Here is a 92236-nt window from a genome sequence, read left to right as displayed (position 1 = left end):
CTTCGCCATGATCGAGCCGCCGCGCGAGACGATGCCGGTCATGCGGTTGGCGGTCATCGGCACGTAGCGCAAGAGCACGCCGGCGTGGATCGTGAAGTAGTCGACGCCCTGCTCGGCCTGCTCGATCAGCGTGTCGCGGAAGATCTCCCAGGTGAGTTCCTCGGCCTTGCCATTGACCTTTTCGAGCGCCTGGTAGATCGGCACCGTGCCGATCGGCACCGGGCTGTTGCGGATGATCCACTCGCGCGTCTCGTGGATGTTCTTGCCGGTCGACAGATCCATCACCGTGTCGCCGCCCCAGCGGATCGACCAGGTCATCTTGTCGACTTCCTCGGAGATCGACGAGCCGAGCGCCGAGTTGCCGATGTTGGCGTTGATCTTCACGAGGAAATTGCGACCGATGATCATCGGCTCGGACTCGGGGTGGTTGATGTTGTTCGGGATGATCGCGCGCCCGCGCGCGACTTCGCTGCGCACGAACTCGGGCGTGATCTCGGCCGGGATAGCCGCGCCGAACGACTGGCCCGGATGCTGGCGGGTCAGAAGCTTCGCCATCTTCTCGCCGGTCGGGCCGGTGGCGCGCAGCGACTCGACGTAGGCCGCGCGGTTCATGTTCTCGCGGATCGCGATGTATTCCATCTCGGGCGTGATGATGCCGCGGCGGGCGTAGTGCATCTGGCTGACATTGGCGCCGGCCTTCGCACGGCGCGGATGGCGGTGCAGGCCGGGGAAGCGCAGCTCGTCGAGGCTCTGGTCGGCGGCCCGCTGGCGGCCGAATTCGGACGAGAGATCAGCCAACACTTCGGTGTCGCCGCGCTCCTCGATCCACTGCTGGCGCAGCGCGGGCAGGCCCGAGCGGATGTCGATCTTGGCGTTCGGGTCGGTGTAGATCCCCGAGGTGTCGTAGACGAAGATCGGCGGGTTTTTCTCGCCTCCGAAGGCGGTCGGCGTGTCCGCTTGCGAGATCTCGCGCATCGGCACCTGGACGTCCGGGCGCGAGCCTTCGACGTAGATCTTGCGCGAGTTCGGCAGCGGCGCGATCGCCGCTTCGTCGACGTGCGCGTTCGCGGCGATGAATTTGTCACTGGCGTTCATGGTGTCTCCGTATTTGTCGGGGTGAGGGCCGCGGCGTGGGCGGCGCGTCGTTATGCGGACTGGCGGGGCCAGACGGCGTGGAAGTGATGAACCGGTCCGTGGCCTTGACCGACCGCGAGCACGCCCGAAGACGCGATCGCGCGCAGCAGGTAGCTTCTTGCGTCGCGGACTGCGGCCTCGACCGGGCGGAATGCAGCCAAATGAGCGCCGGCGCGCTGCGGCAGCAGGGCTGCGATCGCCGACGACAGCGTGCAGCCGGTGCCGTGCGTGTTCTTCGTGTCGATGCGCGGCGACGGCAGTTCGATCATGCGGTCGCCGTCGAACAGCAGGTCGACGACCTCGCTGCCGGGCAGGTGGCCGCCTTTCAGCAGCACCCAGCGTTCGGACGACAGCGGCAGCATTTCGCGCAGCCGCTCGGCAGCGCGATACATCTCCTTCACCGTCTCCGGCGGGCGCTGTTCGAGCAGTACGCCGGCTTCCGGCAGGTTCGGCGTGATCATGAAGCAGCGCGGCAAGAGCGCCTCGATCAGCATCGCGACCGCGCTCTTCGCGAGCAGGTGATCGCCGCTCTTCGCCACCATCACCGGGTCGCAGACGACGAACGGCGCGTCGAAATGCGCGAGCCGGTCGGCGACGGTCGCGACGATGTCGGCGGTGCCGAGCATGCCGAGCTTGACCGCGTGGAGCTTCACGTCGGCGAACAGCGTGTCGATCTGCAATCGCAGGAAGTCGACCGGCGGCGTATGCACGCCGGTGACGGCCTGTGTATTCTGCGCGGTCAGCGCGGCGATGACGCCGCAGCCGTACGCGCCGAGCGCGGAGAAGGTCTTGATGTCGGCGAGCACGCCGGCGCCGCCCGAGGGGTCGACGCCCGCGATCGATACGACGTTGGAGATCGCGCGGTTCATGCGCGGCGACCAGCGAGGCGGGAAGAGGGGAGATGCGGAAGACGGGTATGCATGAAGCGTTTCCCTACGCCGGTGCGAGCCGGATCAGGTTCAAAGGGTTTTTCTCAGCCTGGACGAGCGAGTCCGGGCACCCCCAACGAGGCGCCCACGTTACCGAACGATCACGGCGACGGCAAGCGTTTCTGCCGTCCGATCGTCGCCGTTCGTTTCCTCAAGCACTCAGGCCGGCGTCGCCGAGTCCGAGCAGCGCGGCGATGCCGAGCACCGCGAAAAGACTGGCCGCGACGCCGTGGATCAGGCGCACCGGCAGGCGATTCGCGACGCGGTCGCCGGCGATGACCGCCGGCACGTTCGCGATCATCATGCCGAACGTCGTGCCGGCGACGACCGCGACGTAGGCGCCGTACTGCGCCGCGAGCGCGACCGTCGCGATCTGCGTCTTGTCGCCCATCTCGGCGAGGAAGAACGCGACGATCGTCGTGCCGAGCACGCCGAACTTCGGTGCGCTGAGCTCGTCGTCGTCGATCTTGTCCGGGATCAGGATCCATACCGCCATCGCGAGGAAGGACAGGCCGAGCACCCAGCGCAGCACGTCGGGGCCGACGAGCGTCGTGATCCAGGTGCCGACGGCACCGGCGAACGCGTGGTTCGCGACCGTCGCGATCAGGATGCCGGCGATGATCGGCCACGGGCGGCGAAAGCGCGCCGCGAGCATGAACGCGAGCAGCTGCGTCTTGTCGCCGATTTCGGCGAGCGCGACGATGCCGGTGGACATCAGGAAAGGTTCGAAAGGCAGGCTCATCAAGGTTCTCCGGGCCGGCGGATGACCAATGACCGCACGACTCCCGGCCCGAAAAAGCGGAGTGCATGCGGTCAAAAGTCTCGCCAGGCTCGAAGGCTGGCCACGCCATGCCCGGACGGGCAAGTCTGTTGACGTGGTCCCCGCGAAAGGCTCGCGGGCGGCTACTCCCTAATGACGGCGTGCATTGTAACCTCGACTCGCGGTGGCCGGGAAGGGCGCGGGCGACTGCATGGCCGGGCCGCAGGACTAAAGATTCACGCTGCGGGGCCGAAGATGAAGTCATGTTTTCCGCTCCCCGTCGCTGATGAAACTCGTGCGCGCATCACTCGCGCTGCCGCTGATCGCGCTGCTGTCGCTCGCCGCGCCGGTGGCGGCCGTCGACAGCTGGGAGCCGGTCGTCAAGGACCGCGAGCGCCAGGTGGAGATCGACCGGTCGACCGTGATCCAGTCCGACAACGGCGCGAAGGTCGCGTGGGCGCGGATCGTGCTGTCGCCGGAACGCGCGGCGGCGGATGGTTATGCGGCGGTGAAGGCGCTCAATCGCTTCGATTGCTACAACCGCAGCTTTTTCACCGTCAAGCGGGTCTATCTCGATTCCCGGCACCTCGTCCTGCGCGAGGAGAGCGTGCTCGATCAGAGCCCGGTGCTCGCCGCGCGCAACAGCGTCGACGAGCGGCTGTGGCAGGAGGTGTGCCGTCCGCCGTCGGTCGCAGACCTGCAGAAGGTGGCGCTGCAGGCGGCCGCATCGGCCGCCGCGGTCGCGGAGCAGCCGAAGCCGGATGCGCGACCGGTTTCGATCTCCCGCGCGGCGGCCCCGTCGAACACCGCGCTGGCGGCGAACATCAGCCGCGAGGCGGGACGCGGAAGAGAAGCGCGTGAGCCGGTCCTGCGCGACGGGTCGGCCGGGCGGGAGTCCGGGCGGGATACGAACGGATCGGGGCGAGCCGACGACGTCGGAGCGCGCAGGCCGGGCGCGACCGAGCCGACGACGATGTTGCGCCCGGCGGGTGCGCCCCGGCCGACGGTGACGCCGACCGTCGGGAAATCGAACACGCCGGACGGGGCGCCGGGCCCGACGGATGCGATCGCCGCATTCGCCGAGGTCATCCCGGATCCGGCGCCCGGCGCAAGCACGGTTCGGGCGAAGCCTTCGCCGGCTGCGGCCGCGTCCGGAGCTTCCCCGTTGCCCGCTGCCGCTTCGTCGCCGAGCGAACGAACGGGAGGACGGTTTCCGACTACCCCGATCGTTGCCGCAGCGGTCACAGCCGAGCAGTGGAGCTACGACGGCGACACCGGCCCGGAGCATTGGGGCCGGCTGCGGCCGGAATGGAAGCTGTGCGCGGACGGCAAGCAGCAGTCGCCGATCGACGTCGCCGGCGGCATCGCGGTCGATCTCGAGCCGCCGCGCTTCGACTACCGGCCGACGCATTTCCGCATCACCGACACCGGTCGGACGCTGAAGGTCGACGTCGGCGCAGGCATGGGCGTCGAGATCCGCGGCCAGCGCTACGAACTCGAGCACCTGCAGTTTCACCGTCCGTCGGTCGAGCGCGTCGGCGGTCAGGCGTCCGCGATGACGGTGCACTTTCATCACCGCGCCGCCGACGGGCGGATCGCGATCGTCGCGGTCCTGCTCGAACGCGGCGAGATGCCGCATCCGCTCGTGCAGACGCTGTGGAATAGCCTGCCGCTCGAGCGCGGCGGACATTACATGCCCGCGTCGGCGACGATCGACCCCGCGACGCTGATCCCCGCCGATGCGTCCCACTACCTCTACCTCGGCTCGCTCGTGACGCCACCCTGCACCGAGGGGGTCACGTGGGTCGTGATGAAATCGGCGCTGACGCTTTCCGACGACCAGCTCGCGATCTTCGGGCGCCTCTATCCGCGCAACGCCCGCCCGCTGCAGCCGCGCAACGGACGGATCGTGCTCGAATCGCGCTAGTCGCGCTCGTCGGAACGGCGGCGACGGCGTCCCGACCGTCCGGCCGTATTCGATTGTCGTGCCGGAGGGGGGCGCGCGAACGATCGCCTGCGATTGCGCAGTGATCTGCCGGCTTTCGGGTAATACCTTGATCACGGTCTTTTCGCCGCTCGGGTCGGGGGAATATCATCCGCCCGCGTCGTCCCGGTATTCGCCCAGGGGCGAAGAATCGAACGGGAGGAGGATTCATGTCGGAGGGAGCGGGAGCGCGCAGCGGCATCGTCGCGGCGCGGGGAGCGGCCCCGGGCGTCGCAGGCGACGGACTCGAGGAGCGGCGCGCGCGCCCCGATTTGCTGCGAGTCGAAGTCAACTGGGACGGCGAACGGGTCACCGACGCGGCGCTCGTCCGCGCGCCGGTTCCAGAAGCGCGACAGCTCGTCGGACTGACCGTCGACGAGGCGCTGCAGCGCGTCGGCCGTCTCGACGGCGCGAGCCCGCAGATGCAGGAGATCGCCGCGACCGCCGCGCTGGCGGCTGCAGGCGCGGTCGGCGTGACGCGCCAGGAGGCCTGGGCCGAGGAGCGCGCGATCGCGGCCGAGACTGCACAGACCCACCTGTCGCGGCTGATGCTCGACTGGCCCGCGCTGTTCGGACACGTGCCGCGACGCGAGCGGTTCGACGTCCTCTACCGCCGGCTGTTCCAGGTCGGCAACACGCGCAGCGCGTTCGATCTGGGCGGTGAGATCCTCGATCTCGTCGCGGTCGAACTGCTCGGCGGTTTCTTCCGCGCGACCCGCGAACCGACGGCGCTGCGCGAGTTCGTCGACCGTGCCCGGCGTGGCGGGACCATCGGCGCCGCGCTCGCCGATCTGATCGAGATGGGCTCGTCGACGTCCGAACCGGAATCGGTGCCGCTGATGCCGGTGCTGACTGCCGAAGCCTGGCGCCATGAGCTCGCGGGCGTCCCGTCCGCCGAGTTTTGCGCGGCGCCCACCTTGTACGGCAAGACCTTCGAAACCGGCGTCCTCGCCCGCCACGCCGACTCGATGCTCGTGCGCATCCTGCTCGGCAACGGCCACCGCATTGCCGCCCGGCTTTTCGCGCGCGTCATCGACCTCTCGGATTGCGCCAGCAGGCTGCGTCACCCGCTCGCGGACGACATGCCGAAGCTCGTCGATGTGTCGGGGGATGGCGCCGGCTTTGGACTCGCGTGGGTCGAGACGGCGCGCGGGCAGCTGATGCACGTGCTGCGGCTCGACGGCGAGCGCATCGCGGACTACGCGGTGGTCGGGCCGACCCAGTGGAATTTCAACCGCGATGGCGCGTTCGCGTTCGAAGGAAAGCGCTGGAGTGCGCCGACGCTCCGTGCCGCGCTGCTACGCTGCAACGCGCTCGTCCTCGCGCTGGATCCGGGCAGCGAGTTCGAGATCGCGGTGAAAGAGCCGTCGGCGCAGTAAAGCGTCGCGCGATCCGCTGTTTCGTCCGGGCTTCGCCCGGGCCCGTCGGGAGAGCGGGCGAAGCCTGGGCGCGGTCGCCGGTTCGCTCCTGCAGACCCCGTGCTGGCTGTCTGCCGATCATCGCAACCGCAAGTCCCGGCGCGCACCCTTACTTCGGCGCGGCAGCGGGCGCGGCCGGAGCGGCCTTGCGCGCGTTGGCGCGCTGTTTCGCGAGCTCGATCAGCGGCGGGTACGGTCCGAAACGGTGCTGGTCGGCGGGCGCGCCGTCGACATACGGCGGAAAGGCCGCGTCGACCGGCTTGTTCCAGCGCGCGGGAAAGTCGTTCTCCAGCCCGGCCTTCTGCGGCCGCGGCTTCGACAGCACGTAGGCGGCGACGTCGAAGGCTTCTTCGTCGCTCAGCACCGGTGCCCGGAACGTCGTCCCCTGCGGCATGTTGTGCTTCACAAAGCGCGCGGCGGTCAGCAGCCGGTTCATCCCGGCGCCGTCGTTGAACGTGTCGTCACCCCACAAAGGCGGGAAAACATAGCCTTGCGCGTCGCCGACGGCACCGCGGCGTACCCCGTGGCCATCGACGCCGTGACAGGACGCGCACGTCTTCGCGTAGAGCGCCTCACCGGCTTGCAGGTCGGCGCGTCGGTCGGGAACCTTCGTCGGCTTCGTTCCCGCACCTTCGATTTCGGCGCCGACCGGCACGCCGCGCGACAGGTAATGGATGTAGGTCACGAAGGCCTTCATCTCGAGGGATCCGAGCGGCAGCGCGCGGCCGTTCATGCTGCGCTCCATGCAGCCGTTGACGCGCTCCTCGACGGTGCTGACGGCATCTTCGCGCGAGCGGTACTGCGGAAAGGTCGAGCTGACGCCGACCCACGGCATCGCGAACGGCTTCGTCGCGTTCTCCTGATGACAGGAGGTGCACGCGAGGTTGTTTCCGGAGAAACGCATCGACCGGTCCTCGACTTCCGGGCCGATGACCGCGTGAGTCCGCATCGTCAACTCGTGACCGTAGCGCAGCAGATCGCCGTAGGCGCCGGCGGGGAAATTCTCGACCGCGGGGGCAGGCCGTTCGAGCAGGCTGACTACGGCTTTTCCCTCGGCAAGCGCGTGCGCAGTCGCGAGCGCGGCGGCGCACGCGAGCGTGATTCCCTTCTTTCTCATTTCGTCTCCTCTTGGGTGAGTAAATCTATTTATTCTTATGTACGCCACTCTAATGGCCTCGGCATCGCCCGCGCAATACTGCGAAAACGGGGGTAGATCCGGCCCCCGGGGAAGATGCGACAGAGGAAAAGGGGGCCGGATTTCAGCGTGCGGGGATGCAGCAGAGGGGCGGGCGTAATGGGCCGGGCGGGTGGGGCGAGCGTCCCGAGCGGACAGCCCCGGGCGGGTGGGGCTGAGCGCGCGGGACGAAGCGCGTGGAACGAAGCGGGCCGGACGAAGCGGGCCGGACGAAGCGGGCGACCGGAGCGAGCCAACGGGACGGTTGTGGGGGCTGGGCTGGGCTGGCCCCCCGCGAACGGCTGGGCGGACGACGGCTGCAGACGTCGCGGTCCGGGCGTTAGCGGGGGGGAGAGCGGCCGGCCAAGCCGGGGTCTCGCTCTTCGACGACCTCGGTGTGTACGAGCACCGCGGCGTTCCTCGGGCGGACGGGCAAACCGTTGGATTCGCGGTGGGCGCGCGTGAAGGCGGCGCCGAACAGCAGGATCAGCGACGAATAATTCACCCACAGCAGCAGCAGGACGAGCGAGCCGGCCGCGCCGTACGTCGACGCGGGCGCCGTCTCGGCAAGGTAGAGCGCGATCAGTGATCGTCCGAACGTGAACAACGCGGCAGTCACGAACGCGCCGAGCATCACGTCCCTCCAGCGCAGGATCACGTCGGGCAGCACGCGGAAGATCGTCGCGAACAGCAGCGTGATGACGGCGAGCGAGGTGATGGTCTCGACGCCGGTCAGCAGCGGGGCCGGCACCGGCAGCCACTCGCGCGCCCACGTGATGATCGCGTTCAGGATCACGCTGAGCAGCAGCGACACGAGCAGCACGAAGCCGATCGCGAGCACCACCGCGAGCGACAGCAGCCGCGCCTTGACCAGCAGATAGATGCTGCTGCGCGTCGGCTTCGCCATCACGCCCCAGATCGTGTTCAGCGAACGCTGCATCTGCGCGAACACGCCGGTCGCGCCGAAGAGCATCGCGCCGATGCCGACGAGCGTCGGCACGAGCCCGCTCGCCTCGATGCGGCTGCTCGCGACCGCGGTTTCGACCGCCTGGGCCGCCTCCGGCCCGATCGTCTGTTGCAGCTGGCGCGAGATCTCCCCGCGCGCCGCGTCCTCGCCGAGCACCGTGCCGACGATGCCGACGACGATGATGACGACCGGCGCGACCGAGAACACGGTGAAGAATGCGAGCGCCGCGGCGTGGATGAACGCGTCGCTGTCGAGCCAGTAAGCGACGGCCTTGCGCAGGACGCCGAACCAGTAGCCAAAGAACTTCTTCATGAACCCGTCCTCGATTGCGGCCGCGGCGAGTGAAGCATTTTTCGCTCCGTCGTGCCATGCGTACGCATTCTTTCACGCGGTTTTTCCATCTGCCAGCGCGGCCGCAATGGGAATGACATTTGCTGCGGACGCGCCGGCCGCCGGACGGTTCGGAGCGCCGACAGAAAAACCTGCAATCGAAGGAGCTGCGCTGATGAAAGCACTGTGCTGGCACGGCAAGAAGGACGTCCGCTACGACGACGTCCCCGACCCTCGCATCGAGGAGCCTCGCGATGCGATCGTCAAGGTCACGAGCTGCGCGATCTGCGGCTCCGACCTGCATCTGTACGACGGATTCATGATGGGGATGGAGTCCGGCGACATCCTCGGCCACGAGTTCATGGGCGAGGTCGTCGAGGTCGGCGCCGCGGACCATCGGCTCAAGGTCGGTGATCGTGTGGTCGTGCCGTTCACGATCTGTTGCGGCGAATGCGAGCAGTGCCGGCGCGGCAATTTCTCGGTCTGCGAGCGCAGCAACCGCAACAAGGGGCTCGCCGACAAGATGTTCGGCCACGCGACCGCGGGGCTTTTCGGCTACACGCACCTGACCGGCGGCTACGCAGGCGGCCAGGCCGAGTACGTGCGCGTGCCGTTTGCCGACGTCGCGCCGGTCAAGATCACGAACGGGCTGACCGACGACCAGGTGCTGTTCCTCGGCGACATCCTGCCGACCGGCTGGCAAGCGGCCGTGCAGTGCGACATCCAGCCGACCGACACGGTCGCGATCTGGGGCGCGGGGCCGGTCGGGCAGTTCGCAATCCGCGCCGCGGTTCTGCTCGGCGCGAAACAGGTCGTCGTGATCGACAACGTCCCGGAGCGCCTCGGCATGGCCGAGGCGGGCGGGGCGACGACGATCAATTTCGACCACGAAAGCGTCGTCGAGCGGCTCAACGATTTGACCGCCGGCAAGGGGCCGGAGAAATGCATCGACGCGGTCGGCATGGAGGCGCACGCGACGCGCTCGCTCGACTCGCTGTACGACCGCGCGAAGCAGGCGATCATGCTCGAAACCGACCGGCCGCACGTGCTGCGCGAAATGATCTACGTCTGTCGCCCGGCCGGCACGCTGTCGGTGCCGGGCGTCTATGGCGGGCTGATCGACAAGCTGCCGTTCGGTGCGCTGATGAACAAGGGGCTGACGCTGCGCACCGGCCAGACGCACGTCAATCGCTGGACGGACGACCTCTTGCGCCGCATCGAGGAAGGGCAGCTCGACCCGTCCTTCGTCATCACGCACACCGTCGCGCTCGAGGACGGACCCGAGATGTACAAGACGTTCCGCGACAAGAAGGACGGTTGCATCAAGGTCGTGCTGAAGCCATAGGAGAGCGACGATGAATGCCTACAGGCCTGCAACCAACGCTGCGCGGCGCCATCGGGCGATTCGCGCTACCGCGCGCGGCATCGGCTGGCTCAGCATCGGCGTCGGCGTCGCCGAATTGCTGATGCCGCGCACGCTCGCCGGGGCCGCCGGCTTGCGCGGGCGGGAAGGGATCGTGCGCGCGTGTGGCGTGCGCGAGATCGTCACCGGCATCGGCATCCTCGCAGTGCGGCGTCCCGGACCGTGGATGTGGGCGCGCGTCGCCGGCGATGCGCTCGACTTCGCGACGGTCGGATCGCGCGTCGGGCGACGCGGCAACGGCAGTCTCGCGCTCGCGGCGATCGCCGGCGCGGCGGTGCTCGACGCCGGTTGCGCGAGCGCGATCGACCGTATCGAGCGCCGCGGCAAGCCGCCGATGCGCAACTACAGCGACCGGCGCGGCCTGCCGCTGCCGCCCACCGCGATGCGCGGGGCCGCGCTGAAGGACTTCGAGATGCCGGCCGACATGGCGACGCCGGCGCTGCTCGCGCCGTGGCCGCCGACCGCGCTGAGTCCCTGATGCCGCATTGCAGCGGGTAAGGGGAGTGCCGCCCGGTCCGTCGGGCCTTCGCGCGGGCGAGACCCGCTGCGATTCGCATCCTTTTTCCTCCCCCGCGGGAATCCCCGCCCTGTCCACGCTGGCCCCCGAAGCAAGTGAAGCGCGTCACATCGGCGCAGTGCGCCACTTCATCGGGCCGCAAATCCTCCGCACCTAATCTGTGATCGCACGTCCGGCCGAGCCGGCAACGTGCGATTCACAGACCCGCATATCCGGGCCTATCCCCGGCGCTCCGCGCCCCGGCGGACCGGATCCCTGCTTCGCGTGCAGAGGTGCGCCATGAAATGCCGTAAGAATGTCCGCAAACTGATCGAGGCGTTCAACGCCGCGGCCGATCCGTCCAACACCGAGCTTGCCCGCTTCCGCGATGCAGTCGTCGCGCTGAAGGCGGCGCCCAGCGAGCTCGCGCCGCCGCACGCGCAGGCGAGCCGCTACGACGACTTCGTCTACATCCACGAGCAGTCGATGGCCGGGCATCCACCCGCGGACCCCGGTCCCCATCCCGGCCACAAGGGCCCGCTGTTTTTTCCCTGGCATAGGGAGTTCCTGCGACAGTTCGAAAATGCACTGCGCGGCGTCGCCGGGGATCCCTCGATCTGCCTGCCGTACTGGGACTTCTCGCGCGATCAGGCACCGGCCGATCCCGGCTATCCCTTCATCGACGATTTCCTCGGCGGTGACGGGACGGGCGCGGGTGACGCGGTGGAGACCGGGCCGTTCGCGTTCGCGAACGGGTGGACGCTGACGCTGGGCTCGAGCGATCGGTTGCAGCGGAACTTCGGCGGCAGCACGCCGTCGCTGCCGACGTCGGCCGCCGTGACCGGCGCGCTCGCCGAAAGCACCTACGACAGCCCGTCCTACGACTGGAACGTGGCCGGCGCGGACAGCTTCCGCAACCTCGTCGAAGGCTGGGTCGGGCCGCAGGGCGGGCCCAACATGCACAATCGGGTGCACGTCTGGATCGGCGGTTCGATGCTGCCGGCGACCTCGCCGAACGACCCGGTGTTCTTCCTGAACCACGCGAAGGAAGACGAGCTGTGGGCGGTGTGGATGCAGAAGTACCCGGCGGTGCCGCATTACCTGCCGAATGACGGCTACGCGATCCCGGCCGGACAGCATCACCTGAAGCGGTTGAGCGACACGATGGAGAGCCTCGGCGAATACTTCGGCGCCGGCACGCTGGAACGTCCGATCGACCTGCTCGACCACAAGGCGATCACCTGGTACGACACCGACCTGCCGGATGTCACGCTCGAATCCGGCCCCGCGGTCGCGTTCAACGACACGCCGGCGGGCCTCACCGTCGCGAAGCACATCCGCTTCCGCGTGCAGTCGTGTCGCCCGGTGTATTTCACGATCACCGGCGCGCCGACCGGCAACTTCTCGCTCGTCGGCGGGCCGGACTTCCCGGTGACGCCGCAGGAGGCGAACGACTTCGAGATCCTCGAGATCGAAGTGCGTTTCCTCGGCGTCGGCCCCGACGTGCAGGTCAGCGCGGTCGACATCCAGGCCTACGTGATCGACGAGGAAGGCTATTACGCCGCCGCGCCGAACGACCCCTACGTGTTCGAGACCTACCACATCGAGCTCGTCGCCAACGACATCGTGACCAGCGACAGCTCCATCGTGCTCGTGCTCGACCGCTCGGGCAGCATGGCGTCGCCCGCGAACAGCGGCTTCACGCGCAGCGAGCTGTTGAAGAGCGCGGTCGGCGTCGTGCATGAGCTGATGAAGGACTCCGACGAGATCGGCATCGCACGCTTCGACCACGAAGCCGACGTGCTGCTGCCGATGACGCTGAAGTCAGCGGGACTCGGGACGACGCTCACCGGCCCCGGCCTCGACCCGCGCGGCGCGACCAGCATCGGCGGCGGCATCCTCGTCGGCAGCGGACTGATCAACGGCCCGACCGCGACGCACCCGAACAAGGCGATGATCGTGCTGACCGACGGCAACGAGAACTACGATCCGCTGATCGCCGCGCTGCCCGCCGGCACGATCAACCAGACGACCTTCGCGATCGGCTTCGGCCTGCCCGGCGACGTCAGCGATCCGGTCCTCGACCAGATTTCCGCGAACACCGGCGGCTACCTCCTCGTCACCGGTGACATGACCGACGACGACGAACGCTTCACGCTCGCGAAGTTCTTCATCCAGATCCTGAAGGACGCGACGCTGAACCAGCTCGTGCTCGATCCCGCAGGCCAGCTGTTGTGGAACGGCGTGCAGCAGGAGATCCCGTTCCAGGTCGCCGATTCGGACGTCTCGGTCGACGTCGTCGTGCTGAACCCGATCCCGTTCGCGCTCGACTTCCGGCTCATCACGCCGGCCGGCAAGGAGATCACGCCGGCGATGTCGGGGGTGGAGCCGAACGTGCGCTACCGCGTCGGCGAGGACGTCGCGTACTACCGGCTGATGCTGCCGGCGCTGCCCGGTGACCCGGGCGGATCGCATCGCGGCACGTGGCGCGCAGTGCTGCGCCTCGCGACGCCCGACGTGATCCTTGGCGGCGCGCAGACGCACGTCGCCGGCGAATCCGTGGTCTTCCGCGAGCGCCTGCGCCGCCTGCGCGAATTCGTCGCGAAGCCGGCTCCGTTCAACATGTCGGTGCACGCCTACTCCAACCTCACGATGCACGCGAACCTGCGCCAGGACGGCTACGCGCCGGGTGACACGATGCATCTGACCGCGAGCCTGCGGGAATACCAGGTGCCGCTCGAGAGCACCGCGACGGTGTGGGCGGACGTCGTCCAGCCCGACGGCAGCGGCGCGACGCTCGCGTTCGCCCGCTGGGTCGACGGCCACTATCACGCCGACTGGCCGACCTCGCTTCCGGGTGCGTACCGCTTCACGGTCCGCGCCGAAGGGCAGACCCGCAGCAACGCCCGCTTCACGCGCAGCAAGGTGGTCACGGGTGGCGTGTGGGCCGGCGGCGACCAGCCCTACGATCCGAAGACCGTTGGCGGAGACGGCCACGGTGGCGGTGGAGACGACGGGTACTGCCGGACCCTGTTGTGCCTGATCCGCCAGGTGCTGAAGTCGCCGCGGCTCATCGAGCGCTTCAAGGGGCTGGGCATCGACCTCGACGAACTGCTGCGTTGCCTAGAGGCGCAGTGCGGCAGGAAGGCGCCGCCGCATGAAGGTCCGCAGCGGGCGGGTGCGCCGGCACCCGACTGGCAGGCGATGATCGCCACGCCCGAGGCTGGGCGCCTGATCGGTACGCTGCTGTCGTCCGGGCTGTCGTCCCTCCAGCCGCTCGAAGCCGCGCCGACGCGCCCGGTCAAACGCACGCCGAAGCGCGAAGTCGGGGACGAGAACATGTTCGTGCGACCCGACGAGCCGGGCAGCGGGGATGGCGGCAAGCCTGACGGCGACCAGCCCGACGGCGACGCGCAGCGCTGAGCGCAGCGTGGGGGCGGGAGGGAGGCCCGTCCCCGTTTACGGCGCGCAACCCGGCGGCAACTGGAAGTAGAAGGCGAGGCCGGCGTTCACGAGCGGTCCGATCGTCGTGCACGTCGAGCCCGTATGGCGGATGAAGCCGACGGACTTCAGCGACTGCACGGTCGTGCCGGACAGCGCGGCGCAGGGCGGCGCGTCCGTGCCGCCCCCCGTTCCCGGGATCACGCAGCCCGGCACCGGCCGACCTTCGCGATCGACCACCGTGATCCCGCCATCCGCGTCGAACACCAGCGCGCCGACGGCGGTCGATGGCATCGTCTGCGCAGTTGCCGCCCCCGAGTACCGGGGACGATCCGTCCGGCCCTCCGCTGCGATCGCAACCACTGCAACCGCGGCCGTTACCCAGACCAGCGACCGCAGCGCCGTTCTTCCTGTCGTCTTCATCTCCGCTCTCCTGTTGGTGGCATCCCGCGGGCCAGTCGCGACCGGCGACGCGGCTGCCGGCTAGAAACGCAGGTTCGCCTGCAGCAGCACCGTGCGCTCCGGGTGGAACAGCGGCACGCGCGGGTTGCCGCTGAAATCGGTGTTCTGGAACGAGAAGCGGCGGTCGAACAGGTTGTAGACCGCGAGCGACAGCAGGAAACGGCGCCCCGGATGGACGTAGGACACGCGGGCGTTGCCGAGCCAGGCCGATTCGGAACGCGATTCGACGCCGCCGGTGCCGTCCGCGATCGCCGCGCGCTGCTTCACGTGCTGCGCTTCGAGCTGTGCCGCCACGCGCGGCGCGACGCGCGCCCACAGGCCGAGCGGGACGAGTTCGGTGCGCACGTGGAAGGGCAGCGACGGGGAATCGGCCGGGCCGCCGTCGAGGTGCAGGCGTTCGAAGTGCCACGCCGCCGAGAGCGCGACGCGCCGACCGAGCGGCCATTCGACATAGGCGCGATGCAGCCGCTCGTCCCAGTCGGCGCGGCAATCCGTCGGCCCGCAGCCGAGCCCCGGCACCGACAGCGTCCGCCGCGTCCATTCCAGCCCGGCGCCGCCGCCGTCGGCGAAGCGGTGGTCCAGGCCGACGCCCTTGCGCCGCCAGCGCGTGCCGTCGAGATCGTCGAAGACCTGGTTGAAGCCGGCGAATTGCGTCGGTTCCAGCGTCTGGTCGCGGTACTTCGGGCCTTTCACACCCTCGAGCGCGGCGACCCGCAGCGTCGTCGCCGGTCCGACGAGGAGACTCGCGCCGAGCTTGCCGCTCGTATGCGCGACCGACAGCGGGCGTTCCGCATCGAGCGCATCGTGAGCCACGCCGACATGCACGCGTGCGCGCGGATGCGGACGGACGTCGAGGTAGGCGAAAAGCGAGTCGTGCCGGGTCGTCGAGCGGGTCTCGGGCCCGAGCGGCGTGACCAGCGGCTCCGGGCCGAACAGGCAGCACAGGCCGAGCGTCGGACGCGTGCGCCTTTGCTGGTGATACGCCGCGCCGCCGAGCGTGAGGCCGTAGTCTTCGCCCCGCATGGCATACAACGCGCCGATGTCGCGCGCATCGACGCGCGTGCGCAGGTCGAAGTCTGCGCGCTCGAACGGAAACACGATGTCGCCCGCGAGCCGGTCGATGCTGCGCTCCTCCGCGTCCTGCGCGGCGGCGGACACGATGAATTCGCGCTCGACCCCGGGCGCGTGTCGCAGCGACACGCGCGCGAGGTCGCGTCTCACGCGATGATCGAGCCGCAGCGGCATCGCACCCGCGCCCGCAAGGAGCTGCTCGACGACGTCGCCGCCGCGCCGGTCGCTGGTGCCGACCTCGGCCAGCAGCATCGTCGCCGGCGTCGCCGCGAACTGCAGGCCGACGCGCGTGCCCGAAAGATCGATGTCGCGCCCCGCGCCGAGGCCGTCGCGGCGGTAATCGAAGTGCCCGAGCGACACCTGGGCGCGCTCCGACGAACGGGCCGCGAGCACGCTGCCGCCCCGGGTCGCCTGCGAGCCCGCGAGTGCGGTGGCGGCAAACTGCGACGGGCCGCGCTCGAAGAGTTCGGCCGCTTCCTCCGGCGCGAGCGCGCGCGGCGCATCGACCACCGGCAGGTCGGGAGCGAGGAATTGCGGCGCTACCGGCAGGCGGCCGATCGGCTCGCGCAGCTGCGTCTGCAGCAGTTCGCTGACGCGCGCGCTCTCGAAGCGGGGCAGCGCCGCGTACGCATCGGCGAGCCGGCGGTGTCCCGCCGGGCCGATCGGATCGTCTGCGAGCGCCGTGAGGGCGTCGGCGCGCAGCGATTGCGTGAATCCGACCGCCGCCTGCGCGGGGCCGAGGCTCGCACTGCGCGCCGCCCGGTCGGTGTCGAGCAGCAGCGGCGACCGGATCACCACGCGCCGGTCGTTGAGTTCGACCGCGCGGCGGCCATCGGCGAGCGCGCCGAGCGGATCGTTGTCGCGCAGGCGGCGGAAAGCGTCGAAGTACCACGGCGTCGGCGACGCGGGATCGAGCCGGCGAGCGAGATCGAACTCCTCGCCCGCGTGGGCCGCGCGGTCCTCCTCGACGTACAGGCGCCCGAGGTAGCTGCGCAGCTCCGCGTTGGCGGGGTCGAGCAGCACCGCGATCTCGACGTCGCGCCGCCCCTCGGCGAATTCCTGCGAGCGGATGCGCGCGAGCCCACGGCCGAAGTGGGCAAGCGGCTCGTCCGGATCGGCGGCGATGACGACGTCGAAGCGGGCGAGCGCGTCGCGCGTGCGGCCTTCTAGCAGGTGCGCGAAACCGAGTAGGGCCTGCGCGCGCGGCAGCGCGGGCGCCAGCGCCAGCGCGTGTTCGACCGACGCCCGGCCTTGCGCCGTCTGCGCCAGTGACAGCTCCAGTTCCCCGCGTCGGGCCCACGCGAAGGGGTTTTCCTCCGCCACCCGCGTCGCGTCGCGCGCCGCTTCGAGCGCCTGCTCCGGCTCGCCGCGCGCCTGCCGCGCGTAGCTCAGCGCAAGATACGCCGCCGCCGATCCCGCGTCCGTCGCGACGGCCTCGTCGGCCGCGGCCAGCGCTTCGTCCTGCTCGTTGCGGGCGACATGGATGATCGCTTCGAGGGCCGCCACGGCCGCATCGCGCGAGCGGTCGAGGCCTTGGTCGCGCGCGGCGTCGACCCGCCCGAGCGCAAGCAGCAGCGCAGCCCGAAGCGTGCCGACGCGAACCGCATCCTCGTCCGCCGTCGCGTCGGGAAGCACCGCCAGCGCCTGGGCGGGGCGGCCGGCCGCCATTTCCGTCTGGGCGCTCGTCACCGCCACGCGCGTCGCCGGCGCCATCGCCGCCAGCGCCTGCTCGCCGTGCCAGACGACCTGGGGGTAATGGATTGCCCAGCGGAGCGCGTCGAGCGGAAGGACCGAAATCCCCGCCGGTCTCTCGGCCCCCCGCGCGTCCGCGGCTTCGCCTCCGCGCAGCGACAACTCTCCGCCCGCATTGCGCGCCCGTACCGTGCCGGAGGCGACGACGATCTGCGCCCGGTCCGGCGTGCTGGAGACCGTGAATTCCGTCCCTTCGACCAGCGCATTGACGAAGGGCGTGTTGACGCCGAATCGCTTGCGCACCGGTGTGATGACGTGGATCACGCCGGCGGCCAGGCCGACCTCGGCGTCCGCTGCGCGGCCCGCGCGCAGCAGGTGGAGGGTCGAATTCTGGTCGAGGCGGACGAGGGTGTCGTCGTAGAGCACGACGGCTGCGCGGCCCGGCGACCTCACCGTGACGATGTCGCCTTCGCAGAGCTCGTGCGGCGGCGTGACGGCGATCCACTCGTCCTTCCCGGCGGCCCGGACCTCGACCCGCGCTTGCGCCGAAACCAGGCGCCCCGCCGGCACTTCGCAGGCGGCGAAGGCGTGGGCGGCCAGAAGGGCGGCAACAGCGATCGGGATCCGCAGCGCACAGCCGCCTCGCCAGCCCGGCCTACCTCGCATCGTCGAGTCCTTGTCGAGGAAGAGCGTCGAAACGCAACCTTGGCTCACTCTAGTCACCCAAGTTGGGCACTACAAGGACTGAAACACCGGCCGCATGTCCTTGTCTTCGCCGTCGCGGCTACCGACCCGGCCAATCCATGCAACCGTTCGCCCTCGATCTGTCGAAGAGCGTTGGGGGGCTTCGACGAGTTCGGTCGGGACGGTATTTGCTGCCGGGCTGATAACGGCAGCATTGCCGTCGCCCGGTGCTTCGTGCTGGCGAACCGCCGCGGAGCTTGCGTCATTTCCCCGGCAGGACCACCGCGCCCGACCCGTCCTGCGCGCGAGGCTGCGCGGCGAGCCGGCAGCACTGCTCGACGTAGAACACGGCGGGTCCCGCGTCGCCCGCCGCGTGCGCCGCCGCGAAATGCCCCCGCGCCGCGTCGAAGTCGCCGGCCTCGAACGCGCGCAGGCCGTCGTCGAACGCGTCGGCGGCAGCGGCGGGCAGCGGAGCGGCCGACAGCTGGACGAGCTCCAGCGTCTGCCCTTTCCCTTCGATGCGGAACCGTCCGAGCTTGCGGCGCGCGGGCCGCGCGTTCCCGGACGAGGGGGCGGCGTCGAGCCGCTCGGCGACCTCGCGGGAAGCGAGCACGCCGGTTTTCAGATACTTGTTCGCCCCCTGGATGCGGCTCGCGGTGTTCACGATGTCCCCGACCGCGCGCAGTTCGCGGCGCTCGCCGCCGCCGACTTCGCCGATGAAGACCGGCCCGCAATGCAGGCCGAGGCGCGTCGGCAACGTGGAGTCTCCGGCGGCGGCTCCGTTCATGATCCGGTCGAGTTCGATCGCCGCGCGGCACGCGTCCGCGACCGCGCGCTCCGGCTGGGACTCGGCGATCCAAAGCGACATCACTGAATCGCCGACGAGGTCCGACGCATAGCCGCCATGCGCCTCGACGACCGGGATGAAGCGGCCGAAATAGCGATTCAGCACGTCGCGCGCGGCGCCCGGAGCCAGCGATTCGGCGAGCGTCGTGTAGGACACGATATCGCTGCACAGGCACACCGCGAACACGGTCCTGCCCGGCGTCGTGCCGAGCACCGTCGCGAGCTTTTCGACCGCGCGGCGCGGCACGCCGAGCTCGATCGCCCGCTCCAGCTCGGCCCGGCGCAGCAGGTCGTCGCGATGCTGCAACGCTATCCCGAGCGCGCCGGCGATCGCGGTCGAGAACACGAGCGGCACGACGACCGGCAACCACAGGAACATCGTCGCGAACGCGAGGTACGCCGCAGCGGTATAGGCGAGGTTCGTCGCCGCGTTCGCGAGCAGCGCGGCTCGCGGACGGACGAAACCCCACGGCAGCGCCAGCAGCCCCGCGTGCAGCGCCAGCAGCGCGGCCGTCGCGGGTTCGGCGGGGCGACGCAGCCAGGACGCGTCGAGCAGGTTCGCGAGCGCGGTCGCGCACAGCTCGACGCCGCTGACGTCGACGCCCTCGGCGGTGCTGAACGGCGTCCGGTAGGCATCGATCTGCCGCGACTGGTTCGACTCCGAATACCCGACGATCACCGCCTTGTCCGCGAACACGCGCGCACCTTCGCGCGGATCGGCGACGAGCTCCAGCGCGCGCGGGTAGGGGATCGTCCGCACGGTACCGAGCGGTCCGTAGAGGTTCAACGTCAGCGGCGAAGCGTCGGGGATCCGGTGTTCGTGCCGCCTGTCGTCAGCTTCACCCTCGAACATGCGCTCGGCCAGGACCGCGGGCAGCGACGGTCGATCGCCGAGCGTCGCGACCCGCGGCCAGAACTCGATGATCCCGTCGGGTGTCTTCGCCAGCACGAACGGGGCGGTCGCTGCCGCGGCGTCCGCGAACATCGGCAGCGGCGGCACGCGCGCCTCGGTGCTGGCGACGACTTGCCCGTCGGCGGCCCGGACGAAGTCGCGCCGCACCGTCTCGGCCAGCACCACGTTGCCCGCGTCACGGATCGCGGCGGCGAGCGCCGCGTCGGCCTGCGCATCCCGCGGCTGCGCGAACAACAGGTCGAATCCGATCACGCGCGCGCCGCTCGCCGCGAGACCGGCGACGAGCTGCGCGTGCAGCCGTCGCGGCCAGGCGTCCGGACGCTCGGCCAGGCCCAGCGCCTGGGCCGAGGCCGAATCCATGCCTACAATTACGACATCGTCCGGCGGCGGCGACGTTCCGCGCAAGGCGTAAAGGGCCCGCAATCCGGGACCGCGCTCGAGTTCTCCGACCGGAGACTGCCACAGCCCGACCGCCAGCACGGCGGTCGCCAGCGCCGACGTCCACCAACGTCCGATCCCCCGCCGCCGCGACGTCCGGTCAGGGCCGCTCACGACTCGCCCACTCCCCGGAGGGACTGCGCATGACGGCATATCTGGAGCACGTGGAGCTGTTCGCCGGCCTCGCTGCGGCACAGCTCGAAGCGCTCGCGCGCGGCGCGCCGCTGCGCGTCTTCCCGCGCGGCGCCGTGGTCGTCAATGCGGGCGACGACGGGCACGGGCTCTTCGTCGTGCAGAGCGGATCGGTGAAGGTCTTCCTGACCGACGAGAGTGGTCGCGAACTCACGCTGTGCATCCTCGACCCCGGCGAATATTTCGGCGAACTCGCGCTGCTCGACGACGCCCCGCGCTCGGCTTCGGTGATGACGCTCGAACGTTGCGAGCTGCTGCAGGTTCCCCGCCACACCTTCCTCGCCCTCATCGAGTCGAACCACGAGTCGATGCACGTCGTGCTGCGCAACCTCGTGCGCCGCATCCGGGCGCTGACCGAGAACGTGCAGGCGTTCGCGCTGGAGGACGTCTTCGGCCGTATCCACCGCCTGCTCGATTCCCTCGCGGTGCCGCAAGGCGACCACCGCGTCATCGAACGCCGCCTGACCCAGCAGGAGATCGCGAACCTCGTCGGCGCGTCGCGCGAAATGGTCAATCGCATCGTGCGCGATCTCGTCGTCGGCGGATATCTCTCGATCGAGCCGCAACGCTTGGTGCTGCTGCGCAAGCTCCCCGCGCGCTGGTGATCGCCAACGAGAAAGGCCGCCGTCCTTGCGGAACGACGACCTTCGATCGGTGGGCGGGCCCTGTCGCGACCCGCCACGCGCGGCGGCGCGTCAGACGTGATGGTGGCCGCGGTCGAACACCTTCTTGACGAGGTAGGCGCCGGCGGCGACCGCGCCGGTCGTCATCAGCAGCGTCGAGGTGTGCATCGTGCGGACGCCATTCATCGCGATCTCGCCCGCGTGCGGTTTCGCGAGTTCGAGCCGGCGCTTCATCATCTCGCCGCCGAGCTCCGTGAGCCGGCTGCTGCCGAGCAGGCGCTCGGCCTTCGGCAGCAGGATCGTCTCTTCCTCCGCCGCGTGATGCAGCACGTCGCGCATCAGCGTCATGAAGGTCTCGTCGTAATCCATGTCGGTCGGCTCCATGCCGCGCAATTGCGCGATCAGGCGGTGCATTTCCTGGTGCTCGCCGACCGCCTTGTCGACCGTGCCGCCCTCGGCCATCGCCTGGCGCATCGCCGGGTAGAAAATCTCCTCTTCGAGCTGCGAGTGGATCTCGAGCGACAGACAGGCGCTGTTGACGAGTGCCTTCTTCGTCTGCGGTGCGGTGTCGGTCTCGTACTGATGGAAGATCGACAGCACGTGGGTGTGGTCGGTGCGGATCTGGTGTGTCGCGGTCGGCGCGAGCTTGCGCATCAGCGGATTCATCATCTCTCTCCGGTTGGTTCGGGGATAACGACGCTCGCGTCAGGGGCGAACGTCGTCGCTTGGCGATCGCTTGTTCCTGTGAATCGCCCAACATTCCTCTCGGGCTCGCAATCGCCGTTCCCGGCGATCGCGGCGATGAGGGCGCGGCCGCCGTCGACTCCGGCATCGGTCGTTCGGATCAAACGCGAACAGGCCGATGCGGCCCGGCTGTGGGCGGGCCCTTGATGCCGACGGCACATTCTTTCCGGTAAGTCTTACAGCCGTCTTGTAGATGTCGGAACCGGCCATCGCATCTGAGCCGGCCGCGGCATCGTAGCCAGACTCTGCATCGCAACCGGTCAGCCCCGACCGAACCGGGGCCGCTTCCGCGCGGCCGCTCAGCGGATCGTGATCGTGATCTTCCTCGACGACACCGGCGGGTTGTGCGGGATGTGCTTGTCGTCGCCCATCAGCAACTGCAGCGTGTGCCGGCCGGGCGGCAGTTCGAGCATCGTCTCGGTCTCGCCGGCGCCGAAATGGAGGTGGTTGCGGTCGGACGGGATTTCCTGGTCGGCGGGCGGCAGGTCGGTGTCGACCAGCAGGTGATGGTGGCCGGTGTTCGGGAATTTCACGTCCTTCGGCGCGACGCCCATGTTGCGCAGGCCGAACCACACCCGGAACGGTTGGCCGGCCGGCAAAACTTGCCCGTCGTTCGGCCAGCCGATGTACAGGTAGGCATCGTGCGGCGCCGCTGTCGGCCCGGCCACCGCGGCGCCGGCGAGCAGCAGCACCGCCGCGGCGGCAACGAAGGGCATGTGGATGCGCTTGTCCATCGATTCGCTCCCGGTTCGTTCGCTCGTGACACGCGACGCGCAGGCGGCCCCGTCAGGGCACCGTAATCGTGATCTTCTGGGAGAACACCGGCGGGTCGTGCGGCCTGTGGTCGTGGTCGCCGAGGAGCATCTGCAGCGTGTGCTTGCCGGGGGGAAGCTCGATGCGCGCCTCGGTTTCGCCGGCGCCGAAGTGCAGGTGGTTCCGGTCGGACGGAATCTGCCCCTCGGTGTTCAGCTCGGTGTCGATCAGCAGGTGGTGATGGCCGACATTGGGCCGTTCCACGCCTTTCGGGCAGACGCCCATGTTGCGCAGCCCCATGCGCACCCACAGCTTGCCGCCGCTGATCACCGCCCCGTCAGGCGGCCAGATGATGTACGCCTCGGCGTTCTCCGGAGAGGGAGTTCCAGCGGCCGAGGCGGACGCCAGGCTTGCTGCCGCCAATGCGGCGAGCGCGATTTCCCTGAACATGCTGGGCAATCCTCCGAGAGAAATGTCCGGCGCGAATGCAGCGGCCTCGAGCTTTTCGGCTTTTCGCGAATGCCCGGTTACGCTCGTCGAGGAGTGGGACCGCTGCCTGCGTGTGCACGGCGTCGTCGGCAGCTCGCTCCGCGCGCCCTGCCGACGTCGATTGCCTAACCAAGATTAGGCCGGAAGTCGCGGGAAAGATACATATAATGAATCGAGAAAAAGGCCTGATTCCCCGGCCGGATTTCGACCGCAGCCCCGCCGCCGGGCCCCGGCCGCGAACCTGTCTCCCTCCGCGCGAACGCCGCGCCGAAGGCGTACCGAATCGATTTGCAGCGGCGGAGCATTCCCGTCTCCCGCCGCCAGCGACATCCTCAACGACAAGACAAGCGAGGTCTGGACGTGTGGCGAGAACTACTCATCGTTGGCGCGTGCGCGACATTCGTTTCCGGCGCGGTCGAAGCGGGGGCCGGAGAGGCCGCACCGCACGGCTCCATCGCGGCCGCGTTCGACGGCCACACCGCATCGCGGCGCGTCGCGCTCGTCATCGGCAATGCGCGCTACGAGAGCGATCCGCTCGTGACGCCGGTCGCGGACGCGGACGCGATCAGCCGCAGCCTGCGCTCGCTCGGCTTCGAGGTGGTCACGCACACGGACCTGGATGCGCCGCAGATGAAACGGGCGATCGACGACTTCCACGCGCGCCTGCAAGCGGGCGGCGTCGGCCTCTTCTATTTCGCGGGGCACGGATTCCGCGTCCATGAGGACACGCTCCTCGCGCCGGTTGACGCCGACGGCAGCGCGCCTGCCGGCCTCGTCACGAAGGGGATCGCGCTGCGGGACGTCCTTGCCGGCATGGCGGCGCCACGTCTTGGCCGTCTCAATCTCGTGATCCTCGACAGCTGTCGGAACGACCCATTCTCCGGCGCGGTATCCGACGCGACCGAAGCGCTGCCCGACGACACGCTGGTCGCCTACGCTGCTGCGCCAGGCGAGTTGGCGGCTGACGGCGTGACCGCGGGCAGATTCACCGAAGCGCTGCTGCGCCGCGTCGCAATGCCCGGAGCAGGCATCGAGCATGCGCTGCGGCGCGCTGCGGCAAGCGTCGCGCGCGATACCGCAGGCGAGCAGACGCCGCGGATCTCGTCGTCGCTGACGGCGGAATTCGTGCTCGCGGGCGCCGCCGCGCCGCCCGTAGTGCTGGCCGCGGTCGACGCGGACGAAAGCGCCGGCGGGGAGGGGCGCACCCGCGGCATCCTGCCGAAGGACAGCGCCGAACAGTACGAGCTGGCGTTCTGGGACTCGATCAAGGACAGCGAGCACGCGAGCGATTACGAGGCTTACCTGAAGGTGTACCCGAATGGCCGCTTCGCCGCGCTCGCCCGTGCGCGGATCGAACGGCTGCGCGCGGCGGCGCCGAAGACCGAGACTCCCCCGAAGGCGCCGGCCGCTCCGAAAGCCGAAACGCCGGCGAAGCCGGCGGCCCCCGCGTCGCGGATGCCCGCCGCGCCGACGCCTCCGCCGGCTGCTGCGCCGACGGCCCCTCCGGCCGCTAAGCCGACGCCTGCTCCGGCTGCCACACCGCAGGCGGCGAAACCGGCGGCCGCGCCGCAGGTGAAGGAAGTCAAGGACTGTCCCGCCTGTCCCGCGCTCGTCGAGTTGCCGCGCGGCGAGTTCACGATGGGCAGTAACACCGACGATCCGTCGGAGCGGCCCGCGCACCGCGTGTCGCTCGGACGCGCATTCGCGATCGGCAAGTACGAGGTCACGAACGAGCAGTGGGCCGCGTGCGTCGCTGCGGCAGCGTGCGCGAAGCTCTCGGGCGACGAAGTCACGGCGAAGAATGCGCCGGCCCGCGACCTGAGCTGGGACGACGCGCGCCAGTACGTCCAGTGGCTGAGCAAGACGACCGGCAAGTCCTACCGGCTGCCGACCGAGGCCGAGTGGGAGTACGCGGTGCGTGGCGGCTCGACGACGCGCCACTGGTGGGGCGCGCAGATGGTCCCCGGCAAGGCGAATTGCAAGGGTTGCGGCGAACCGTGGAACCAGGACGGACCGGCGAACGTCGGCTCGTTCGCGCCGAATCCATACGGGCTGTACGACATGAACGGCAGCGTGTGGGAATGGGTCGCCGACTGCTGGCACAGCACGTACAAGGGTGCTCCGGAGGACGGGCGGGCGTGGGACGACGCGAATTGCCGCGCCCGCGTCATCCGCGGCGGCTCGTGGCGCGAAGGGGCCGACTACATGCTGTCGTCGACGCGCTTCAAGTACGACGCCGGCGTGCGCCATTCGCAGAATGGCTTCCGCGTCGCGCGGGACGCCGACTAGTCGCTTGGCAAATTGATACAAGCGTTCGCCGAGAGCTTGTCCAAGGGCAAGCACAGGGCTTCGACAGGCTCAGCCCGAAGGGTATTTCGTTGCCGGGTCAGTAATGCAACCGATCGCCTTGGACTTGGCGAAGGGCTTGCCGGGGCTTCGGCAAGCTCAGCCCGAGCGATCTTCAGCGGTCGAGTGAGCAAGAAGGCGGCGCACGTTCACCCGCCGCGCGCGCGCGTCGTGATCAGCACGAAGTCGGCGCGGATCTTGTCTGCGCCATGTTTTTCGGCGATCTGCTGCAGCCGCTCGTCGACCGCGCGCAGGTAATCCGGCCGCGCCTCGTACTCGGGCCGCATGGTGTCGAACAGCGGCTCGGGCGTCGTCACCAGCACGATCAGCTCGGTGCCGAAAGGCTTCGAGATCGTCCACTCGGCGAACGTGCCGATCTTCGCCGAATAGCGCGGCGGCGCCCGGTTCGCGCTCGCGCGCGGGCTCGGCACGAGGTGGGCAACGTTGCCGTCGAGCGCGTAGTAGTCGACGTTCACGTAGGACTCCTGCGCCGGCGTCGTCACGTCGACGACGAGGCGGTCGCCCTCGGTCAGTTCGCGGCGGTTGCCGTCCATGCGCACCGACGCCTTGTCGCCCGCCTGGTGATTTGCGGTCCAGTAGCGGCCGAAGGTCTCGAGAACCGGGCATTTCTCGTCGCTGACCGTCTGCACGTCGGTGTTCACCGTCCCGACGCCGGGGATCGCGCCGAGCCCGTCGCGCAGGCGCGTGACACCGAAGCTGCGCGGCAGATAGCCCTCCACGCGCAGGGTTCCGCCCTCGACCGATGCGGCGAACGCCGAGCACGGCACGCGCGCGAGCGCCGGCGTGACCGCGGCGAGCGACAGCGGCGGGGTTGCGGGCGCCTCGGCGGCGGTGGGAGGTTCGGCCGTTGCGGGCGCCTCGTCGATCGCCGGGACCTCCTCCTCGGGGATGACCGCCGGCGGTGCCGAGCCGGGGCCGAGCGTGCCCGACGGTTCGCGGAAATAGAGCAGCCCGAGGGCGACGAGCGCGACCGCGGCGACGCCGGCGATCCCGGCTGCGGCCGGCGTCGTGACGCGGCGCTCGGGGTTCATCCCGGCGAGGAATTGTGCGACGGTCGGCGTTCGCGCTTCGCGGTCGAACGCCAGCGCGTTGCGCAAGGCTCGCCACTGCCGCGCCGGCAGCTTCTTCGGCCGCTGCGGCCGCAGTCCCGCGGCGCGCGCCTGCGTCGCCGGCAACTGGCCGAACGGATGCGCGCCGGTCAGCAGCTGGTAGGCGATGCACCCTAGCGCGTAGATGTCGTCGCGCGGATCGGGCTCGCGGTGTTCGAGGATTTCCGGGCTCGCGTACGCGGGTGTGAGGCCGCCGAGCGTCCCGGCGTCGAACACGGTCGCTTCGGCTTCCTCTTCGGAGCGGCGGAAAACGCGCGCGATGCCGAAGTCGATGATCTTGACCTGTCCCTTGTCGGTCACGAAGACGTTCGCCGGCTTGAAATCGCAATGGACGAAGCCGCGCTCGTGCGCGTACGACAGTGCGTTGCCCATGCCGACGATGATCGGCAGCGCCTGCGGATACGGCAGGCCGTGGAAATCGGGCGCGCGCAACCGTCGGCTCAACGGCTGCCCGGCCAGGTACTCCATCGTCAGGTAGACCATCGAGCCGTCGCGGTCGAAGTCGTACACGGTGACGATGTTCGGATGCGCGAGCGTCTGCGCCTTGCGCGCCTCGCGCTGCAGCGCGATCAGCGATTTCGGGTGGCCGCGGAACTGGACGTTCAGCACCTTGATCGCGATGTACGGGTTGCGGTCGGACGCTTCGAGCTTGCGCAGGTCGAGCGCCTTGTACACCGTGCCCATGCCGCCGAAGCCGAGACATTCCTCGAGCAGGAAGCGGCCATTGATCGTGTCGCCGACGCCCTTGACGCGCTCCGCTTCGGGCGTGGCGGCGCCCGGCGCGGCGGCGTGAGCCGACGGCGCGGCCCCGGCGATCAGCATCCGCGTCTGGTCGTCGTTCTCGGCGTGGCCGGACTCCGCGAGGTGCTCGATGCGGCGATGGACTTCGGCATAGACATCGGGCGGCAGCGGGATTTTCGTGTGCTCTTCGCTGAGGATTTCGAGCAGGCGCGCCGAGTCGTTGCGCTCGGCCGCGAGCGCCTGGTCGACCTCGGCGAAAAACTCGTTCGGAGAGAGACCGCCGGCCTGAAAAGCATGCAGCGCGTGTGAAAGGCTCGCCATGCGCTTCCCCTCAGCCGGCCTGGCATCTCCCGGGCCCGGATTCTCGTTCGCTGCGGATGACGAGGATGAGCCCGGCGAGCGCGCGTGCCGGACGATGCGTGCATCGCGGCGTGGTGTCGGACGAAGGGAGCAACCGCGGCGTCACCGGCATGGATTCCTCATTTGGGGTTCAAGAAAAATATAGTCCATCTCGAACGGCTTGGCCGGACGCGGAAAGCGCCGGCGGGTAACGGGTTGGCGGGCGGGTCGCGCGGGACCGCCGGCGGCCCGCGCCGGGGCCGGCAGCGGAAGGTGTTCGCAATTTACCGACAGGTGCCGCGCGCGTTGTTCGGCGCGGCCCACCAGCGCAGTCGTCGTCGTTTCCGCTCGCGGGCCCGGAAATCGCGTGATGCCGGAGAAAAACTACGAAAAATCAGTTAATTAAGTGATTTTTGGGGCGGCCGTCGCCCTGCTGGCACGCTCTCTGCGATAGGTCTGTCGAGCGCACCGAAGTGCTCGAATCAGACCCCCAACCTCAACGACGTACCAGGAGAACCGCCATGAAAACGCTGACGATCAAGGACCTTTCGATCACTGAAGAGCTGGGCCACGACGCGATGAGCGAAGTGCGCGGCGGCATGAAGCTCGGCCCGTACTATCCGTGGTACGGCTACTCTGACAACTCGGTGAAGAACTTCTCGTTCGACGCGATCCAGCAAATCAACCAGGGGCAGCAGGTCGCGACCGACGTCAATAAGAACGTCGCGGTGCTCGGCGGCATGGCGTCGCCGTCAGTGCCCGTCACTGCCAAGCAGCACGCCGACATCACCAACAACGTGACCTTCTGATTTTCCTCTCGGGTGGAGGCCGCGGGCCTCCGCACCGAAGACGACGACCCTTTCCCTCCAGGAGAACTGCAATGACGACGCTGACGATCAACGATCTTTCGCTTTCTGAAGAACTGGGCCGCGCCGCGATGAGCGAAGTGCGCGGCGGCATGACGATGGGGCACTACGGGCTGTTTCCGTGGTACGGCCACTCCGACAGCTCGGTGAAGAACTTCTCGTTCGACGCGGTCCAGCAGATCAACCAGGGGCAGCAGGTCGGGACGAACGTCAACGCCAACGTCGCCGTACTCGGCGGCATGGCCTCGCCGTCGGTGCCGGTGACCGCGAAGCAGCACGCCGACATCACGAACAACGTCACGTTCTGACGACCGACCCGCAGGGGCGGCGGCTCCCCCTCCGCCCCTGTCCCGACCTCCATCCGCCGATGCCCACCGCGACGATGCGAACCCTTGGAAAGCCGCCGAGCGACATGGACAGCCGGAACCGCGTGTCCCGGCCCCGGTCGAATTTCGGTGGACCTGCGGGTCTGGCGGAAGCGGGGGAACGGGGGATGCGTAACACGGCGATCATTCCCGAATCCGAAGGCCCGGTGACGGCCTATCTCGAAATGACGGGGAGCGGCAAGGTGTTCCCGCTGCACGATGAAGTCGTCATCGGCCGGGACCCGCAGGACTCGCTCGCGTCCGACCGCTTCCTGTGCATTCCGGACCACACCGTCAGCCGCCGGCACGCGCGCGTGTGCCTCTCGGGCGGCGAGTATTTCATCGAGGACCTGCATTCGTTCAACGGCACTTTCGTCGGCGGCGAACGGCTGACGCCGGGCACCTGGCACCCGCTGCACGACAACGACGAGGTGTCGGTGTCGTCCGCGCAACTCGTGTTCCATTCGCTGCTCGTGCCGGTCCGCGAAAGCCTGCCGACGCTGATCAAGCAGACCGTCGACGCGACGCAATACGCCCGCCCGCTGGAGACACCGGCCGACGGCGGCGGGAGCGATCCCGAAGTCACGATCCGCAAGCTGCACGCGATGGCGCAAGTCGGCATCGCGCTCGGTGCGGTCACGGACTCCGCGACGCTGATCGAGAAGATCATGAACCTGATCTTCGAGCTGTTCCCGCTCGCCGAGCGCGCCTTCATCCTGCTCGCGAAGAACGACGGCGAGGCGCCGGTCCCGGTCGCCGCGCGCCGGCGCGACGGCACGGTCGAAGATCCGGCGTCGGTGCGGATCTCGCGCACGATCGTCGACGAAGTGCTGAACAGGAAGCTGTCGATCCTGTCGGTCGACACGCTCGCCGATCGGCGTTTCGGCAACCAGGAATCGATCATCGCGCAGGCGATCCGCAGCGTGATGTGCGTGCCGCTGCTGCTCGAAGGCGACGTGCTCGGACTGGTGCAGGTCGACACCTCGTCCGACCCGTACGCGTTCAAGGGGCCGGACCTCGAAATGCTCACCGGCGTGTGCGCCGAGATGGCCGTCGCGCTGAAGAACTTCCAGCTCTATTCGGACATCGAGCGCCTGCTCGACGGCTTCGTCCGCGCGTCGGTGCAGGCGATCGAGGAGCGCGACCCGGTGACCGCGGGGCATTCGTTCCGTGTCGCGAGCTACGCCGAGAACCTCGCGAAAGCGGTCGATCGCGCCGACGGCTCCGAGCTGCGCGCGGTCCGCTTCACCGGCGAGCAACTGCGCGAGATCCGCTATGCCGCGTTGCTGCACGATTTCGGCAAGGTCGGCGTGCGCGAGCACGTGCTGCGCAAGGAGAAGAAGCTGCATCACGCCGAGATGCGGCGGCTCGAACTGCGCTTCGACTACGCATGCGCGAGCCTCGAACGCCAGGCATACCGGGCTCTCGCCGAGCGGCATTGCGAACACGGGCTCGATCTCGCGGCGTTCCGCGACGAAAAGCGGTGCATCGACGAGCGGCTGCGCGACGAGTTCGCGCAGCTCGATGGCTTCCTCGCGACGATCCGCCGTGCGAACGAGCCCGCGATCACGCTGAGCGAGCGCCTCCCCGAGCTCGACGCGATCCTCGACTACCGCTTCGAGGATGCCGCGGGCGGCCGCGTGCCGTTGCTCGACGCCGAAGATTTCCTCGCGCTCAGCGTCGCGAAAGGCTGCCTGACCGCCGACGAGCGCCGGCAGATCGAGGCGCACGTCGCGGATTCGTATTCCTTCCTGATCCTGATCCCGTGGACGCGCGACCTCGCCGGCGTGCCCGCGATCGCGCACGGCCACCACGAAAAGCTCGACGGTTCGGGCTATCCGATGGGGCTGCGCGGCGCACAGATCTGCGTGCAGACGCGGATCCTGACGATCTGCGACATCTACGACGCGCTGACTGCCGGCGACCGGCCGTACAAGAAGGCCGTTTCGCTCGAAACGGCGCTCGACCTCCTCGACGCGGAGTGCCGCGCCGGGCACCTCGACCCGCGGCTGTTCCGCGTGTTCGTCGAATCGAAGGCATGGGCCGCGGCCTGACGCCGGCCACCCGACACCGGAGCGAACGATGCTGCGCCAACCGACCCTTCCGTCCGTCCTGCCGCGCTGTGCGCGCATGCCGCGGAGCACCGCGAGCGACGGCCGTCGGGGCCGCGGTTTGTCGCGGAGCGTCCGCCTGGTGCTCGCCGCCGCCGCGCTGGCGCTGCTCGCCGGCTGTGCGGGCCTCGTCGATGTGCCCGAGCATGCGCGCCCCGAGACGCCCGAGAAGACCACGTGGTCGCGGCCGAACGTGTCCGCCGCCGACACGATCGCGCCCGACTGGTGGCGCGCGTTCGGCGACCCTTATCTCGAGCAGCTCGTCGACCGGGCGATCGCCGGCAACTTCGACGTCAAGATCCTCGCCGCGCGCATCCAGGTCGCGAAGGCGCAGATCGCCGAGGCGCGCGCTGGCGCGCTGCCGACGCTCGACATCGGCGCCGGCGCGAGCTTCGAAAAGAGCACCGGCCAGAAATTCTCCAAGACTTTCAACCTCGGCACGCAGGTGAACTGGGAGCTCGACGTTTGGGGCAAGGTCGAGAAGGGCGTCCAGGCGCAGACCGCGGAATTCCGCGCGTCCGAAGCCGACTGGCGCGCGGGCTACCTCGCGCTGGTGTCCGACGTGTCGTCGACCTACTTCCAGATCCTGCAGCTCGACGAGCAGGTGGACCGCCAGCAGCGCGCGCTCGAACGCAACCGGCTGATCCTCGACACCTACACCGCGATGCTCGGCCAGGGGCTGATCCCGAAGACGCAGGTGCTGCGCCAGGGCGCCGAGAACAACCGGTTGACGAACGACCTGATCGAGCTGCGCCGCGCGCGCGAGCTTGCCGGCAACGCGCTCGCGACCCTGCTCGGCGTCGCCGCGGGCGAATTCACGGTGCCGCCGGGCCACCTCCAGGACCGCGTCAAGCTGCCGGTCGTGCCCGCTGGACTGCCGTCGGGGCTCCTCGCCCGCCGGCCTGACATCGTCGCCGCCGAATTTCGTGTGCTCAGCGCGTACGACCTGGTCGGGCAGGCGAAGCTCGCGCAGCTGCCGTCGATCAGCCTCACCGGCCGCGCCGGCACGTCGAGCTTCGCGCTCGGCGATCTGCTGAAGTCTTTCACCTTCGGTTTCCTGCCGAGCATCAACATCCCGGCGTTCGACCCCAGCATCAAGGCGCGGCTGAAGACCAGCGAGGCGCAGACGAAAGTGTTCGAGCACGAATACCAGCGCACCGTGATCGGCGCGTTCGAGGAAGTCGAGAACGCGCTGACGAACCTCGACGCGCACAAGCAGCAGCGCGTCGAATTGCAGCAGCAGATCGAGCAGTTGGAGGTCGTCGCGGAACAGATCGCGGCGCAGGTGCGCGAGGGCGTGGTGTCGCAGCTCGAAGTGTTCGAGAGCGAGCGCTCGCTGCTGTCGGCGCAGCTCGCGCTGCTCGCGAACCACCAGCAGATCCTTGCCGACACGGTGACGCTGTACAAGGCGCTTGGCGGCGGCTGGCCCGCCGTCGAGGTCGCGAACGCGCCGCGCGAGCCGCAATCCGCGCAGTAGCTCGGGCGCGAAGATCGCCGACGAACACCTCAACGAGGCGTGCATGACGGTATCCGAACATGACCGATGACGGCGCGTTCATCGCCGAAGCGAGCGCTCCGGCGGGCCGGGAGACTTCGGTGCTCCTGCGCGCGGTGTCGCACCCGGAATTCGGCGACATCCTGATCGACGCGACGCCGTTCGCGGTCGGGCGCAACGAGCTGCCGTTCGCGTCGTACGACCCGGACGTCGTCGCCGCGCTGTCGCGTCGTCACGCCCGGATCTTCTGGGAAGGCGGCGAGCTGTACGTCGCCGACCTCGGCAGCAAGAACGGCACGAAGGTCAACGGCGCGACGGTCGGCGACACCGCGTGCCGCCTGCACGAGCGCGACGAGCTGCGCTTCGGCGACGTGCTGTCGTACCGCGTCAAGCTACTGCCGCGCGCGCGTACTCCCCGAAAGGCCGGCACGCTGCTGAGCCTGACGCTGACGCCCGAGCGCGACGACCTGCTGCTCGAACCGATCGTCATCACGCGCTTCCCCTTCCTGGTCGGCAAGATCGACGACGTGTTTGCGCGCTATAAGGAGGCTTATCCGCATCAGGTGACCTACGTGTCGCGGCGCCACGCGCACATCTTCGTCAAGGACGACGTGCCCTTCATCGAGGACCTCGGCAGCACGAACGGGACTTTCGTCGGCGGCACGCGGCTCGACGAGCGCGCGGTCGAGCTGCACGACGGCGACGTGCTCGCGTTTGGCGGCAGCCACTTCGTCTACAAGATTGGCCTGCAGCGCGAAGTCGAGACCGAACCGACGCTGACGCGCTTCCGCCCGTCCGTGCCGTCCGCGGACGGCGGCAACGCCGACAGGACGACCTTCGTCGCCGCGCCGGACTCCTTCCTTGACATCTTCTGCCTCGCGCCGCCATCCGCCGACGAAGCGGCGGCCGAGGCCGCGCCGAAAGGCGATGACGCGGTCCGCCCGACGCCCAAGCGCGAGCGCCGCGCTGCGGTGTTCGCGCGCGAGTTCGGCCGCGCGTTCGCCGGCGAGGACCGTCGCGCCGGCCGTCGCGCGCTGAAGTGGAGCCTGCCCGTCCTGCTGCTGATCGCCGCGGCGGCGGTCGGGCTGCGGCTCGCCGGCAGCGACGAGCGCGAGCTCGAAACGCTCGTCGCGGCGGGTGACTACGCGCGCGCAGCGAGCGTTGCGGACGCGCAGCTCGCGCGCGATCCGCGCGACGCGGGCGTGAGGACGATCGGCACCGACGCGATCCTGAAGGCGAAGCTGCCGCAATGGATTGGCGAGGTCGAAGGCGGCGAATTCGACGCCGCGGGCGCGGTGCTCGCCGAGATGAAGGCGCCGGTGCGGCACAACGCCGAGGCGCAGGCGCTGCTCGCCGAACTCGGCTGGGTCGCCGACATCGAGCACTTCGTCGCCGGGCGCGGCGGGCCGGACGCGCCGATCCGCATTTACGGCGACGAGGCCACGATCCGTGCGCTCGTCGGCCGCTGGCAGGACGATGCGAAGGCGCACCAGCGTGCGCTCTCGCGGGTCGCGAACGTCGTGCCCGAGTTCCGCGAGCTGCACGCCGAGGCGCTGACGCACCTGCGCCGGCTCGAAAGCGACGAGTCGGTGTATCTCGCGGCGATCGACCGGCTCGACGAGACGATCGGGAGCGATCTCGCGGCGGGTCGCGCGGAAGCGCTCGGCGCGGTGCTCGACGACTATGCCGGCAAGTATCCGCGCCTCGCCGGCATCGACCGGCTGCGCGAGGACTTGCGCCAGTACGTCGCGCTCGACCGCGAGCTGCGCGAGCGCCGGCTCGGGCCCCTCGTCGCGCGGCTCGCGACGCTGCAGTTCGCGACGCCACCCTTCCAGCGGCAATTCGCGCAGCTCGGCGCCGGTGCGCTGCCGTCGGCGGAGACCGTGAGCCGCTACCGCAGCGCGTCCGACGCGTGGCGCAAAGGCGAAACCGCACAGGCGCTCGACGCGCTGCGGCGGATCGATGCCGGGCCGTGGGCCGACGCTGCCGTGGAGGAGTTGGCGCGCAAGGAAGCGATCGCGCGGGAATTCGGCGCGCTGCAGCAGGGTGGCGCCGCGAAAGTCGGTGCGAAAGCGGGCGACACGAAGGGCCGCGACGCCGGCACGCGCGACGAGCGGCTGCTCGCGTTCCACGCGTCGCTCGACCCCGACGAGGACGTGTTCTTCGTCCGCGCGACCGCGGCAGAAATCGGTGGGATGCGCGGCAAGGCGCTCGCGCGTGCGAGCGGTTTGCTCGACCGCGCCGAGGGCACGTGGAGCGCCTATCGCACGAGCGGCGGGATCGGCGGCGAGCAGCGCCTCGAATCCGCGGTGTCGCCGAAGTTCCGCGAACAGGCGCGCCGGCTCGCGGACGCGCAGGCCGACGCGACCCAGGGCGTGCGCATCCACGAGATGCTGAAGGCCGACGTCGCCGAGCGCTGGCGCCGGCTCGCGGACGAGATCGACACCGAAGCGGCGCTGCAGCGCCAGTCGCTGCAGGAACTCCACACGGTGCTCGAGCCGGGCGTGCTGCAGGCGAAGCTCGCGCTGATCGGGGGACGGAGCGATGAAGAACGAAAGCAACCTTAAGCCGCTGAGCGACGCGCTCGAGGACCACAGCGCCGAAGGCATCGCGATCCTGAGCGCCGAGCCCGGCCGCTTCAGCCAGATGCTCGTCGTCGCGATGGCGGTGATGATGCTCGCGGCGCTCGTGTGGTCCTTCGTCGGCCGCGCCGACGTGATCGTCACCGCCGACGGCGTGCTCGCGCCCGAATCGGACGTGCGCCGCGTGTACGCGCCGATCGACGGCGAGCTCGCCGACATCTACATGGAGCCGGGGCAGCCGGTGTCCCAAGGCGACGTGATTGCGCGGCTCGACGCGCGCGGTGCGGTCGAGGCCGCGGCGCAGGCGCTCGAAGCGCAGCTGAAGCTCGAGGACGCCGAGCGCGAGTGGAAGAACTTCCCGGACAAGAAGGCGCTGCTCGAACGCCGCGCCGCCGCGCTGAAGCAGCAGATCGAAGTCGCGCTGAAGGTGCACGAGAAGCGCACCGCTGAGGGGACGACGAAGCTCGCCGAGGCGCAGCGCGCGCAGGTGCTGCAGGCGCGCAGCGAACTCGACAACGCGCGCCAGCTGCGCGACGCGGCGCGCGAGGAGATGGCCCGCTTCCAGCGCCTGCTCGCGCTGCCGGGCGGCGGCGGGGTGTCCGAGCTGCAGGTCGAACAGAAGAAGACCGCCTATCTCGCGGCCGAGAACGCGCTGCGCGCGGCGCAGGGACGGCTCGGCGAACTCGAATTCCGGCTGTCGCAGGAGTCCGACCGCGCAAGCGTCGAGTTGGAGACGAGCGACCAGGAGCTGACGCGGCTGCGCCTGCAGTACGACGCCGCGCTGCGCGAGATGACGAACGAGGAGAACAAGCTGCGGCTGCAGCTGCAGAGCGCGCGGCTCGCCGCGAACGCCGCCGAACGCGTCCGCTTCGAGAACATCGACAAGGACAACTTCCTGTTGATCCTCGCGCCGGTGTCCGGCGTCGTCACCGATGTCGCGACGACGCAGCCCGGTGACAAGATCCAGGCGAACACGCCGCTCGGCGGCATCGCGCCGAAGGACGCGCGCGCGGTGCTGAAGCTGCAGATCGCCGAGCGCGACCGCGCCTTCCTGCGCGAAGGGCAGCCGGTGAAGCTGAAGTTCGCCGCGTTCCCGTACCAGCGCTACGGGCTGATCGATGGCAACCTCGAATACATCTCGCCGACCACGCTGCCGGCAGCGAAAACCAAGGAACCGGTCTACGAAGGACATGTGGCCCTCGCGCGCGACCACTACGAGGTCGCCGGCGAGGCCTACCCGGTGCGCTACGGCATGACCGCGGTCGCCGAGATCGTCGTGCGCGAGCGGCGGCTGATCGACCTCGCGCTCGACCCGTTCCGCCAGATCCGCGGTTGAGCCGCGCCCGTTACCAGCAAGGAGCCCGAGATGACGGCGATAGTGCGAATCGACGACGAGACGATCGGCAGCGAGGATTTCGTCCGCATCCTGAAGCTCTCCGGCCGCTTCGAGAGCCTGATCGACGAGATCGTCCGCGATCGCGTCGCGGTGCACGCCGCGAAGAAGCAGGGCATCCCGGTGTCGCCCGACGAGATCCAGGCGCGCGCGGACCAGTTCCGCCGCGTGCTCGGCCTGCACCGCGCGGCGGACATGAACAACTACCTCGACGGGATGGGCGTCACGCTCGACGAGTTCGAGGCCTTCATCGTCGATGGGCTGTACCAGGAAAAGATGATGGAGCGCGTCTGCAGCGAGCGCGCGGTCGAGGAATATTTCCAGCTCAATTCGCCGCGCTTCGATTGCATCGAGGTCAGCCACATCGTGCTCGAAACCGAGGACCAGGCGAAGGAGATGCTGTCGCTGCTCGAAGAGGAGCCGGACAGCTTCGCCGACCTCGCGCGCGAGCATTCGATCGCCGACACGCGCGACGACGGCGGCTTCGTCGGCCGCGTGCTGCGCGGCTCGCTTAAGACCGACGTCGAGGCGAAAGTCTTCAACGCTGCGGTCGGCGATCTTCTCGGACCGTTTCCGGCGCCCGACAAGTCCTTCCACGAGATCTTCCTCGTCAGCGCGAAGCACCCGGCGCGGCTCGACGACGACACGAAAGCCGAGGTGCGGCGCCTGTTGCGCGACGGGTGGCTCGCCGCCCGCGCCCAGGAACATGTGATCGAAGCGCGCTGAGCGCGAAGGCTGCAGCATGGACGTGCCCCCGAACAACGCCCCCGTCGCCGATTTCCTCGCGGACTTCCTGTCGTCCGTTGAGCTGCTGTCGCCGTTTTCCGCCGACGAGCTCGAACAGCTCGCGGCGCAGGGCGAGCGGCGCTTCCTCGCGTTCGGCGAGACGCTGTGCCGCGCCGGTGACGACGCGGCCGGCGTGTTCGTGATCCTGTCGGGGTCGGTGCGCGTGTTCGCCGACGAAGGCGGAAAGGAGACGAGCCTCGGCGTGCGCAAGGCGCGCGAAGTCGTCGGCGAAATGGCGGCGCTGCGCGAGTACCGCCACGAGTTCTCGGCGCGCGCGTCGGCGAAGACCGAGCTGCTGTACCTCCCGCGCACCGCGTTCGAGCCGGTGCTCGCGAGGAATCCGGCCGCGCTCGCGTTCGTCACGAGCTTCGTCGCGATCGGCTCGGCCGGCGGCGTCGTCGCGCGGCTCTTCGACCTGCGTGGCAAGGTCGACCGCGCCGAGCTCGAAGAGCTCGTGCGCAGCGTCGGCGTCAAGCGCGTCGCCGCCGGCCGCGAGATCCTGAAGCAGGACGCGCGCGACGACCGGCGGCTGTACGTCGTGCGCCAGGGCGAAGTGCGCCTCGTGAGGAGCGAGCAGGGCACCGAGTTCCCGTTCGCGACGCTCGGCCACGGCGAGATCTTCGGCGAGAAGGCGTGCCTGATGCGCCAGGAGCAGCCGGCGAGCGCGGTCGCGGTCGTCGATACGACGCTGCTCGTGATCCCGGAAAAATCCGTCCACCAGATCCTCGAACGCCACCCGAAGCTGCGCGAAGTGCTCGAAGAGCGCATCCGCGTCCACGAGCGCGAGTTGCAGCGGCGCAAGACGCTCGCGGAGCGTCGCCAGCTGCGCGTGATGCTCGACCTGGAGTCGAAGCCCGAGTTCGGCGAACGGCTGATCCGGCGCTTCCCGCTCGTCGAGCAGGCCGAGGAGATGGACTGCGGCGCGGCCTGCCTAGCGATGATCTGCCGCCACTACGACATCCCGATGACGCTCGGCAAGCTGCGCGAGATGGCGAACGTGACGACGCAGGGCGCGACGCTCGACAGCCTCGCCCGCACCGGCGAGACGCTCGGCTTCACGACGCGCGGCGTGCAATGCACGTTCGACGCGCTGCTCGGCTTCGAGCTGCCGTTCATCGTGCATTGGGAGGGCTACCACTACGTCGTCGTGTACGGCGTGTCGAAGGCGCAGGTGTGGGTCGCGGATCCGGGCCTCGGCTTCCGCAAGATGACGGTCGAGGAGTTCGAGCGCGGCTGGAGCGGCACCTGCCTGCTGTTCACGCCCGGACAGAACCTCGTCCAGCTCGCCGCCGAGCGCTCGCCGTGGGTGCGCTTCGTCGGCTACCTGCGGCCGTACAAGAAGATCCTCGCGCATCTCTTGATGGCGACCTTCGTGATCCAGATGCTCGGCCTCGTGCCGCCGATGATCATCCAGAACATCCTCGATGGCGTGATCGTGCACGAGAACGTCAGCCTGCTGCATCTGCTGATCGTCGGGCTGATCATCGCGAACCTGTCGTCGCAGGTTGTCGCCACGGTGCGCGCCTTCCTCGCGAACTTCATGGTGCGCAATCTCGACTTCTCGATGATGTCGCACTTCTTCAAGCACACGCTGTCGCTGCCGTTCTCGTTCTTCGCCAAGCGCAAGACCGGTGACATCATCGCGCGCTTCCAGGAGAACCAGACGATCCGCGCCTTTCTGACCGAGGCGACGATCAACACCGTGCTGAACCTGCTGATGGTGTTCATCTACTTCACCGTGCTGTTCCTCTACAACGCGAAGATGACGCTGCTGTTGATCGCGTTCGTGATCCCGATCATGGCGCTGACGGTGTTCGTGACGCCGCGTATCAAGAACTACGCGCGCGAAGTGTTCAACACCGGCACCGACGCGCAGGCTTTCCTGATGGAAGCGCTCGGCGGCGTCGAGACGGTCAAGGGCATGGGCATCGAGCGCCCGGTGCGGCTGAAGTGGGAGAAGAAGTACGCGAAGGCGCTCGAAGTGCAGTACCGCGCGCAGATGTTCAGCGTGAAGGTCGGCTTCGCGAGCCAGTTGCTGAACGCCGCGACGACGATCGCGATCCTGTGGGTCGGCGCGACGCAGGTGCTCGCGCACGAGCTGACGATCGGCCAGCTGATGGCGTTCAACGCGCTGATGGGCAGCGTGCTCGCGCCGCTGATGGGACTCGTCGCGCTGTGGGGCCATGTGAACGACGCCGCGGTCGCGATGGAGCGGCTCGGCGACGTGCTCGACATGGAGCCCGAACAGAAGCCCGAGGACGCAGGGTCGCGCGTAGTGCTGCCGGACCTGCAGGGCGACATCCGGTTCGACGGCGTGTATTTCCGCTACGGCGGCGACGAGACCGCCTACGTGCTCGAGAACATCAGCTTCGACATCAAGCCGGGCGAGCTCGTCGCGATCGTCGGCAGGAGCGGCTCGGGCAAGACGACGCTCGCGAAGCTCCTCGTCGGCTTCTACCCGCCGACCGACGGGCGGATCCTCGTCGACGGCTACGACATGGCGACGATCGACAAGGCGTACTACCGCGCGCAGGTCGGCTACGTGATGCAGAGCAACCTGCTGTTCTCCGGGACGATCGCCGAGAACATCGCGAGCGGCGACGTCGCGCCGGACCGCCGCCGCATCGAGGAGGTCGCGAAGATGGCCGACGCGCACGCGTTCATCCGCAAGCTCCCGCTCGGTTACGAGCAGGTCGTCGGCGAACGCGGCGTGGGCCTTTCCGGGGGGCAGATCCAGCGCCTGTGCATCGCGCGCGCGCTGTACCACGACCCGCGGCTCTTGGTGTTCGACGAGGCGACATCCGCGCTCGACACGCAGTCCGAGAGCAACATCATCGGCAACATGCAGGAGATCCTGAAAGGCCGTACCGCGGTGATCATCGCGCACCGGCTGTCGACGATCATGCGCGCCGACAAGATCCTCGTGCTGTACGAAGGTGCGATCGTCGAGCAGGGCCGCCACGACGAACTCGTCGAACGGCGCGGGATGTATTACCAGCTCGTGCAGAAGCAGCTCGCTGCCGCATGAAGATCCTGCCCCCGCGCGGCCGTGCCGGGTCCGCGATCTCGTACGCCGGGTTGCTCGAAAAGATCGAGATCCTGCGCTCGGCGCTGCGTTGGGCGCCGACGCTCGCGCGCCCCGACATCGAGAAGCTGTTGCGGCAGACGAACGCATTGCGCGACGAGGTGATGCAGCTGTCGCACAAGGAGCGCTTCGTCGAGGCCGCCGCTGCCGGAGCGGAGCCGGCCGCGGCCGAGCCCGTCGTCTCAGCGCCCGGCGAGCGGCGCCGCGCGCTGCTCGAACGCAGCTTCCAGTTCGAAGGCACGTTCGGCGACAACCCGCTGCTGCTCGAAGCGCTCGAAATCGCGGAGAAGGCCGCACCGACCGATCTGCCGGTGCTGATCGACGGTGAGAGCGGCACCGGCAAGGAGTTGATGGCGAAGGTCATCCACGCGAACGGCGCGCGGGCCGACCGGCCGTTCGTGTCGGTGAACTGCGGCGCGATCCCGGAAAACCTGCTCGAATCCGAGCTCTTCGGCCACCGCAAGGGTGCCTTCACCGGCGCGGTCAGCGACCGCAAGGGCAAGTTCGAGAGCGCGCACACCGGCACGATCTTCCTCGACGAGATCGGCGAGCTGCCGCTGACCGGCCAGGTGAAGCTCCTGCGCGTGCTCGAATCGCACGACATCCAGCGCGTCGGCTCGGACGAGCGGATCACCGTCGACACGCGCATCGTCGCGGCGACGAACCGCAACCTGCGCAAATGGAGCGAGGAGGGGCGCTTCCGCGAGGACCTCTTCTACCGCCTCGGCGTGATCCACGTGACGCTGCCGCCGCTGCGCGAACGTCGCGACGAGATCCCGTTGCTGATCGCGTTCTTCGGCGACGAGGCGGCCGAAGCGCTGAAACGGCGGCCGCTGAAAACGACGCCGCGGCTGCGCGACTTCCTGCTGAACTACGCCTATCCCGGCAACATCCGCGAGCTGCGCAACCTGATCTACCGCCTGTCGTGCCTCGCCGGCGACACCGCCGACGTCCAGCACCTGCCGCCGGACATCCGTCCGGGCGCGCCGCGCAGCGCGGGCGCGGAGTTGGAGACGGCGACGCCTTCGGCGGCCGGGGCCGCGCCGGCTTCGCTCAGCGACGCGAAGCGGGCGGCGAGCGACGAGGCCGAGCGGCAGTTTCTCGAACGCGGCCTGCAGGAAGTCGGCGGCACGGTGTCCGAGCTCGCGCGCCGCTGCGAGATGAACCGCTCGCATCTGCAGACGCTGCTGAAGAAGCACGGGCTGCACTCGAAGGATTTCCGCAACGCGGCCCGCCAGCGCGAGGAGCGCCGCTGAAGCGGGCGCAGGGCGGGAGCCCACCGCCCGTCACAGCGCCGGATTCAGCACGGTCAGGTCCGACCCGTACGGATCGTCCGCGCGCACGACGACGATCGAGATGTTGTCGCGGCCGCCGCCCTTCAGCGCGAGGTCGAGCAAGGTGTCGGCGGCGACGCGGCAGTCGGACGACGCGAGCGCGGCGGCGATGTCGTCGTCGCCGACGTGGTTCGTCAAGCCGTCGCTGCACAGCAGGAAGATGTCGCCGTCGGCGACCGGCACGCCGCCGCCGTCGAGTTCAAAGGCATCGACGGCGCCGACGGCGCGCGTGATCAGGTTCTGCGCGGCGGCCGCCTCTTCCGCGCTGTACTCGCCGCGGGCCTTCAGCTCCTCGAGCTGGCTGTGGTCGCGGGTCAGCAGCTTCAGCCGGCGGCCGCGGTAGAGGTAGAGGCGGCTGTCGCCCGCCCACAGGTAGGCGCAGTAGTTGCCGCAGTCCAACAGCGCGACGACCGTGCTGCCGATGAGCGGCACTTCCCGCCGGAGCGCTTCGCCGCGCAGTTCGCGGTTCACGCGCTGCAACGCCTCGCGCGCGGCGGTGACGCGGTCGCTCGGACGGTCGCACTGCGGGAGCGCGTCGAGCGCGGCAACGACGCTCGCGCTCGCGAGATCGCCGGCCTCGTGCCCGCCCATGCCGTCGGCAACCGCCCACAGCCCGCGCTCCGGCCGGTCGAGGTATGCGTCCTCGTTGGTTTCGCGGACCAGGCCGACGTGGCAGCGCGCAACCGACTGCCAGCGGATGCGGTTCCCCCCGCTCACGGCCGCCGCCGCTCAGCCGTCGTGCGCCGCGGTCGGGACGCTCGGCGGCATCACGGCGCACTCACGGACACCTGCTTGCCGAGGTCGGCGTTCTCGCCGAGCGTGACACTGATCGTCGAGCCGGGGGCCGAGTTCTTGACGTCGACAACCTGGAACTGGTTGATCATCTGATCGGCGTAGAAGTTGTTCGTGACCTGGTAGAGGTTGATCGCGGAGCCGAAGCTCGGCTTCGCGGACACGTACGGGCGGATCCAGCCGAACACCCACGGTGCGCCGCCGCCGCGGATCGCCGCGAGCGCGTCGCGGTCGAGGTTGCGGCTGAGCGACAGATCGTTGATCGCGATCGAAGCCATGATCGATCTCCTGTGAATGCGTTTCGCGGCACGCGCGCCCGGCGGCAGCGCGGGCCGGACTCGGCGCCGAAGCGCCTCTGTTTAGTCCTGACCGGACCACCTGATCCCGTTCCCGGCCGCCGGATCGGTCCCCGGCAGGCAAATACCGTTCGGGCTGAGCTTGTCGAAGCCCGCTTTGCGCGAGGCGCCGTTCGACGAGCCTGGAGCTTGCTGACGGACTCAGCGGAAACGGCGGCGCCGTTTCATCGCCGGCTACTTGAACAGCACGCTCGGCGACGGTCGCCGCGACGAGTCCTGCCGCCCCGACGCGGCGGCCGGGCGGGCGGCGCGTGTCGGACGCGACGGACGCGACGGACTCGCGCCGCGCAACCGCGCCCCGCCGATAACCGCGCGCATCGCCTCGCGGTCGAGGTCGACGTTTTCCGGCAGATCCTTGATGACGATCGTGGCCATGGCTTGTTCCTCGCAAAGTGCGGTCGGGGTGAGGCCGGTCCTGCCTCAGTATAGGTCACCGCTGATACCCGTCCGGGCCGCGGCGGTGACGACGGAAGCCGCGAGGCTCCCGTCGTTGCGCCGGCTAGACGGTCAAACCCGCGTTCGCGACTTGCGCCGCGTTCAGGTCCAGCTTGAAGCCGAGGTCCGCGCCGAGGACGCCGATGTTGTTGAGGGCGTTGACCTCGATCTGTTGGAACTGCGCGATCGTCTGGTCGATGTCGACATTGACGTTGACGTTTGCGAACGGCGAATGCGCGGGGGAGGCGAGCTTGCCACCACGGACGTCCGACATCGCCTTGCTGCCGAGCGTCTCGCTGTGGGCCAGATCGCGAATCGTGATCGACGACATGATGTACTCCTTGAAAGGGTGGGGTCGGTGGAGGTGCGGACGCCCCCACCTCGTCGTCCGGAATCAGAACGTCACGTTGTTCGTGATGTCGGCGTGCTGCTTCGCGGTGACCGGCACCGACGGCGAGGCCATGCCGCCGAGCACGGCGACGTTGGTGTTGACGTCGGTCAGCACGCTCTGGCCCTGGTTGATCTCCTGCTTCGCGTCGAACGAGAAGTTCTTCACGGAGCTGTTGGAGTAGCCGTACCACGGGAAGGGGCCCATTCTCATGCCGCCGCGCACGTCGCTCATCGCGGCGCGGCTCAGTTCTTCGGTCACGGACAGGTCGGTGATGGTCAGCGCTTTCATTTCGATTCTCCTGATACGTCCTGGGGTTGGGGATTTGCGTCGAGCACTTCGTGCGCTCGACGGACCTATCGCAGGGAGCGTGCCAGCGCTGCTCGAAGCTGATCGGTAGATCTATAAGTTGTTGAAAAGAATGGGGTGTTGGCGAATTCTCGAGGCCTGGTCGCCCACCCACGCGAGCGCCTTGGCACGCCGCTGACGGGTCGCGGCGAACAGATTCCGCGCGACTGTGTGCGCGGAGGCAACAGGTTTCGTTGCTTCCCGCTCCGCTTCCGCGTGCGTTGGTCATGCGCCTGTCGACCGCCGCACGCGGAGCGATCCCGCACTGCCTTGAACCGAGCAGGGGCGCACGCTAAATTACCGGCCGACTGCCCGGCGCACGTGCCGCTGGCCCCATTCCCCGCATCACGCACAACGGCGCGACGCGCCGCGAGCGTCATGACAGGCGTGTCGCCAATACCCCAGCCGCTTTCGATCACGTGCCGAACGGGCGTGCGCGTGGCGCGAGAACCGCGGAGAAGATCAATGAAGAAGGCGGGAGCGCTGCTGTTCGCGAGCGCATGGATCGTCGCGGGAACGGCCTGCTCGCCGCCCCCGACCGGGGAAAAGGCGCCCCGGACGGTGCTCGTGCACACGGTGGCGCAGGCGATGGCGGTGCCCACCCTGAACGTCTATACCGGCGACGTGCGCGCGCGCCACGAAACCGACCTTGCGTTCCGGATCGGCGGCAAGATCGTGGAGCGTAGCGTCGATGTCGGCGAACGGGTCCGGCGCGGTGACGTGCTCGCGCGGCTCGATCCGCAGGACGTTCGCCTCGCCGCGAACGCCGCGGCGTCCCGGGTCGCGGCAGCCGAAGCCGACCTCGCCCTCGCGCGCGCCGAACTCGAACGTGGCCAGAGCCTGCGCGGACGCAATTTCATCAGCGAATCGGCGCTCGACACCCGGCGCACCACGATGCAGGCCGCCGCGGCCCGTCTGCGGCAGGCGCGCGCCGAGGCCGCGAGCGCCGGCAACCAGACGGAGTACGCGTCGCTCGCGGCCGATCGCGACGGCGTCGTCGTCGCGACCCCGGCCGAGGCCGGCGAAGTCGTGGCCGCGGGCCAGGCGGTCGCGCGCGTCGCGCGGCTCGACGAGCGCGAAGTGTCGATCAACGTCCCCGAAAGCCGAGTCGCCGCGATCGCGGTCGGCAGCGGCGCGACCGTGCGCCTGTGGTCGGCGCCCCAGCGCGAATACGCCGGCACGGTGCGGGAAATCGCACCCGCGGCCGACCCGACGACGCGGTCGTACGCGGTACGCGTCAGCGTCCCGCACGCCGACGCCGCGCTGTCGCTCGGCGCGACGGCGACCGTCGCCTTCGCCGCGCCGTCGGACGTGCAGGCGGTGCTGCCGCTGCCGGCGCTGACGCGCATCGACGGGCAGCCCGTCGTCTGGATCGTCGACGACAGGTCGACCGTACATCCGGTCCGCGTCGAGCCGGGCGAGTTCCGCGAGGGCGGCGTCGGGATCCGCGGAGGCCTTTCCGCCGGCGTGCGCGTCGTCGTCGCGGGCGTGCATCGACTCGTCGAAGGCGAGACCGTGCGGGCGGTGGACACGGCCGCCCCCGTGTCGCTGGACGTGAGCCGATGAGCGGCGACGCGGGGACCGGCCACGGTGGCGCCGACCACGGCCGCTTCAATATCTCCGAATGGGGGCTACGGCATCAATCACTGGTGCTGTACTTCATCATCGTGCTGACGGTGATCGGGATGTTCTCGTACCGGCAGCTCGGGCAGTCCGAAGATCCACCTTTCACGTTCAAGGCGATGATCGTGCGCGCCGAGTGGCCGGGTGCGAGCGCGGAGGAGGTCGCGCGGCAGGTCACCGACGAGATCGAGAAGAAGCTGCAGGAGATCCCGCAGGCGGACATCATCCGCAGCTATTCGAAACCGGGCGAATCGATGGTGTTCTTCATCGCCAAGGATTCGACGCACGCGCGCGACATTCTCGGCGTCTGGTACCAGGTCAGGAAGAAGATCGGCGACATCCGCCACCTGCTGCCGCAGGGCGTCGTCGGCCCGTTCTTCAACGACGAGTTCGGCGACACCTACGGCAACATCTTCGCGGTCGTCGGCGACGGGCTCCACTATGCGGACCTCAAGCGTTACGCGGAGGCGATCCGCGGCGAGCTGCTGCGCGTGCCGGACGTCGCGAAGGTGAGCCTCTTCGGCGAGCAGCCCGAGCGCGTCTACATCGAGTTGTCAAACACCAAGCTCGCGACGTTCGGGCTGTCGCTGCGCGAGTTCGTCGATGCGCTCGCGGGCCAGAACGCGGTCAGCGGCGCCGGGTTCTTCGAGACCGCCGACGAGCGCGTGTGGTTGCGGCCGACCGGCTCTTTCGACGACCTCGACGCGATCCGCGACACCGTGATCCGCGCGCAAGGCCGCGCGTTTCGCCTCGGCGACGTCGCCGAAGTGAAGCGTGGCTTCGCCGATCCGCCGCGCGAGCGCATGCGCTTCAAGGGGCAGGATGCGCTCGGGGTCGGCGTGTCGATGCGAGCCGGCGGCGACATCATCGCGCTCGGGCGCCGCCTCGATCACGCCGTCGCGCGGATCACGGCGCAGTTGCCGGTCGGCGTCAGCCTCGAACGCGTCGCCGACCAGCCGCACGCGGTCAGCCGCTCGGTTAACGAGTTCGTCCAGGTGCTGGCCGAAGCGGTCGTCATCGTGATGGCGGTGAGCCTGCTGTCGCTCGGTTTTCGCACCGGCGTCGTCGTGCTGATCATCATCCCGGTCGTGCTCGCGATCACCTTCCTGTTCATGAACGTGTTCGGCATCGGCCTGCACAAGATCTCGCTCGGCGCGCTGATCCTCGCGCTCGGCCTGCTCGTCGACGACGCGATCATCGCCGTCGAGATGATGGCGACGAAGATGGAAGAGGATTGGGAGCGCGTGAAGGCGGCGAGCTTCGCGTATTTCTCGACCGCGATGCCGATGCTGTCGGGCACGCTCATCACCGCCGCGGGCTTCCTGCCGATCGCGACCGCGGCGTCCGGGACCGGCGAATACACGCGCTCGATCTTCCAGGTGACGGTGATCGCGCTACTGGTGTCGTGGGTCGCCGCCGTGCTGTTCGTGCCCTACCTCGGCTATCACCTGCTGCCGGATTTCCGTGCGCAGCGCAGCCGGCCGTCGCTGCTCGCGCGCGTCGGCGCGCGGATCTCGCCGCGGCTCGGGCGCTTCTTCGCTGAGCGCGCCGCGTACGGACACGAAGTGCACGACGAGTACGCGATCTACCACACGCGTTTCTACACGCGTTTTCGCGCGCTCGTGACCTGGTGCGTCGCCCACCGCTGGATCGTGATCGTCGCGACGGTGCTGATGTTTGTCGGTTCGATCTTCGTCTTCGGCCGCTTCGTGCCACAGCAGTTCTTCCCGGATTCGACGCGGCCGGAGCTGCTCGTCGACCTGCGCCTCGCCGAAGGCGCGTCGCACGAGGCGACCGAGCTCGCGGTGAAGCGGCTCGAAGCCTTCCTCGGCGAGCAGGACGGCATCGAGAACTACGTCGCGTGGCTCGGCGGCGGCAGCCCGCGCTTCTATCTGCCGCTCGACCAGCAGCTCGCGCAGACGAATTTCGCGCAATTCGTCGTTCTCGCGAACGATTCCGCGGCGCGCGAGGCGGTGCGGGCGAAGCTGCTGCGCTATTTCGTCGAGGCGCCCGACGGCGTGCTCGGCGTCGTCAACCGGCTCGAAAACGGTCCGCCGGTCGGCTTTCCCGTGCAATACCGCGTCAGCGGACTCGATTTCGACGAGATGCGGCGCATCGCGCACGAGGTCGCCGCCGCGATGCGCGCGCATCCCGAGCTGTCGAACGTGCATCTCGACTGGGAGGAGCCGTCGAAGCGGGTGCGCCTGAAGATCGACCAGGACAAGGCGCGGCTCGTCGGCCTCTCCAGCGAGGACATCGCGAACCTGCTGAACACGTCGCTGCAGGGGCGCGCGGTGACGCAGTTCCGCGAAGGCACCGAGACGATCGACGTCGTGCTGCGCGGCGCCGAATCCGAGCGCGTGCATCTCGGGCTGCTGCCCGACCTCGCGATTCCGACCGCGAGCGGGCGCAGCGTGTCGCTCGCGCAGATCGCCACGCCCGAATACGGCTTCGAGCAGGGGGTGATTTGGCGGCGCAACCGGCTGCCGACGATCACGGTGCGCGCGAACCTGTATGGCCACGTGCAGCCCGCGGTCGTCGTGGGCGAACTCGCCGGCCAAATCGGCGAACTGCGCGCCAAAATCCCGCTCGGCTACCGCATCGAGGTAGGCGGCTCGGTCGAGGAGAGTGCGAAGGGCGGCAGCTCGGTCGCGGCGGGCCTGCCGCTCTTCCTGCTCGTCGTGCTGACGGTGCTGATGCTGCAGCTGCGTAGCTTCTCGCAGATGTTCATGGTGCTGCTGACCGCGCCGCTCGGGCTGATCGGCGTCACCGCGTTCCTGCTGCTGTTCGACAAGCCGTTCGGTTTCGTCGCGATGCTCGGCACGATCGCGCTGTCGGGGATGATCATGCGGAACTCGGTGATTCTCGTCGACCAGATCCGCCAGGATCTCGCCGCGGGGCGCAGCACCTGGGACGCGATCGTCGAATCGACGGTGCGCCGTTTCCGTCCGATCACGCTGACCGCGGCCGCGGCGATCCTCGCGATGATTCCGCTGTCGTGCAGCGCGTTCTTCGGCCCGATGGCGGTCGCGATCATGGGCGGGCTCACCGTCGCGACGCTGCTGACGATGCTGTTCCTGCCGGCGCTCTACGCGGCGTGGCATCACGTCACGCGGGAGCCGAAAGCGTGAGGGCAGACGCGATCCCGCGCGCATCCGGACGAGTGCAGGTGCGATAGAATGCTGAGGTTTTTGTTTGTTCGCGCGCTTTATTAGCGTGTGCTAATATTTGCTCAGGAAGCCCAAAATGAATTTCGAACAAGCCCGCTTCAATATGGTCGAGCAGCAGATCCGCCCGTGGGAGGTGCTGGATCAGGACGTGCTCGATCTCCTGATGGCGGTCCGGCGCGAGGAATTCGTCCCCGCCGCGTACAAGACCCTCGCGTTCGCGGACATCGAGATCCCGATCGGCTGCGGGCAAGTCATGCTCAAGCCGGCCGTCGAGGGGAAGATCCTGCAGGCGCTGCAACTGAAGCGCTCGGACACGGTGCTCGAAATCGGCGCCGGCACGGGCTACTTCGCCGCGCTGCTCGCGAGCTGCACCGACTGGGTGCGCACGATCGACATCGAGCCGGAGCTCGTCAAGCTCGCCGCCGAGAACCTCAACCGTTACGGCGTGCAGAACGTCATCGTCGAGGACGGCGATGCCGCGACCGGCTGGAGCGAGCGTGCGCCGTACGACGTCATCGTCGTCTCCGGCGGGCTGCCGATGCTGTCGGAATCGCTGCTCGCGCAGCTGAAGGTCGGCGGCCGCATGTTCGCGTTCGTCGGCGAGGCGCCGGTGATGAAAGCGCGGCTCGTGACCCGCGTCGGCGAGACCGAATACACGAACGAAGACATCTTCGAAACCGTCGTGCCGATGCTGAAGAACGCGCCGCGCCCCGACGGATTCCGTTTCTGAGGGACCGACCCTTCCCCGCGAGCCGGACGGGCGACGGAAGTCGGAACGCTTGATCGAGGACTGACATGCGCCAGATGACCGTTGCCGAACTTGCCGAGCGGCTCGCCGTGGGCGGCGACAAACCCGTCCTGCTCGACGTGCGCGAGCCGTGGGAATTCGAGATCTGCCACATCGAAGGCTCGCAGCCGATGCCGATGGGCTCGGTGCCGGCGCGCGCCGGCGAACTCGATGCGCAGGCCGAAACCGTGGTCGTCTGCCATCACGGCGGACGCAGCGCCCAGGTCGGGATGTTTCTCGAACGCCAGGGTTTCCGGAACGTCATCAACCTCGCGGGCGGTGTCGCGGCATGGGCCGCGCAGGTCGACCCGGCGATGCCCCGTTACTGAACCGGAAGGAAAACGCATGAAGCGCGTCATTGCCACGCTCGCGGCGGGACTGTTTCCGCTCGCGGCCGGGGCCGCGGATCTGCTCGAGGTCTATCGGGACGCGCTGGCGAACGACGCGCGTTATGCGTCGGCCCGTGCGCAGTTCGACGCCGGGCAGGAGCGCGTCGTCCAGGCTCGCGCCGGGCTGCTGCCGGTTATCGGCGCCTCAGCCGATACGATCTGGAACGACACCGACAGCAATATCTTCGGCAAGCGCCGCTACAACACGAACTCGTACGGCGTGCAACTGACGCAGCCGCTGTTCCGCTGGCAGAACTGGGTCCAATACAAGCAGGGCGAACTGCAGACGGCGCTCGCCGGCGTGCAGTTCGGGCAGGCGCGCCAGGATCTCGTGCTGCGCGTGTCCCAAGCCTACTTCGACGTCCTCACCTCACAGGACGTGCTGAATGCGCAGACGCAACTGCGCACCGCCGCCGCCGAGCAACTCGATCTCGCGAAGACGAGCTTCGAGGTCGGCACCGTGACGATCACCGACGTCCACGAAGCGCAGTCGCGTTTCGATCTCGCCGTCGCGCAGGAAATCGCCGCGCAGAACGACCTCGACGTGCGGCGCCACACGCTCGCGCAGATCATCGGCAAGCCGCCCCAGCCGCTCGCCGGACTGCGCACCGGCGTCGCGCTCTCGCGCCCGCAACCCGACAGCATTCTCGAGTGGGCCGGCGCGGCAGAGCAGGGCGCCTACGGCGTGCAGGTCCAGCAGATCACCCGCGAGATCGCGGAGCGCGAAGTTCAGGTCGCCCGCGCCGGCCACTACCCGACCGTCGATCTCGTCGCGACCTACGGCGAGCAGAATTCGGGGATCGCCAGTTCGAGCAGCCAGGCCATCCGCGGCGGCACGAACACCGACGCGCAGACGATCGGCGTGCGGATGAATCTCCCGTTGTTTCAGGGCGGCGCGGTGTCGTCGCGCGAGCGCGAAGCCGCGGCGCTCCGGGTGCGGGCCGACTCTGATCTCGACGACGCGCGGCGCAGTGCGGCGCTCGCCGCGCGCGAAGCCTATCTCTCCGTCACCAGCGGCACCGCGCAGGTGCGCGCGCTCGAAGCCGCCGAAGTCTCATCCCGCTCCGCGCTCGAAGCGAACCGCCTCGGCTACGAAGTGGGCGTGCGCATCAACATCGACGTGCTGAACGCGCAAAGCCAGCTCGCCGACACCCAGCGCCAGCTCGCCCGCGCCCGCTACGACACGCTGCTCGCGCAACTGCGCCTGAAAGCCGCCGCAGGCACCCTCGGCGAAGAAGACATCCAACTGATCAACGGCCTCCTCGCCGAGGACCCCACGAGCTTCGCCCCGGCGCAGCTCGGGACGGAGCGTTAGCCGGCGGGCGCGTCTGACCTTCGTCACCCCGCGCCGGCTACGCCTCGCCCCCGTCTCCGAGCATCTTCTCGAGGATCTCCATCGTCCGTTCCGTCGCGCCGCGGTGCGCGCCGGCGAACCGCCGCCCGGCGTCGCCCATCTCCTCCCGCCGTGCATCGTCGGCGAGCAGCGCGATCGCCGCGTTCATGCCTTCGGCGACATCGCTCGCCCGCAGCGCCGCGCCGGCCGCGACCGCCTGTTCGGCGACGAGCGTGAAATTGAAGGTGTGCGGACCGAGCACGACAGGAGTGCCGACTGCGCACGCCTCGATCAGGTTCTGGCCGCCGAAGGGCAGCCAGCTGCCGCCGATCAGCGCGACGTCCGCCGCAACGTAATACGCGAACATCTCGCCCATCGAGTCGCCGAGCCACACCCGAGTGGCCGGATCAACCCGACGGTCGTCCGAGCGTCGCTGGAATCGCAACCCGCGCGCCTCGACCAAGCCCGCGACCTCGTCGAAGCGCTGCGGATGCCGCGGCACCAGCGTGAGCAGTGCGTCGGCAGGGGCAGCGGCCGCGAACGCATCGAGAATCACCGGCTCCTCACCTTCGCGCGTGCTTGCCGCGAGAATCACCGGCCGGGCGCCGAAGCGCGCGCGAAAAGTTTCGCCGAGCCGCAACTGCGGATCGGGCGGCGCGATATCGAACTTGATGTTGCCGGTGACGGCGACGCGGCGACCGCCCAGCGCGGCAAGCCGTCGCGCGTCCGCATCGGTCTGCGCGCCCACCGCGCTCAACGCGCCCAGTGTGAGCCGGGTCAGCGTCGGCCAGCGTGCATAACGCGCCGCCGAACGCTCCGACAGGCGCGCGTTCGCGAGCAGCACCGGGACGTCGCGACGACGGCACGCCGCGAGCAGATTCGGCCACAGCTCCGTTTCCAGGATCAGCCCCGCGACCGGCCGGAAATGCCGCAGGAAACGCGCCGAAAAGAACCCGAGGTCGTACGGCAGATAGACGCGCAGCACGCGCGGGTCGTCGCCGAACAAGGCCTCCGAGGTCGCCCGGCCGGTCGGGGTCATGTGGGTCAGCACGATGTGGCGTTCCGGCCAGCGCGCGAGCAACGCACGCACCAGAGGCTCGGCCGCGCGCGTCTCGCCGACCGACACCGCGTGCACCCAGAATGCCGGCGCGCCCGTGCGCACGCGGTAGTGCCCGAAGCGCTCGGCCACATGCTGCAAATACTCCGGCTGCCGCCGCGCCCGCCACACTAGGCGCAACAGCACGGCCGGCAGCGCAAAAATCCAGAGCAAGGTGTAGAGCAGACGGGCGATCATCGGCGGTCGTCGAAAGGCGGGACGCAAGTATAGCCGGCAGCATGAGGCGGTTTTTTGTAACCGAAGATATGCCGGGCGGCAGCCGAATTCGCCATGCGATAATTTCGCCATTCGATCCGGATCGGCGGGATGGCAAATGAAAATACTCGTAACAGGCGCAGCCGGCTTCATCGGCATGCACACGTGTCAGGTCTTGCTAGCGCGGGGCGACGAAGTCGTCGGCCTGGATAACCTGAATGATTATTACGATCCCCGCCTCAAAGAGGCGCGCCTCGCGCGCCTCACGCCGCACAAGCGCTTTCGCTTCGTAAAACTCGACGTCGCCGACCGGCCGGGAGTCGAGCGCCTGTTCGCCGAGGAATGGTTCGACCGCGTCATCCACCTCGCCGCGCAAGCCGGCGTGCGCTATTCGCTGCAGAACCCGCACGCCTACGTCGAAAGCAACCTCGTCGGCTTCATGAACATCCTCGAAGGCTGCCGTCACAATAGCGTCGAGCACCTCGTCTACGCGAGCAGCTCCAGCGTCTACGGCGGCAACACGCTGATGCCGTTCTCCGAGCACCACAGCGTCGATCACCCGGTCAGCATCTACGCGGCGACGAAGAAGGCCAACGAGCTGATGGCCCACACCTACAGCCACCTCTACGGCCTGCCGACGACCGGCCTGCGCTTCTTCACCGTCTACGGCCCGTGGGGCCGGCCGGACATGGCGCTGTTCCTGTTCACGAAAGCCATTCTTGAAGGCCGTCCGATCGACGTCTTCAACCACGGCAAGATGAAGCGCGACTTCACCTACATCGACGACATCGTCGAAGGCGTGGTCCGCACCCTGGACCGAACCGCCGCCCCCGACCCCGCCTTCAACCCCCTAGAACCTGATCCCGCCCGCAGCAACGCGCCCTACCGCGTCTTCAACATCGGCAACCACGACCCCATGCCGCTGATGGACTTCGTCGAAGCGATCGAAGACGCGCTCGGGAAGAAAGCGGAGAAGAACTTCCTGCCGCTGCAGGACGGGGATGTGCCGGCGACGTATGCCGAGACGGCGGAGCTGAATGCGTGGACGGGGTTCAAGCCTGGGACGAGCGTGAGGGAGGGGGTGGGGAGGTTTGTGGAGTGGTATCGGGGGTATTACGGCCTTTAATTGCTTACTGAATTCGAGATCGATCGCGAGGGCTCAGGGTCAGGCTCAGCCGCCGTTTGTCAAGTGCTGAAGTTAGCCCCGCAACAGGCTATTACTTTCGTTCAGTTCCGAGCGTGACGGGCACCGTGCGATAATTCTGCGGCTTTTCAGGCGGTTGCGGATGGTTGAGGCTTTCCCCGGGTCGTTCTGAAGTTTGCATCTTTCGAGCCACCCGTGACAACCATGAATCATCCCTCGAACTCCGCCCTGCGGGCTGACCAGCCCTCCGTGATAGACAACGACGAAATCAGCTTGCTTGAGCTATGGGTCATTCTTGTCCGGCGCAAGCTGTGGGTATTGTCGGCGCTTGCCATATGCATGGGAGGCGCAGTCGGCTATCTGCTGGTGAAAACCCCAGTTTATGAAGCGCGCATCAAACTACGCATCGGACAGGTCGCTGGAGCGGGTCTATTCGAACTTCCGGAGGTCCTGTCATCGCGCCTTCTCGCAATGCACGGTGAAGACGCCGCCGACGGGGTCAAGCGAGAACGGCCGTTTCTGAAGCAGGCTTCAGTGCCGAAAAGCATTCCGGCTACGGTCGAACTTGTCGCGGAGGCGGACAGCCCCGCTGATGCCGTGGCGCTGCTAGCGCGTGTCTTCACCGAAGTACAGAAGACACACGATCAGACCTTCCGCGCAAATCTTCGCCTCATGAACGAGCGCATTCAAAATCTCGATGCGCAGCGGGTCGCCTTGCAACAGCAGTTCGATGATGCGTCAGGTCTGATCGAACAATTGAAACCGCGCGATCCCGTCCAGGCCTCCCTGATCATGCTGGAGCGGGGCCGAATCTCCGTTTCCATGAACGATTTGGACGCCGAGAAGCCCGCCCTTGCACAGAAGCTCACGCCGCCGCAAACGCAGTCTACCGAACTGCTCGGCGAGGTCGTCGCGCCCGAGAAGGCCGCAGCACCAAAGCGTGTGCTTGTTTTAACCCTCGCGCTCGTTCTTGGGTTGATAGGTGGTGTGCTCCTCGCGTTCATTGTCGAGTTTCTTTCGAAAGCCCGCGAAAGACGCGGTTCTCCTATCGATTGCGCCACAGATTCATCAGCTCGCCGTGACGCGTAGTCATGAGTTTATGCGACAGTGCGCTCTTGTTCCGTTAATGAAAATGGGGGTGTTAGCGCGGGAGGAACTGTCGTGCCGTCTTTCAGAGGGGTGGAACACGAGGCGCGATCTTGCGCAGCTTCGTTTGACAGCGTCGCCGAAGCGCGAAGACCGACTTGTGCAGTTGTCTGAGGCGCTGAAGGTCGCACAGGCAGTTGGATTGACTGACCCCGAGATCACGAATGGGCGTCTTCCAGAGCAGGAGGAGTTGTGCCCGTGGATGGACGGGAGTCAGCTCTACGCTCGCGGGACGAGATTGCTTCGCGCCGAATTGGACGTGCTGAAAGCGCGCGAAAGTGGCGATCCTTTCATCGTCAACTTACGAAATACTCAGGCGCGCCTGCGGCAGCTGAATTCGATCCAGCTCGATTCGAAATCGGAACGCGTATTCAATGCCGACGGCGAAATACTCGTTCATGCAAAACCGGTTGCTCCGAAGAAGGCGCTTATCGTTGCACTCGCAGTTGTTCTCGGTTTGATTTGCGGGATCGCGGTTGCTTTTGCCGCCGAGTTTCTTGTGAAAGCGAGCGAAGGTGCTTCAGTCCGCCGACTCAGGAACCGAACCTCCCTGACCAAAACTGTTGCCGTTGACTAACCTAACGGCCCGAATAATACGCATATATGGATTCTTCGTCGGCGTCGGTCATGACAAGGCATCGCTCCCTCTCCCTGGTCGATCGGTTCAGAGAGCGCGAATACGAGGTTACAATTCTGCGTGCGTTGTCGTCCTTTAGGAGGGTTATGTCGCGCGCGCGAACCGCAGCTCGTATTGCCGAACTAAAGGCTGCGACTGAAGATCGTGCGGCAACTACCCGCACCACCCATACCCGGGGGGCAATGGGGACGTTTGTGAGCGTAACGTCGATTTGGACATGTTCGTCGGTATCGTTGCCGCCCATGCGGCTGCCCGTGCTCGAACAATCACTTACCCCGAGGCGTATGCGCCTGAATAATGAGCCTGAATGACGTGAAATCTATTTTTCTAGTAGCGGGTGCTCGTCCTAACTTCATGAAGATCGCTCCGCTCGTTCGCGCTCTGCGCGCGGATGGGCGCCTCGGTTGGCAATTGATTCACACAGGTCAGCACTACGATCGCGACATGAATGACGTGTTTTTTGAGGAGTTAGGAATCCCTAAGCCCGACGTTTTCATGGGGTGCGGCGGCGGTTCCCACGCCGAACAGACGGCAAAGGTTATGGTGGGCTTCGAGGCGCTATGCCTAGAGCGCAAACCTGATTGTGTCTTAGTCGTCGGGGATGTCAATTCGACTCTCGCCTGCGCTATCGTCGCCAAGAAACTGCAGATCCCCGTTGCCCATGTGGAGGCGGGCTTACGTAGCGGCGACCGCTCTATGCCCGAGGAAATCAATCGTCTGGTGACCGATGCTATCTCGGACTTGTTTTTCGTCACTGAACCATCGGGTGTCGAGCACTTGGTTCGAGAAGGCAAGAGTTTGTCGGCCGTTCATCATGTGGGCCACGTGATGGCCGACAACGTTCTCTATCAGGCCGCCCAGTCTCCCGTGGTGAGTTATTCCGCGCCTTGTGAAGTGGCGGAATTTAAGGAGCTCTACGGACGAGGGCGATACGGCGTCATTACGCTACATAGACCAAGCAATGTGGATGACGGTAGTACCTTCTCTGCAATCGGCGGGGCGCTACGGGAATTTTCGCGGGAGCTGCCGTTAATTTTTCCGGTGCATCCTCGCACACGGAGCAACCTTGAGCGCTTTGGAATTGACCTTGGAGCGCGCATTACGCTGGTCGGTCCGCAGCCCTATATGTCATTTCTGAACTTGTGGAAGGATGCAGGTGTCGTGCTGACCGACAGCGGAGGGCTCCAGGAAGAAACGACCGTGCTCGGCGTGCCATGCCTCACACTGCGCGAGAATACCGAGCGGCCGATCACTCTTGACGAGGGCACCAACGTGCTCGTTGGCACCAACCCGCACGCAATTCTTCGCGAGGCACGTGCTGTGCTGGCGGGGCGCGGCAAGTGTGGGCGACGCCCAAAGCTCTGGGACGGTCGGGCCGCTGAGCGAATTGTCTCCACGCTGGTCCGTGAACTCGGCGTCATCTGATTCGGATAACACTATCATGACCACCATTGCAGTCATTGGACTTGGCTATGTGGGCTTGCCCTTAGCCGTGGAGTTCGGCAAGAAGTATCGGACCTTCGGTATTGATCTCTCCGAACAGAAGGTTGCCGCCTACCGCGACTTCCATGACCCGACCGGCGAAGTGTCGTCGGATGATTTGCGCGCTGCAATGCTGCTGTCGTGTCAGACGAACCCTGAAGTCCTGCGCGAGGCTGATTTCATCGTCGTTGCTGTTCCCACACCGGTGGACTACGCTCATCAGCCTGATTTTGCACCTCTAGTAAAATCCTCAGAATCGGTCGGCAAACACATCAAGCGTGGAGCGGTGGTCGTGTTCGAATCCACCGTCTACCCGGGGGCGACCGAAGAAGTTTGCATTCCGGTTATCGAGAAGTACTCCGGGCTAAAATGGAAACGGGACTTCTTCGTTGGCTACAGTCCGGAGCGTATCAACCCTGGGGACAAAGAGCGTACGCTCACCAAGATCGTGAAGGTTGTTTCGGGCGACACACCAGAAACGCTCGAGAAGATGAAGGGACTGTACGAATCAATCATTGATGCCGGCGTATATCCAGCATCAAGCATCAAGATCGCTGAGGCCGCCAAGGTGATCGAGAATACACAGCGCGATTTGAACATCGCGCTGATGAACGAATTGGCGGTGATCTTCCACAGCATCGGCATCGATACGCTCGAAGTTCTTAAGGCAGCCGGCACGAAGTGGAATTTTCTGCCCTTCCGCCCGGGGCTGGTTGGCGGACACTGCATCGGCGTCGATCCGTATTACTTGACACACAAAGCGGAGATGCTTGGTTACCACCCCCAAGTCATTCTCGCCGGTCGTCGGATTAACGACAGCATGGGCAAGTACATAGCTGAGCAGACGATCAAGCAGATGATAGTTAACGACCTCCCGGTCAGGGGCGCCGATGTCATTGTGCTCGGACTCACCTTCAAGGAAAACTGTCCCGACCTACGTAACAGCAAGGTAATCGACGTCATTCGTGAACTTCAGACGTACGGGGTAAGCGTGCACGTGCACGACCCGATCGCCGAGGGCTCCGAAGCCGAGCACGAATACGGAGTGAGCCTTACGCCTTGGAATGACCTGCCGAAGGCCTCGGCTATCGTTGCGGCCGTGAACCACAAGGAGTACGCACAGTTGAGCGTGACCGCGCTGTCGAACAAGTTGTTGCGCGCTGGAGTGGTCATCGACGTAAAAGGGGCTCTTCCGTCCGAAGAATTGCAGCAAGCAGGAATTCCTGCCTGGCGTCTCTAATTAGCTACCGGCATTGATACACAGTTACTATGCAGAAACGAGCACTGATCACCGGTATAACCGGTCAAGACGGCGCCTACCTGAGCGAATTGCTCCTTGGTAAGGGATACAAGGTTTTCGGAACCTATCGCAGAACGAGCTCCGTTAACTTCTGGCGTCTTGATGAGTTGGGGATTACTCACCATCCCGATCTTGAACTTGTTGAATTCGATTTGACGGACCCCTCCGGCATTATCCGCCTCCTGCAACGCATTGACGTCGCAGAGGTGTACAACCTTGCGGCTCAGAGCTATGTGGGCGTTTCCTTCGATCAACCCATGACGACGGCGCAGATTACTGGGGTGGGTGCCCTGAACCTACTAGAGGCGATTCGAATCGTGAATCGAAACGTCCGTTTCTACCAAGCCTCTACGTCAGAAATGTTCGGACTGGTACAAGAAGTTCCGCAACGCGAAAGCACGCCGTTCTATCCCCGTAGCCCGTATGGCGTGGCTAAACTCTTTGCGCACTGGTCAACTGTTAACTACCGTGAGGCATATGGTCTCTTTGCGACCAGCGGTATCTTGTTCAATCATGAGTCTCCGCTGCGCGGTAAGGAATTTGTGACGCGCAAGATTACCGATGCCGTCGCAAGGATCGCGCAAGGAAAGCTTGAGCATCTCGAACTCGGTAATCTCGATGCCCGCCGGGACTGGGGATTTGCCAAGGAATATGTAGAGGGCATGTATCGCATGCTGCAGGCTGATCGACCTGGCACATATGTTCTTGCGACCAACCGCTCTGAGACAGTCCGCGATTTCGTGACGATGAGTTTTCAGGCTGCAGGAATGAAAATCGAATGGTCCGGCTCCGGTGTCGATGAGATTGGTATCGATGTTCGAAGCGGCACTCAGCGCGTTCAAGTCAATCCTCGCTTTTATCGTCCGGCCGAAGTCGAACTACTGATTGGTGATCCGAGTCTCGCGCTTCGAGAGCTCGGCTGGTCCCCGAAGACTACTCTCGAAGAACTATGTCATTCGATGGTCGATGCCGACATGCGAAGGGTGAAACGTGGATTTTCTTGATAACCGTAGGGTCCTGATCACCGGCATTTCAGGCTTCACCGGCACACACTTGTCCCACTCGCTTGCCGCTGCGGGTTGGGAGGTGCTCGGACTTGGTCAGCATCGACTCCATGCCGGAGATGCCCATCTGGATGCGGATCTGCTGGATACGGTAAAGATTGCCGATTGGCTCGTGAACGCGAGGCCGACCCACATCGTCCATCTTGCGGCACTTGCGCATGTTGTCGGTGACCCTTTGTCGTTTTACCGAACAAACGTGCTCGGGACTGAGAGTTTGCTCGAAGCAATCGCAGCGGCTGGCCTAAAGCCCAGAAAAGTGATACTTGCGAGCAGCGCGAATATTTACGGAAACGCGCAGCGCAGTCCCATCCGTGAGTCCGATCCGATAAAGCCGGTCAATCACTACGCGTTAAGCAAAGCCGCGATGGAAATGGTCGCGATGAAGTGGTTTGGGCGCATGCCGATTATTATCGTACGGCCGTTCAATTATACGGGCCCGGGACAATCAGAAGCATTCGTTTTTCCCAAAATCGTAGCCGCATTTCAGCGACGTGATCCGGTTCTGCGTCTGGGCAACCTCGACGTCGCGCGAGATCTTTCCGACATACGGTTTATTGTCGAGGCCTATGTGCGTCTCCTGATATCCGATGCCGTTTCGGAGGCCTTCAACATCTGTTCCGGTCGTAGCGTCACGCTACTTTCGGTTCTTGACTTGATGGCTGATGTCGCCGGTTACCGCCCCGAGATCGAGATCGATCCGACCTTCGTGCGGCGGGACGAGATCAAGGATCTATGCGGCGATCCCTCACGGCTAGTCGAACGGGTCGGGCCAATTGACCCTATTCCACTTCGCGAAACCCTGGTGTCGATGTACAACGCATTTGGTGAGCAGGGACCTGCTATTTCCTGTGCCTCGAATTTGAGGAACTGAATTGCGAATCTGCTTCTTTGCCAACATGTCAGGTCACGCCAACTGGCGCGAGGTATTCGAAAAGGTCGAGTTCTACCGGGTCGATATCCGATTACTTCGCGAGTTGGGGCACGATGTCGTGCTGTCTGGTGGACCTGGATCGATCGACTGGCATGCCGATGCCTATTTCTGCTGGTGGTGGGGGCATGCGGCGCTCCCGCTGCTGGTCGGTAAGCTGCGACGCAAACCTGTGCTGGTGACGGGGGCGTTCGACTATTCGGCCTGTCGCACCGAACTTCCAGGACTCTGTTATCTCGACCGGCCCGAGTGGCAGAAGGTGATGTTGCGAAGTGCCTTGCGCTTCGCCGATCGGAATCTTTTCATCTCGCGTTTTGAATATGACGAAGTGACGACCAACCTACGCGTTCGCCATCCAGTGTCCGCCCCTCTGGCGATCGATACGGCCTTTTATCGTCCGAACGACAGACGGGGCGCGCTCGACAACTATTTCTTTACGGTGTCGTGGACAAGCTATACCAATGCTGTGCGTAAGGGCTTGGTCGCCACCTTAGAAGCATTCGCACGCCTCGCTGCGGAACTGCCGCATTGTCGACTGCTGGTGGCAGGAAAGCCCGGCGATCATCAGGGAGCACTGGAGCAACGGGCACGGCAGCTCAAAATTGGGGATCGGGTCCAGTTTCTTGGGATGATTTCCGACGAGGAAAAACGTGAGCACTACAGGCGCTGTGTCGCCTATGTCCAGCCCACGCTGCACGAGGGCTTCGGCCATGCGATCGCGGAGGCCATCGCGTCAGGTGCACGGGTTGTAGTTTCGCCACGTGGTGCGGTACCCGAGGTTGCTGGGGCCTACGCGACTTGGGTCGATCCCCTTGATATCGAGTCCATCCATCAGGGCATGCTCAAGGTTCTGACTGAACCTTGGCAGGCCTCTGAGGCCGATCAGCGACACCAGTGGATTGACAGGAATTTTTCGATGGAGCAGCGGCGCGGCACCCTGCGTCGGGTTATTGATGGTCTGTGCGTGTGAAGCCAACAGGGCCGCGCCCTTTTCTACCAAGATGTCTGATCCGAGAGCACTCCTAGAATGAACGTCGACAGGATCCTGTCCGCGTCGCCATGGATCGAGGTTTTTGTGAAGAACCTCTACTGGCGCTCCAGCTTGGTACACAAGTTCCTCGCCCCGCGGGCGCGTAACCACGCCAAGCCGGCAAATGCTCGGGTAGCAGGCGTTGAATATTTGTCTTTCGACCGCATCATCGATCAACTCCGCACCTTTGGTGTTCAGGAGGGAGACATCGCGATCGTTCACTCCTCAGGCTCCGCCCTCAAATCGACCGGACTCTCCCCTGCCGAGATCTGTGAGCGGCTACTTAAGTTTCTCGGGCCAGAAGGAACTCTCGCGCTGCCAGCAATTCCACTGTTACGCGAAGAGCCGACTGGTCTGGGGCGGTTGACCGATGCAATCTGTACTAAACGTCTTGTCTATGACGTACGCAGGACGCCGCCATGGACCGGCGCTATCCCGAAGGCGCTGTTGGCGATGTCAGGGACCATACGCAGCCGTCATCCGCTCAACACAATGGCCGCCGTCGGACCGCATGCCGCGCCGATGATGAAGGCTAATATCGACGGCGATCGTCCCACGGCGTGTGGCCCACGCTCTTCATGGAAGTATTGCGCGGACCATAATGCAAAAATCGTGTGTCTGGGCGTGGATACCGCACATAGCCTCACGATGATTCATGTGGCAGAAGACAGTTGGGCCGAACGATGGCCGATTGCCAATTGGTATCGCGATCGGCTGTTCCACGTCCAAGATGGCGAGTTCGAGGTCGACCTGACTGTTCGTGAGCGACGCCCTCATTGGGCGATGTACTACGGAGAGCGAACGCTTCAAAAGGAGTTAATCGGCCATGGGATTCTCAAGGTCGCCAATGTCGACGGTCTGCGCATCGAAAGTTGCGAATCCACCGCATTGGTCGAATTTCTCAACGCCAGAAAGGCGAAGGCTTACCCATATTGGTTACCATTCTGGACTAGGTCCGCGCGATGAGTGCCTGGACTGTCAGAGCCCTCCGCAAGGCGTTGCGACCGTTGGTGGCCGACAAGAGGGGCATGGTCTGTCATTCGCATGGGGCGCTGTATCGTTCCAACTATGCTCTGGATCGCTCGGAGTTCATCTGTCAGCTTCCCCCGCTCGGATTTCTGGGCCGGATCGGCCGACAATTCCGCTCTGTGGACCGCGTGCTTAGGATCTCTCCGAGCCACGCAATGATTATGGACGGCGGTTTGTTCATCGCGCGCCGCTCGGAGATCTGGTGCTGCGATTTACGAACTGGCCGACTGACGCTCGATTTTCACATTCCAGACGGGCGACGTGCCCTTGAGTTCAGTTGCATAGAGCAGCCTGGCGGCGACTCCTTGCTTGTCTTTGGCGAGTACTTCGATAATCCGCATCGAGGTCTGGTCCGTATTTGGGGACGCTCAAATCAGCGAGGAACTTGGACTGTGTTGGCCGAGATTCCGGCAGGCGAAATCGAGCATATTCATGCGGTGACTGCGATCGGAGATCGGGTTTGGGTGCTATGCGGTGATTTCGAGCATTCGGCGAGTATATGGACGAGCGATAGTGGGTTTTCGTCGATAACCCCAGTGCTACGCGGTCGACAGGCATATCGGGCAGCATGGATCGCGAAGGTCGGCGGACGTCTGCTCTATGCGACCGATACGCAGCTCGAGACGAATCACGTCTTCGAACTCTTGGAGGAAGGGGGGGGCGGGGGTATCCGGGAGATCGCAAGTATTGATGGCAGCTCGATATACAGTGGTCGCGGACCTGGCTGTCTTTTTTTTTCGACAACAGTCGAAAGCGGGATGCCATCGGGCAATTTGCTGCTCGACATGCTGGATTCTCGTCGTGGTCCGGGAATCCTGTCAGAACGTGCGAAAATCATGATGATTGATGCTCGAGGGCAGCCCGAGGAGCTTTTCTCCGCGGCGAAGGATGCCCTGCCCTTTCGTTTGGCCCAGTTCGGCACCTTCACGTTTCCCTCTGGCGAGATGCCGGAGGACATTACGGTGGCCTACGGCACCGCGGTCAGAGGGTTTGATGACACTTGTCTCGTATTCTCGAGATGACTCAAACGGTTATTGTCATTTGCCCTTTCGCGCGGGAATTGGGATATTGAAAAATCTGCGCTCGCTACTCGATGGGCTGGAACAGAGCGGGCTCTTACCGGTGCTAATGGTGACGGTCTGCATTCAGGGAACGGTGATTCTCGGGCAGTTCCTCGTAGCACTGATTCTCAGTCCCTCTGAACTCGGCGTGATCCGTTCGCTCGAGAGCGCCTTGTCGGTCTTGGTGCTAGTTGGTAGCGCGGGCACGCAGGCTCTATCGATTCGAGATATCGCCGAGGAGCAGAACCCTAGGCGGCGGATGATCGCCCTGCGCAACATCTACCTCGTTGTCATCACTGGCGCTCTGATCGTAGGACTAACCGTAGTCGGCGCGCGTGCGCTAATGAGACCATCGGCGATTGTCGATGCGGTTGCCCTGTGTGCTGGAATGGTGCTGTTGACGAACATGCTCAGGGCAACAACCGGGTTCGCGCAGGGGGCGGCCCTCGTTCAACACTGCTATCGGCGACTGATGGTCCTTTCCGGCGTTTCAATCGTCTTGCAGATTTCGCTCGCCGGGGCGCGGGGCATTCCCGGCTGGATTGCGGCGCGTTATCTCGGTGAGGCAGTGACTCTGATCGGCCTACTGATCGTGCTGCGTCGAGCGACCCCGCCCGTTCCCTGGCGTGCACCGCTGGAGTGGGTGGAGTTGATGCGCAGCGTTCGGCATGGTAGCGCGGTCAATCTTGCGCTGGTACTGCGCCTGCTTGCCGATAGCCTGCCGGTACTCGCGTTGACTGCGTTCAAAGTTCCGACTGACCGGATCGGGGTATTTGGACTGGCAATGCTGGCGCTTACCTCGGTCACCCTTCCTCTGGCGGTTCTCGTGCAGCGTGCGCTTCCGAAGATGGTGTCCGCCCTCAGCCGGAAGGGCGCGATGGAAGCTCAGATGTCCGAACTAGTGCGCATGACGCTGCTAACCGGCGTTGTCGGAGCCGCTGCGTTGTGTGCTGTCTCCATGATTGCCTACTGGTTGATCGGTGGCGCGTACTCGTCGGCTTTTTTGTTCGCCGCCGTGCTCAGCTGGATCCTGCCCATAAAGGCACTAGCCCTCGCGTACGGGACGCGTCTGATGGTGGTACGTCGTTATGGGGCATCGGTCTGGATCAACCTGGCCGAAGTCGCGCTCGGAGGAGGCGTATGCTTTTTAGGCATACCAGCCTGGGGGGCGCAGGGTGCGGCGGTGGCTGTTGCACTGGGCACCGTCTGGTCGGCGGCCGCCCTTTGTGCGGTTTCTTGCCGGATGAAACGATGGAGTTTGTAATAGTGCTGGATCAACCCATTGGATTTCGCGGACGTTTTGGTCCGCTGCGTCCTCAGATACTATTTCTTGCATTCTGGATGGCGGGAATCTTGCTGCCCCTGATGCCCTTCATCGACGAGACTGACGGTTTTTCGATCTTTTGGGGCTATTCGTTCCGCGACAAGACTCAGGCTATCCAGAGCGCACTCCTGATTTACGGCAGTGTGCTTCTGCTCGTGTTTGCAGGTGTATCAGCGGGAATCGCTTGGTCCCGGGTCACCGTACGTACACGTAGGGTGCGATGGAGGCGGGGTTGGTCGTTCGAGCGGCGCGCGCGGCTGGTGATCGGCGTTGGCTTAGCATCCATTCTCGTGACCATAGTGCTGCTCGGTGGGGTAGAGAATTGGCTATTGGCCGGCAGCGACCGGATTCGCCAGTTTGCTGGGCTGAACTTCATCGTGATGTTGCAGAACAGCCTGCTGTCCGTATCACTCGCCTGGTTTATCAAGATTGCCTCTCGGCATCAGCCGTTGTCATTGTTGTGCCATCTCCGCTTCATTGCGTTCTCGGTTCTTGCGCTAATGCTAGTGGCCCTACAGGGGGCCAAGTCGACGGTCTTTGTGTACTTGCTGGCGATGCTGATCGTCTGGCATGTCCGGGTTCGTCAGTTGTCGTTTCTTAGGCTGGCGTTAATTGGTTGCCTCACGTTCGTGCTGCTGATGGTTTATCACGTGGTCAAGCAGGAGTACCTGGTGGTTGGCGAGTTCGTTTTCTACGACCAGCAGGAGGGATTCTTCGCGAGCTTCTCCCGGATGCTGTTTCAGCAACTCACTGGAAATCTGATGCAGTTGCAGTGCATGGCAGTCCTGGTGGATGCGATACCGAACGAACTGTCCTTTCAGCAAGGGGAAACCTTGAAGATGGTATTTCTGATCTGGCTACCCTCGCTCCTCTTCCCCGACAAGCCGCCCACTGCGCCCGGAGTCTTCACCCTAGCGTTGTGGCCGGAGAAGTGGGAGAACGAAGCAACGACCATGCCGCCAGGTCTATTTGGAGAGTTCTACTTGAACTTCGGATGGGTGGGTGTTGCATTTGGTGCCCTGATCTTCGGCGCTGTCTATGGTGTTGCCTACGGCCGGGCTGCCCGGAGCGGGAGGGATGTGCCGCTTGGGATCTACGTAATGATGGCAGGTGTGATGCTGCACTACTTCCGCGGTGAGCTTGCTGCCGTGACCGTATTGCTATTGTCGATGTTAGTCCCGCTTGTCTGGATGCTCCGGGGCGAGCTTAGAACGGACCGGCGCATGGTGCTCAAGCATGCGACAGTGATTGCCGCGGGGAAAAACTGAGATGTGTGGAATCTATGGGGCTACGGGTCCGTTACGCAAGCCATTATTCGGCTTATCGGCGATACGGCGGCGCGGGCCGGACGACTGCGGCCACTGGGCCGACGAAGAGGCTCGGGTCTGGCTGGGTCACGTGCGGTTGTCTATCCTCGATACTTCAGCGGCCGGCCATCAACCTATGGTCTCGCACGACGGCCGCATTGTGATGGCCTATAACGGCGAGATATATAATTACCGCGAGTTGCGAGAGGCGCTGGAGGTCCAGGGGGAGCAGTTCAGCGGGAACTCGGATTCGGAGGTGCTCCTCGCGCTGTTTGCGCGTGACGGTGTCCGTTGCTTCGAAGCGCTTAACGGGATATTCGCCGCCGCGTTCTGGGAGCGAGACAGCGCCACGCTGACGCTGGTGCGCGATCCACTTGGCGTAAAACCCTTATACCTTGCTGAATGCGCTGGGCGCCTTGCGTTCGCCAGCGAATTGAAAGCTCTGCTGCGCGCGGGCGATGTAACGCCTGACCTCAACCCGCTCGCCGTGCTTCACCACCTCGGCTACCTGTGGTCGCCCGGTTCTGGGACTATCGTCAAAGGCGTGCGCAAGCTCTTGCCAGGGTACGCTCTGCAGGCTCGGCATGGAGAAGTGTTGCGCGAATGGCGCTACCGCGATATCGGCTTTTCGTCAGCCGTTCAAGTCTCGCTGTCGGTTGATGAAGCTGCACGGCAAGTTGCCGCGGCTGTCGAGGAAGCGGTTCGGCGGCAGATGGTCGCCGACGTGCCGCTAGGTGCATTTCTGTCGGGGGGGCTGGACTCTTCAGCCGTGGTCGCATTTGCCCAGCGTCATCGTAGCGCGGCCAACCGGCTGCAGTGCTTCAGCATCGAGGTAACCGACGGATCGACTGCGACAGAAGGATTCGCCGACGATCTTCCCTACGCGCGCCGCGTAGCAGACCATCTTGGCGTCGATTTGCACGTTGTCAAAATTGGCGGCGAGATGATGGATCGGCTGCCTGAAATGATCTATCTGCTCGATGAGCCGACGCCCGACCCGGCGGCACTGAATGCGCTGTTTATTTCGGAGTTGGCTCGATCGCAGGGGATAAAGGTTCTGCTGTCAGGCGCCGGGGGTGATGACATCTTTACCGGTTACCGTCGCCACTTTGCACTGACCCAGGAACGCTGGTGGTCGTGGTGGCCGGCTCCGCTGCGTCGTGGGTTGAGCGATCTCTCGGGAAGTTTGTCCGCGCGCACTCCTCTTCTGCGTCGTATCGGCAAAGCGTTCCAGTACGCAGGTCTCGATAGTGAGCGCCGGCTCGCGAGCTATTTCCTGTGGATGGAGCCTGCCCGCGCTTTGTCGCTGCTGTCGCCCGAAATGCGACAGGGCTTGAGCGTCGAAGCGATGTTCGATCCGCTCGTCAGGACGCTCAGGGAATTACCTGCGGACACCGATGCGCTTAATCGCATGCTTTACCTGGAGTGCAAGCATTTTCTCGCCGACCATAATCTGAACTACACCGACAAGATGGGTATGGCTGCAGGAGTGGAGGTGCGAGTTCCCCTACTTGATCTGGATTTGGTCTCGCTTGCCGGTAGTCTCCCTCTCAACTATAAGCAGCACGGCCGCATCGGCAAGTGGATCTTCAAGCGTGCGATGGAGCCGTATCTTCCGCACGACGTGATCTATCGGCCTAAGACCGGCTTCGGGGTGCCTTTGCGGCGCTGGTTGCAGGGGCCGTTGCGAGACATCGTCGACGAATCCTTGTCGCCGCAGAACATTGCTGTGCGAGGCGTTTTCGACGCGGGCGAAGTTCAGCGCCTGGTGAACGAAGATCGCGCGGGGAGGCTTGATGCTTCCTACCCAATTTTCGGCCTAGTCTGTCTTGAGTTGTGGTGTCGCCAGTACCTGGATGGTCACTACGCACTCGATCCCAAACTTTAGCTGGTGAGTAACTTCAGTTTGGTTATTCATGGGGCCCCCTTGCCTACTGCCGAAATCCTCGTTGTCGGGTCTGATGGTGAGCTCCAGGTATTACGACCCTTGGGTCTGACCGGATTGTGAAATGGTTGAGGTATTGATGAAACAAATTGTTCAAAACATGGGTAGCGGTGAGACGTCCGTGCTCACAATCCCCGCGCCAGCACTGCAGACCGGCACGCTACTGATCCGGACGACGAACAGCCTGATTTCCGCGGGGACCGAGCGGATGCTGATTGACTTCGGGCGTTCAAACTGGATCGACAAGGCTCGCCAGCAGCCCGACAAGGTCAAGATGGTGCTGGAGAAGATCCAGACCGATGGGCTGATGACTACCATCGAGGCTGTCCAGTCCAAGCTCGCGCGACCCTTACCGTTGGGTTACTGCAACGTGGGCGTGGTGGCTGAACTTGACTCGGCGGTGGATGGTTTCAAACTGGGCGACCGTGTGGTGTCCAACGGGCCTCATGCCGAGGTGGCGAAGGTGCCGAAAAACCTATGCGCCCGCATTCCGGATGCTGTGGACGACGAGTCCGCTTCTTTCGTAGTGTTAGCCAGCATCGGCCTGCAGGGTATTCGCTTGGCGAAGCCGACGCTGGGGGAGGCCTTCGTAGTCACGGGAGTAGGACTGATCGGTCTGTTGACCGTTCAGTTGCTCCGCGCCCACGGTTGCCGCGTGCTTGCCATTGATTTTGACGAGGCTAAGCTGGCTCTGGCTCACCAATATGGCGCTGTCACCTGCAACCCCAGCAAGGGGGAAGACCCAGTGGCTGCCGGCATGGCCTTCAGCCGGGGGCGGGGGGTAGATGGGGTGATCATCACCGCCTCCACCAAGTCTACCGATCCTGTCGCGCACGCTGCGCGTATGAGCCGCAAGCGCGGGCGGATCATCTTGGTGGGCGTGACCGGACTAGAGCTGAATCGGGCTGACTTTTATGAGAAGGAGCTGAGCTTTCAAGTCTCCTGCTCCTACGGCCCTGGTCGGTATGACCCGAACTATGAAGACAAGGGGCAGGATTACCCGCTGGGCTTTGTCCGATGGACGGAACAGCGCAACTTCGAGGCCGTGCTCGACATGTTGGCCGGCGGCCAGTTGGACGTGAAGCCGCTCATTACGCACCGCTTTGCGTTTGAAGACGCCCAAAAGGCCTATCGGATCCTTACCGAAGACAAGAGCAGCCTGGGAATTTTGCTTCGATACACCTCGCCGATCGCCGAGCGTCCCGCGCGCAGCGTTACGTTGGCGCCCGGCGCCCGCTTTGACGCGGAGCGCCCGGTACTGGGTTTCATCGGCGCGGGCAACTATGCTTCACGCATGCTGATTCCGGCCTTCAAGGCGGCAGGTGCGCAATTTCACACGGTCGTCACGGCGGGTGGCATCAATGGCGTGATCCATGGTGAAAAGGCGGGTTTCGCCGAGGCATCCACCGATATGGCCGCCATGCTTGGCAACGCTGCTGTCAACACGGTGGTTATTGTCACCCGCCACGACACGCACGCCAGTTTTGTGGCCCAGGCGTTGAAGGCCGGCAAGAACGTTTTTGTGGAGAAGCCGCTGGCGATTCACCATGCCGAGTTGGCCGAAGTGCAGGCGGCTTATACCGAGGCGCACCGGTACGGCTGCGGGGGCGGTCAGGGTCCGCGGCTGATGGTGGGCTTCAATCGTCGCTTTTCTCCACACGTGCAAAAGATGAAGGCCTTGCTGCAGGCGGTGAAAGAACCTAAGTCGTTCATAATGACCATGAACGCGGGCGCCATTCCGGCCAACCACTGGACGCAGGACAACGCGGTGGGCGGCGGCCGGATCATTGGCGAGGCCTGCCATTTCATCGACCTGATGCGTTTTCTGGCAGGCAGCCCCATCGTGTCCGTCCAAGCGCGGCGCATGGGAGATGCGCCCGGGGTGCAGATTACGGAGGACAAGGCGTCCATCACCCTTGGGTTTGAAGACGGGTCCTTCGGCACCATTTTTTACCTGGCTAACGGTGCGGCAAGCTTCCCGAAAGAGCGGGTCGAGGTATTTGCCGCGGGCCGTGTGCTGCAACTGGACAACTTCCGCAAGCTCAAGGGCTACGGCTGGCCGGGTTTTAACAGGCTCAATCTGTGGAAGCAGGACAAGGGCCAAAGGGCCTGCGCGGCGGCGTTCCTGAACGCTGTTGAGAATCGAGTGCCGGCCATTCCGCCGGACGAGATTTTTCAGGTGGCGCGGGTGACCATCGACGTGGCGGAGCAGTTGCGCAAGCAATGAGCGCTTTCATGTCCAAAGCGGGGACAGCGCTCGCGCTGGGCCTGCCCAACATAGCCCGCGCGGCCTCATACCGCGTGGGCGTCAAGCTGGGGTTGAACCCTGTGCGCCGGCTGCACGCCGCCGTGCCGCAGCGGCCGTTCTTTTCGACGCCCACGTTGGAGGAAGTGCCATGGCCGCCCGTCGGTGGCTGGCAGACGTCGGCGCGGTTGTTCAGCTATTGGCCCTATACGGTGACGGCCCAGCCGCCGGACTGGCAGGCCAATCCGTTTACCGGGGAGCGTGTGGCCGCGCCGGAGCGCGGTTGGTGGCAGATTCCCGATTTCGATCCTGAAGTGGGCGACATCAAGGTCATTTGGGAATTGTCTCGGATGGACTGGGTGCTGGCTTTTGCGCAGCGCGCACGCAATGGTGATGACAAAGCGCTCGCCCGGGTGAACGACTGGCTGGCCGACTGGTGCGCCCACAATCCACCTTACCGTGGCCCCAACTGGAAGTGTGGGCAAGAGGCCTCTATGCGCGTCATGCACCTGGCCATGGCGGCGCTCATGCTGGGCCAGGCGCGGCAGCCCGCGCCTGGCCTGCTTGATCTGGTGCGCCTGCATTTGCAGCGTATTGCGCCGACCGTGCAATACGCCGTGGCGCAAGACAATAACCATGGCACTTCGGAGGCTGCGGCGCTGTTCATCGGCGGTAGCTGGCTAGCTCCGCTGGGGGTGGCTGAGGGGGAGCAATGGCAGAAAATTGGCCGCCGCTGGCTGGAAAACCGCGCCGCTCGGTTGATCGGACCGGATGGCAGTTTCAGCCAGTATTCGCTGAATTACCACCGCGTACTGTTGGACACCTTCTGCATGGCAGAGGTGTGGCGCCGCCACTTAGGGCTGCCGGCGTTTTCCGCGCCTTGGTGTGAACGTGTGCGGGCGGCCACCCAGTGGCTGTACTACATGCTCAGTCCGCGCAATGGCGACGGCCCTAACCTGGGCGCCAACGACGGCGCTCGGCTGCTGCAATTAACGGATACTGCTTACCGCGACTACCGCCCCAGCGTGCAGCTGGCTATGGCCTTGTTTGCGGACCAGCGCGCTTTTGCAGAAGACGGCCTATGGAACCGTCCCTTGCAGTGGCTGGGCGTGCCAGTGCCGCAGGCACTGGCACCGCAGCCAGGGAGCCGTGTGGCGGACGATGGTGGCTTTGCCGTGCTGCGGCGTGGGTCGGCCATGGCCATGTTGCGCTACCCGCGCTTTCGTTTCCGGCCCAGCCAGGCCGATGCCCTGCATCTGGACTTGTGGCTGGATGGCGACAACCTGCTGCGCGATGCCGGTTCCTACAGCTACAACAGCGAGCCGCAGTGGCTGAACTACTTTGGCGGCACGGCCAGTCACAACACCGTACAGTTTGATGGCCGCGACCAGATGCCGCGCCTGAGTCGTTTCCTGTTTGGAAACTGGCTCAGAACCTCGGTTATCGAGCCGCTGACGGAAGAGGGGCTGACGGTTCGTTTTGCGGCCGGCTACCGGGACCGCCAAGGGGCCAGCCACCGCCGCCGCATCAGCTTGAGTGACTCGCACCTGATAGTGGTGGACGAGGTGGCGGGCTTCGCGCGCAAGGCCGTTTTGCGCTGGCGCGTGGCGCCGGGCACGTGGCAATTGGAAGGTCGGCTAGACGAGGCGCGCCTGACGAATGGGACGCATGTGCTGACGGTGCTGGCCAGCATGCCCATCGTCCGCTGCGACGTGATCGAGGGTTGGGAGTCGCGTCACTATCTTGAGAAGACCCCCGTGTCGGTGCTTGAAATTGAAACTGCGCAGCCAGGCACCTTGACGACGGAATATCGGTGGGCAGCATGAAAGTTCTCTATTTTCATCAGCATTTTTCAACGCCCAAGGGATCTGCCGGCATCCGCTCTTATGAAATGGCGCGCAAACTGGTGGCGCGCGGGCATCAGGTCACCATGGTATGCGGTAGCTATAGCGGGGGCGAAACTGGCCTGAGCACGGCGTTTGCGCATGGGCGGCGGCGCGGCGTTGTGGACGACATCGAGATCATCGAATTCGACTTGGCCTATTCCAACGGCGATGGCTTCGTGAAACGCGCACTGACGTTCCTGAAGTTCGCCCTGCGCAGCTGCGGCTTGGCGTTCACCGAACGGTATGACGTTCTATTTGCCACCACTACGCCACTTACAGCGGGCGTTCCCTGCATCCTAGCGCGCTGGCTGCGTGGCAAACCGTTTGTATTTGAGGTGCGGGACCTGTGGCCTGAGCTGCCTCGGGCCATGGGTGTGATTCGCAATCCACTAGTGCTGGGCGCCATGTCCGCGTTGGAGTGGGCCAGTTATCGTTCGGCCCACCGACTAATTGGGCTGTCGCCCGGAATTGTGGAAGGCATTGCGCAGCGGGGCGTGCCGCGGGAGCGTATTGCGCTAGTGCCCAACGGGTGCGATCTGGGTATTTTTGCTGGAACGGCGGAGCCGTGGCGGCCCCCGCAGGTACGGGCAACTGACTTGCTGGCCGTGTTTGCCGGCACCCACGGCATGGCCAACGGCCTTGATGCCGTGCTGGATGCCGCTGCCGAACTCAAACGCCGTGGCCGCGATGATATCAAGCTGCTGCTAATTGGCCAGGGCAAGTTAAAGGCAGGCCTGCAGGCACGCGCCGAGCGCGAGGGGCTGGACAACGTCGTGTTCCACGACGCCGTCAATAAGGTGCGTCTTGCGGGCCTGATGGCGGCCACTGACGTGGGCTTGCAAATACTGGCCAATGTGCCGGCTTTTTACTATGGCACTTCGCCTAACAAGTTTTTTGACTACATAGCCGCCGGGCTGCCGGTGCTGAACAATTACCCTGGTTGGCTGGCCGAGCTGATTGGACAGCAGCGCTGTGGCTTCGCCGTGCCGCCCGACAACCCTGCTGTCTTTGCCGATGCGCTGGAGAAAGCTGCCGGCGACCGCGCCGCCCTGAAGGTCATGGGTGAGCGTGGCCGAGCGCTCGCTGAAAAGGAATTTGACCGGGCGTTGCTGGCGGATCGATGGGTGGATTGGATGGAAAGTACGCAATTGTCGGCTCGGACCGTCCACTCACGTGCCAGCTAACACAGATTATGTATTGAGACTATGAAGCGTTCTTTTGACATCGTTTTGGCCTCTCTGGCTCTTCTGCTGCTTGGTCTTCCGCTCCTGTTCCTCATCGGGCAGGTACACCGCAAACTCGGTAGCCCGGTGTTTTTCCATCAGACGCGGCCAGGCCTGCGCGGCGAGCCGTTCCAGATGTTGAAAGTTCGCACCATGACGGATGCACGGGGGCCCGATGGTCAGCAGCTACCGGATGCAGAGCGGCTTACTCCGTTTGGCCGCTTGCTGCGATCCACCAGTTTGGACGAGCTGCCGGAGCTGTGGAACGTGTTAAAGGGCGATATGAGCCTTGTTGGTCCGCGGCCGCTGTTGATGGAATACTTGCCGCTTTACACCGCAGAGCAGCGTCGGCGGCATGAAGTCCGGCCCGGGATCACCGGCTGGGCGCAGGTGAATGGACGCAACGCGCTCAGTTGGGACGAGAAATTCCGCCTCGACGTGTGGTACGTCGACAATCATTCGTTCCTTCTCGACCTAAAGATTCTTTTCCTCACGGTCCGTAAGGTATTCAAGCGCGAGGGTATCAGCGCGGCCGGCGAGGCTACGATGCCGAAGTTTACCGGCACCCTCCCGCAGGAGGAGCGGTGAAAAAAATCTTGTACGGAGTCTATGGCGCCAGCGGCTGTGGCCGCGGTGTGATGCCCTTGGCTCGCGAGGAGTTGCAGCGGTTGGGCATCCCGTTGGAGAGGCTCGTATTTGTCGATGATAATGCCGCCCGCACGGTGGTAAACGGGCATAGCGTGGTCAGGTACGAGGATTTCCTTGCCATTCCGGCGGACGAGCGCCGCGCCGTTATCGCGGTTGCGAACGGTGGCGTGCGCAGCAAGCTGGCGGCGCGTTGCGCGGACGACGGTGTAGGTGCTTGGTCCATTGTCGCGGGGAATGTCGTTGTTATGGATGATGCTGCGGTTGGGGCAGGATCAATCCTTTGTCCGTTTGTTACGCTCACGTCCAACATACGTGTGGGGAAGTACTTCCACGCAAATCTTTACAGCTATGTTGAGCACGACTGCACGATTGGTGACTACGTTACCTTTGCGCCGGGAGTGAAGTGCAACGGAAATGTTTTCATCGAGGACTTCGCATACCTGGGATCGGGGGCGGTCATCAAGCAAGGCAGGCCGGGGATGCCCCTCCGGATCGGCCGCGGAGCAATCGTCGGAATGGGTGCGGTCGTTACGAAGGATGTTCCCGCGGGAGCAACGGTCGTCGGCAATCCTGCCAGATTGATGAGCAAGGACTGAAAGTGCTAAATACCCCATTTAACCCGTGGCCGAGTTTTTCCGATGAAGAGGCGGATGCGGTCCGCGCGGTGCTCCTTTCCAACCGGGTCAATTACTGGACTGGGGATGAATGCCGGCAGTTCGAACGGGAGTTCGCGGCCTGGGCCGGCACTGAATACGCCGTCGCGCTCGCAAACGGCACGGTGGCGCTCGACGTCGCGCTCAAGGCGCTGGAAATCGGCGGGGGGGACGAGGTCGTTGTTACCCCGCGCACCTTTCTCGCGTCGGTTTCGAGCATTGTCAACGCCGGCGCGACGCCCGTGTTCGCCGACGTCGACCGCGACTCGCAGAACATCACCGCGCAAACGATCCGTCCGCTGCTGAACGAGCGGACGAAAGCGATTGTTTGCGTTCATCTCGCCGGCTGGCCGTGCGACATGGATCCGATCCTCGAGTTGGCTGCGGAGCACGAGCTGCGCGTCATTGAGGACTGCGCGCAGGCGCATGGTGCGCAGTACAAGGGCCGCTGCGTGGGCTCGCTGGGCGACGTTGCGGCATGGTCGTTCTGTCAGGACAAGATCATGACGACGGCCGGCGAAGGGGGGATGGTCACAACAAACGATCGCGAATTGTGGTCACGAATGTGGTCGTACAAGGATCACGGCAAGTCGTGGGAAGCAGTGTACGAGCGCGATCATCCGGCAGGTTTCCGGTGGCTGCACGACAGCTTCGGTACGAACTGGCGGATGCTCGAGATGCAGGCGGTCGTCGGCCGCATTCAGTTGCGGAAGATGCCGGACTGGCATTCCGCGAGACGCGAGAACGCGCGGCAGATCTGGGAGACAGCACGCGAGCTTCCCGGGCTGAGGGTGCCCCCCGTGCCAGACGAGATCGTTCACGCGGCGTACAAGTGCTACGTGTTCGTCGAGCCCGGACGCCTTCGTGGCGGTTGGAGTCGGGATCGCATCATTGCGGAAATCAATGCCGGCGGGGTGCCCTGCTATTCGGGTTCGTGTTCGGAGGTCTATCAGGAGAGGGCTTTCGACGGAACCGGATGGAGGCCGGCCGAGCGTCTGGCGGTCGCACGCGAGCTCGGCGAAACGAGCCTGATGTTTCTCGTGCACCCTACCTTGACGGACGTCGAGATCGGAAAAACTTGTGATGTGCTCGCCACGGTCATGGGGCGCGCTGCGAAGTAAGGAAATACGTGGGGATGGGGCGGACTAGGGCCGCCTCTTGTCGTCCCCTGTCGCCGGTTCGCCAGCCGCCCATGTCCGAGAGACCCGTGTTGCAGGCGGCCGGGACGAATAAAGGAGCGTCAAATTGCAGAGAAGACTCCGTTCGCTAATGATTTTCTCGTTCGATTTGCTCGCCGTCGCGCTCGCGTGGATCGGCGGCTTTCTCGTGCGCTTCAATTTTGAGTGGCCGACCGCATACGAACACCAGATGGCCGTTGGCCTCGTGGTCCTGCTGATCACGCAGACGCTCGCGTCGCGCTGGGCGGGGCTTTACCGCGGGATGTGGATATTTGCCAGTCTCCCCGACCTGAAGCGTGTGTTAAAAGCAGTTATGGCGTCCTCCGTCGTGCTGATCGCGCTCGTGGCCGTTGACCGAGGCAATCCACCGATCCCGCGCTCGCTGATGCTCGTCTATCCGGTCCTGCTGCTTGTCGTCATGGGCGGGGGCCGCGCGATGTGGCGGATGTGGAAGGAACATCGCCTCTACGGGGGGCTGATCGCCCAAGGCAAGCCCGTCGTGGTCGTAGGGGCGGGGTCCGGCGGCTTGATGCTTGTCCGCGCGCTGGAGCGTTGTGCTGACTGGCGCGTAGTCGCCCTGGTCGATGATGACGGCTCCAAGCACGGCCTCGAACTTTGTGGTCGGCGCGTTACGGGCTCGGTTAGGGACCTCCCAGCGGTTCTCGAGGATTCCCGCGCGAAGCACGTAATCCTCGCGATGCCGTCTGCCGCGGGCGAAGTACTCCGTCGCGCGACAGACCTCGCAGTCCGCGCGGGCGCGCAGGTGTTTACGGTGCCCGGTTTGGAGGATCTGATGAGCGGCCGCGTCGCGATCAACTCGATGCGTCCGGTCGCGATCGAGGACTTGCTCGGGCGCGATCCTGTCCGGATCGACGTCGCGCACGTGGGCGCGATGTTGTCGGGCAAAACCGTGATGGTGACGGGAGCCGGCGGCTCGATCGGAAGCGAGCTGTGCCGCCAGCTCGCGCGGTTCTCGCCGCGCCGGCTGATGCTGTTCGAGGCCAATGAGTTTGCGCTGTATCAGATCGAGCAGTGGTTCACGCAGCATAAACCGGAAATCGAAATCGTCTGTCTGGCCGGCGACGTCAAGGACGGCACCCGTCTCGACGAGGTTTTTATCGCACACTCCCCGCAAGTCGTCTTCCACGCCGCCGCCTACAAGCACGTTCCCCTGATGGAAGTCCGCAACGCGTGGCAGGCGGTGCGCAATAACGTGCTTGGGACGCTGCGCGTTGCGGAGCACGCTCAACGCTACGGCGCGGAGCGCTTCGTGCTGATCTCGACCGACAAGGCGGTCAATCCGACCAACGTGATGGGTGCGACGAAGCGCCTAGCGGAAATGGTGTGCGAGGCGCTGCATTCGCGGGGTGGGGCGACGCAATTCGAGATGGTGCGCTTCGGCAACGTGCTCGGCAGCACCGGCAGCGTGATCCCAAAATTCCAGGAGCAGATCGCGCGCGGCGGACCGGTGACGGTGACGCATCCGGAGATCAACCGCTACTTCATGTCGATTCCTGAGGCGGCGCAACTCGTGCTGCAGGCGGCGGCGATGGGGCAGGGGGGCGAGGTGTTCGTGCTCGACATGGGTGAGCCGGTCAAGATCGTCGATCTCGCGCGCAACATGATCCGGTTGTCGGGCTACTCGGAAGAGGAGATCCGGATCGAGTTCACCGGGCTGCGGCCGGGCGAGAAGCTGTATGAGGAATTGCTCGCAGATTCGGAGGTGACGCGCGAGACGCCGCATCCGAAGCTGCGCATCGCGCGGTCGCGCCCGGTGGCAGCGAGCTTTCTCGCGGAGCTCGAGGCGTGGCTCGCGCGGTCGGGGCCGGTGTCGGATGACGAGGTCCGCAGGGGGCTGCAGCGCTGGGTGCCGGAGTACGCGCCGGCGCCCGCGCGCCCGGCGTTGCGCGTTGTGGAGGGCGCCGGAACGGTGTTTGCTCCCGCGAGGGCGGCGGGCGGCTGAGCGTTCGAGCGGCTCCGCGCCCGGACTGCTCGTTTGCGTGAACCCCGCCCAGGACGGAAATCCTGTTCCGTTGGCAGGGGGCCTGTGGCGGACGTCTTCGGCCGGACTGTTACAGCTTGCGCGTCCGACGTTTCCCCAAGTCGCTTATCGCGTACGCTGCCCGCTACAATCGGTTCATTTCCGCTTCCCGACTGCATTTCCCGGACACAGATGGCGACATACGCGATAGGCGACATCCAGGGCTGTTACGACCCGCTACGGCGACTGCTCGACCGGACGAAGTTCGATCCTGCCGTGGACCGGCTGTGGGTTGTCGGCGACCTGGTCAATCGCGGCCCCGCGTCGGTGCATGTGCTGCGCTTTTTGCGCGATCTCGGCGACGTGGCGAAGGTGGTCCTCGGCAACCACGATCTTTACTTGCTAATGCGCGCGGCGGGCTACGAGCGGCGCGAACAGGGCGACACGCTGTATCAGGTATTCGAGGCCCCGGACCGTGACGAGCTGATCGCGTGGGTGTCGCGCCAGCCCTTGATGCACGTCGAGGGCGATTTTGCGATGGTGCATGCGGGACTGCTTCCCGGCTGGTCGATCGGCAAGGCGCAGTCGCTCGCGGCCGAAGTCGCGGCGGCGCTGGCCGGCCCCGACGCGAAGAGTTTGCTGCTCAACCTCGCGGGCAACACTCCCGAGGGCTGGTCCGACGACTTGTACGGATGGGATCGGCTGCGAGTCGTCGTCAATGCGCTGACGCGGATGCGCTTCTGCACGCCCGATGGTCGGATGGCGTTGGAGGCGAAAGGCTCTCCCGATGGGGCTCCGCCGGGAACGATGCCGTGGTTCCGCGTCCCCGAGCGCTCGTATCGCACGCACACCGTCGTTTGCGGCCACTGGTCCGCGCTGGGCTTCCATCGCGAACCCGGCTTGATCGCACTCGATTCGGGCTGCGTGTGGGGCGGCAAGCTGACTGCGGTGCGGCTCGAGGACGGAGAAGCGTTCCAGGTGCTGGGATAGGTTGCGCCTGGAGTGTCGGCACTTTCCGGTCGGATGGCGTCGCATCGCGCGGGGTGGAAGGAGAGTTCGTGCTTCGGCGGGAGGTTCGACGAAGCGTACTTCCCCTCAAGAGTGAACAGCGTTTTCGGCCGCAACGATCTCTTCGCAGCTGATCGGGAAGGTTTGCCGATCCAATGTCGGAGCCGGCTTGTCGGCGATTCCCCGTGCGATGACGTCGCGGGCGGTCTCGGCGAGCGCGCGCCGCGTCACGCTTTCCGTTGTCGGCAACGGCGGTGCCGCGAGCGTCCGCGCGACGAGCCGCGGCTCCGCGATGATCGCCGCGAGACACTCGCCGAGGCTCACGTCCCCGATATACGCCGGGGCCGGGCTCAAAGAGCCTTCCGGCGAGCGGTACGAAATCGACACCGGCTGAATTGCATGCCTGGACTCGATCGCGGGCTGCAGCAGCGCGGCGTGGAAATGCAGCACGTGCGTGCCGTCGGTCGTCGTGCCTTCGGGGAAGAGCGCGACGTTGCGGCCGGCGTCGAGCAGCGTGCCGATCTCGCCGTTGATGATCTTCGCGTGGCCCCGGCTCCCGCGCCGCAGGAACACGGTTTCGTTCTTCGCCGCGAGCCAGCCGACGACCGGCCATCCGCGCACTTCGGCCTTCGACACGAAGGCCGACGGCGCGAGCGCGTTCAACACGAAGATGTCGAGCCACGAGATGTGGTTCGCAACCACCAGGCAGCCGGGCTGGATCGCGCCACTCGCTTGGAGTTCGACGCCGAGCAGCGCGAGCAGCCGACGCGACCAGCGCTGGCGCAGTCGGCGGTGCGTGGCCGACGAGGTCAACGGATGGACGGTAAGGACCGTCGCGACTCCTTGCGCTACATGCAGCGCGAGCCGCAGGTAGCGCCAGGAGCGGACGGGAAGGCTGGCGCGCAGTCGCGCGGGTGAGGTCGGGTGTTTCAGTCTTTGCGTCCCATGAAGTGACGAGCGTAGCGGCCGTCGACCTTGTCCATCGACAGCAGGATCGGCAGGTCGGCGGTGTTGAAGTCGGGATCCCACGCCGGTTCGCCGCAAATCCAGGCGCCGGCGCGCAGATAACCCTTGATCAGCGGCGGCGCTTCCGCCGGCAGGTCGCCGCGCAGGCGGTCGAGCGGCAGCGGACTGCGCGGGAACACGCGGTATTCGAGCGGCGCCGCGTGAGAATCCTTGAGACGATTATATAGGCTCGCGGCGCCATGCCCGCCGTCGGCCATGCTGACCGACGCGCAGCCGATCAGATAGTCGTAGCCGTTGTCCTGCATGTAGCGGGCGAGACCCGCCCACAGCAGCGCGACGACCGCGCCGCTGCGGTAGTCGGCGTCGATGCACGAGCGCCCAATTTCGACCATGCGGCTGCGCAAATGCTGCAGGCGAGTGAGGTCGAATTCGGTTTCGGTGTAGTAGTTGCCGACCAGGCGCGATGCGAACGGTGGCAGGATCCGGTAGGTGCCGACGATCCGGCCGGCGTCTTCGTCGCGGACGACCAGGTGTTCGCAAAACGGATCGTAGATGTCCCGATCGACGCCGGGCGTGTGCGTCGGCAAGCGCGCGCCCATCTCGTCGGCGAACACGCGGAAACGCAGCTTCTGCGCTTCCAGGATTTCGGACTCGCAGGTCGCGAGGGCGACGTGCAGGTTACGGCGACTGCGGGGGGCGGATTGCTGCAGTTTCTCGAGCATCGAGGTTCGCCTCGTTTCGTTTTCGATGACGCCATTCTTGAATTGCCGCATTGCGGCACGGTGAAGCGGCCGTTACGATGCCGTGACATCGGGTTCCGAAAAGCAGGAGGGAAGAAATGGAAAACTGCGTGTTCTGTCGTATCGCGAAAGGAGAGTTGCCGGCGTCGAAAGTCTATGAGGACGATTCGACGATCGCCTTCATGGATCTGCAATCGGTGAATCCCGGCCACATGCTCGTCGTCGTGAAGCCGCACCGCGCGAACATCTACGAGCTCGACGACGAGCTTGCAAGCGCAGCGATGCGCACCGCGGCGAAGATGGCTCGTGCGGCGAAGAAGGCGTACGGCTGCGAAGGGGTCACGCTGTTGCAGGCGAACGAACCGGCCGGCGCGCAGACGGTGTTCCATTTCCACATCCACGTGCTGCCGCGCTGGGAAGGCGACGGCATGGCGCTGGCGTGGCCGGCGAAAAACCCGACGCGCGACGCGCTCGAGGAGATGGCGGCGAAGCTGCGCGCCGCGCTTTGAACGAAGGCGCCGGGGCGCTGCGGGCGATTTCGCCCCGCGCGTCCCGCGGACCGGGACGCCTATAATGTCGGCCTGTCCCGTCCTCTGGCCGCCTCATGTCCATCCTCGTCTGCGGTTCCGTCGCCTACGACACGATCATGGTGTTCCATGATCGCTTCAAGCAGCACATCCTGCCCGAGCAGATCCATATCCTGAACGTTTCCTTCCTCGTGCCCGACATGCGGCGCGAGTTCGGCGGCTGCGCCGGCAACATCGCGTACAACCTGAAGCTCCTCGGCGCGGACGCTCTGATCATGGCGACGGTCGGCGACGACGCGGGGCCCTATCGCGAGCGCCTGCAGAAGCTCGGCTTGCGGCAGGACCACTTGCGTCACGTGCCGGACACCTTCACCGCGCAGGCCTTCATCACGACGGACCTCGACGACAACCAGATCACCGCGTTCCATCCGGGCGCGATGAATCACTCGCATCTCAATCGTGTCGAGGACGCAGTCGACGTGAAGCTCGGCATCGTCTCGCCCGACGGCCGCGACGGGATGATGAATCACGCGGCGCAGTTCGCCGCCGCGGGGATCCCGTTCGTGTTCGACCCGGGGCAGGGCATGCCGCTCTTCTCCGGCGGCGAACTCCTGGAGTGCCTGAAACTGGCGCGGTACTGCACGGTCAACGATTACGAGGCGCGCCTGCTGTGCGAACGAACCGGGCGCTCGCTGTCCCAGCTTGCAGAGGTGGTCGAGGCGCTGGTCGTCACCTTGGGGCCGGAAGGCGCCCATATCTACGCCGAGGGACGGCGTATCGAGATCCCGTGCGTGCCCGCGCAAGCGCTGGTCGATCCGACCGGCTGCGGTGACGCGCATCGCGCGGGGCTGCTCTACGGCATCGCGAACGGTTATGACTGGACACGCACCGGCCGGCTCGCTTCGCTGATGGGGTCGATCAAAATTGGGAGCCGGGGCGGACAGAACCACGCGCCGGCGCGCGCGGAAATCGCCGATCGCTACGCGGCGGCATTCGGAGAATCGTTATGGTGAACAGGAAAGGGGAAGTGCGGTCAGCGGTTGCCGTGATGGCGCTGGCGGCTGTGCTTGGGGTGACGGGATGTGCGTCCGGTCTCGGCGGCGGGACTTACTCCCGCGGCGAGACGCGGCGGACGATGGTGGTGCAGTACGGGACGGTCGAGGCGACCCGCGCGGTGCAGCTCGAAGGCACGAAAACGCCGATCGGGCCGGGCGCGGGCGCGGTCGTCGGCGGCATCGCAGGCAGCGGCGTGGGCGGTGGCCGCGGGCAGGGCATCGCGACGGTGCTGGGCGCGGTCGCAGGCGGCCTCGCGGGCGCAGCCGTCGAGGAGGGTTCCACGCGCAAGCCGGGCATCGAGGTCACGGTGCGGCTCGAAAACGGGCAGGTGCTGGCCGTCGTGCAGGAAGACGACGGCGCGGTCTTCCGGCCCGGCGACCGCGTCCGTGTGCTGCGCGACAGCGGCACGACGCGGGTCACGCACTAAGGCGGTTAGCCGAGGATCACCAGGCCCCACACCGCGACGAGATTCAGCAGCGCGATCAGCACCGCCGCGCTGCCGATGTCTTTCGCGCGCTTCGCGAGACGGTGGCGCTCGAGCGACACGCGGTCGACGGTCGCTTCGATCGCTGAATTCACGAGTTCCACGATCAGCAACAGCAGCACGCTGCCGACGAGCATCGCCTTGCCGACCGCCTCGACGGGCAGCAGCACCGCGAGCGGAATCAGGATCGCGGCGAGGATGCATTCCTGGCGGAACGCGTCTTCGTGCCGAAACGCGGCGCTGAGGCCAGCGAGCGAATAGCGGAACGCGTTCCAGACGCGCATCAGGCCGGTTTTCCCTTTGAACGGGCTTTCGCGGGTCTCGGGGTTGCGGTGTTCCATCGGGTCTTCCGGCAAGAGTCGGTGAGCGCCGGCGAGCGGCGGATTCTGAAGGGGCGAATCGTACCCTGATCGGTCGTCGCCGATGTCGCGGTCGGAGGTGGTCATCGCCTGCGGTGGGGCCGTTACGGATAGAAGACGTAAAGCCGATAGCCGACTGCCGCGACGCCTTCGGCCTCGAACGGCAATTTCACCGCGATTTCGCTTCCACCGCGAAAGCCGTCCTCGATCCCGGCGCGTTGGAGTTGTAGCGGCGGCACCCATTCCTTCGGTTCCAGCACGCGGCGGACGACGGGGCGGTCCTGTGAGTCGGTCAGCGTCAGTTCGAGATAGGGGTAGGCCTGCGGGTGCGATGCGCGATTGCGTACTGTCGCGTTGAGGATGAAACGACCCGGCCGCCCGGGTTCCGACTGCAGATCGGAAGTCCCGATGCCGACCAGATCCGCGAGGCGCGGGAGCGGGACGGTACATGCGAGCGCCTCGCAGGCCTTCAGATAGGCGGGGCGGAGCGGCGGCCACGCGCGGGTGATTTCGTCGCGGAAGACGTACGCCGCCTGGACGCCGAGCATCCCGAGCAGGAGGCCGATGCCGAGTCCGAACAGCCAGCGCTTTGCCGGGGAAGCGGGGCGCGCACCATAAGCGGCATCGAGCCGCGCGGTTTCGAACGCGTCGACCGAGGCGTGCCGTTTTGTCAGTCCCCCGTCGGCATCCGAAGTCGTGGTGGCGGGCTCCGCATCCGCCAATACCGTTGGGGGCGCCGACAGATCGATGGAGGAGGTCGAGGATTCGCCGGAAGGTGCGTGAAGCGTCGGCTGGGGCTCACGTGCAATGTCGGGCTGGGGAACGGTGTCGGCCTCCGGGCGTCCGCCGTCGGCAGGAATCGGGGAGCGGCTCCCGGTTTCGCCCCGGTCGCCCCCTTTGCTGCGGACCCGTTGCGCCCACGCATCGAAGGGCACCCGGCGACCGGAATCCGACAACTCGTCGCTGGGGGCATCCGTGATGGAGGACGATGCCGGCTCCGCCGGCTCGAGTTCGGACAGATCAATGAACTCGGGAAATGACGGTACGCTCGCGATGGTCGAGGGTTCCGCTGCGAACGGCGCGGATTCTTTCGGTGGCGATTCGATCGCGGGTTCGCCGATCGCCGGTTCGCGGCGCAGCAGATCGGAGGTGCGCAGCGGCCGGCGCGGCACGAGGAGCCTGTCCGGAATTTCGAAATCGAGTGAGCCGCCGATTCGATCCCCAGCGCTCGCGACTCCGGGAGCGGCGGTTTCATCGGCAGAAACGCTCTTCGCTTCGGCGGGAGCAGGCGGCTCCGGCCCCGATGGCGCGCCGAAGGGCGGGGCGTAGCCGGCGGGGAGCGTTGAATCGCCGACCTCCGGTTGCCGTTCTTCGAGAATGAAGAAGCTGCTGTCGGTGAGATCCCCGGTCGTCGGCCGGACGCGCCGGACATCGGGGAGCGAGGTCGTTGGTTCGTTGACCGCAGCCGCGCTCGCCGTCGTCGCCCGCGTCTCCGGCTCGGCCGAGCTCGAGTCGGCCTCGAGCAGATGCTCGAGCGCGTTGAAGGCCGTCTGGCAGCGGCCGCAGCGTACTTCTCCGCGGTGCGCGCGCAGCTGCTCGGGCCGCACCCGGAATACCGTCTGGCAGGCCGGGCAGCGGGCGAACATCATGGTTGCGGAGTGTCCGCCGGGCGCACACCTTCGAGCCGCGCCCATCCATCGTGCACCGCGCCGACGTTTAGGCGGAGGAACGGGGCATACGCGTCGATGACCTGCTGCGTCTGCGTCTCGAGCACTCCGGACAGCGCGATCCGGCCGCCCGGCGCGACGCGGGCCGCGAGCAGCGGCGCGAGCACGCACAGGGGATTCGTGAGGATGTTGGCGACGACGACGTCGAACCGGGCGTCGAGCGGCTGGCGCGAGTGCTGCAAGCGCAGCGCCGTACCGTTGCGCTCGGCATTGTCGCGGGCCGCTTCGAGCGCCTTGTCGTCGATGTCGACCCCGAGCACGTCGGCTGCGCCGAGGCGCACCGCGGCGATGCCGAGGATGCCCGAGCCGCAACCATAATCGAGCACAGTGTCGCCCGGCCGTACCGCGTCGCACAGCCATTCGAGGCACAGGCGCGTCGTCGGATGCGAGCCGGTGCCGAAAGCCATGCCCGGGTCGAGCTCGATGTTGATCGCATCGGGATCGGGGGCGGTGTGCCACGACGGCACGATCCACATCCGCTCGGTGACGCGGATCGGGTCGAACTGGCTCTGCGTCAGCTGCACCCAGTTCTGCTCGGCGACTTCTTCGAGCGTGAAGGGCGGAACAGCGTCGAAACCGGCGTCCGCCGCGGCGCGGGCGAGCGCGACCGCGAGGTCGGCTTGCGCATCGAACAGCGCGATGACCCGGCTGTGATCCCACAACCCGACGGGGTGATGGCCGGGCTCGCCGAACTGCGGCTTCTCGGCGTCGGTGCCGGCGTCGGCATCCTCGATGCTGATCGACAGTGCGCCCGCGTCCATCAGCGCCTCGGACAGCGCTTCGGCCTTTTGCGCTTCAGCCTGGAGGGTGACCGATATCCACATGGTCCCGGTGTCCGCGTCAGGGCGTCTTGACTTCGTTGCGATCGGCCAGCTTGTGTTCCAGGTAGTGGATGCTGGTGCCGCCTTCGACGAAGCGCGCATCGAGCATCAGTTCCTGGTGCAGCGGGACGTTCGTCTTGATCCCTTCTACGACCATTTCGGACAGCGCGATGCGCATCCGGCGGATCGCCTGTTCGCGGGTGTCGCCGTAGGCGATGAGCTTTCCGATCATCGAGTCGTAATGCGGAGGGATCGTGTAGCCGTTATAGACGTGCGAATCGACCCGCACACCCGGTCCGCCAGGCGTGTGCCAGTTCGTGATCCGCCCCGGCGAGGGCGTGAATTTGAATGGATCCTCGGCGTTGATGCGGCATTCGACCGCGTGGCCGCGGAACTCGATCTGGCGCTGGCGGAACCACAGCTTTTCGCCGGCCGCGATGCGGATCTGTGCCTGGACGATGTCGATGCCGGTGATCAACTCGGTCACCGGATGTTCGACCTGCACCCGCGTGTTCATTTCGATGAAGTAGAACTCGCCGTTCTCGTACAGGAATTCGAAGGTTCCCGCGCCGCGGTAGCCGATCTTGCGGCACGCTTCGGCGCAGCGCTCGCCGACCTTCGCGATCGCCTTGCGGTCGATGCCCGGCGCCGGCGCTTCCTCGATGACCTTCTGGTGCCGGCGCTGCATCGAGCAGTCGCGTTCGCCGAGGTACACCGCGTTGCCGTGTTCGTCCGCGAGCACCTGAATCTCGATGTGCCGCGGGTTCTCGAGGAACTTCTCCATGTATACGACGGGATTGCCGAACGCCGCCTGGGCTTCCGAACGCGTCGTCGTGACCGCGTTCAGCAGCGCGGCTTCGGTATGCACGACGCGCATGCCGCGGCCGCCGCCGCCGCCCGCCGCCTTGATGATCACCGGGTAGCCGATCGCGCGCGCGATGCGGATGATCTCCTTCGGATCTTCCGGCAGCGCGCCTTCGGAGCCCGGGACGCAGGGCACGCCCGCTTCCTTCATCGTGTCCTTCGCGCTGACCTTGTCGCCCATCAGGCGGATCGTCTCGGGTCGCGGCCCGATGAACACGAAGCCCGACTGCTCGACGCGCTCGGCGAAGTCGGCGTTCTCGGACAGGAAGCCGTAGCCCGGGTGGATCGCCGCGGCGTCGGTGACTTCGGCGGCCGAAATGATCGCGGGAACGTTGAGGTAGCTCATCGCCGACTGCGGTGGGCCGATACACACGGACTCGTCGGCGAGCTTGACGTATTTCGCTTCCGTGTCGGCCGTCGAATGCACGGCGACGGTGCGGATGCCGAGTTCGCGGCACGCGCGCAGCACGCGGAGGGCGATCTCCCCGCGGTTGGCAATCAGGATCTTTTCGAACATGGGCGCGATCAGGCGATGACGAACAGCGGCTGGCCGTATTCGACCGGCTGGCCGTTCTCGACGAGGATCGCCTTGACCGTACCGGCGCACTCCGACTCGATCTCGTTCATCAGCTTCATCGCTTCGATGATGCACAGCCGGTCGCCGACCGCGACCGACTGACCGACGTCGACGAGCGGCTTCGCGCCGGGCGCCGTCGCGCGATAGAACGTGCCGACCATCGGCGACTTCACGACCGTCCCTTCGGGGAGCTCGTCCACCGGCGGCGCAACGACGACGGACGGTGCGGGCGCGAGTTGCGGCGCAGCGACCGGCATCGCGGGCACGTAGTTGGCCACCGGCGCGCCGTTGTGCTTGGCGATGCGTACCTTCTCTTCGCCTTCGGTGACTTCGAGTTCCGAGATGCCCGACTCCTGGACGAGGTCGATCAACTTCTTCAGCTTGCGCAGATCCATGATGTTCTCCGTGACGACGGCGCCGCGAGGGGCGCCGTCCGAGGGTGTTGTTCAGGTTTTCCGTACTTGCGAGAGCGCGAATTCGAGCGCGGCCATGTAGCCGTAGGCGCCCAGCCCGCAAATCACGCCGGCGGCGCGATCGGAAAAATAGGAGTGATGGCGGAAAGGTTCCCGCGCGTGGATGTTCGAGAGGTGGACTTCGACGTACGGCACTTCGACCGCGGCGAGCGCATCGCGCATCGCGACGCTCGTGTGCGTGTATCCGGCGGGGTTGATGATGACGAAATCGACGTTCTCGGTGGCCGAAGCCTGGATGCGGTCGATCAACTGCCCTTCGTGATTGCTCTGGAACGATTCCACGACGACGCCGTCGGCCCGCGCTCGCGCGTCCATTGCAGCATGGATATCCGCGAGCGTTGTTCGCCCGTAAATTTCGGGCTCGCGAGTGCCGAGGAGATTGAGGTTCGGGCCGTGGAGAACCAGAATCCGGGTCGGTTCCGGCGGTTCCGCGTCTGAATCTTTGCTGCGTTTTGAGCGCGTCATGCCAGCAAGTTTGCCGCAGTTCGCTACCTGTTGTCCACTATTGCGCGGAGTCTGACCGGGTGTTCTTCGTCAGCAGTGCGCGGATTTTGCCTTCTAGTTCGGACTTGTTCAAGACGCCGAGCTTGAGGTGCCCGATCTCGCCGCGTGCGTCGAGGATCACGGTAAAAGGAAGCGCCTGGGCGGTGTTGCCGAGTCGCGCGGTGGCTTCGAGCGCCTGGGGTGGGGCGATCAGCAACGGGTAGGGGACGTCGATCCGCTCGTCGAATGCCTTGACGTTCTCGACGCGATCGATGCTGATTCCGACGAACTGCACCGGTTTGTCGGCGAAGTCCCGGGCCACGCTCGCGAAGTCAGGAATTTCCTTCATGCACGGCGGACACCAGGTGGCCCAGTAATTGATGATCAGCACCTTGCCGCGCCACTGCTCCAACGCCTGCAGGGTCCCATCGGCGTCCGGCAGCCGGGTCGCGAGCAACGCGCGTCCCGCGTCGGCCGGGACTTCGACCCCGGCCGTATCGCTTCGGCTGAGCTCACGCGTCAGGTATCCGGCGACGCCGGCGACGCCGGCGACCGCGAGGATAGCGAGGAGGCGGGTAGGCCGTTTCATTCGGCAGGCGGCTCGCCGGCGCGCAGCATGGCTTCCACGGCGGGGAGGCGTGCCCGCACGTCGCTGCGCCGGGCGCTCCGTTCCGCGTTCGCGTCGTACAGGGACAGTCGCACCGGCACGTGATCCCAGTCGAACACGAGGATCGCTTCGGGAGCGTTGGGCGCTCCGCGGCGCGGTTCGCGATGCTCGTAAGCGAGGTTTTCGTTCAGGAAGAAGATCTCCACCTCCTTCGTGCTCTCCGGATACAGCTCGATCTCCACCTCGGTGTAACGCCCCGCGGTGCCGTCGAGCGCGCCGCCGGTGAGATAGGGGCGGAATTCGTCGAGGAGGCGCATGACCTCGACTGCGGTGCGGCGCATTTCGTGCACGCGCTCGGCCTGCTCCTCGTCCTGGTAGAGCGCCTGCCACGCGCGCAGCTCGGCCTCGATTTCGGCATTGTTCGGCAGCGACGCTTCTGTTTCGCTCACACCGAGCTGGCGCGCGGCCTTTCGCTTCGCGAACCCGAAATCGCTGATACCGTCCTCGGCCATCATGCGGGCAGCCAAGGCAGCGATTTCGCGCCGCAGGGTTCCGGGTCGGGAAAGGTTCGCGCGAGAAGGCATGGTCGCGAGTCCGGGAAGCCGTCGATGTAGAATGCCGCCCATTCTACACGCGGGCTTTTCAGGAACGTTGCAGGCCGCGGTTTTCGGAGTCTTCATGCACATCCATATACTCGGCATCTGTGGGACCTTCATGGGCGGCATAGCGCTGCTCGCGCGCTCCGCCGGCCACACCGTGACCGGCTGCGACGCGAATGTCTATCCGCCGATGAGCACCCAGCTCGAGGATCAGGGCATCCGCCTGACCGAAGGGTTCGCCGCAGAGCAAATCGAGCTCGAGCCCGACGTGTTCGTCGTCGGCAACGCGATTTCGCGCGGCAACCCGCTGCTCGAAGCGATTCTCGATCGCGGCCTGCCGTATGTGTCCGGTCCGCAATGGCTCGCGGACAACGTGCTGCAGGGGCGGTGGGTGCTCGCGGTTGCCGGCACGCACGGCAAGACGACGACGTCGTCGATGCTCGCGTGGCTGCTCGAAGACGCCGGCCTGAATCCCGGCTTCCTGATCGGCGGCGTTCCGGGGAATTTCGGCGTTTCGGCGCGCCTCACCGATTCGCCGTTCTTCGTCATCGAGGCGGACGAATACGACACCGCGTTCTGCGACAAGCGCTCGAAATTCGTCCATTACCGCCCGCGCACGGCGATCCTCAACAACCTCGAGTTCGACCACGCGGACATTTTCGCTGACCTCGCGGCGATCGAAACCCAGTTTCATCATCTCGTGCGCACGATTCCCGCGTCGGGCCGGATCATCGCCAACGCCGCCGAAGCGAGCCTCGAGCGGGTGTTCGCGCGCGGATGCTGGTCGGAGCTCGAATGGTTCGGCGAAGGTGCGAAATGGTCCGCGGCGCCTGGCGGCGACGAGGCGGAGGCGGTATTCAGCCTCGACGGCGCGGTGGTCGGACGAGTCGCGATGCCGATGGCCGGCAGTCACAACCGCAGCAACGCGCTGGCCGCGATCGCCGCGGCCCGGCACGTCGGCGTCACGCCCGCGCAGTCGATCGCAAGTCTCGCCCGCTTCGAAGGCATCAAGCGGCGGATGGAGAAGCGCGGGGCGGTCGACGATATCACCGTCTATGACGACTTCGCGCATCATCCGACGGCGATCGCGCTGACGGTGGAGGGCTTGCGTCGCCGGGAGCCGAAGGGGCGGATTCTGGCGGTGCTGGAGCCGCGCTCGAACACGATGAAGCTCGGCGTGATGAAGGAGCGGCTGCCGGAAAGCCTGGCGCTCGCCGATTTCACCTACTGCTATGCGAACGGGCTGGGTTGGGATGCGGCGGGTGCACTCGCGCCGCTCGGAGATCGCGCGGTCACGTTCGACGATTTGGATGCCCTCGTCGCGCGCATCGCCCGCGATGCACAAGCCGGCGATCACGTCCTCGTGATGAGCAACGGTGGTTTCGGCGGGATCCACGACAAGCTGCTCGCGGCGCTGGAGCGCCGTCGGCGCGCCGCGTAGCAGCGCAGACGAAGGGCGCGCGCTTCGTCGTCGTCGCGCCCTACGAGAGCTGGAGTCCCCGGATTTCTTCCTCAGGCGGGCGACGGCGCCGCGCTGTCGCCCGTCGAGCGCTTACTGCGAGGACGTCGAGCGGCCTTCGAGCCGCCGGGCTTCGTCGTCGGTGATGTATTCGAACACGCGCACGACTTTCCGCACGCCGCTGGTCCGGCGCGCCACATCGCTAGCCGCGTCCGCCTCGCGGCGCGTCACCAGTCCGAGCAGGTACACAGTGCCCGCTTCGGTGACGACCTTCACGTGGTTGGCGCCGAACGTCGCCGCGTCGACGAAGCGCGCCTTAACCTTCGACGTCACGACCGAGTCGTTGCTGCGCGAAGTCAGCGACGAGATGCCCGCGATCTGCACCTCATTCGTGATGCCGCGCACGTTCGGCACGCGACTGACGACGCGCTCGATTTCGGCGCGGTGCGCTTCCGACGGTGCCTCGCCGGTGAGCAGCACGTTGCGGTTGAACGACGTGACGTTGACGTGCACCGCGTCGCCCATCCGATCGCGAATCGCACTCGACGCCCGCCACTCGATCCCTTCGTCCTCGACGTAGGCGCCCGACGTGCGCCGGTCGGCCGCCATCGCGGCGCCGACTCCGACTCCGCCGGCCACCAGCGGGAAGCAGCCTTGCAGGGCGGGCAGTGTTGCTGCGGCGGTCAGGCCGAGGAGAAGGGTCCTGCGGCTGCCGGATGCGCCTTGCTTGCTCATTCGTCTTCTACTCCAAGTAACAGACAATCGATGCCGTCGCACAGGCAGTGCAGGACGAGCAGGTGAACTTCCTGGATGCGCGCCGTGCGGTCGGCGGGCACGCACAGGTGGATGTCGTGATCGCCGAGCATCTCTCCGATGCGGCCGCCGCCTTTGCCGGTCAGCGCGATGACTCGCATGTCGCGCTCGTGTGCGGCAGTGATCGCTTCGATGACGTTCGGCGAGTTGCCGCTCGTCGAGATCGCCAGCAGCACGTCGCCGGGTTGTCCGAGGGCACTGACCTGTTTCGAGAAAATCTGGTTGTAGTCGTAGTCGTTGGCGATCGACGTCAGCGTGGACGTGTCGGTCGTCAGCGCGACCGCCGCGAGCGGCGGGCGCTCCATCTCGAAACGATTCACGAGTTCGGCGGCGAAATGCTGGGCGTCGGCCGCCGACCCGCCGTTGCCGCAGGACAGGATCTTGCCGTTGTTCAGCAGGCTGCCGGTCATGATCTCGACCGCGCCGGCAATCGGGGCCGCAAGGGCTTCGATCGCGTCGAGTTTGACGCGGGCGCTGTCCTCGAACTGGCGTGAAATGCGATGGATGAGGTCCATGTAGGAGTCTCTCGGGTCACTTCGTCGGGGGCAAAGTCTAGCATGCGCGCCGATTTGGCGGCTCGGAGGCCCATTGCGCCGCTAACTCGCGTCGAACGCGCCCCGAATCCACTCGACGCCCGCGTCATCGACGCACGAGAGCAGCGCGGCGTCGAAGCGGCACGGGTAATCCGCATAACGTCGGCCCGCTCCGGCGAGCCACCATCGCGCAGCGAGAACGACGCGCTGCTGTTTCGAGAAAGTGATGCTCGCGGCCGCGCCGCCGAAGCGCGGGTTGCTGCGCAATCGGACTTCGACGAACGCGACGGTGCCGCGGTCGAGGCAGATGAGATCCACTTCGCCGCCGCGGCAGCGCACGTTGCGTCCGAGGACGGTGACGCCGTGCCGACCGAGAAAGCGCTCCGCCGCCGCTTCGGCCGCGCCGCCCCGCGCTTGCGTCGTTCCCGATCCGCGACCGACAATCGCCTTCCAGATTTTG

General features: G+C 66.1%; 77 protein-coding genes and 2 riboswitches (1 of these 79 only partly in view). Of the genes, 46 read left to right on the top strand and 31 right to left on the bottom strand.

Features of this window, described 5'->3' with window-relative positions; all coding sequences use genetic code 11:
• The 3 genes from ROZ37_RS14245 to ROZ37_RS14235 form a co-directional block, all read right to left on the bottom strand.
• On the bottom strand, positions 1-1095 hold a 1095-nt coding region (locus ROZ37_RS14245), incomplete at its 3' end, for a phosphomethylpyrimidine synthase ThiC (RefSeq protein WP_312660251.1).
• 50 nt (positions 1096-1145) lie between these two features.
• Entirely contained in the window at positions 1146-2003 is an 858-nt protein-coding gene (thiD, locus tag ROZ37_RS14240) for a bifunctional hydroxymethylpyrimidine kinase/phosphomethylpyrimidine kinase (RefSeq protein ID WP_312660250.1), read from the bottom strand.
• 44 nt (positions 2004-2047) lie between these two features.
• Positions 2048-2148: riboswitch (TPP riboswitch) on the bottom strand.
• A gap of 66 nt (positions 2149-2214) precedes the next feature.
• Positions 2215-2805 (bottom strand): TMEM165/GDT1 family protein, encoded by a 591-nt coding sequence (locus ROZ37_RS14235; protein WP_312660249.1) that lies wholly within the window; start codon positions 2803-2805, stop codon positions 2215-2217.
• Positions 2806-2812: 7 nt separating this feature from the next.
• A riboswitch (yybP-ykoY riboswitch) is annotated at positions 2813-2987 on the bottom strand.
• A gap of 122 nt (positions 2988-3109) precedes the next feature.
• Here ROZ37_RS14235 and ROZ37_RS14230 point away from each other — a divergent pair.
• Positions 3110-4750 carry a surface-adhesin E family protein gene (locus tag ROZ37_RS14230; RefSeq protein WP_312660247.1) on the top strand — a complete coding sequence of 547 codons (1641 nt, stop codon included), beginning with the start codon at positions 3110-3112 and terminating at the stop codon, positions 4748-4750.
• Between the two features lie 227 nt (positions 4751-4977).
• A complete protein-coding gene (locus ROZ37_RS14225) occupies positions 4978-6186 on the top strand; it encodes a hypothetical protein (RefSeq protein ID WP_312660246.1) in 1209 nt (402 codons plus the stop codon).
• Positions 6187-6334: 148 nt separating this feature from the next.
• On the opposite strand, the gene ROZ37_RS14220 is transcribed toward ROZ37_RS14225, so the two are convergent.
• Complete coding sequence (locus tag ROZ37_RS14220) at positions 6335-7342, bottom strand: c-type cytochrome (protein WP_312660245.1); 1008 nt, start codon at positions 7340-7342, stop codon at positions 6335-6337.
• 397 nt (positions 7343-7739) lie between these two features.
• Positions 7740-8678, bottom strand: a complete 939-nt coding sequence (locus ROZ37_RS14215) for a YihY/virulence factor BrkB family protein (protein WP_312660244.1) — start codon at positions 8676-8678, stop codon at positions 7740-7742.
• 193 nt (positions 8679-8871) lie between these two features.
• Here ROZ37_RS14215 and ROZ37_RS14210 point away from each other — a divergent pair, with 193 nt between their 5' ends.
• From ROZ37_RS14210 to ROZ37_RS14200, 3 genes are all read left to right on the top strand, one after another.
• Entirely contained in the window at positions 8872-10041 is a 1170-nt protein-coding gene (locus ROZ37_RS14210) for a zinc-dependent alcohol dehydrogenase (RefSeq protein ID WP_312660243.1), read from the top strand.
• A 10-nt stretch (positions 10042-10051) separates the two neighbouring features.
• Positions 10052-10597 (top strand): hypothetical protein, encoded by a 546-nt coding sequence (locus ROZ37_RS14205; RefSeq protein ID WP_312660242.1) that lies wholly within the window; start codon positions 10052-10054, stop codon positions 10595-10597.
• A 318-nt stretch (positions 10598-10915) separates the two neighbouring features.
• Positions 10916-14038 (top strand): tyrosinase family protein, encoded by a 3123-nt coding sequence (locus tag ROZ37_RS14200; protein ID WP_312660240.1) that lies wholly within the window; start codon positions 10916-10918, stop codon positions 14036-14038.
• A 36-nt stretch (positions 14039-14074) separates the two neighbouring features.
• Here the strand turns inward: ROZ37_RS14200 and ROZ37_RS14195 are convergent, their stop codons facing one another.
• The 3 genes from ROZ37_RS14195 to ROZ37_RS14185 form a co-directional block, all read right to left on the bottom strand.
• Complete coding sequence (locus ROZ37_RS14195) at positions 14075-14479, bottom strand: hypothetical protein (protein WP_312660238.1); 405 nt, start codon at positions 14477-14479, stop codon at positions 14075-14077.
• Between the two features lie 60 nt (positions 14480-14539).
• Entirely contained in the window at positions 14540-17995 is a 3456-nt protein-coding gene (locus ROZ37_RS14190) for a FecR domain-containing protein (protein ID WP_312660236.1), read from the bottom strand.
• A gap of 232 nt (positions 17996-18227) precedes the next feature.
• On the bottom strand, positions 18228-20276 hold the full coding sequence (locus ROZ37_RS14185; protein ID WP_312660235.1) for an adenylate/guanylate cyclase domain-containing protein: 2049 nt from the start codon (positions 20274-20276) through the stop codon (positions 18228-18230).
• A gap of 29 nt (positions 20277-20305) precedes the next feature.
• On the opposite strand from ROZ37_RS14185, the gene ROZ37_RS14180 reads away from it, so the two are divergent.
• Positions 20306-20959, top strand: a complete 654-nt coding sequence (locus ROZ37_RS14180) for a Crp/Fnr family transcriptional regulator (protein WP_312660234.1) — start codon at positions 20306-20308, stop codon at positions 20957-20959.
• A 90-nt stretch (positions 20960-21049) separates the two neighbouring features.
• Here the strand turns inward: ROZ37_RS14180 and ROZ37_RS14175 are convergent, their stop codons facing one another.
• The 3 genes from ROZ37_RS14175 to ROZ37_RS14165 form a co-directional block, all read right to left on the bottom strand.
• Positions 21050-21646: a hemerythrin domain-containing protein gene (locus ROZ37_RS14175; RefSeq protein WP_312660233.1), complete on the bottom strand. Its 597-nt coding sequence runs from the start codon at positions 21644-21646 to the stop codon at positions 21050-21052.
• A 374-nt stretch (positions 21647-22020) separates the two neighbouring features.
• Positions 22021-22455 carry a DUF4399 domain-containing protein gene (locus tag ROZ37_RS14170; protein WP_312660232.1) on the bottom strand — a complete coding sequence of 145 codons (435 nt, stop codon included), beginning with the start codon at positions 22453-22455 and terminating at the stop codon, positions 22021-22023.
• Positions 22456-22507: 52 nt separating this feature from the next.
• Entirely contained in the window at positions 22508-22924 is a 417-nt protein-coding gene (locus ROZ37_RS14165; RefSeq protein WP_312660231.1) for a DUF4399 domain-containing protein, read from the bottom strand.
• Between the two features lie 399 nt (positions 22925-23323).
• Between ROZ37_RS14165 and ROZ37_RS14160 the strand changes: the two genes are divergently transcribed.
• Entirely contained in the window at positions 23324-25252 is a 1929-nt protein-coding gene (locus tag ROZ37_RS14160) for an SUMF1/EgtB/PvdO family nonheme iron enzyme (protein ID WP_312660229.1), read from the top strand.
• 206 nt (positions 25253-25458) lie between these two features.
• Here the strand turns inward: ROZ37_RS14160 and ROZ37_RS14155 are convergent, their stop codons facing one another.
• Positions 25459-27501, bottom strand: coding sequence for a protein kinase domain-containing protein (locus ROZ37_RS14155; protein WP_312660228.1), 2043 nt, complete (start codon positions 27499-27501; stop codon positions 25459-25461).
• Between the two features lie 539 nt (positions 27502-28040).
• On the opposite strand from ROZ37_RS14155, the gene ROZ37_RS14150 reads away from it, so the two are divergent.
• From ROZ37_RS14150 to ROZ37_RS14110, 9 genes are all read left to right on the top strand, one after another.
• The gene (locus ROZ37_RS14150) at positions 28041-28328 is read left to right on the top strand and encodes a hypothetical protein (protein ID WP_312660226.1); all 288 of its coding nucleotides are present in this window, start codon (positions 28041-28043) and stop codon (positions 28326-28328) included.
• A gap of 71 nt (positions 28329-28399) precedes the next feature.
• The gene (locus ROZ37_RS14145; RefSeq protein ID WP_312660225.1) at positions 28400-28693 is read left to right on the top strand and encodes a hypothetical protein; all 294 of its coding nucleotides are present in this window, start codon (positions 28400-28402) and stop codon (positions 28691-28693) included.
• A 185-nt stretch (positions 28694-28878) separates the two neighbouring features.
• Positions 28879-30804, top strand: coding sequence for an HD domain-containing phosphohydrolase (locus tag ROZ37_RS14140; protein WP_312660223.1), 1926 nt, complete (start codon positions 28879-28881; stop codon positions 30802-30804).
• A gap of 28 nt (positions 30805-30832) precedes the next feature.
• Positions 30833-32338: an efflux transporter outer membrane subunit gene (locus ROZ37_RS14135; protein ID WP_312660221.1), complete on the top strand. Its 1506-nt coding sequence runs from the start codon at positions 30833-30835 to the stop codon at positions 32336-32338.
• 59 nt (positions 32339-32397) lie between these two features.
• Positions 32398-34923, top strand: coding sequence for an FHA domain-containing protein (locus ROZ37_RS14130; protein ID WP_312660219.1), 2526 nt, complete (start codon positions 32398-32400; stop codon positions 34921-34923).
• The gene (locus ROZ37_RS14125) at positions 34901-36274 is read left to right on the top strand and encodes an HlyD family efflux transporter periplasmic adaptor subunit (protein WP_312660217.1); all 1374 of its coding nucleotides are present in this window, start codon (positions 34901-34903) and stop codon (positions 36272-36274) included. Before ROZ37_RS14130 ends, ROZ37_RS14125 begins: the two co-directional genes overlap by 23 nt.
• Before the next feature lie 30 nt (positions 36275-36304).
• Positions 36305-37057 carry a peptidylprolyl isomerase gene (locus tag ROZ37_RS14120; RefSeq protein WP_312660215.1) on the top strand — a complete coding sequence of 251 codons (753 nt, stop codon included), beginning with the start codon at positions 36305-36307 and terminating at the stop codon, positions 37055-37057.
• Between the two features lie 16 nt (positions 37058-37073).
• Positions 37074-40145 carry a peptidase domain-containing ABC transporter gene (locus ROZ37_RS14115; RefSeq protein ID WP_312660213.1) on the top strand — a complete coding sequence of 1024 codons (3072 nt, stop codon included), beginning with the start codon at positions 37074-37076 and terminating at the stop codon, positions 40143-40145.
• Positions 40142-41458 carry a sigma-54 dependent transcriptional regulator gene (locus ROZ37_RS14110; RefSeq protein WP_312660212.1) on the top strand — a complete coding sequence of 439 codons (1317 nt, stop codon included), beginning with the start codon at positions 40142-40144 and terminating at the stop codon, positions 41456-41458. Before ROZ37_RS14115 ends, ROZ37_RS14110 begins: the two co-directional genes overlap by 4 nt.
• A gap of 30 nt (positions 41459-41488) precedes the next feature.
• Here ROZ37_RS14110 and ROZ37_RS14105 read toward each other — a convergent pair whose 3' ends face one another.
• The 5 genes from ROZ37_RS14105 to ROZ37_RS14085 form a co-directional block, all read right to left on the bottom strand.
• Entirely contained in the window at positions 41489-42253 is a 765-nt protein-coding gene (locus ROZ37_RS14105) for a protein phosphatase 2C domain-containing protein (protein ID WP_312660210.1), read from the bottom strand.
• A 50-nt stretch (positions 42254-42303) separates the two neighbouring features.
• Positions 42304-42606, bottom strand: a complete 303-nt coding sequence (locus tag ROZ37_RS14100; RefSeq protein WP_312660209.1) for a hypothetical protein — start codon at positions 42604-42606, stop codon at positions 42304-42306.
• A 252-nt stretch (positions 42607-42858) separates the two neighbouring features.
• The gene (locus ROZ37_RS14095) at positions 42859-43059 is read right to left on the bottom strand and encodes a hypothetical protein (protein WP_312660207.1); all 201 of its coding nucleotides are present in this window, start codon (positions 43057-43059) and stop codon (positions 42859-42861) included.
• Positions 43060-43183: 124 nt separating this feature from the next.
• Positions 43184-43450, bottom strand: coding sequence for a hypothetical protein (locus ROZ37_RS14090; protein WP_312660206.1), 267 nt, complete (start codon positions 43448-43450; stop codon positions 43184-43186).
• A gap of 63 nt (positions 43451-43513) precedes the next feature.
• Positions 43514-43798 (bottom strand): hypothetical protein, encoded by a 285-nt coding sequence (locus ROZ37_RS14085; protein WP_312660204.1) that lies wholly within the window; start codon positions 43796-43798, stop codon positions 43514-43516.
• A gap of 522 nt (positions 43799-44320) precedes the next feature.
• On the opposite strand from ROZ37_RS14085, the gene ROZ37_RS14080 reads away from it, so the two are divergent.
• The 5 genes from ROZ37_RS14080 (at position 44321) to ROZ37_RS14060 (ending at position 51139) form a co-directional block, all read left to right on the top strand.
• Positions 44321-45421, top strand: coding sequence for an efflux RND transporter periplasmic adaptor subunit (locus ROZ37_RS14080; RefSeq protein WP_312660202.1), 1101 nt, complete (start codon positions 44321-44323; stop codon positions 45419-45421).
• Entirely contained in the window at positions 45418-48609 is a 3192-nt protein-coding gene (locus tag ROZ37_RS14075) for an efflux RND transporter permease subunit (RefSeq protein WP_312660201.1), read from the top strand. Before ROZ37_RS14080 ends, ROZ37_RS14075 begins: the two co-directional genes overlap by 4 nt.
• Before the next feature lie 115 nt (positions 48610-48724).
• Positions 48725-49378 carry a protein-L-isoaspartate O-methyltransferase gene (locus ROZ37_RS14070; RefSeq protein ID WP_312660200.1) on the top strand — a complete coding sequence of 218 codons (654 nt, stop codon included), beginning with the start codon at positions 48725-48727 and terminating at the stop codon, positions 49376-49378.
• A 65-nt stretch (positions 49379-49443) separates the two neighbouring features.
• Positions 49444-49764 carry a rhodanese-like domain-containing protein gene (locus tag ROZ37_RS14065; RefSeq protein ID WP_312660199.1) on the top strand — a complete coding sequence of 107 codons (321 nt, stop codon included), beginning with the start codon at positions 49444-49446 and terminating at the stop codon, positions 49762-49764.
• Between the two features lie 16 nt (positions 49765-49780).
• Entirely contained in the window at positions 49781-51139 is a 1359-nt protein-coding gene (locus ROZ37_RS14060; RefSeq protein ID WP_312660198.1) for a TolC family outer membrane protein, read from the top strand.
• A gap of 37 nt (positions 51140-51176) precedes the next feature.
• Here ROZ37_RS14060 and waaA read toward each other — a convergent pair whose 3' ends face one another.
• Positions 51177-52451 carry a lipid IV(A) 3-deoxy-D-manno-octulosonic acid transferase gene (gene waaA, locus ROZ37_RS14055; RefSeq protein ID WP_312660196.1) on the bottom strand — a complete coding sequence of 425 codons (1275 nt, stop codon included), beginning with the start codon at positions 52449-52451 and terminating at the stop codon, positions 51177-51179.
• Between the two features lie 136 nt (positions 52452-52587).
• On the opposite strand from waaA, the gene ROZ37_RS14050 reads away from it, so the two are divergent.
• The 21 genes from ROZ37_RS14050 to ROZ37_RS13950 all read left to right on the top strand — a co-directional run bounded on the left by ROZ37_RS14050 (position 52588) and on the right by ROZ37_RS13950 (position 78670).
• Entirely contained in the window at positions 52588-53595 is a 1008-nt protein-coding gene (locus tag ROZ37_RS14050; protein WP_312660195.1) for an NAD-dependent epimerase, read from the top strand.
• Positions 53596-53817: 222 nt separating this feature from the next.
• Positions 53818-54702, top strand: a complete 885-nt coding sequence (locus ROZ37_RS14045) for a Wzz/FepE/Etk N-terminal domain-containing protein (RefSeq protein ID WP_312660194.1) — start codon at positions 53818-53820, stop codon at positions 54700-54702.
• A 37-nt stretch (positions 54703-54739) separates the two neighbouring features.
• Positions 54740-55336 carry a GNVR domain-containing protein gene (locus tag ROZ37_RS14040; protein WP_312660193.1) on the top strand — a complete coding sequence of 199 codons (597 nt, stop codon included), beginning with the start codon at positions 54740-54742 and terminating at the stop codon, positions 55334-55336.
• Between the two features lie 357 nt (positions 55337-55693).
• Positions 55694-56821: a non-hydrolyzing UDP-N-acetylglucosamine 2-epimerase gene (gene wecB, locus ROZ37_RS14035; RefSeq protein ID WP_312660192.1), complete on the top strand. Its 1128-nt coding sequence runs from the start codon at positions 55694-55696 to the stop codon at positions 56819-56821.
• Positions 56822-56837: 16 nt separating this feature from the next.
• On the top strand, positions 56838-58118 hold the full coding sequence (locus tag ROZ37_RS14030; RefSeq protein WP_312660191.1) for a nucleotide sugar dehydrogenase: 1281 nt from the start codon (positions 56838-56840) through the stop codon (positions 58116-58118).
• Positions 58119-58147: 29 nt separating this feature from the next.
• Positions 58148-59182 carry a GDP-mannose 4,6-dehydratase gene (gene gmd / locus ROZ37_RS14025; RefSeq protein WP_312660190.1) on the top strand — a complete coding sequence of 345 codons (1035 nt, stop codon included), beginning with the start codon at positions 58148-58150 and terminating at the stop codon, positions 59180-59182.
• Positions 59169-60113 (top strand): GDP-mannose 4,6-dehydratase, encoded by a 945-nt coding sequence (locus ROZ37_RS14020; RefSeq protein ID WP_312660188.1) that lies wholly within the window; start codon positions 59169-59171, stop codon positions 60111-60113. The genes gmd and ROZ37_RS14020 overlap by 14 nt, the downstream gene beginning before the upstream one ends.
• A gap of 1 nt (position 60114) precedes the next feature.
• Complete coding sequence (locus tag ROZ37_RS14015; RefSeq protein ID WP_312660187.1) at positions 60115-61140, top strand: glycosyltransferase; 1026 nt, start codon at positions 60115-60117, stop codon at positions 61138-61140.
• 57 nt (positions 61141-61197) lie between these two features.
• Positions 61198-62166, top strand: coding sequence for an AAC(3) family N-acetyltransferase (locus ROZ37_RS14010; protein ID WP_312660185.1), 969 nt, complete (start codon positions 61198-61200; stop codon positions 62164-62166).
• 218 nt (positions 62167-62384) lie between these two features.
• Positions 62385-63251 (top strand): hypothetical protein, encoded by an 867-nt coding sequence (locus tag ROZ37_RS14005; protein ID WP_312660184.1) that lies wholly within the window; start codon positions 62385-62387, stop codon positions 63249-63251.
• The gene (locus tag ROZ37_RS14000) at positions 63223-64554 is read left to right on the top strand and encodes a hypothetical protein (protein WP_312660183.1); all 1332 of its coding nucleotides are present in this window, start codon (positions 63223-63225) and stop codon (positions 64552-64554) included. Before ROZ37_RS14005 ends, ROZ37_RS14000 begins: the two co-directional genes overlap by 29 nt.
• The gene (locus ROZ37_RS13995; RefSeq protein WP_312660181.1) at positions 64542-65882 is read left to right on the top strand and encodes an O-antigen polymerase; all 1341 of its coding nucleotides are present in this window, start codon (positions 64542-64544) and stop codon (positions 65880-65882) included. The genes ROZ37_RS14000 and ROZ37_RS13995 overlap by 13 nt, the downstream gene beginning before the upstream one ends.
• A gap of 1 nt (position 65883) precedes the next feature.
• On the top strand, positions 65884-67809 hold the full coding sequence (gene asnB / locus ROZ37_RS13990) for an asparagine synthase (glutamine-hydrolyzing) (protein ID WP_312660180.1): 1926 nt from the start codon (positions 65884-65886) through the stop codon (positions 67807-67809).
• 121 nt (positions 67810-67930) lie between these two features.
• Positions 67931-70093 carry a bi-domain-containing oxidoreductase gene (locus ROZ37_RS13985; protein ID WP_312660179.1) on the top strand — a complete coding sequence of 721 codons (2163 nt, stop codon included), beginning with the start codon at positions 67931-67933 and terminating at the stop codon, positions 70091-70093.
• Positions 70090-71937 (top strand): alginate lyase family protein, encoded by a 1848-nt coding sequence (locus ROZ37_RS13980; RefSeq protein WP_312660178.1) that lies wholly within the window; start codon positions 70090-70092, stop codon positions 71935-71937. Before ROZ37_RS13985 ends, ROZ37_RS13980 begins: the two co-directional genes overlap by 4 nt.
• Complete coding sequence (locus ROZ37_RS13975; RefSeq protein WP_312660177.1) at positions 71934-73181, top strand: glycosyltransferase family 4 protein; 1248 nt, start codon at positions 71934-71936, stop codon at positions 73179-73181. The genes ROZ37_RS13980 and ROZ37_RS13975 overlap by 4 nt, the downstream gene beginning before the upstream one ends.
• Positions 73182-73202: 21 nt before the next feature.
• Entirely contained in the window at positions 73203-73808 is a 606-nt protein-coding gene (locus tag ROZ37_RS13970) for a sugar transferase (protein ID WP_312660176.1), read from the top strand.
• A complete protein-coding gene (locus ROZ37_RS13965) occupies positions 73805-74464 on the top strand; it encodes an acetyltransferase (RefSeq protein ID WP_312660175.1) in 660 nt (219 codons plus the stop codon). Before ROZ37_RS13970 ends, ROZ37_RS13965 begins: the two co-directional genes overlap by 4 nt.
• A gap of 2 nt (positions 74465-74466) precedes the next feature.
• On the top strand, positions 74467-75642 hold the full coding sequence (locus ROZ37_RS13960) for a DegT/DnrJ/EryC1/StrS aminotransferase family protein (protein WP_312660174.1): 1176 nt from the start codon (positions 74467-74469) through the stop codon (positions 75640-75642).
• A 148-nt stretch (positions 75643-75790) separates the two neighbouring features.
• Positions 75791-77662 carry a nucleoside-diphosphate sugar epimerase/dehydratase gene (locus ROZ37_RS13955; protein ID WP_312660172.1) on the top strand — a complete coding sequence of 624 codons (1872 nt, stop codon included), beginning with the start codon at positions 75791-75793 and terminating at the stop codon, positions 77660-77662.
• Between the two features lie 210 nt (positions 77663-77872).
• Entirely contained in the window at positions 77873-78670 is a 798-nt protein-coding gene (locus ROZ37_RS13950; RefSeq protein ID WP_312660170.1) for a symmetrical bis(5'-nucleosyl)-tetraphosphatase, read from the top strand.
• A 105-nt stretch (positions 78671-78775) separates the two neighbouring features.
• On the opposite strand, the gene ROZ37_RS13945 is transcribed toward ROZ37_RS13950, so the two are convergent.
• Positions 78776-79501 (bottom strand): lysophospholipid acyltransferase family protein, encoded by a 726-nt coding sequence (locus ROZ37_RS13945; RefSeq protein WP_312660169.1) that lies wholly within the window; start codon positions 79499-79501, stop codon positions 78776-78778.
• A gap of 116 nt (positions 79502-79617) precedes the next feature.
• A complete protein-coding gene (locus ROZ37_RS13940; protein WP_312660167.1) occupies positions 79618-80376 on the bottom strand; it encodes a GNAT family N-acyltransferase in 759 nt (252 codons plus the stop codon).
• Positions 80377-80492: 116 nt separating this feature from the next.
• Between ROZ37_RS13940 and ROZ37_RS13935 the strand changes: the two genes are divergently transcribed.
• From ROZ37_RS13935 to ROZ37_RS13925, 3 genes are all read left to right on the top strand, one after another.
• Complete coding sequence (locus ROZ37_RS13935; RefSeq protein WP_312660164.1) at positions 80493-80903, top strand: HIT family protein; 411 nt, start codon at positions 80493-80495, stop codon at positions 80901-80903.
• Between the two features lie 95 nt (positions 80904-80998).
• The gene (locus ROZ37_RS13930) at positions 80999-81934 is read left to right on the top strand and encodes a carbohydrate kinase family protein (RefSeq protein ID WP_312660161.1); all 936 of its coding nucleotides are present in this window, start codon (positions 80999-81001) and stop codon (positions 81932-81934) included.
• Positions 81928-82404: a glycine zipper 2TM domain-containing protein gene (locus ROZ37_RS13925; protein ID WP_312660159.1), complete on the top strand. Its 477-nt coding sequence runs from the start codon at positions 81928-81930 to the stop codon at positions 82402-82404. Before ROZ37_RS13930 ends, ROZ37_RS13925 begins: the two co-directional genes overlap by 7 nt.
• A gap of 5 nt (positions 82405-82409) precedes the next feature.
• On the opposite strand, the gene ROZ37_RS13920 is transcribed toward ROZ37_RS13925, so the two are convergent.
• The 8 genes from ROZ37_RS13920 to ROZ37_RS13885 form a co-directional block, all read right to left on the bottom strand.
• A complete protein-coding gene (locus tag ROZ37_RS13920) occupies positions 82410-82802 on the bottom strand; it encodes a diacylglycerol kinase (protein ID WP_312660157.1) in 393 nt (130 codons plus the stop codon).
• Positions 82803-82924: 122 nt separating this feature from the next.
• Positions 82925-84469, bottom strand: coding sequence for a DUF3426 domain-containing protein (locus tag ROZ37_RS13915; RefSeq protein ID WP_312660155.1), 1545 nt, complete (start codon positions 84467-84469; stop codon positions 82925-82927).
• Complete coding sequence (prmA, locus tag ROZ37_RS13910; RefSeq protein ID WP_312660153.1) at positions 84466-85371, bottom strand: 50S ribosomal protein L11 methyltransferase; 906 nt, start codon at positions 85369-85371, stop codon at positions 84466-84468. The genes ROZ37_RS13915 and prmA overlap by 4 nt, the downstream gene beginning before the upstream one ends.
• Positions 85372-85387: 16 nt before the next feature.
• A complete protein-coding gene (gene accC, locus ROZ37_RS13905; RefSeq protein WP_312660151.1) occupies positions 85388-86749 on the bottom strand; it encodes an acetyl-CoA carboxylase biotin carboxylase subunit in 1362 nt (453 codons plus the stop codon).
• An 8-nt stretch (positions 86750-86757) separates the two neighbouring features.
• Positions 86758-87204, bottom strand: coding sequence for an acetyl-CoA carboxylase biotin carboxyl carrier protein (gene accB, locus ROZ37_RS13900; protein ID WP_312660149.1), 447 nt, complete (start codon positions 87202-87204; stop codon positions 86758-86760).
• A gap of 51 nt (positions 87205-87255) precedes the next feature.
• On the bottom strand, positions 87256-87747 hold the full coding sequence (gene aroQ / locus ROZ37_RS13895; protein WP_312660147.1) for a type II 3-dehydroquinate dehydratase: 492 nt from the start codon (positions 87745-87747) through the stop codon (positions 87256-87258).
• Between the two features lie 37 nt (positions 87748-87784).
• A complete protein-coding gene (locus ROZ37_RS13890) occupies positions 87785-88354 on the bottom strand; it encodes a TlpA disulfide reductase family protein (RefSeq protein WP_312660145.1) in 570 nt (189 codons plus the stop codon).
• Positions 88351-88956: a hypothetical protein gene (locus ROZ37_RS13885; RefSeq protein WP_312660256.1), complete on the bottom strand. Its 606-nt coding sequence runs from the start codon at positions 88954-88956 to the stop codon at positions 88351-88353. The genes ROZ37_RS13890 and ROZ37_RS13885 overlap by 4 nt, the downstream gene beginning before the upstream one ends.
• A 94-nt stretch (positions 88957-89050) precedes the next feature.
• On the opposite strand from ROZ37_RS13885, the gene mpl reads away from it, so the two are divergent.
• A complete protein-coding gene (gene mpl / locus ROZ37_RS13880; protein ID WP_312660143.1) occupies positions 89051-90412 on the top strand; it encodes a UDP-N-acetylmuramate:L-alanyl-gamma-D-glutamyl-meso-diaminopimelate ligase in 1362 nt (453 codons plus the stop codon).
• Between the two features lie 111 nt (positions 90413-90523).
• Here the strand turns inward: mpl and ROZ37_RS13875 are convergent, their stop codons facing one another.
• From ROZ37_RS13875 to ROZ37_RS13865, 3 genes are all read right to left on the bottom strand, one after another.
• The gene (locus ROZ37_RS13875) at positions 90524-91165 is read right to left on the bottom strand and encodes a BON domain-containing protein (RefSeq protein WP_312660141.1); all 642 of its coding nucleotides are present in this window, start codon (positions 91163-91165) and stop codon (positions 90524-90526) included.
• On the bottom strand, positions 91162-91758 hold the full coding sequence (locus ROZ37_RS13870; RefSeq protein ID WP_312660140.1) for a phosphoheptose isomerase: 597 nt from the start codon (positions 91756-91758) through the stop codon (positions 91162-91164). Before ROZ37_RS13870 ends, ROZ37_RS13875 begins: the two co-directional genes overlap by 4 nt.
• Before the next feature lie 81 nt (positions 91759-91839).
• Positions 91840-92236: the 3' portion of a YraN family protein gene (locus tag ROZ37_RS13865; RefSeq protein ID WP_312660138.1), read on the bottom strand. Its footprint extends 26 nt past the window's final position; the window shows 397 of its 423 coding nt (coding positions 27-423); the start codon falls outside the window, past its right edge; its stop codon occupies positions 91840-91842.

Origin of the sequence: Aromatoleum sp. (assembly GCF_032027225.1) — a bacterium.
In the GTDB taxonomy this organism is placed as follows: domain Bacteria; phylum Pseudomonadota; class Gammaproteobacteria; order Burkholderiales; family Rhodocyclaceae; genus Aromatoleum.
Note: the sequence above shows the minus strand (reverse complement) of the source record. Positions and strands in the feature narration are given on the sequence as shown.

Coding starts and splice junctions, on each gene's coding strand:
- prmA (WP_312660153.1), bottom strand. CDS start 85,371: ATGTGGATATCGGTCACCCTCCAGGCTGAAGCGCAAAAGGCCGAAGCG.
- wecB (WP_312660192.1), top strand. CDS start 55,694: ATGAGCCTGAATGACGTGAAATCTATTTTTCTAGTAGCGGGTGCTCGT.
- ROZ37_RS13980 (WP_312660178.1), top strand. CDS start 70,090: ATGAGCGCTTTCATGTCCAAAGCGGGGACAGCGCTCGCGCTGGGCCTG.
- ROZ37_RS13955 (WP_312660172.1), top strand. CDS start 75,791: ATGATTTTCTCGTTCGATTTGCTCGCCGTCGCGCTCGCGTGGATCGGC.
- ROZ37_RS14100 (WP_312660209.1), bottom strand. CDS start 42,606: ATGGCTTCGATCGCGATCAACGATCTGTCGCTCAGCCGCAACCTCGAC.
- ROZ37_RS14120 (WP_312660215.1), top strand. CDS start 36,305: ATGACGGCGATAGTGCGAATCGACGACGAGACGATCGGCAGCGAGGAT.
- aroQ (WP_312660147.1), bottom strand. CDS start 87,747: ATGACGCGCTCAAAACGCAGCAAAGATTCAGACGCGGAACCGCCGGAA.
- ROZ37_RS14110 (WP_312660212.1), top strand. CDS start 40,142: ATGAAGATCCTGCCCCCGCGCGGCCGTGCCGGGTCCGCGATCTCGTAC.
- accC (WP_312660151.1), bottom strand. CDS start 86,749: ATGTTCGAAAAGATCCTGATTGCCAACCGCGGGGAGATCGCCCTCCGC.
- ROZ37_RS14080 (WP_312660202.1), top strand. CDS start 44,321: ATGAAGAAGGCGGGAGCGCTGCTGTTCGCGAGCGCATGGATCGTCGCG.
- ROZ37_RS13875 (WP_312660141.1), bottom strand. CDS start 91,165: ATGAGCAAGCAAGGCGCATCCGGCAGCCGCAGGACCCTTCTCCTCGGC.
- ROZ37_RS14130 (WP_312660219.1), top strand. CDS start 32,398: ATGACCGATGACGGCGCGTTCATCGCCGAAGCGAGCGCTCCGGCGGGC.
- ROZ37_RS13890 (WP_312660145.1), bottom strand. CDS start 88,354: ATGAAACGGCCTACCCGCCTCCTCGCTATCCTCGCGGTCGCCGGCGTC.
- asnB (WP_312660180.1), top strand. CDS start 65,884: ATGTGTGGAATCTATGGGGCTACGGGTCCGTTACGCAAGCCATTATTC.
- ROZ37_RS14125 (WP_312660217.1), top strand. CDS start 34,901: ATGAAGAACGAAAGCAACCTTAAGCCGCTGAGCGACGCGCTCGAGGAC.
- ROZ37_RS14085 (WP_312660204.1), bottom strand. CDS start 43,798: ATGAAAGCGCTGACCATCACCGACCTGTCCGTGACCGAAGAACTGAGC.
- ROZ37_RS14220 (WP_312660245.1), bottom strand. CDS start 7,342: ATGAGAAAGAAGGGAATCACGCTCGCGTGCGCCGCCGCGCTCGCGACT.
- ROZ37_RS14135 (WP_312660221.1), top strand. CDS start 30,833: ATGCTGCGCCAACCGACCCTTCCGTCCGTCCTGCCGCGCTGTGCGCGC.
- ROZ37_RS14000 (WP_312660183.1), top strand. CDS start 63,223: ATGACACTTGTCTCGTATTCTCGAGATGACTCAAACGGTTATTGTCAT.
- ROZ37_RS14115 (WP_312660213.1), top strand. CDS start 37,074: ATGGACGTGCCCCCGAACAACGCCCCCGTCGCCGATTTCCTCGCGGAC.
- ROZ37_RS14050 (WP_312660195.1), top strand. CDS start 52,588: ATGAAAATACTCGTAACAGGCGCAGCCGGCTTCATCGGCATGCACACG.
- ROZ37_RS13920 (WP_312660157.1), bottom strand. CDS start 82,802: ATGGAACACCGCAACCCCGAGACCCGCGAAAGCCCGTTCAAAGGGAAA.
- ROZ37_RS14175 (WP_312660233.1), bottom strand. CDS start 21,646: ATGATGAATCCGCTGATGCGCAAGCTCGCGCCGACCGCGACACACCAG.
- ROZ37_RS14230 (WP_312660247.1), top strand. CDS start 3,110: ATGAAACTCGTGCGCGCATCACTCGCGCTGCCGCTGATCGCGCTGCTG.
- ROZ37_RS13915 (WP_312660155.1), bottom strand. CDS start 84,469: ATGATGTTCGCCCGCTGCCCGGCCTGCCAGACGGTATTCCGGGTGCGG.
- ROZ37_RS13925 (WP_312660159.1), top strand. CDS start 81,928: ATGGTGAACAGGAAAGGGGAAGTGCGGTCAGCGGTTGCCGTGATGGCG.
- ROZ37_RS14235 (WP_312660249.1), bottom strand. CDS start 2,805: ATGAGCCTGCCTTTCGAACCTTTCCTGATGTCCACCGGCATCGTCGCG.
- accB (WP_312660149.1), bottom strand. CDS start 87,204: ATGGATCTGCGCAAGCTGAAGAAGTTGATCGACCTCGTCCAGGAGTCG.
- ROZ37_RS14090 (WP_312660206.1), bottom strand. CDS start 43,450: ATGTCGTCGATCACGATTCGCGATCTGGCCCACAGCGAGACGCTCGGC.
- ROZ37_RS14170 (WP_312660232.1), bottom strand. CDS start 22,455: ATGGACAAGCGCATCCACATGCCCTTCGTTGCCGCCGCGGCGGTGCTG.
- ROZ37_RS14205 (WP_312660242.1), top strand. CDS start 10,052: ATGAATGCCTACAGGCCTGCAACCAACGCTGCGCGGCGCCATCGGGCG.
- ROZ37_RS13995 (WP_312660181.1), top strand. CDS start 64,542: ATGGAGTTTGTAATAGTGCTGGATCAACCCATTGGATTTCGCGGACGT.
- ROZ37_RS14180 (WP_312660234.1), top strand. CDS start 20,306: ATGACGGCATATCTGGAGCACGTGGAGCTGTTCGCCGGCCTCGCTGCG.
- ROZ37_RS14060 (WP_312660198.1), top strand. CDS start 49,781: ATGAAGCGCGTCATTGCCACGCTCGCGGCGGGACTGTTTCCGCTCGCG.
- ROZ37_RS13940 (WP_312660167.1), bottom strand. CDS start 80,376: ATGCTCGAGAAACTGCAGCAATCCGCCCCCCGCAGTCGCCGTAACCTG.
- ROZ37_RS13950 (WP_312660170.1), top strand. CDS start 77,873: ATGGCGACATACGCGATAGGCGACATCCAGGGCTGTTACGACCCGCTA.
- ROZ37_RS13970 (WP_312660176.1), top strand. CDS start 73,203: ATGAAGCGTTCTTTTGACATCGTTTTGGCCTCTCTGGCTCTTCTGCTG.
- ROZ37_RS14040 (WP_312660193.1), top strand. CDS start 54,740: ATGAAAATGGGGGTGTTAGCGCGGGAGGAACTGTCGTGCCGTCTTTCA.
- ROZ37_RS13885 (WP_312660256.1), bottom strand. CDS start 88,956: ATGCCTTCTCGCGCGAACCTTTCCCGACCCGGAACCCTGCGGCGCGAA.
- ROZ37_RS14005 (WP_312660184.1), top strand. CDS start 62,385: ATGATTATGGACGGCGGTTTGTTCATCGCGCGCCGCTCGGAGATCTGG.
- ROZ37_RS14210 (WP_312660243.1), top strand. CDS start 8,872: ATGAAAGCACTGTGCTGGCACGGCAAGAAGGACGTCCGCTACGACGAC.
- ROZ37_RS13975 (WP_312660177.1), top strand. CDS start 71,934: ATGAAAGTTCTCTATTTTCATCAGCATTTTTCAACGCCCAAGGGATCT.
- ROZ37_RS14150 (WP_312660226.1), top strand. CDS start 28,041: ATGAAAACGCTGACGATCAAGGACCTTTCGATCACTGAAGAGCTGGGC.
- gmd (WP_312660190.1), top strand. CDS start 58,148: ATGCAGAAACGAGCACTGATCACCGGTATAACCGGTCAAGACGGCGCC.
- ROZ37_RS14065 (WP_312660199.1), top strand. CDS start 49,444: ATGCGCCAGATGACCGTTGCCGAACTTGCCGAGCGGCTCGCCGTGGGC.
- ROZ37_RS14045 (WP_312660194.1), top strand. CDS start 53,818: ATGAATCATCCCTCGAACTCCGCCCTGCGGGCTGACCAGCCCTCCGTG.
- ROZ37_RS14155 (WP_312660228.1), bottom strand. CDS start 27,501: ATGGCGAGCCTTTCACACGCGCTGCATGCTTTTCAGGCCGGCGGTCTC.
- ROZ37_RS13930 (WP_312660161.1), top strand. CDS start 80,999: ATGTCCATCCTCGTCTGCGGTTCCGTCGCCTACGACACGATCATGGTG.
- thiD (WP_312660250.1), bottom strand. CDS start 2,003: ATGAACCGCGCGATCTCCAACGTCGTATCGATCGCGGGCGTCGACCCC.
- ROZ37_RS14195 (WP_312660238.1), bottom strand. CDS start 14,479: ATGAAGACGACAGGAAGAACGGCGCTGCGGTCGCTGGTCTGGGTAACG.
- ROZ37_RS14095 (WP_312660207.1), bottom strand. CDS start 43,059: ATGGCCACGATCGTCATCAAGGATCTGCCGGAAAACGTCGACCTCGAC.
- ROZ37_RS14010 (WP_312660185.1), top strand. CDS start 61,198: ATGAACGTCGACAGGATCCTGTCCGCGTCGCCATGGATCGAGGTTTTT.
- ROZ37_RS14070 (WP_312660200.1), top strand. CDS start 48,725: ATGAATTTCGAACAAGCCCGCTTCAATATGGTCGAGCAGCAGATCCGC.
- ROZ37_RS14145 (WP_312660225.1), top strand. CDS start 28,400: ATGACGACGCTGACGATCAACGATCTTTCGCTTTCTGAAGAACTGGGC.
- ROZ37_RS13935 (WP_312660164.1), top strand. CDS start 80,493: ATGGAAAACTGCGTGTTCTGTCGTATCGCGAAAGGAGAGTTGCCGGCG.
- ROZ37_RS14225 (WP_312660246.1), top strand. CDS start 4,978: ATGTCGGAGGGAGCGGGAGCGCGCAGCGGCATCGTCGCGGCGCGGGGA.
- ROZ37_RS14075 (WP_312660201.1), top strand. CDS start 45,418: ATGAGCGGCGACGCGGGGACCGGCCACGGTGGCGCCGACCACGGCCGC.
- ROZ37_RS14200 (WP_312660240.1), top strand. CDS start 10,916: ATGAAATGCCGTAAGAATGTCCGCAAACTGATCGAGGCGTTCAACGCC.
- waaA (WP_312660196.1), bottom strand. CDS start 52,451: ATGATCGCCCGTCTGCTCTACACCTTGCTCTGGATTTTTGCGCTGCCG.
- ROZ37_RS13870 (WP_312660140.1), bottom strand. CDS start 91,758: ATGGACCTCATCCATCGCATTTCACGCCAGTTCGAGGACAGCGCCCGC.
- ROZ37_RS14215 (WP_312660244.1), bottom strand. CDS start 8,678: ATGAAGAAGTTCTTTGGCTACTGGTTCGGCGTCCTGCGCAAGGCCGTC.
- ROZ37_RS13985 (WP_312660179.1), top strand. CDS start 67,931: ATGGTTGAGGTATTGATGAAACAAATTGTTCAAAACATGGGTAGCGGT.
- ROZ37_RS14165 (WP_312660231.1), bottom strand. CDS start 22,924: ATGTTCAGGGAAATCGCGCTCGCCGCATTGGCGGCAGCAAGCCTGGCG.
- mpl (WP_312660143.1), top strand. CDS start 89,051: ATGCACATCCATATACTCGGCATCTGTGGGACCTTCATGGGCGGCATA.
- ROZ37_RS14140 (WP_312660223.1), top strand. CDS start 28,879: ATGCGTAACACGGCGATCATTCCCGAATCCGAAGGCCCGGTGACGGCC.
- ROZ37_RS14030 (WP_312660191.1), top strand. CDS start 56,838: ATGACCACCATTGCAGTCATTGGACTTGGCTATGTGGGCTTGCCCTTA.